The following is a 112,321-nucleotide window of genomic DNA, read 5'->3' as shown; positions in this document are numbered from 1 at the left end:
CGACGCCGTGCGTGCGCGAACCTGGTACGGCGAATTTCGAGAACTCGTCTTGATGTGTGCAGTTTACAACATCACGCAGGCCGTGAACCAGTGAAATCAAGCACCGTCTGGCGATTCACCACGGCCGAAGAAACTAGTTTTACGATGGAGAAGAATACTAGGTACGAAAATCACGCCCCTATCGCAGAGAAGACAGGAGAGTATATAGCCGAAGTTACGATTGAGGACCGAGGAACTGTGACGGAAGAGTTTGACTATGGGGGGCCAGTTACTTCTCCTGTCCTAAATATTAGTGAGGAGATGCCATACGATGACTCGTTTTCCATATCTATAGATATGGCCCCAGATGCCTGATTCCTCACTGAAATAATAGTAGGTACTTTACCTGCACTAAGCGATATGTGATTGCCCTATACTTACCGCAAATATTGTGTCTGGGAACTCACCAGAGACGAATAAGTGATCGCAGGCAGCAGTAAGTACAGGGACTCATTGTGTAAAAGCCAATCTGGCTTGAAAACCCTAAGAGGGACTATTCCATCCGTATCCCGTCACTATCCGAAAACTCGAATCGAGCACCGCCTTCAGGACTTTCAGAAATTGAAACTTCGAGATCGTGGTCAGTCGCGATTCGTTTCACGATCGTCAGTCCAACACCGCTCCCACCGTACCCCGTTGTATACCCGTGTTCAAATACTTGGTCGCGTTCTTGGGATGGGATTCCGACACCTGTGTCTTCAACGTAGAAGCCGTGGTCTACCGAACCGACGCGAACAGTCACGTCCCTTCCACCATGACCAATTGCGTTCCGAAACAGGTTCTCGAAGAGCGCCTGCAATTGACTTCGATCAGCGACAATCGTACAGTCCTCTGTCTCAAGCGACGCTGACTGGGAATCGATCAACTTCCATGCGTCTTGGGCAACTGTCGCCAGCGAGACCGGTTCGCGTTCGTCAGACGGTATACTGGATTGGGCGAGCGTCGTGAGATCGACAATAAGGTCCTCGATACGGTTGAGCGCGTTCTCAACCTCATCTAAGCTGGCATCGTCGCCACTCTCTTGATATCGTTCGAGTTCCCCGAGAGCGATCGAGAGCGGGTTCCGAAGATCATGAGACACCATACTTGCGAACTGGTCTAGACGCTCGTTCTGAACTTCGAGTTCGTGAGACGTTTGGCGTACATCAGTAACATCCTGTGTAACCAACACGCCATGTGGATCGTCCTCGATACGGACAGGCTTCGTTTCGACATGGTGAATTCGTTCCTCATATCTAGTATCAAATGAACAAGAGTTACCCTCAATTGTTGCCGTAAGCTTCGGCTCGAGCTCGACCGCTGTCTCTTCAGGGAAGAGTTCGAACAAGTGATGGTCAGTCATATCTGCCGCTTTCCGTCCTGAGAATGGGAGCGTCTCAGGACCAACGATCTGATAATAGAGGTCTGCATCGAATAGCACTAACACTCCGTTCGGAAAATTGTCGACGAGGGCTTGATATCCTGATGTAGTGGGATGGCAAGTCACGAGTAAGTATTCTCTTTTAGTTTGTTCTACTCTTAAATACGTTGGCTGGAACGCCTGTCTGAGTCACCAATAGCACTGTATAGAATACCACTCGATATAGCAACTACAAATAATTTTATACATTTTTAGACATATAATGGTATAGTAAACAATATACTGTAAGGCAGGTGTCTATATGCTGGTTCGCTGTTTCGCCTGTATTCCTACTACTCTACCATCGTTAACAGTCGATCGGAATATATATACAGACGATAACTAAATGTGAATATCATATGGGGGACAAATCCTCGGACAAGAAAATTCTTCATCCGCAGAAACCATATCTCCAGACTATTTTTGATGATCCCCATGTTCAAATGGCGCTCCTTGCGCCAGACGGGACGATACAACGCGTAAATCGGACTGCCGTTGATCTTGTAAGCCCGACTGAAACCGATCTTATTGGGACACCATGGTGGGAGGGACCATGGTGGAAACATTCACAGATCGTACAAGACGATATCCGACGACGGGTTGAAGAGGCGGCGACTGGCAAATATGTTGAATTCAGAAGCAAGTACTATACAAAGGACGATCAACAGCGACTGACAAGAGGAATACTCCGTCCCGTAATGAACGATGGTCAGATTGTTTCAATTATTGCTTCTGGACGTGATATCACTGATTACGTTCACCAACAACAGCGCTTAGACGTTCTTCAGCGAATACTCCGTCACAACTTTCGAAATAGTCTTAATATCATTCATGGGTATTCAGAAGAGATACTCGATACCCTCTCTCAGTCAGACGGTATTCAGAAGCAAGAGGAGGTGAAGAGAATGGCAGAACTGATTACTGACCAAACGATGTCTCTCACTAAATCCGCAAAGAAAATTCAGCGACTCGAGCAACATACGACGAAAGGATTAGAGCAGATTCCTATTGAGACTCTATTCACACAGGTGACAGAGGATTTTCAGGAAGAGTATCCCAACTGTAGCATCAATAGTACAATCCACCAAACTGGTATTGAGGTTCCAACCGAGTTTACAACGGCAGTCGTTGAAGCCATCACTAACGCCATTCAGTACCATCCAGAGTCAGCCCCGACGATCGAATTAACAGCAGATGTCGTTACGAAAACACAACTCCAATACGTCAAACTATGTATCGCTGATGATGGACACGGCATCCCGATATCAGAGGTTGAACCTGTCCTCAGCGGTAAGGAGACTCCGCTCTCTCATACAAGTGGGATCGGCTTATGGTTGATCAAATGGATTACCGAACAACACGGGGGTGATTTGGAAATCACATCGAATGAACCACAGGGAAGTCAAATTACAATTATGTACCCGGTCCCATCTCTATCTCAGTAGAACCTTATTCACGAGTCTCGTGTGCAAAAATTCGAAAACGGCTTCGAATGGAAAGTGGTGGGTGGGTCAGCAGGACTTTGAATTGGGAGTGGGGAGTGCCGATCTGAGGTGGGGAACAGATCGGCGTGTTCGAAGTGAGTCTGGTGGATTCGGTAGGTTGCCCCTGACGGGGTGTTGTGCCGAGGGCCGATGCCCTCGTGGCCCGTATCGAGCGACGCGGGCCATCTCATACATGCAACCGACTAGTAAAATATCTATCGCCGGCCAAGTTCTCTTAGTAGGAGTGTGTGAACTGACCACTGAGATCCTACCAACTTCAAGAGATGTCGGCGATTCGTGTTAATACACAGCGCATGCCAGCCAGCCGTTTTCGCGAGATTGGTAAGTTCGAACGCTATCCAGCCACCGCGAAAGGCGAAGCGCTATTCGATATCTACAGGAGATTCTGGAGGAATATCGAAGCCTGTCAATTCGAACCGTGCGCCGCCGTTCTCGGCATCTATAATAAGTAGATCCGCTCCGTGGGCATGCGCAATTGCTTGGACAATCGGCAATCCCAGGCCACCAGTTCCTTGGGTCGAATAATCGGCTTGTATTACTTTCTCTCGTACAGATTCAGAGATACCGGCTCCATCATCCTCGACATAGAACCCATCTCTACAGACACCGACTTCGACTGTGCATTCGGGTCCTGCATGTTCGATGGCGTTCCGAAACAGGTTCTCGAACAGTTGTAATAGTAATCTCTGGTCGCCGATTAGCGACTGTGAGGACTCGATGATCAATTTCGCATCTGTCGTTGAGACTCCCATCCATGCCGTCTGCGCGAGGTCTTCGACGGAAACCGGTTCGATATCCGAAAGAGCCCCGGCCTGCGAGAATTCAAGCGTGGCCTCTGTGATTTCACTGATGCGGGTGATCGCCTGTTGGAGCGTATCAATCGTCTCTGAATCATCAATATCGACGGCCAACATCTCCACGTATCCCTCGAGAACGTTCAGTGGATTCCGGAGGTCATGCGTCAAGACATTTATAATAGTTTCAAGCTGCTGGGTGCGAGCGTTGGCTTGTAGTTCTGCGATCTTTTGGCTAGTAATATTGGCATGAGCAACGAGGAGATAGGGGTTGCCTTCGTGGTGAAAGCGATGAGCATCTAATCGGAACCAACGTTGGTCGGTAGGGGAGTGACAGGGATATTCGTGGCAATATTCGCCGATCTCGCCGGCTATGACCGCCTTCAACTTCTCAACGATATTCACGTCATTAAGATCTTCATCAGCCTCTTCTGTAATCGTGAAGTAATTTTGACCTACCCAATAATCCGGATGATTGCCGTGGTTGGTGTCAGCGAATTCACGCCAAGCCTGATTAACAGCGACAATAGTACCATCAGCATCGACGATTGCCACCTCATGAGGGACTTTATCGATGCCAGCTTGAAATATATCCATAGCCCCTGCTCGCTCCATCTATGATGGTATAGAGAATCAAGTCAGATACATTTGTTGTGGCCACTGTCGCAGCGCATCGTTCGCCTGTATTTAGTACAGTCGTCTTGCAGGTTTCAGCGAAATCGGCTGCTGTACTGCTTCCGACGTGGCCTGTCTCTCAATCACCAGAGTCTCGCAGTCAGTACACGCCGTGCTCGCCGTGACACACACCGTTGCATTTGTGCCCGCCACAGTCGCCGGTCCCGAACATCGAGTGCTGTCCTGTCGTTCCAGTAATGTCGTCGAATGTCCACTGCTTGCGCTCTGGAATCGGGATATCGATCGCTGGACAGTGGCCGAGTACCCACCAGACGTACTCGAGCGGAATCGCACTTCGAACGCCCTGCTTGCCCCACGCTGTGGGGACGCCTTTTGCCTCGGCGAGCTCGGCGATCGACTGGTCATCACGCGTGTCGACCGTGATCCCAGCCTCACCGGGCAGGTAGGCGTCAGGAACATCGAAGGTCGTCTCGAAGTGGCGCTCGAGGTCGTAGCGCTCCCCGAACGCGAGCCCGTTCACGCGGCAGTTCGCGTCCAGATCACCGACTCGAGTTGCACCCGGCACGTTTTCGATCACATAGTGTGGCGCGATCTCGAGTAAGAACTCTCGGAACTCGTCGGTGATCCGCGGATTCGCCTCGAGTGCGGCCTCTTTCGAGCCGTAGTGGGTCGCGCTCAACGACGAATAGGCCGTACAGGGGAAGGATACCCAGACCACGTCGGCTGTCAACCCTCGGAGCACGGGGAGACTATCGGGCCGATCGACGCGGCCGCGATCGACCAGCATGGAGTCGTACGCTGGTCCGGTCGACATGCCGATCGACTCGGCGAGATCGTCCAGAGATGGCCGATCACCGAGGAGGTCCTGTTGGGCGAACCGTCCGGGATAGGTCTCGCTGTAGTCTTCGATATCGAAGCCGGCGAACATCCAGGGCTCGAGCCACTCGGCGAGCCCGACCCCACCGCGTCCCGAAAAGAGATCGACGACCTGCAGTCGCTGTTTAGACGTCCATTCTTGGGGCACCGCATTCCGATCGATACGCGGTGTCTCGCGGAGGTAGTCGGGTCGCCGAACGGCGCTCATGCGATCACCTCGGATTCGACAGCCGCTTCGGACTCACTCTCGAGGACCTGGTCACGCAGGTGCGTCGCGATGGTCGCGGCGAGCATCGGAGGAACCGCGTTTCCGACCTGCCGGTACTGCTCGTCTTTGTTCCCGGCGAAGGTGTAGAAGTCCGGAAACGTCTGTAGGCGGGCGACCTCGCGCACTGTGAGCCGACGTACGTCCTCGAGCGCGGCATCCGGGTTTGCGGGTGAGCGACCGGCGTAGTGAGCCGGAGGCGTCGACTGTGAGACGGTTATTGTCGGCGCGGGGTCATCCGGAGCTAGCCGGCGGTCAGTCGTCGACCGCCCGCTGTAGCCGTGGGGCCACTCTGCGAGGGACTCACGGACGCTATCGTCGTGATCGATCGCGACGTGGTTCGGCGGCATCCAGACCTTCTCGCCATCGCGTTCAATGATCTCGCTCAACGAGTGCGGATCGACGCGGTAGCGGTCGGAAGCATCGTCGCGATAGGCTACCATCTCGTCGATCGTAACGTGGACGGGATCGTCAGCCGGGGATTGGGACTCGAGCGGCCGTGGCAGCGGTCCGTCCCCGCCGTTTTCGAAGGCTTCGCGGGCGGTCGCGTACCCCTCGAGCGAGTTCCCGCATCCAAACTCGACAAGTCGGCGCTGTCCGTCCCGGTGGGTCGCCGGCGGCATCCACGGATCGGGCGTCGGGAGTCCATCGCGAACGCCGACGATAAAGACGCGCTTGCGTCGCTGGGGGACGCCGTAGTCGGCAGCGTTCAACTCGAGGGTCCGAACCTCGTATCCCGGGCCGGCGTCCTCGAGCGCGTCGACGAGCGCCGAATGGAGAGGGCCGTGCAACTCAGTCATCCCGACGACGTTTTCGATGAGTACGAGCTCGGGTTCGCAAGCGTCGGCCCACTCGATCATCGAAAACGCGTGCTCATTCCGCGGGTCCTCGGGGTCGACTTCGCCGCCGGCCGCGCTCCATCCTTGGCAGGAAGGGCCGCCAGCGAGGAGGGTTAGGTCGTCGGGCACCTTCGCGGGGTCGATGTCGGTCGCATCGCCGTACTGGATGAGACCGTTCCCTTGGCAGTGCTGGGTGTGATACGTGTACCGCTCGGGGGCGCGGATCTCCCAGGATGCGCGGACGTGAAAGCCCGCGAGGAAAAGGCCGAAGGTCATGCCACCACAGCCAGCGTACAGATCGATAGCGGTGGGTGCGTCGTCTGGACCCTCCCAGTGGGGACTCATGCACTCTCACCGCCATGGAACTGATCGAGACCAGATTGGCGGCCGCCATCTTGGTCGCGACGGTCGCGTCCCTCTTCCCACTCGAGCATTCGTTCTGTGAACGCGTGTTCGTCGTAGTAGTGATCCATCGCGGCGTCGATGTCGTCGACATCAAGTCCGGTCAGAATCTCTCGGGTCTCCCACCCACGCAATTCCTCGAGCCATAGGGGATGGCTCGGCGACGACCGGCGCTTCTCAACGCCGACCATCACGGTCTCGACCTTCTCGTCGAACGTCTGCGGCGGGAGATAGAAGATCGGCTCGGTGAAATGGCCGCGAATCTCTTTCCGAAGCGGTTCGAACGCGGGCACGAGCAACGCTTGGATCGGGAGGATGAACAGCAGAGACCCACCCGGCTTCAACAGCCGCATCGACTGTTCGAAAAACGGGACGAACAGGTCGAATCGTCCCTGTGCGATCCGGAACTGCTCGCGATACTGGTCGCGTTTGGCCGCGTCGATATCGTTGTAGCAGACAAACGGCGGGTTCGCGAGTACCCAGTCGAATGTCTCTTCCGGTGGCTCGAGGAGGAAATCCCTCTCACGGATGTCGATCTCCGCATCCGGGTGGGTGGCCTCGAACTCGTCGATCCGGTCGGGATCGGTTTCGACGCCGATGCATTCCGGAAGCGGGTAGTCAAACTTCCGAGCCGTCGACCAGCCGTCTCTTTTCGTGCAGTACCGACGAACGCCGTCGTAGAGATTCCCCGTCCCAAGGCCCGGCAGTAGGAGGCGGCCGCGGCGATCGTCGTCGCCGACATGACCGGGGCGCTCGGCTCCGAAGGCCGTCGACGCTGCGAGATCGGCGACCGGGTCCGGCGTCGGGACGAAGCCGTTCTCGGTCATGCTTCCACCCACCTCGAGAGCGATCCTTGCCAATCCAATTCGTCTGCCCGGCGGCGCTCGTACGCCGACTTCGCATCTGATTCTACGTCGATCGCGAGCACGTCGGCGTCCGATCCGTACTCGCGTTCGGCGGCGATCGCAACCGGCGCGGTGCCGGCACACGGGACGATCACGCGGTCACCGGCGTCGGTATAGGTCCGGATCCAACCGAGTGCCGGACCGAGTGGTTTCACCGTCCCCCAACACCAGTCTTCTCGCTGGCGTTCGCACGCACAGCGAAGTTCGTGGAACTCCCGGCCGCCGTAGCCTTGCGGGACTGGCGCGGCGTCTTTCCAGACGAGAACGGTCGAATAGCCGCCACTCGAGCCGTACATGCCGGGCGTCGATCGGTCGGGCTCGCCGGCCTTGGTGAGTAGCGTCGTCTCGTGAACGGTATAGCAGTCCCGGCCCCACGTCTCGCTCGCGTAGGTGAGCACGCGCGGGCAGAGATAGCTATCCACGTCGACGGCGAGTACGCCGCCGGGCTCGAGGACTCGATAGCACGCCTCAAGCATGTCCACGACGGTCAGTCCCGTCTCGACGCCGGGTTCGCCTTCGACCGCGTCGGCCGCATCAGCATCGAAGGGATGCGTCGGGTACTCGACACCGAATGCGCCGTTGCGGCTCGGTCGCGCCCACGCGTCGTCAAGATGGATGAACGCAGCGCTGCGGGCGGGCTCGTCGCGGAGAATCTCGAGGGCATCCCCGATTCGGTAGTTGACGCTCATGTCTGACCACCTACGATAAATTCGCGGAGTTCTGCTTGCCCTGGTTCGTCCGATCCGGCAGTTTCGACTACTACCTCGTCGGCAGACGGTTCGTCGTCGCTGTCCGGAACACACGAGGTAGGGACCGGGACCGATTCAGGATCCTCAAGTTCTGTGATCTCCCCACCGACGACCGTGTTTCGTGTTCGCCACGCACGTCGCCGCTCCATCGTGAGCGAGTCGCCGTACACGACGACGCCGTCGATGTTGAAAAAGCAGAAATTGAGTGCGGCCATCTGAGCGCACACCAGATCCTTGTCTTGGCCGAAGCAGAACGTCTCTACGTCGAACCGACGCGCTGCGAGCACCAGCAGCCTCGCGGATCCGCATGCGGGATCGGCGATCGTCACCGGCGGCTCGTGCTCGCCGTCACCGGCTGTTTCCATTTCAGCCATCATTACGGCGATATTGTGGGGCGTGAAGTGCTGCCCGAACTCGTCGGATTGCATCCCCCACGCCTCGTAGACTTCGCCGAGGATGTCCCGGTTCGTCTCTTCCATCGCCTGCATAAGCTCGCCGAATGCAGCAGCGAACAGGTCTGCGTTTCGAGATCCGCGGTCGCGATCACGCCCTCGGTCGTACGTCTCGAGGATCTCGAGGTAGCAGTCGTCGTCTTCCTGCAGCGCGGCGAGCATGAGCCGACTCCAGTCCCGAAACACGTCGTAGCGGCTGACACCTCGAGATTCGATTGTCTCCAGCGGATCCAAGACCGAGTCGACGGCGCTCACGCAGACCACCCCGTGATCGGGGCCTGTTCGGTCTGATCGGTCGGCTTCTCCTCTCTGTCGCTCTCGAGAATACCGGCCTCTTTCGCGGCGTCGACGCGAGCGCTGTGACACTTCCGGACACGGTGCCCGGACGGGCGCTGGCACTTCGAGCCGGTCCCGGCGTCACACTCCGGGCAGACAACTTCGCGAGCCGCCTGGTCGGCCGCGTCTTCCCCGCCATCGATTGCACCCGGAGCGTCGTCGGCGAGTCGTTTCGCTCGCTTCCGAGTCCGAGTCCGCCGCTGTGCGCGGGTGCCGGTGTATCCCTCCGGTGGCCTCCATGGATCAGCGTTGTACCATCCATCGGCGATCTTCTCGAGCCGAAGCCACTCTGACGGCGACGGCGCGTTTGCACCGATATTGACGAACTGATCGGGCGTCAGGTGCGGTTTCTCGTCAGCGTCCTCGAGATCGTCGTCGCCGCAGGTACAGGCCACGACGAAATCCCCGTCACCGTCTTTCAGCACTCGGACCTCGTCGCTCGGGATGCGGTGGTTCGTCTCGGAGAGTCGGCAGTCGTAGGTGACGATCGTCCCTTCGATCACGCCGACCACCCCTCGGTGATCGTTGCCTGATCACTCCTCTCTTCGAGGGCGGCCTCATCGCCAAGGGTGCCGTACTCGTACTCGTCGTACTTTCCGGGCGTCAACTGCCGGGCGAGTTCGACGGCGATCCGCCCGGACTCGAGCGCCCGCGTCGTGGTCGAATCCGTCCCGCCGGTGACGTTGACCGTGTGCTGGTGCCAGCCGCGATCGGGGACCTTCCCTTTCGAGGGTGCGTTTTCGGGCGTCGACACGTCCAGCGAATCGACGAGGTCGGCGTTCTCTCGCAGCGTCCGGATCATTTCGGGTTCCGTTCCGGGAGCGAGCGCGTGGAGTTGAACGTCGGAGCCGAGCTCGTCGCGGACGAACTGAATCGCCTCGATGCGCTCGTGCACGTCGTCGATCGAGAGCATCCCGCCGATCGCGTAGTAGTCGATATCGTCGTCAGCGAGCAGATTCACCGTCACACACTCGCCGTCTTCCTTCCGGTAGGGCGTCCCGTCGACGGTCACCGTCTGATCGTATTCGACGGGTTCGCTCATCGCAGCCAGTGAGTCCTCGTAAGGCGGCTGAATCGGGACGATCACGCTAGCGTCGTGAGCGCATTCCCACTGCCCGACCGTGTAGGAGTCTGCCCGCCGCATAACCCGATTCTGGGCGACGTAGTTCTGCGAGACGCGGATACTCGAGAGATGCCGGTCGGCATCGTCACCGTGGGTCGGGTGGGCCGGCGGCAGATCCTTCGCGAGGACGTAGTCGGCGTTGGTCTTGGACGCCGCGTGGCCGATCTCGAGCGTACACGCAGGATTGTACGCGCCGGGATCGATCATGAACGTATCCGACGAGTTGCGGGCACTCAGACGCCGTTCTCGCGAGGAATTGAGTTTGAACGGCCAACTCCATCTCGGGTTGATCGACGAACAATAGACATCGATCGGGCACTCTCGAGCGATCTGTTCGCGTTCCTCGATTTCTCGAGCGTAGTATGCTGGTACTTCGACTGTCTCTGTATCTGCTGTTTGCGCCATCGTGGTCACCTGAAAACCGGATTTCCCGGTCGTTACACCACTATAGAAACTCTAGACCGATATATGTTACTATTGAAATAGCATTTAAAAGTAAAACAGATGCATCAGTGATGGCAGTTACTAGTCAATAGAATCATCATTCTTTTTCTTTTTGTTGCCACCGATCAAAGGCGTCCATACAGGACCTGAACTCTCATTGGAGAGTTGTTTGGTTCAGTGTGGGCCGCAGATCCATTTGTAGAGACACTGTTCGACTGGGTGCCATTAACTGACATAGATGAAAATCACAGTTCTTCATGCCATTCCATTTCCACATGGTTCGGACGAACACAATACAAACAATTTTCTTAGATACCCAAGTCTATCTTGTTGTATAATAGTGGTATATTCGCCAAAACCTCATAGAAAATCTCATAATTTGACCTGATAGTATCTTCTTTGTAAGTAATGGCTATACGCGGGGACATAGCTGTAACCAATACAACTAATGGCCACCCAAAGTGATTCATCTTTAAGTCGAATCCCTGCCGAAAAAGAATCAGTTGTTGTCCCTGCTGCTGCCGTTCCGAGTACTGGTATCTGTCTTCGTTCGCTGTCCCCACTCGGAGTTCACACAATCGTTGTTTCTGAAGATCCATATGCGATTTCTTTCGCATCGAAATACTGTGATGAAGCTATCCTTGTTCCTGATCCAACGACAGATCTTGAAGAGTATTCAAAAGCATTACTTGCACTTGCTCGCCGTGAAGATGTTCGAACAATCGTTCCAGTTCGGGAAGAAGACGCATTCGTCCTTTCGAAGCATCGAGAGGCTTTCGCCGAATATATCTCAACCCCTTGGCCGAATATGGAGACGCTCCAACGCGTTCATGATCGAGTACGTTTGGCAGCAGCTGCAGAAGCTGCTGACGTTCCAGTGCCGAAAACAACCCCGCTCAGAGCAGTTGAAGCATGGGATCCACCATCGATCATTAAATCTCGATACAATCTTCTCGTCAACGAGTACGTCGACACCGTTCCTCAGGGCGAGACAAGCCAGAATAAAACAGTTGAACACGTACAGTCCGGAGAGGGGGTGAATGCGACTGAACTTCGTGCTACGTTCGGCCATGATCCTATCGTTCAGGAATTCATCTCGACTGATGAGGAGTATATGGTCGCTGCGCTCTGTGATCACGGTGATCCACTTTCGATATTCCATCACGAACAGATACGAGCCCCATCCTACACCGGCGGAGGTGGCGTCTATCGCGAGTCTACCCATCTACCTAAACTGGAGGACACTGCAGTGGCGCTACTGGAGGAACTGGAATGGCACGGCCTCGCTTGTATCGAGTACATGCGCCACCCGGAAACGGGCGACTTCTACCTTACTGAAGTCAACCCACGAATGTGGACCTCTCTCTCGGCAAACGTCCAGATGGGGGCAAACTTTCCAAAATATTATTGGCAAATGGCGACGAACCACACCGACAAGATTAACTCTAACTATGAATGTGGGGTTGGATGTCATTATCTTAAAGGAGAATTAATGCACGTTCTGAGTCTTTTAGGCGAAGACTCCGAACTTGTTGAACGTCCATCGCTTATGGGATCGCTCTATAAAATACTGCTATCTAGTCATAGACAACCAAATTTTGATATATTTAGCCATGACGATCCTTGGCCATTTATTCAGGATTTCCTAACCGAGATTGACGGTGCTACTCCCACCTCGTTTGAACTGGCCGAGTTCGGCAGGCGTGCCAGCCGATCCGATCGCCCTACACACTGGCGTAACGCAGTAGAGACGACCAAGACACAAGATGATCGACGCCAATTGGAACTTCCTTCTGGCTCGCCCTCTCAGCACTAACCTACATGTTCATCACCGAGTATTTGTTACCGTCAATCTGTTCAAGTCATGTCATAGGGTATTTATCTGCCATTTAGCGATGGATCGATTTCATTTGTGAAGCCTGTTCCCCGTCGAGACAAATCTCATGATGATTTTCTCCTTACTGAAGCATCGAAATCCCCGAGCGAGCGCTGTCCGGTCGCAATCGCGTCGGACTCGTGGCGCTCGACAGTCGACCAGAACACAGACCACCAGTCCAAGTCGCCACTGTCGCCGTAGGAGAGTTCCGCCGGCGCGTAGTACTCAAATCCACACGCGTCAGCGAGGGACATCTCGATGATCTCGCGCTCCTGATCGGCGTCGCGAAGCCGGCCGGCCGGATCGCGGTAGACGCTCATTCTCGCTCACCCCTGTTGGCCACCGCCTCGGGAGCACGATCGTCGACCATCTCCCGGTGATTGTCGTAACCGAGTCGGTCGGCCACATCATCCAGTGCCTCGTACCCGCGCCGGAGGACATCGAGCGGGTGTTCTCCGCTGTCGTCGGGAATCGCTTGGGTCACGTCGAATGCATCTCGGAACGCCGTCTCGCTGTCGGGGATCTTGGAGTCCTCGAGTCCTAACGCGGCTTCGGTGAGCGTCTGATACGTATCACCGGGCGAGAGACCGGGAACGGCGGGTTCACAGGACTGACAGAGCGTCATCTCTCGGTTCCCGAGTCGCTGGTCTAACTCGCGTTTGGTGGTCGATCCGTGCCCCCAGAGGACATAGTCCTCGTAGCTTTCCTTCTTCATGTTCCCGTTGCGGGCCGAATCGATCACGCGAGCCTCGAGCGACTGGATATAGGCCCACATGTACGGCCAGTTTTCGTGAATCGTATCCAGTTCCAACCAGCGGTCAGCGTACGCACCACACTGGCAGTCGCCGCTATGAGAGAGTTCGTCGACGACCTCCGAGCGCGGGATGCCTTGGTCGTCGATATACGCTTTCACGTCTGACGGCGTCCACTGGGCCAGCGGAGAGGCATACAGATGGCCGTCTTTGAGCTCGATCCCGCTGGCGTCAACCTTCTCATACCGGGCGTCGCTTTCTTCGCGTGTCGCACCGGAGATCAACAGGACAGTGCCGTCGAACTGCTGTAGGAGCGTCTGCAGCGGCTTGTCCTTGTTGTTGATCCATTCCCACTTGTGCGCGGTTTTGTTGGATCCCGGGAAGCCGTAGGTCTCGATTCGAGTCGCGTACTCGTCGGCGTCGCGACGGACGTCTGCGATGTACAACTCGAGTCCGAGATCGGTCGCGAAGTCGGCAACATAGTCAGTCGTCTCCCGCAGTCCGATCGACGTATCGATGTGGATGATCCCATCGAGTACGAACGGCGCGTTGTGGTAGGTGTAGTGGGCCGCGGCGACTGAGTCATAGCCCCCGCTGACAAGGGCAAAGGCGTGCTCGAAATCGCGAGACTTCGCGTCATGGAGGATCTCGTCTGGGTCGGCCGTCTCCGGCGTCTGGCCTTCGAGGGATCCCCACGACTCCGCGTCGTCGTCTGCGTGATCGGTGAGTCCCGGTTCGGACGGCCCCGATCCGGGCGTCGGATTCGACGTAGCCGGGCCGCTGCCGCCGGCGGTTGAACACGGTGCTTCGCGACCGCATGGACACGTGAGACAATCCAGTGGATCACAACTCATGGTTTCTCACCTCCGTCAGTCCGTGCCGTCTGTTGGAACTGGTTCAGATCGGACTGCCCGGATGCCGAGGCGTCGCTTTCCCCATCGAAGTGATCACGAGTGAACTGCCGAGCCATCGTCACGGCGACCTCAAGACCGCATTCCTCGGGCGTTTCGACGATCTCCTGAATTTCTGGGTGCTTCGAGGACGGTCCGTGAGCGTGCAACCAGGGCGCGAGCGCAACGGTCGCGTTCCCGCTGCCGTTCCAGACGTGCAGATAGAGGTACGGGCAGGTCTCGACGGTGTACTCGTCGGGTTTGCCGATCCCGGCCAGTCGGGTCACATCTTCCGTGTCCACGCGTTGATAGTAGATGATCGACTCGCGGTTGCCGTGGAAGTACCGCGCCAACTCGTAGCCCGCGGGCGTATCGAATACGGCTTCGCAGACCTCCGGATGGGACCATTCCTCGGGTGCAGTGGACTCCATCCATGCGACAGCGCGCTCGATGCCATCACGGACGTGCTCGCGCTTGGCGTCGGTGTAGGCAACGCCTGTCGCGTCGATCTCGTACTCGGTTCGGAACAGTTCCTCGCCAGCCCCGGCTCGAGTGTCGATCACCTTCGCGTACACGTCGTCGAACTCGAAGACCGCGACACACGTCGTGCCGTCGCCGTCGGTCCACACGTGAGCGTTCTTGCTCGAGTCAGGGGTGTGGTGCCAGCCGTTGATTTCGCTGGTGAGCTCGTAGCCGTCGGGCAGTGGGGGGTTTGCAGCCATCGATCACACCCCCGCGTGAACCCGCTGTCGCGCTCGAACACGCGTACTCCCGTCAGCGGGAATGACGGCATCGGTCGCCCCACTCCCGGTCTCGAGCGCGCCGGCGTGCAACGCTTCGCGATAGGTCGTCCCGGTCCAGCGCTCGACCCGGAGGCCGTCGACGCCGTCCTCATCACGTTCGGCGATCAGATAGCGCTGGTCCTGGTTGCTCGAGTCGATCCCGACGAGCCCCGGCCGACCGAAATAGTCGCCGAGGATGTCGACGATCGTCAACTCGAGATCGAGCGCCGGCACGTCGACGCGGTCGTAGCGGTCGACAGTCTCGAGGGCGATTTCTCCTGTGGCGTCGGCCGCGGGTGCGCTCGAGCGAGCGTTCATGCACTCTCACCCAGTTCGATTTTGGTCCACCCGCAGGACGTACAGAGAAACAGCATTCCCTCGATGGACACTACGTCTCCCATCTCGAGACTCCGTGTTTTGGCCTCTCGAAACGCCCGGCTCTCTGAGTCACTGCCGACATTCCAGCGCGCCCAGACCGCCTCTGCGACCGTCTGACCGTCGTCGCTCGGCTCACATGGGACTGGGTCGGTTCCGACGTGATCGTACAGCCGGCAGAACTCGGCATGGGTCAGCGTGCTCTTCTCACCCCGGCGGGTCTGGTGTCGAAGATCGTTCGCGTCAGCCGCGCGGTCGTCCGTCGACCTGTCGCCTCGGAAGGTCTGGAAGACATCGACCGTCACGGTTTCGCTGTGCTGTTCGTCATCCGCACCGTCGTGGTCACCTTCGCGACCGGTTTCCCGGATCATACAACACCATTCGTCTGGGAGAACTTAGTAGTTACTATTGCATGGGCATATTAGAACATGGCTGATTTCACTGGACACATAGTGTATGATATCTAATCACTTAGAACACTCAAACTTGCGACAGAATTGGCCACAAGGCACTGTCTAGTTTAGCACCCTCGCTACCTATCCGTTGAGTGACTTATCTGATCGATGCGTGTTATTGTAGTGTACGAACTGTTCAAGATATTCTCTGACGCTCGCCCGACTGCCCACCCATGAGCTATGGAAGCGATCGATCAGCATTTTGAGCGTGTGAAACCACTTTTCGAGGTGGTTTCGATCGACATAGTCAAGGTTATCGCTCAACCTTAATCGGGAAAGGGGTAGTCAGATAGCTAGCACCATCGACGAGAAACTCAGCCTCGGAGAGATCGCGTTTCTCGGCGATTCTATGCAGAAACGCAGCAGTTGGATCGGTGCCTTGGCGTCCGAGCACTGCGACATCAAGAAGTAATCGTGAGTCTATTTCTATTGTAGTGTACGCCCAAGACCAGTTTCCGTTGATATTATCAGTAAATCACAAATAGCGATCCGAGACCGCATCGCTATCGGCGGGTTTGGTCTGCTATCAGCCAGTCGATGTACCCAATTCCAGATTGTTTGGTGAGACCGTTCAACACCGAGTGAGCGAAGAATTGCTTGTATCTCTCGAAGCGAACAACCGGTCGCGTGGAGCCGGACGGCGAACGCCCTGATGGCGTTGCGTCCGCTCACGCTCCCACGATCCCTCAAATCCGCCGCATAGCTCTCGTTGAGCAGGTCTGCGAGCATGATCCAAACTAACTCTACGACCAGATCATTCCTCAAGCTGCGCTAACTAGACGGTTCCCACACCCGCATGGAATCAGCTGATCTGAACACGACTACGTCACGCTACATAGGCATTGTCGATTCGTACGTGACAGCTGCTTCTAAAACACTTACATTATGCAGCGTCGATCTTCATCTGGTTTCGTTATCCTGACATTCACAAGACCTCTTCTCAGTAAGTTCTTGAATAGTGTATTCACTGAAACAATCTTCACAGATCACTGTGGCGGAGACGACCACATTAAACTCACCGATATTGATGATATTGCTGCGGTTGAGGCGCTGGATTGTGTCTGTCATAACAGTTGTCATCCGGTTCTGAAGTGCACCAATTTTGTCTGCACTCTGTTCAAGTCGTTCCTTGTCACTCGGTGAGTCAAGCGACGTATCGAGGCAGTCAGTCAAATGAGTATAGACGGTCTGGTGTGAGACGAAGTCTGATTCGACTTGTTCGACGCCGACACCATCACGTTGGAGGCTGTTTCGTGTCTCTACTCGCGTTCCGCTGCTAACGTCTTCGTCTGTGAGCAGTCGGTATGTGTTCTCGACCTCTCCGTCTTTGAATGAAATGTCCGCTGTCTCAAGTGCTGCCTTGAGTATGCGCTGGTTAACGATGGCTGCGAGGGCGCGTGTGCTGTATTGTTCATCCGCATCACCAGTCCAGTAGGCAATAAGATCTTCATGAAGACGCGAAAGCTCGTACCGGTCCGCCACTCGCCCGAGTTTACAGTCACATGACGTAGTTTTTGATGATGCACTGTTTTTATCGACCATAGACACTATTGGATCTTCAGGGCAAAAAGTATTTTGTCTTCTAACCCCCTTTACAAGGGTACCACTGTAATCACGAGGTAGCGCTATCTTCTCATCTCCAGTTACTCTCTTTACAAAGGTACCACTGTAATTGCGAGGTAGTGCTATCTTCCCATCTCCAGCCACTCTCTTTACAAAGGTACCACTGTAACCAACAACATTTGATCCACCAATCACTCGGTGATTTTAGCCAAATCAGTCGGAACGCAGCCCGACAGTGAACAGAATTTCGCCTACTTCTCTTCTTATCTTACGAATATGCGATATTGAGTTCAAGTTCGTTGGCAGTACCGAGCAGGAGATCGGGGATCTCCTTTTTGAAAAAGTCGCCTTTCATTCGATGTGAGGGTCCAGAGACGCTGAGACCCCCTATTGGATACCCCTCGGGTGATGTGATCGCAACGCCGACAGCACAAATCTTCTCTGTACTTTCTTCGGAATTCACAGCATAGCCACGTTCCCGGATGAGCTCAAGTTCATTGAGGAGTTCTTTCTCATCCGTAATTGTTTGGTCCGTAGATGCTGCCAATTCCTGTTGTTGAAGGATGTCGTGGATCTTTTCTTCGGGGAGTTCTGCTAGTATTGCTTTTCCCGCTGAGGTAACATGAATGGGGATCCGCTGGCCTACTTCTGAGTTCGGTGATTGAATACCTTTTCTTCCCGCCTCACGATAGATATATACTGCTTTGCCATGCTCCTCGACCATGAATTGTGCTCGTTCGTCTGTCTCCTCTGCGAGTTCTGCAACTTTGGGTTGGATCATTTCATGAACTTTTTTCCGATTTCGAGCATACTCGCCGACTGAGAAAAATTTGAGACCGACGTGATATTCGTCTCCTTCTTTTACTACATACTCAAGGGATTCTAGCGTCGAAAGGTGTCGATGAATTGTACTTTTTGCCCTACCCATGTTGTCCGCTATTTCAGTCACTCTTGCTCCATCCATTGATTGGAGCGTTTCGATGATACTGAAGGCTATCTCAGTCGTCTTCACCCTTTCTCCTTTCTTGTCTTTTGTTCCCATACATCGGAAGATGGCCTCCGCACTTATAAAGTTCCGGTTAGTCGAATTCTGGAGCCATAATTTTTCATCTCTCACCATCTTGTCGTTGTCAGGCGAATCCTGCTCCAGAAACTGGAACAACTGGAAAGAGATAGCTGAAAATCGATGCGATCCAGAGTAACGGCGATAGAAACTTTGATCGTTCCCTCGCGATTCCTATGGAGGGCATTACTCGTCCTATTTTTGACCGAGGATCCATCGACCTATGACCATCTGTCACAAATTCATTTCACTGTTATAAATCTGAATATACCGCCGATTGGTTGATTTGCGGTCTCAAGAGCGGTAATATAGTTTCTTGATCCTCTGCTCTGACTGTTCTACATAGCGGAACGAGATGATTATATCTCCGGTGGGCTAGTACCCCGTAATAAGTTGGTCCTCAACCCCTTTCTTCATATATTACAGTAGAGAACCAATATGAGTTCCACATGAAAGACCATTATGGGTCCCGAGTTGGTCAATGGAATGTATTCGACTATCCGGAACAGGAGTACTGCTGGTCGCAGTCTCCTTGGTTACTGATTGGAACTAATGCATCATCCATTGCAAAACTTTTATATATGGAGTATTCGACTTCTACTCATGGCCTCGTACGAGTATGGCCAATATCGGGTGATCGATGGAAATGCTGAGATTGCCCTTAAACGGCTAGACTTGGTGAACGCCTTCCGTGACGAGATGAAACCCGACCTCACAGAGGCTCGATGCCCATAGCGGCTCGAGAACTCGAATTCAATCGTGAGAATTGAAAATACCAAACGATACATAACCAATAATAACCAGACTAATCAAATACAATGTCATTCAAGATAGTATATACGGACAACGTTCCGGACGAGTTCGACATCGAACAAGAGGTACTAGCGACTGAGGATGTTGAGATCATCAATGCTGAAGCCGCTGAAGAACCGATTAAAACTCTTCTTGAGAGCGCCGACGGTGTCATTTCCAGCCACCAGACGTTCGACCGTGATCTTATTGCCCGAATGTCGGAGTGTCAGGTAATTTCTCGACGCGGTATCGGTGTTGACTACATCGACCTGGATGCAGCGACTGAGCATGGAATTCTCGTCGCTAATGCTCCCGACTACTGTATCACAGAGGTCTCAAACCATGCACTCGCGCTGCTCTTGGCTCTTCATCGGCGAGTCATGAGTCAAAACGAGGCTGTCAAAAATGGGGTGTGGTGTCCGGATGCTCAACCGATTCAACGACTCGACGGCCAAACTCTCGGACTGGTTGCCTTCGGTGATATCGCGCAGAATCTCGCTAAGAAGGCTCAATCTCTGGAAATGGATGTCATTGTCTTTGATCCATATGTTGACGATGAAGTACTTCGTGAACACGACGTTACACCAGCAGAGTTCGAGGAGTTACTCAACCGTTCAGATATCATTTCGCTACACGCACCGCTGACAGATGAAACTCGAAGGATGATCGGTAGGGATGAATTGGAGATGATGAAGGACACTGCATACATAATCAACACTGCTCGCGGCGGTCTGATTGACCAAGCTGCTGCAGCCGATGCATTGGATTCAGGTGATATTGCGGGTGCAGGATTAGATGTCCTCGAAGAGGAACCACCTGCATCGTCCGAGCCGCTTCTTGAGCAGGATCGAGCCATACTAACACCCCATATGGGACACTACTCCATTGATAGCCGGAAAGAGCTTCGACGAAAAGTAGCCGAAAATGTCTTATCGGTTATCAGGGGCGAAGTTCCGAACAACACAGTAAACAAAGCGGTAAACAATCCTGTCCAGAGTGACTGAATTCAACGCAGTGATTGATCGTCGCTAAATATCTGATACGAGGGAGATTCTCTTCTAATTCTTTTTGAGAGTAATGTGACGGCGTTAGCGCAGACTGTCGACTATCGATGACTTTGCATCAGAATCGCGCCTATAACTTCGATACGGGGATGAGCGAGGTGTCGAATCCATTGTCCTTATCCTCACCACGCTTTCTGAAGGGCTGTCTTGATATCACTAACAGTCTGTTTCGAGCAATCGGCATGTATTCCATTGATCCATCATTGAGAATGAATCTCTAAGTACCGTCTTGGATGATTTGCTCACCGGAACGCAGAATAGAAGGGATGATGCTGGTTTCAAGAATATCGTATGTATCAATCTTTATGCCTGCTCTCATGGTAGAGGATGATATGGAGCATCACAATCAGTTTCGAGAAGCAATAGAGAATGATGAGAGAGTGTTTGGAGCACGTGCTGCGACGTTCTCAGAGAACCTAATTGAGATATACGGTGATTTAGGTCTCGACTTTGTCTGGCTTGATTTCGAACACGCTGGACCGACTCCCTGGAATAGTGGAACCTTTGAGCGTCTTACGAGAGCGGCAGAGTTGGCGAATATTGAACTCCTCGTTCGGATCCCATACATCAACCAGAGTCTCATCCGCAAAACACTGGACGCAGGCGTACGGAATCTGTTGATCCCAAGATTGAACACTCCAGATGAAGTCCGAGACGCTATCGAAGCCACCAGGTACGTTTACGATGGAGCGCCTGGTCAACGTGGCACAAATGCTTCAAGAGCAACCAACTTCGGCAGTGACGATGACTATATTACGGCGGAGGATGAGAATGTCTGCATTGGAACGATGATAGAAAAGAAGGAGGCAGTAGAGAACCTTGAAGAGATACTCTCGGTTCCAGAACTGGGTTTCGTATTCATCGGACCTGGTGATCTTTCTGTCCAGTTAGGCCATCCGAACGACCGATCTCACGAGGAGGTTCAGGAGACGATTAAGTACGTTGTGAACACAGCGACGAGCGCTGGTATCCCAGTCGGCCGTATCTTCAGCGATGCAGAGTCTATCAATACGGCGATGAAAGACGGATACCAGATCTTACGTATTGCTGATGAGTTTAGTGCCGTTCGTAAAAGCATCACAAAGAGAATGGAGAGAATAGAGGAGCCTCATCGACGATGAGGATGATTCAGATAATGTAGGCGAGGTCCGATCTATTATCGCTAGGTGGAACTGGCCTGCTGATAGTGGTCTCTTGGTCATCTCTATCAAAAGATACTGGCTGCTGATCTAGTAATGATCAGCGACCTATCCGTAGCAATAGTGGGAAACAGACCCATCATCGGGAAACCTGTGACTGAAAAACAGAGGCATGCAGCGCTGTTTTTCGATTGAGCCACTCAATTCACCACACGAACGACATCGAAGTCATGGTCACCGCGATCGAAATTGAGATAATTACAACACTTGCGCCTGACGATCGTGATTCAACTACTCCACGTTCCCATCTCAATTCGCCGTCGTAGTGATGACCGGTATATCTGAAGAGAGGAGTACAGATTGAGTTACGCTTCCGAAGATAGCCTTTCCAGCGGGGCTTCGCTTTTGACTGCTGAGCGCGATGGAATTCGCGTTTATTTCTTCGGCAACCGCAAGAATTTCTTCCGAAGGAGTTCCATGTTCTCGTCTCTTCGTGACGGTAATACCTGCTGATTCAAGCGTCTCGGCAGCTGTATTCACACTTTCAAGCATGCTGTCATCATTATAATAATCGCCAGAGCTGACGCGTCCCTCTTCGCTAACTGCTTCCATCTCTTCGTGTACATTCAGGACGATCGCTTCCACGTCACTGGTCTCGAGTGGGAGTTCTATGATCGCTTCAGCAATTTGTTTCGCACGCTGTTCATCATCGTCAACTGCCACCAGGATACGGTACATACAGATCTGTCTGTCGTGGGGCCACTTAGTGATTCACCTAATGAGAACATTTACCAGAACACCATAGTAGCTATCTATCGAGTGGTCCTCCTATCACCAAGAAAATACCCACTCTGGCGGGAGCGTACTCTCATTCTGGATGATGCCATTCGTTGAAGGAGATATTCCGATTGTCGCTGTCACAGTGCTGGTCAGCAGTTTCAATGGATCTATGGTTGTCACACAAACATAGATCGCTGATTCACTTCTTGATGTTATTCAAGGAATAGGATTAGGAACCCTAAAGGCAAGTTGGATACTGATCGGTGCTACTTCCTCGTTACTCGTTGGTCTGCTCGCAGACTACGGTTATTTCGACGAAGCTTTTCTGCTGTTTGCCGTAATCGGGAGTGTTGGCCTTTTTCTCACCATTACAAAGGTCCGATAGGGATCAATATATATTGGTAGAGTCCCATATTACATTCCAAAACATTTATTATACACCCTCGGCTTGTATGAGTTGGACACTCATGGATAGAGTTGACCATATTGGACGGCGGAAAGTACTTACTGGATTGGCAGGAACTGGTATCGGTGGACTAGCAGGTTGCTTAGGTGGAAGTGGTGGCGGCAACAGTGACTATCCACAAGCCGACCTAACGGCTGCTGCTGGTCCTGATGGTGGAACATCCTTCCCAATGATCACCGTGATGGGACAGATGATTCGAAACGAAACCGGTAACCAAATAATTATTAATTCCCAAACAACAGGAGGATCTGCTGCAAATATCGAACTGATCGGAAACGAACATGACATCGGATATACGACTAGCCCGACGATTCTACGAGAGAGTGGCTACGAAGGACGGTTGCTTCCGATGTTCGGCTCCTACGTATACCGTCATCCCTTAGCGATAACCACACTTGAGGCGGAGGAAAAACGCGGGCAGTCCATGGATACACTGGAGGATCTGGAGGGAGCAAACCTCGTAATTGGTGCTCCTGGTAATGGGGCTTGGCCATATATGGAGGCCTATTTCGAGGCTAGTGATATCGATATAGACTCCATAGATCTTAACCGAGTGTCCGAGGAGGAAGGAGGACGACTCCTCGATGAAGGCCGAGTAGATGCTACCATCTGGCCAGGAGCAATAAGTTCCTGGTTAAGTGAGTTGATGCAGCGAAGAGATGATCTCAAACTGGTTCTCCCAAAACCCGAGAGTCTACCTGCAGCACGAGAAGCAGCTAATACTGTCGAATGGACTCTGAAATCAGACGGGAAAGGGCAGCTGTGGGAAAATTCAATTGCTGGCGAACAAGGAGAAGATACATGGCCTGGTGCTGGATCTGCCCAGATTCAATGTGCAAATCCCGATGTAGACGACGAGGTCGCGTATGCGATTACAAAACTCACGTACGAGAATGCTGACCAATTGCAGGAAGAAAACGATGATTGGAGCCTCTTTGCTAACAGCCCCGAAGAGACTGCTACACTCTTTCAGGATGAGACTGCACCTTACCATCCTGGGGCAGCGGAGGCAATGCAGGACCTAGGTATCTGGCCAGAGGATTACCCCGTCTATGAACGGGAATAAATCATCGTCAGGTCGTAATTAATAGCGCCCACAAGCCTCGCCGGATTACAACTAATAGCACTCCAAACATCATTATTATGATCAACAAAGATACTATAATTAAATACACCGACAAGTACATATACGATATAGAATCGCATTATACTATCGATGACGATAGTGAAAGAGAACAGGAATTAGACCCAGATTACAGAAAAAATAACCTAACTCGTATTCTGTACATCGGTACATCGCTTTTAGCTATAGCGACTACACTATGGCACCTCCTATTTGTTATCAATCCGACAATGTTTGGGCCGCCCTATAGGGCGTCTCACTTGGTGCTAATGGGCTCTCTTGTCTACGTCATGTCCCTGTCAATCGGTTCGGAGAGTAAATGGAAGCGGCGGTTATATAACCTCTTTACGATAGCTATCTTAGTTGGGTTCGTAGCCTCAAATATCTGGGTGATCCTCGACTACGAGACGATGTATCAGCGAGCAGGATCCGGCACACAATTTGACATGATTGTGTCGATTATCCTGATATTCGGCATCTTAGAGGGCGCTCGAAGAGCATATGGTTGGTTGTTCTTTGTCTTAGGTGCTGGATCTCTTGCATACGGTATGTTTGGTCAATATATCCCTATTCGTGCTTTGTCTCATGGTGGTATGTCAAATAGAAGATTATTCACTGCTCTTGGGGTTCCAGAACTCTCAGGTGTGTACGGGCAACTAGTTGATCTCTCTGCCACACTAATTGTGATATTCGTCTACTTCGGAATATTCCTACAGTACCTTGGCGGATCGGAGTATTTCGGAGACTTCGCGAAGAAAGTAGCGGGGAGAATGCGCTCAGGCCCTGCCCAGGTCGCTATCGTTTCAAGTGGCTTCATGGGTATGTTGAGTGGATCCTCAGTCGCTAATGCTGCCTCGACTGGATCGTTCACCATTCCGTTGATGAAAAAAATCGGTTACGAAAAGAACTTCTCCGCTTCAGTCGAAAGTGTTGCATCCATTGGAGGACAGATTACCCCACCGATAATGGGCTCCGCAGCCTTTGTCATGGCTTCAATCACAGGTAATGCATATTTTGCAATTGTCGCTGCTGCGACCATACCCGCATTCATGCACTTCTATACTATCTCTCTGACTGCCCATATTAGAGCAGTGAAGGAAGGCATGAACCCGATTCCTGATGCCGAACAGGTATCTCTTAAATCGTTGGCAGCCCGGATGTATTATTTTGTTCCAATTGGGGTAATAGTTGGATCCCTCTATATCGGGAATAGCGCTCTACAAGCAGCTTGGGATGGACTTCAATCCCTTATAGCGTTCTATGCACTCTATATGATAATCAATAATCGAACGGAAGTATCTAAAGCTCTGAAAGAGATCGGGTATAGTCTCCTGAAAGCTGCAGATGATGCAAGCCGATTGATGGCACCTATTGCAATTCTTCTAGCTCTAATTTCAATTATAATTGAGATATTTACGATGACTGGCCTACTTGGGAGAATCTCCTCTGACCTCGTCTACTATGCTGGTGGCAATCAATTGGTTTTGTTAGTATTTGCAGCGATACTGGCTATCGTCTTTGGACTTGGCCTCCCTACCACACCGGCGTATCTCCTTGTTGCACTGGTTGCCGCCCCAGCGCTTAACCAGACTGGTGTCAATTTACTTGCTGCTCATCTATTTGTGCTTTATTTTGCAGTGCTCTCTGCTGTTACGCCTCCTGGAGCAGCAACGTGTCTCGTAACGTCGGGTATTGCAGACGGAAAATTCATACCCACTTGTCTAAATTCGATGAGAATCTCGCTTCCAAGCTATCTGCTTCCATTTATGTGGATCTATTATCCTGCTATCATAGGGCAAGGTAGTTCATTTGAGATTGCAATTGCTATCGCGTCTGTCGCAATAATGGTCATGATGATCGTAGTATTCTTCGAGAACTATCTCTTATGCAGACTTAGCATCTTTGAACGTGTCGCTTCCTTTGCTGCAGCGGTTGGTATTATGGTTCCAATTCCAGAGATCCGTATATTGGGTTTCGTTCTATTCATTTCGCTAATCGTCTCACAGGTGATCAAAACAGATACATTCGACACAAATTTTATAGGTGATATATCTAGTAGAGAGTAATTTTCTGATAGCTTTCCATATTGCTGTCTGTTTTCTTGAATTATTAGTCTCACTCATTCGAATTCTAACTTAACGGCGACTGGTCTTGAGTATGTACTACAATAGACGTGGACTCACGATTACTTCTTGATGTCGCAGTGTTCGGACGATGAGGTACCAATTCTGCCGCTGTATTTCACCATCAATTGACGAAAAACACGATCTCGCGATATAGTGTTTTTCGTCGATGTCTACGGCTATCTGGCTGCTTTCTTTCGATTAGGATTAGACAGCCCGTTGGAATATATTGAGAAAACCTGATCGAAAAGTGGTTTTACACCTTCAAAATTGGAGTTGACTGCTTCCATAACCCGTGGGTGGGTAGTCGGGCAAGCGCCAATGTCTATCTTGAATGATTTCCACACTACTACAACACACAACGACCACACCAATCACTTAACGGACAGACGCCATCGGAGGTGCTTAACTGGACAGTGTCGACCACAACCGCTTTTCGTCTTGTATGCAAAACCCCAACTGCCGGGGTTATTCACCCGGTGTACCAGCACCGGGGACTCGGCGCACCTCCCGTGGGATGGAGGCCTCCTAACCTTTCAAATCCCACGGGACTGCTTCATCGCCTGCGTGCTGGCGAATCTTCGCTGCTACCCACGAAGCGGATTCCTGCTCGAGATACACGCTCTGCTTGAACGTGTGATACACGAGCGGGTATTGGTCCGACTCCGCCATCGCTTGGATCAACTCCTTGGCCCGGCCACGGTCGTGGCTGGCGATACCGAACGACGCTGCAGCGTCGATCGAAACCGCTCGGGGGTCGTAGAACCCTTCGCGGTGGAGTTTCGCAAGGACGGTAGCGCGAATTGTGTCGTCCCGGTCATTTTCAGACATCGTGATTTTCACCTCCATAGGAAACTATTGAGATCGCATATACTTATGCCTGTTGGACTGAAAGTACAGTAACAACCTATTCAACCAACAGTATTTTATGCAACCTGTCCGTATAGAAGAACGTAATGCCGAAGCAAGAGCCCGACTCCGAACAGGCAGACGTACAGACAGTCGCCGAACGGCGGGAACAGCATCCGTTCGTTGATCTGCTGGCGAATCCGTCTCGAGTAGCGATTTTCGCTGCATTGCACGATGCAGCGAGTCCGATGAACCCGCAGGATATCGTCGACAGTGTCGGACTCAGCCGGAACGCGTGGTACGATAACTACAAAGTGCTTGAGGAGTACGGCGTGATCGAACAGAACGGGAGCCACGGCAATTCGCCGCTGTATGAGCTCGTCGATGACGACGACCTCGTAGACACACTTCAGAAGGCATCGGATATCGCAGGTGCGCGCCGGCGCGAGAAGCGAGAATCGGATGCACAGACCGATGGGTGACGATCCCGACCGCTCTATTGAGCCGGATCCCGACGCCGAACGCCGAGACAGAGAGCTCGATCGCGAGATCGTCGCCGAATCAGTAGACGACATTATCGCTGCAAACGCGTTCGTCGAACTCGTCGGGAACTCGTCGCGAGCGCGGATCCTCGCAGTGCTCGCCGGCACACAGACAGGACTCAATCCGAAATCGATCGCCGAGGCTGCGAATATCTCTCGAGATACGTTCTACCGGCAGTTCGACACCCTCGAGAAATACGGCGTCGTCGAGAAGGTCGGCGAATCAGGCAGTGCGCCGCTGTACATGATGACCGACACGGATCTCGCACAAGCGCTCGAGATGGTCGCCGATCACGCTGGCGAGCACAAGCGGATTCGTGAGAGCGTTCGCGATGGGATCAACCGCGATGACGATAAGTGACGAGACGACGCAGATCCGACTTGATGACACTGTTGAATCTTATCAATTCGATATCTGGTATTGATCACCAATTGGATAGTGTGAATTCGTAACAACGATTCCGTCACCTATTCTGGACATCATCTGGTTCTTTACTACAGAATAACAAGATAGTACGCTAACCCAGCAGCCATCGCGGCTGCTAACGTTCGCATCATGCCCTGTCTGAAGACGAAAATCAAGACGAACGAGCCAAGTGCGATTACTAGCGCTGCAGGGTCAAGCGTTTCCACGACCGGGATCAGGACCGACGTTCCGAACTTCTCAAACCGAATGTGGTCTGCAAAGAGTACGTGTAGCGCGAACCAGATAGCGAGGTTCAAGATGACGCCGACCACGGCTGCGGTGACCGCGGAGAGGGCAGCCGTCAGCGACTCTTGGCCCCGTAGATACTCGATGTAGGGCGCGCCGAGGAAGATGAATAGGAAACACGGGATGAACGTCACCCACGTGACGACGACGGAGCCAAGAACGCCCGCGACAAGGGGATCAAGGGTGCCGGGATTTCGGTACGCGCCTATGAAGCCGACGAACTGGACGACCTGAATAAGCGGTCCTGGCGTGGTTTCGGCCATGCCCAACCCGTCGATCATCTCGCCGGGCTCGAGCCAACCGTAGGTCAGGACGGCTTCTTGAGCGATATACGCCAATACTGCGTATGCACCACCGAAGACGACGACCGCGACCGTACTGAAGAAGGTTGCCTGCTGAACGAAGACGTTTCTCCTCCCGAGTAGCAACAGCATGGCCAGTAAGGGCATGAACCAAAGTCCAAGCCAGAGTGCAGCCACCTTGAGTGAATGTGTCGCTGATGGCTGCGTGTGTGGCGTGAAATCGCTCGAAATGATCGCTTCAGTGTCACTGTTACTGACCTCGTCACTGATCACGGTGAGCGACTCAGGGAAGAGACGGTAACCGAGAACACCCACCAGCGCCGCCCCGAAGATGATGAACGGAAAGAGGATGTCGAACACGAAGATACCGATGAAGGCACCCGCGGCGATACCGACCATGAGGGAATTTTGTAGGACGCGTTTTCCGATGCGGAAGACTGCCTCAACGACAATCGCCAAGACCGCGGCTTGCAACCCGAAGAAGAGTGCTTCCACGACGGTTACTTGCCTGAACTCGACATAGAGGATGCTCAGGATGAGGATCGATACGAAGCCGGGTAGAACGAACAACGTCCCCGCCACAACACCGCCTTTCGTTTTGTGTAATAACCACCCGATATACGTGGCGAGTTGCTGAGCTTCGGGTCCCGGAAGGAGCATCGTGTAGTTCATCGCATGGAGAAACCGTTCCTCGTCAATCCAGCGTTTTTTCTCGACGAGGAGTTTGTGCATCACGCCGATCTGCCCAGCAGGGCCACCGAAACTGTATACGGCAACTTGTATCCAAACCCAAACCGCTTCGCTGAAGGAGACAGTCGCCGAAGAACGGTCGAACAGTGCTTCTACGTCCGGTTCGGCGTGGCGGTTTTCATCAGAGACATCATCGGGCACTATCGAAGGATAACCCGGCACCGACGTATAATGATTTCACCGATATCATTTGACAGTTTCCCACTTGTCCATTACTCCGCCGAGCATTCGTGCCTTGTGTTCAACACGCCATTCTAAACACCCTCAACTCTGACAGACTGTCCAGTGTTCAATAAGCATATGTAGTTGCCGTTCAGTACAGGCCAACCATATACCGTTCAACAGAGACAGCAAGATATTGTTTCGATATATTGAAAATATAGAAATACCTCTTACTAGTTATTGACTTGCCAAGGGCAAGGGGCAGGGTCACCACCTACTCGTCGTGTTACAGTCGCTGAGATGTTTGAGTTCTCTTCTTCTATAAAAAGGATAGTCGGTGTGAGAGTACGATGACCACTACCGATTTCAAAACTCTCCGTAATATTCTCCCTTCCTTCAATAGCAATATGGAACGTATATTTCCCATATTTACGACCAATTAGAATTTCTGGACGAGCATTCTTATCTTCGTACGTTTCACCGTACGGGTTCACTTTCTCCTGAATTCTAATGTCCTGTTCTTCATTTACTACCTCACCTCCATATTCGACTGCAATAGAAATATTCAGTACGTCAGCCACAGACTGGTATATCAAAAAACCCACTGGCTCATCATACTTCGGGATTGTTTCCTCGAATTGGAGGGTCGTCTCCTTGAGTGGGAAAAACCCTTTTGTGTCTACTATAGGCGCATAATAGTCCTCTTCTTTTTCAATCGCTTGTAGGTCTGGACCGTCAATGCTTTTCCACAGCAATTCTCCTCTTGTCGCGTATTGCCCTTCCTCAAATGCTATATCGACTTCATCTCTGATGCCTTCTGGAAGTCGTGAATAGGATAAGACTGGCGTGTTACATGGCTCGTAGTTTTCGTCACTACCATTATTTCGTCCACCTATACATCCTGAGGTAGTAACTATACCCGTAGTAGCTGCAGTAAGAAGTGTCCGCCTATTCATGAATATGAATTGTAATACACTCGGTAAATGCTTTCGGGGATATAGCCGCTCAGTTCGCACCTGTATTTACCGCTCGGCACGGGCCAGTAACTTACCGATCAGTACGGACGATAGACAGTTTGAAGCCGTCGAACTCCCGTATCACGGTGAGAAATTCGTCGGGGTCAACTGGTTTTTCGATGACTGCATCCTCGTCTGCATCGTGGTCGAGATCGCGTGATTCGATGAGGTTCTCATCCATTCCAGATAGATTGACATCCTCCTCCGCCTGAAGGCGGAGGAATCCCAAGCGTTGGGATATTAGGGTTTGCAGTCTCCCTGTTCTCTCGTTTTGAACGACCCGCTCTCGCGGTCGAACAGGAAGACTCCGGGCTGTGCCAACCAGCCGTTACTCATATCCCCTGTCGGGGGACTCTGAGTTATCTTTCGCCGGATGTTCACTGCACCGTTCACGTCCGCGTTCATCGTCGTTTCACAGGACTTGCAGACGTACAGCCCACGCTCCACGCGGTTCGCATCTCGAATCTGTCCGCAGCACGAACACGTCTTGCTGGTGTTTTCCTCGTCTACGCGGTCAACGAGAATACCGTATTCCTCCGCCTTGTACTCGAGCAGACGGGCAAATCTGTCGAATTCCCATCCGTGCAACTTCTTGTTCCCCGACTCACCCCAATTCCGCGAGTCTCCGTTCTCGTCTTCGCGGATGTCGCTGAGGTCTCCAACTGCTATCTCCGCCACGCTCTCTTCGACACAGCGTTGAACAATGTGTTTTGAGAGGGTGTGGAGGAAGTGGTCTTTGCGTCGGGAAAGTTTCCGGCGAGCCTTCAGCGCTCGCTTCGACGGTCCGTTCTCGCCTTCGGTCTGGTACTCCTCGCGGGTGAAGTAGTGCTTGTCCTCTTTCAACACGTTCCCCGGATACAACTCCGAGGGGCCGTCCTCGTAGTCGATGGCGAGGTAGTTGCTGATACCGAGGTCGATGCCCGCCGTGTTGTCACCCGGTGCGTCTTCGACTGGAATCTCTTTCTTGCAGATGATGTGTAGTTCCCACTCGTCGCCGTTCCAGACGCCACGCACCTGTTGGATGTTCTCGATTTCTACGTCGGGGCGGGTTTCATACTCTGCGAGGATGAAGTCAGACCGCGACTCTTTCAGGTTGAATCCTTTCGAGAGACGGAGTTGACCGTGTTTGTCGTCGTGCTTGATGGCCCGTTTCTTCCACGTGACGGTGGAGCGGGGGTGGTCGTCGCCACGTTTCCTGTAGCCGGGTGGGTTGTTGCCGTCGTCGGAGTTGTACCAGCCGGTGAATGCTTCAGCAAGTTCTTCGAGAACTCGCTGACTTGACTGAGAATGCAGGTCACTGTAGCGTTCGTGGTCTTTCAACTCCGATTTCAGTTCGGCTTCGTCAGGTATCTCACCGTCCTCATCCCATCGGCCTTGGATATAGTAGCGTCCGACGTTCCACAGTTTTGATGCTGCGAATCCGCACTGGTCGAGGTCGTCACGAACCTGCGTGTGGTTCGTGATGCGTGCGACGTAGGTGCGGGTTGTCTCCAGCATCGTACTGTTTCCATAACTAGTTATGGATCAGAGTATATTAAAAGCTGTGTTCGGCGTGGAATATCCGGTATTGTTGGTGTCTGTAGAATGTGTCACTGAGTGACGGCACGTATCCACGGCCTGAAGGCCGTGGTGTTGCGCCTGTTCCGCGTATAACCACCCCATATTTGTTGAAAATCGGCTCTAAGTCAGTACGCATACGCACTTACCGAGCTAGAAGATCCCATTCTGGTCGTCGATCTGGAACGCCCTCAATTCGGATGGTAGCCTTCCTTCGGCAACGTAAATGTGAATGTGGTTCCTTCGCCAGGAGTAGAGTTAACCCGGATCTCGCCGCCGTGACGCTCAACGATGCGCTCGCATAACGCAAGCCCAATCCCTGTCCCTGAATACCCATCTGTGGAGTGAAAGCTCTGGAACACATCGAATACGCGATCGACGTCGGTTGGGTCAATCCCAATACCCTCATCTCTGACTGAGATTACCCACCAGTTGCCATTCTGCTCTGCATCAATATGGACCCGCGGCGATTCGTCACCGCTGTACTCAATAGCATTATCCAATAAGTTCTGGAAGACCTGCCGTAACTGCCCGTGATCACCTTCTACCGTGGGTAGCGACTCAGCGGTGATTTCGGCATCATGCTCTGCGATCTGCAATTGCAGATCCTTGCGAACCTCGGCGAGGACCCCCTCTAGATCTACAGATTCAAATGGATCTCCTCGCGTCTCCACCCGCGAATACTCTAACAGGCCATCGATCATGCCTCGCATGCGTTCAGATCCATCTACTGCGAATTCGATGAACTCCTGTCCGTCCTCGTCCAGTTCTTCAGCGTATCGTCGTTCGATCAACTGGAGATAACTTGAAATCATCCGAAGTGGTTCTTGGAGATCGTGGGAAGCAGCGTAGGCAAATTGCTCCAACCGTTCGTTAGACTCTTCAAGCTCCTGCTCCCGTTCGACTCTTTCTGTGACATCTCGTCCAATGCCGGCCAGAATGGTATTCCCTGACGGTCCTTCAAGTATAGAAGCAGCAAATTCGAAGGGTATTGTGTTTCCATTCTTAGTGCATAGATCTAGTTCTATGTTTATCGATCCTGTTTCGAAGCCATTCTCGACCGCAGCTATAGCTGTATCACGATCATCGCCTGTGAAAAAGTCTGCTACGGTCATTGAGGCAATTTCCTGATCCGAATAGCCCGTGACATCGGAAAGGCTCTCGTTCCACCGCATAACCGAGCCATCTTCGTCTATGACGTAGAAGACGTCGTCAATTGCGTCAAGGATATCGTCAGTGTATCGCTGGTATCGTTCAAGTCGGTCGTTAGAGGCTTCCAGTTGTTCGACCGTTTCTTTTAGTTCGTACTCTCGAGTTTTGGATTGTGCATTATGGGTGCCGGCAGCGAGGCCAGCGACGCAAGCAAGTGCCGTCAAGATAAGGATTGTTGACGGGTCATCAACAGTCTCCCCCGGCTGAAGACTATAGAATCCGAGGATCGCAACCATTAGCGTTAGTCCACCAAGGCACCAACCCGCCACAATCGAATAAAATTCCGGCCGGATATCAAACTGTGTCAACCGATATCCAGCATAGAGAATGATGATCCCAGGACCGGCAATCAGTACAGAAATGATTAGCTCACTTATTCCAAGGGCGTCGCCTGTTTCTGTGAGTACCCATCCAAGAGCGAGCGTTATGTAAAGAGCTCCAAGGAGTAGGATACTTCGCCGAGCCCTACGCGGGGATAGAAATCGAGACCAGCTAGTCATCAGGCCGATTTAAGCGGACGATCCGTATTAACATACTGGTAGAAAACCCGGTATACCTGACCGTATGCCACCGATTGGGATAGAAACATGAAGTATGCCCTACTAGAGGGTGTCATAGAACTATTCTCCTGGAGTTGTTTTCATCTCTATTTTGGGAACCAGCCGCTATGCAGATGTGCGTAGTGAGCAGTTGTTTTAGTAAATCGGTGTGGGAACAAGAGTATCTCAACAGAGTCGAAACAGCATAGTCTCTCTACCGGATTTTGGGTAGCGAGTGTTCAACCATTCTAGGAATTGAAATAGTGGCTTCTCTTCATCGGTGAGAATGTCGAACCCCATTCTCACCTCTTCGGGGGTGAAAAACTATGATTCTTATTTAAGCGCGAGCAGGGGCATGCTCGGGGGTATCAGCCTTGTTGTTAGCGTAGGCGTTGTATGCTGAGAGGGCAGCTGCGATCAGTCCACCGGCGGCGGTGGCTGTCGCGAGTTCACTGCTTCCCATTTCGATGACCGCTGGCGAGACGAGTGCCCAGAGTCCGAGTAGTGTGGCCAGCGAGGCGACGCCGACGCTCGCTAGCCGGTTCCGTGACAGACGGACGAAGTTATAGCCGGAGAGCAGGAAGATCGCCGTCCCTGTGAGGGTGTCATTCCAGATTGCCGCCTCCGTGGATTCAAACATGAACGGATAGGCGACAAGTCCCAGTCCGGCCAAGGCGACGATTGCGCTTACCCACTGCATCGTGTCCGTGTTGAGGGTATCTCTGTTCCGAGTTGACTCATCATCGCGGCCCGTTTCAGTGTTCGTGTTGCTCATGATCGACACTGGCTGTACTGATTCACGGGATAAAACGGCAGAGCCTACACACACTGGTCATTCTCACCTTACAAATCAGCTATTATGAGTACCATCCCTAAACGGAAACTACGTGTGCGAATGGAACGCTGATTCTTTTGAGAAATATCTGATGTTCTTACAGAGCGGTGCTAAACATACAACGCAGATCTTACCCTACACTTACAATAGTCATCTTCCAACAGGAAACTATGGTGAAGAGACGGACACTCCTCAAAGCCGGCGGCGTTGTATGTGGTTCTGCTACTATCGGCGTGGGATTGCAGGTTTTTCCGATCCGTTCTCATTTATACGATGTACGGCTTGACAACCGCCAAGAAAAAACAGTAAGTGTCGATGTGCGACTGAATGCTGACGGCGAAACCGTCCTTCAATCGACCCACGATGTACCACCGGATAAATTGCTGCATCTGTCCTGTGAGTGGCCTCGTACAGCGTGGAGTTACGAGATGGCTGTCCGACCAACTGACCAAGACGAATGGCAGACGATCACGTGGAGTGACGCAGGGAAGCTATGCAAAAAAATCGTGATTAATGAGGTAGACACGTCCCTCAGACCTGTCTCGTTCTACGAAGCGAGTTCATGCCCGACGACTCTTGATGAACACTCGTGTGGGTGAGCCAAAAGAATCAATGGAATGCATCCCTGTAGTCAGTAGATCAATTCGGTCAACATCCGGTGTGAGTGGATCTCTCCCCGATAGCTATGCCGCCTGTACTGACCAACAACAGGAAGCGATAGTCGATGGTGAAGGCCTGGGATTCTGTCTATTAGCCATCTCACCGAATCTCTTATATCGAGTTACCCAATTCATCACACCATGGGAAGCGGGTCATCAGAAGCAGTGATACTCCTGGTAGAAGATAATCCTGGGGATGTTCGTCTCATTGAAGAAGCTTTCTCGGACGGCAACATCGAAAACACGCTCAACGCCGTCACTGATGGCCAGTCAGCCCTCGACTTCATCTATCAACGTGGAGAGTACGAGGACGCTCCCCGACCAGACATCGTATTACTCGATCTGAATCTACCGAAAGTGGACGGTGAAGACGTTCTACACGAAATCAAACACCACCCCGAGTTAGATCATGTCCCGGTGGTCGTCCTGACTGGGATGAAAGAAGACCTGATCGAGTCTCGTGACCTCGATCACGATGCAGACGAAGATGCAGTCCTCAAAAAGCCAGTTGATCCCGGCGAGTTCGTTGAGGTAATTCGGTCGTTCGAGAAGTTCCGATTAGCAGTCATGCGAGAAGAGTGATCGAGGAACTTCTCCGATAGCTCCTTCCCTGTACTTATCGTTCATCAAGGAATCGTGGACAAGGTATACGAATTGTTCTATGTATCTTCCACACCTACTCTTCGCCGATCACCTCGAGACGCCCCTTCGGGAAGCGATAGCGCGTCATGTTCTCCTCGAGCGTTCCCTCATCGTAGGCCATGAGCACGTCGCCAGTAAACCACGTCTCGCCGAAGACACGCCGCACGTCACTTTCATAGACCGCTTCGACGACCGGATCGTCGGCCCACTCACGCCGATTCTGACGGCACTGTGCGACAGTCCGTTGCGTTGTGATCAGGAAATAGTCACTCGCCGGCACCGCAGTGCGCTCGAGGACGATGACGCGTTCGTCTTCGACGGTGTCGCGAGCGATCGTCCCGGCATCGAACACCACGTCGTCCGCCGTTGTATCGCCCGTGACGTTTGTCTCGGGCATTAGACCACTGCCTCCGTGAGTGTCTCTGTACCGTAGTCAGTGGCCCAGACGACGCGGACAGTCGCGGTCTCGCCCTCGAGTGTCGTCATTACTGAGTCGTCTTCGGTCACTCGAGTCCCGCTGAACCCGGCCGGCGCTGGATCGATATCGCCACGGATCTCAACCTCGTTTGCAGGGATCGACTCGCTGCCGTTGTGCGTGATCAGCGCTTCGCCGCCGATGCGCTGGATATCGAAGGTCACGGACGGCGCGTCTTTGTCCCACGGCTGGGGGTCATCCGGCTGCTGGTCTTGGACCATCTTGATTGCTTGGGCAGCAACGACTGTGCTGAGAATAACCGTCAAACCGACGAGCAATACGACTCCGATTACGGGCGATGTAGCCCGACTACTGGTCTTTGAACCGCTATTTGAATCCGTCATGGTCACCTTGCGGCCGGGTTTCCCCGGCCACATGCACACTCTCTCGAGGGAGCCACTTAGTAGTTACTATTAGGAAAGCATTTTCAAAAATGGTCGGAGAGTTAGGTCTGGATATCGGAGATCAAGATCGAGAATCCAGATACTGTTGCTGAATACTTTTTCTGGATAAGATATATGTATCTGGTATCTGTATCCAGTATCTGTATATGAGATGCGTATCAAAACAGGTGGTCGGCGATGAGTGATGAAATCATGCGTGGGGCCTTCTATACGCCGAAAGGAGGCATTGGGAAGACGACAAGTGCAGGCCACGTCGCAGTCGACGCCACTATCGATCACGACTTGGATGTCGTCTGTTTCGATCTAGCTGGCACGCAAAACGATCTTGCAACTCAATTTGGTGTGGATCTGCCAACCGATGAAGAGGGTCACGTTGATCCCGACGCACCGATTTCGGCGGTCTTCGGCGAGGATTGGGACTTCATCCGGTCGAACATCGATGATATCGTTGACCGGATGATTTTCGAGACCGACGAGGGACCAGATTTAATCCCTGCTGACCCCGGACTCAGTGGTGCGGATAACAATCTTGCGAACGTTCCAACAGAGGACCGATACGATCGACTCGAGTCTTTTATCTCGACCGAAATCGCACCGCGCTATGATCTCGTGTTATTCGACTTGCCGGGCAAAGATGATAACATCACGATCAACGGGCTGTTCGCTGCCGATAACGTTATCGCACCGCTTAGACCCGGTGAATTCGAGCGCAACCAACTGAAGAACTTAGAGGACGAACTCGAGGAAATCCGCGACGACGATGATCACTATGCGGAACCACACCTGCAACTCGTGTTCGCGACGATGATCGACGGGACGACGAACCTCTCGAGTAACTTCGTTGCGGATATCGAATCGAGCTATCCTGAAATCTCCGGCCCAGCAGTCGCGAGCACAGCGAATATTGGGCAGGCCCAAGAGGACGGCAAAACGTTGTTTTCCTATGAGGACGACGAGTTGTACAAGACTGGTATCCGAGCTCGCGATGCATACCGAGAACTAACTGCTGATTTCCTTGGCCGTATTGAGGCCCGCTAACAATGACTGACGATTCTGACGAAGACCGGCAACGAGCAGAGGAACTCCTTCAACAGTCAAAGGAACAGTCTCGCAAAGATACTGAGCCGTCGACGCCGGCGGATGAGAATGAAGGTGATGCACCGCTACCACTCGAGGATGCTGTCGCTGATGCATATCAGGCGATCGACGATGGCGACCTTTCCTCGAATCTCACGCTTCGCGATGAGAATCTCTCGGCACTGTTCCACGGTCTTGAAAATGCAGATCAACTTGCGGACGTTGGTGACGCAGCAGCGGCAGAACTCAATCGAGACCCCGACGATACTGATACGCGAGCGGCTGTTCTCCGACTACTAGTTCGGATTGCACTGCAAGATGTCGATGAGTCGTTACTCAAATCGGGAAAGGAGGGACGTCGACAGTTCCTCGAGACCGACGATTTCTAATCTGGATCCTAAATCTGTACTACGAATCTGTATGCTGGATACAGATACTGGATACGGATCTTGGATACAGATATTGTGTGTACATTAGGGCTTTTCCTCGAGAGTGAATTGATGGGGTTACGGATTCGCCGATCTAATTTCCAATTCCGTATTCTGAATCTGAATACTGGATACGGATACTGGATACGGATACTGGATACAGATGCCGGATATAGATATCATAGTGAGGGGCGTCATAGAACACTTCTCACAGGATCGCTTTGGTTCCTATTGAATACGCTGCTACATAGTGTACGAACTTACTATCCTACACGTGTTTGCATTCAGAAAATATTTACACTGATACTCTAGTTACCTTTCATAGTATGTTCCGGTGGCTACAGTCGAAACCGTTCCAGCAACAGATTGTGATACTCGCTCTTATTTTTGACCCGCTTGGGTTTATCACAGGATACCTTCTGGCCCCTATGCTCAATGTCGAGCCCCTCATGGGTGGAGTGTATGGGTTGGTCGTAGCGAGCTTACCCGTCTCGATGTGGGTAATGCGCTACGCTAGTCAGCAAGGGTAACACACTGTCGTATTCGATGGTATTTAAGCCGAGTAAGTCCTTTTCCTATATCGATCGGCAGGTAGCTTTTGCCCTTAATCGGATGTGGAATTACTGTGAATCTATACTCCGTTCGAGAATTTTGAGACCAATATAGACGGTTCCTCCCACGAAAAGACCGTTTAGAACTGCGCGTACTACATTAGATTCCACAAATGGAAGGTGTATTAACAATGTAACTGCTGCTCCAAGGGCTGCAAGAATTCCTGCAGCAACCGCGAGTCTGAGCTTGGTCATATTGATCTTCTAATAATTGACTGCATATAATTCCGAGTGATCGATAGGCTTCATTGATAGTGACGATCTATTCTTCGTCTGCACTTAACGAATCTATTGATAACTAACAAGGATATGGCAGCCGTTCCATGGAACCTCCACCGTACTCCCAGATTCTTTAACTATATCCGTGACTCCAACTCGAGTTCGTAACGATCGCCCGTAGAAGTTTGAAACGCCGCCGTGACGGTTGGAACCGTCATCGTGTATCGCGTTGCGCGATGGTGACCACGACGGTGGAAAACCTTTAATCGACGGCCAACCGGCAGACGCGGCACTCGTTGTTTGACGACGGTGTGTAAAATATCTAGCGGTGTCCAACATGCTCGGCCCTATCACGTGCCGTGCTAGCACAACTTCAGTCGAAAAGCAGGGAGTTTAGTCCCTAATTCTATTCGTCGTTGAAGACCGCTTCGTGGTCGTTAGCCGCTTTCTCAGCGCCGTCGCGAACCTCGTCAAGGAACTCCTCTTTCTCGCCGCTGAAGTCCTCGAGCGTTTCGGACTTGAGTTTTGCTTTGACCTTCGTTCGGTCGCTCGCGGAGCCGTGCTGCATCGTCACCTCGAACGAAACGCCTTCGTCGTGGTACGTAACGTGTTCGTCGACTTCGATACTGTCGTTCGGGTTGGTTTCGTCTGTCATAGTCGTGGTCACCGTTGCGCTGGTTTCCCAGCGCGTACTACACCCATTCGGCGGACGGTACTTAGTGTTTACTATTGAATATGCATTTTATAAATAGCGAGAAATAAATCTCAGTCGACGAAACCAGAATAGAGACTCTGTTGAGCCTTAGTAAGCGATGAATTTCAACAAGTTATTGAATAGCGTAAATAGATGCGGTTCCTCCGAAAGCCGATTAGTGAGAAGCGGATGTCTTATTTCAGATCTTCCGGAAGATCATCTACACCAGACACCTGTAGTACTTGTCGAACGTGGAAATCCTTCTCTGATGGATCCTCGTTCTGTAACGCTTCCTTTAAGTGTTGTCTGCATTCAGCACTTAACTCCCCCATTTCGTTCTACAATACCCACACCAAGAGATTTAAAACATTTGATATCCTTGGAATATAGCCTATAGGGATTACTGGTAAAAATATGAGAGCGATCTACTACAGTCCGTCTTATTCGCAGGGATAATGAGCAGCAGTTTCACGAGAGCAAGAATCTACCGAATAAAATCACAACTGAGTCAAAATAACGTGTCGCCAATTAGAACGCGCCAACCTGCTGCCAACGCTTTGCCGCTTCGCCGGTTCGCTCACCGAGATCGACGAGCAGCGCGTCGACGAACACCTCGAGCGCAGATGTGATCTGTTTGCCGGCGTCGTCGATAACCCCGCTTACGCTTGCGTCGATATCGTGTTCATCGAGGTAGTCTTGAAGCCACCACGCCGCTGTGACCGGCATCGAGTTATCGTAGCCCGAATGAAAGCGGGCCATTCGCCACAGATACTGCGTGAGCCCGTCAGCAGAGGGCTTCGAGGGGCGAAGTCCACCGCCACGGCCCGTCAGTTCGTCGACGAGGTCTTCCCGATCGAGGTCTCCGATGACCTCGGCAACGATGGCCTCCATTAGAGGTCCCCCACAGCCGGGTGTCCGATCGACTCGAGGGCTTGAAACCAGTTATTTTCGAGTTCGCTGCAGGCGACATCGATACAGTCGGCCACGAACTGTTCGGCGACGGTGGCGTTCCACTGCTGCCAGCCGTGGATCGCAGCCTTGAGCCGGTACTCGGGCGCGTTCCCGCGGTACGTGTCGGCTTCGATCTGTGCGGGTCCGGACGTTTTCCGGAGTAATTCGCATTTCAGTGCAACAGCGGTCTCGACGATCGTCGCGTCGTCGGTGTGCGTCAGCGTGATAGAGTCGTTCATAGTCGTGGTCACCATCGCGCCGGTTTCCCAGCGCGTATTACATCCATTCGGCGGACGGTACTTAGTAGTTACTATTGAAGAAGCATTTCAAGCGTGGCAAGGAAATCACGACCGGCGGCCGACGTTGCCACTCGCGAAAAAATTAGATCGGTGTTCTACTGTCGTTGCGCTAGTCGTGCCAGCACCGAATGAGAGTGGGTTCTTCGTGGTCTTCGAGTTCGTGAATTCGCTTGCCGATCGTCAGAACCGGGTAGCTCTCGGCGTCGGGATATGCGTCGAGTTCGTCCGGCAGTGCAAGCGTCAGCACGTTCATCACGTCGGCGGGCTTGTCCGTCCACAGATACATCGCCGGCGAACTCTCGCGGCCAACGACGAACTGCGTATTGTCTGGACACGCCTCGAGCACAGCGACGACACGCTCGGCGCTGAATCGGTTGTAGCTGCCGATTTCGCGAACGCAGTCTATCGCCTCGTCAATGTCCATCCACGTCGTGTGGAAATTGAGCGATCGGCGGGGCTTGCCGTTGACCGTCTTTGCCCAGCCACCCTTGTGGCCGTCGTAGCCGCTCTCACCGTAGGCTTCGGCCGTACAACGCACATTGTCCCATGCGTACTCTGCAGTATGCATGATCCCGTAGTGGCCGGATTTCTGTGCCGAGTCATAACCGGCGTCTCCCGGTTCGTACGGACGGTTGTAGGCTGGCGGTTCGGGCAACTCACGCCCGGTCGATTCGATCGCAGTCGGGTCGTCCAAATCTGGTTTGAAGTCCATCGTCGTGGTCACCGTGCGGACTCTCGCTTTCGCGCGCCCGCATGTGTGCGAACAAACGCCACCGACTTAATACTTACTATTGGGAACGCATTTTAAAAACGGACAGAGAGTGGTGAAGTAGCTAGATAGTCGCAGCTTGAAAATGCGCATACAATAGTAACTACTAAGTGGCTACCTCGTGATAGTGTGAACGTGGCCGGGGAAACCGGGCCACAAGGTGACCGCGACAAATGGACTCCATTCCAATCGACGGCGAACCGATCGCGAAAACAACCGGCACGGTGGCTCATCCACCATATTACCAGGAACAGACTGTCGAAGTTCGTTCCTATCGCAACCACGAACGCGACGTGTTGTTGCTCGAGCGCCGGTATCCGAACTGCACGCTCGTTTCAGGGTTCGATATCCTGAGCGAGTCGACGGTTCGGGCGCGAAAATCGCCGAAACAGCATCCCGAATATGTGCTCAAGGCGGTCGTTGCGCTGGGTTTCGAGACGATCAAAAAACCCGAATCGTAGCTAACCGACCGGCCGAGCGACGGCCGGAATTCATCCTCTCTTTATTGTATATGCGAATACAATAGTAAAATCTAAGTACCGTCCGCCGAATGGATGTCGTAGACGCCGGGAAACCGGCGCGACGGTGACCACGACTATGACGAACGACACAACGACGTCCGACGAATCGGTGGCAGAGATTCTGACCGGAAAGACCCACCTTGAGCCTGCATACCGGCCGATGTGGGAAAACAGCAATCCGAAGTGGGATGATGGACAGATTTTGCTCGAGGGCGAGCTCGACTTTCCGGCCGACCAGCCGGCTCGCGAGGCCGCCGACAGCCTCCGGGATCGGGCGGAGGTGGTCGGTGCGATTGTCAGTCACGATACAGAGGCCGGCGAAATTCGCGCGTACCCGTGGAACGGGCCGGGCTACTTCCGCTTGAACTACGATCCCGACGACCCAGAGGCGCGGGTTGGTTCGGTCACTGTCTTCGACGGCCAAGACCGCCCGGCGAGCCATGAGACCATAGAAGAACTGAAAGCGAAAGGCGAGCCCATGGCGAGAGTCATGGAGGCGATCACGCCCGACAACGATCCAGACGCTGATCGGAACTAACGCCGAATACGTGGTTTTGGACCGTTCTGGAGGGTGTCATAGAATTCTTTCCAAGAGATTCATTTCAATAGTTGTGTGGTCGAACCAGCCGTTAGATGGGTCTGCGTATCTTGCGGAGGAATTCCGTCAGTCCAACTCTTTCACGACTGTAGCAGGATTCCCCTGAACAACAACGTTCTCTGGAACATCCTCGGTGACGACGGCTCCTGATGCGATGACGGAATTGTCGCCGACCGATACGCCGGGATTGATCACCGCTTGCCCACCGATCCAGACGTTATCACCGATTGTCACTGGTTTGCCGTACTCTGGCCCTTTGATCCGCTCGCTCGCATCGAGTGGATGGGTTGCCGTATAAATATGAACGCCCGGTGCAATCTGGCAGTTCTGGCCAATGTCCACTCGGCGCACGTCTAAGATGACACAATCGAAGTTCGCGAAGAAGTTCTCGCCAACGTGGATGTTGTATCCGTAATCACACCGAAACGGGGGCTCGACGACGCACCCATCGCCGAGTGACCCGAAGAGTTCCTCTAACAACTCCCTCCGTTCGGCCTCGTTGTGTACCGTCGTGCGATTGTAGCGCCTCGTGAGTTCTCGTGCATGTTCGCGTTCGGCAACGAGTTCAGGGTCGTCGGGGTCGTATAACTCTCCATTCAACATCTTCTCCTTTTCAGTGCCCATGGATGGCACTGATCGGTCCTCTGAGTTATAGTCTGGCACATACTATGATGATCAGTCCATCAACTGTACTAATCGTCGTGTTCATAACCAACGTGGCAATCTTCTTACTAAACCGGTGTATCACCCATTGGAAGGGTAAATGAGAACGTCGTTCCTTCACCCGGTTCAGACTCGACCTGGATGTTACCCCCGTGACGTTCGACGATTCGCTGGCACAGTGCTAGACCAATGCCCGAGCCTTGGTGGTTATCGTGGGAATGTAGCCGCTGGAACACCTCGAAGATACGGTCTTGCTCATCTGGGTCGATGCCAATCCCCTCGTCCTGGACTGCCACCTCCCACATCGAATTATTTGGTTCGACAGAAATCTGTATCTGTGGTGGCTCGTCACCACTATACTCGATAGCGTTATCCAGCAGATTCTGAAATAGTTGACGCAACTGACGCTTATCTCCCATCACACGAGGCAACTCCTCGATCTCTACGTCGGCATCGCTTTCGGTGATGCGTACATCGAGATCGTCGCGTACGTCTTGGACCACTTCGTTGAGGTTGACCAGTTCGAGCGGCTCGCCCTGCGTCTCAACTCGGGAGTACTCAAGGAGACTGTCGATCATGTCACGCATGCGGTCGGCCCCGTCTACGGCGAACTCGATGAACTCCTCTGCATCCTCATCGAGGTCGTCCGCGTACCGGTTCTCCAGCAGTTGGAGATAGCTCGTGACCATCCGCAGCGGTTCTTGGAGGTCATGAGAGGCGGCGTAGGCGAACTGTTCGAGGCGTTCGTTCGATTCCTCGAGTTTGTACTCGTATTCTTTTCGCTCGGTGATGTCCCTGGCCACACCGACCATCCGTGTCGGACCGTCATCTTCCTGGACCGGGTGTCCAGGGGCCTCGATCCACCGCACGTCTCCGTCTTGGACGATACGGATCTCTTCGTGCTTCATCTCGCCCGTTTCGAGAGCGGTCTCGATACCCTCTTGTGTCTTCTCCCGGTCTTCCGGATGGATCACGTCGATGAAATCCTGCCAGGTTTCAACTGTGGTCCCATACAGCGACTCGGCCGAGGGATAGAACGTGGCCTGATCGTCATCGACGTTCCAGTCCCAGACGACTGCATCTGTCGCATTGAGAGCGAACTCCATCCGCTCGCGGACGCGCTGGAGTTCCTGTTCACGTTCGACCCGGTTCGTCACATCGCGCCCGATACCGGCCAGAACGAGGTCTCCAGACGTATCCTCAAGCGTGGACCCGACGAACTCGAAGGGGATGGTCTCGCCATCCTTGGTACGTAAATCGAGTTCTACATTCACCGAGCCACTCTCGAAGCTGTTGCGGACCGCAGCTACGGCTGCATCACGATTATCGCCGTCGAAGAAGTCAACCATAGTCATTGATGCAATTTCCTCGTCGGTGTAGCCAGACACCTTCGAGAGGCTTTGGTTCCACCGTTTGAGAGTTCCATTTTCGTCTACCACATAGAACACGTCATCGATTGCATCGAGAATATCGTCGGTGAACTGCTGGTGGCGTTCGAGGCGCTTGTTCGAACTCTCAAGTTGCTCAACCGTTTCTTTAAGTTCGAGCTGCCGTGTTTTGGCCTGTGCGTCGTATCTTCCCGCGCCGAATCCTGCAAAACTTCCCAGTGCCGTAAGCAAGAGGGTATTTCCGACGATATTCGGGTCGTCACTCGCAAGAATAAGAGGGAGCATGATGACGAGGCCGGTCCCGATGCCACGAAGACACCACGTGCTGATAGTCGGATAGAGTTCGGGACGGATGTCTGTTTGTGACAACTGATAGCCACCGTATATCAGGAGGAGACCGGGAATACCGACTAGAATGCCGAGCACAGCCCAAGTTTTGACCGCCGACTCGTCGACGGTGGGGAGAGCAGGATAGCTGACTGCGAGTACGACGAAGAGTCCACCGAGGGCCACAACGAAGTTCCGTCCGAACGAGGAGGAACCCGACCATTTCCCGAGGCTCATTACCCGTACTCTATAGAGCGAATTCTATAGTGTTGCGATGCCCCCATCATCACTATGTGTGTAATATCATGCGAATCTATGTTTGGAAAATGCTGGCGAGTCCAACTTCAGTATAATCACATCGTTCCTGACCGGACATGAGAGATCGGTATCAATGTGGTACAGCGTTCCCCTGTATCTAACGATAGGTGAGATCAACACCGTTGGTGTAAATTGTTCTATAATACTCTCGATCGTTCCGAGAAAGATCCTCTCTTTCTCGAGTGTGTTTTAGAAATGCGTATACAATAGTAATAGTTAAGTACCTCCCTGAGAGAGTATAGAGTACGCGCTGGGAAACCGGCGCGATGGTGACCATGAAGATGAACGAACCACACACGAGTTCGAACGGCAACCCGAAGCCAACTGTTGAATCGGTCGAATCGAATCCGCGAAGCGACGCGTCGGCGATCGTCAGCGATCCCGACTGGGAAGACGTCGGTTCGCGCGTGCTGTCCGAGTTCGTCGACGCCGTCGAGATCATCCAGACCGCCGGCGAGACTGACCCAATCCACGATTGGGACGGCGCTGCCGACGCATGGACCGCCACTGCCGGCGACGAACCGACCTCAGTCTGTTTCCAGCATGATAGTGGCGCGTGGGTCCGAATCGAAGACTCGAGCGTCTCGAAGGGCTTCAACGTCCTCGTCTGCGAGGGGCCAGAGTCAGTGCCCCAGCGGAGTCTCTGGTCCACACGAGGTCACGGCTACCTGCTGCAGAAGTGCGAGAGCCACGCTGTCGCGAAAATGCTGCACTTCACTCGAGGCGGCCAGTTCTAACCGACGGTCGACCCGAGTACTTGAGTTACGTTCTCTAAATCTTGACCCTCTATTTTCTTAACGCAGAAATGGTAATCTATCTACTATGTTTACGATAGTATATTGAAAGTGAGGACGGTGAAACCGTCCCCTGCCGCTCCGGTCTCCCGAGCGACGTGAGGGGTGTGTGCAGATTGAAATGCGGCACCGCTTTCTCTATTCCCGAATGTAATAATCCTTGCGACTTCACCACTATTCACTCCAGATATAGATGGTAATTTAGGGTAAAATTGGCCGTATGACAATGGGTGTACGACTCAGTAGACACTCAGTTTATTATATCGGACGCACATTACCAATTTGATGGGGATAACAGACAACGCGATTGAACCGGAGGTTGCACTGGTGTTCGAGACGGGTGCTGCAGCGAGTATCGTGTCAGTCCTACTGGATATACGTTCAGAACCACATAGTGTCTGCGATATTTGCAATCATGCCGATATTTCGAGAGGGACGTTTTACCAACACGCCGACCGACTCGAGGAATACGGTATCCTCGAGAAATTTGAACACGGAAATGCGTCGGGCTACCGGCTTGCAGAGACGCCCGTCACGAAAAAACTGATCGAACTGGAGGACAAACTCGAGCAACACCAGCAGTCCGGCCGTGAGAACAGCGCTCACTCCGATTAGTGGTCGCGGAGAGCTTCTTTTGCTCTCGTACCGTAATCGCATTGGTGTTCTACAAACTCGAGCGTGAATGCCGGACTGACAACCGTTGGTCGGCTATTTTCGATAACAGTAGATAGTAGTCTAAACCTCCAATTATCCCATCGACATGTCTGTAGAATGGGTAACCCCATCGATGAGAATTTGACTTTCAGAAGTAACTGTGATTTGATGATCCATGTATTGAAAGGTGAAACTCCATGTCCCTTGGTTAGCGTCATCAAGTTTAGCTAGTACTTCTGGATCGATGTATTCGTACAGCGGATCAAGTTCTGTTGAATCAACCCCATCAGTAGCGGCCACAGTATCAATGACGGCGGTGATAAGATCAGTCTGATTCATTCTCATCCATCTTTGAGATAATCTTACAGTTCCTGACCAAACTTTCTGGAATTTCATCAACTGAGTTGAGTATTTTATTTGTAATGAATGCCGCCTCGGCAAAGTTGGGTCCACGCTGGACGCAGAACGGGTCGGATGTCCACCGAATGTAGCCTGCATTGGCGAGTAACGGAAGGTGACGATGGCGTAATTGGGTGGACAACGTCTCGGAATCTACCGATTGGTTGGGCGACTCCGCGGCTTCGGGCAACAGGAGTCGTCGTTCGGTCGGCTTTTCTGACAATGATATTATGATGGTACGTCGTGGTTCAGCCGATAGTGACTCAAACATTTGATCCCAGCGGTCAGCCCACTTTCTCTCTCCTGATGGATCGATAGACATACTGATACTATAGTGTGCAGAACCAAAAGTCCCCGAGAAATAAAATAATATATCTTGTTTACCAATGAACATATTATAATAAACTCGAATTTCACGGAAGATTTGAATAAAGAAACTGTACACTAACTACTGTTAGGGCACTTGCGTCACGTCTCGTCGATCCGCGCGGCGAGCTCATCACTGTCTGGATCGATCGTCACGGGGTCGATCATCCGATCACCCCGGTAATCTGCAGTGCGTTCCACGCGGCAGCGCCCATCCAGATCGGTGCGGCCAGCACTGGATAGTACAGCCACCACACGGGTTGCCCGTCTCGAAAGCGCCGTTCGACCGCGTAGGTCGCGACCGAGCCCGCGATAACGATCCCGATCACGACGAGTTTGGAGAGTGCAATCCCTGCGAGCCCGTGACTCGTGAGGAGGCCTTGACCGATAGGGTTCATCTCTCGAGCACCAATCCCGAGGCCGTAGGCGGTCGTGAACAGGTCTGCAAACGCCGCGAGAAATAGCATGGTCCACGCAAGCGTTCCAAGCGCGGACTTGGCTGTAGGCGTCTCGAGGATTGCTATGGTGCGCTCGAGTCGGCTAGTCGCGCCGGCTGTCGGTCGGGGAAGGCGATCGGACACGCTCATCGAAATCCATCCTCCGGATCGCAGTCGATGATATCGGCGGCCGTCGTATCCGAGACAAGTTCCGGGCCGGCGGTCCCGATCGGTTCCGCAGTCGCTGGGTCCCTGCTGTTCCGTTGTGTTCGCTCGAGACCGTACACACGCTCGCCAAGGCCCGGACTCTGTGGGTATCGCAACCGGACGTGCTCGGTCGCTGCATCGGGAACACACAGCGTATAGTGGGTGCCGTAGCCGGCAAGTCCGACGTAGTGGCCCGTCGTTTGGTACGCATCCCGGACGTGACGTGCCGGTTCGGTCACCTCGAGCGTTCGGGTCTTATCACGGGCTTCGACCGATATCTTTTCGCCGGCCTCGAGTAACTGTACGAAGGCTCTCATGACGCCGCGGTCCATCCGCTCAGTCATGGCGATCACCAGTTGTCTCGCTGTCCGGTGCTCGCCCCTCCGAGCAAAGGCCGTATACCTTCTCGTTAGGGTTTCGGAGATTCTGCCGACTTTCGACGTACCCCGCTGCTTTCAGATATGCCGCCCGACGCCGGGCGGTTCTGAGACTGAGCCATGTCTGTTTGGCTAGTTCACTTGTAGATAGTTCTCCCTCCCGTTTGAGGACGATATAGACGAGTTTCGCCGCTGGATTCATCCCCTCGATTGGTGGCCGGTCGGCTTTGTCTGGACCGACAGTCGCGTCCTCATCGTCCTGCACGTGTCGTTGAGTACCGACGGGATGTGACGTATTAGTCACTGCGACCACCCGAATTCGGACCGAGTCGTTCGTCGAGATCGACGCGATCACAGCGCTCGAGGAGGACCACGGCGTCGTCGAGTCGCTGCTCTTCGCGGAGTCGTGCCGTCGTCCCCGCGAATGCGTGCGTGAGCCGGATCCGCTTTGTCGTCTCGTCGTAGGCGGGTTCGACGATGGAACCATCGTAGAGGACGGCATCGGCGAAGGCCAACACCCACGCCTCGAGTGTCCGGCCGGCGATCCGGTAGCACTCAGGTAATCCCTCGGGTACGTCGCGGATGACCAGTGTCTCCCCGCCGTGATCGACCGCCCGCCATTCGTAGGGGAGCGACTGGTCCGTGTGTCTCGTCGTTTTTGTCGCCGGCGCTGTCGATGTCGTCGTCTGCATGAGCGGTTGGTCAGTCGTCATCGGTATCGTAGGCCCTCCATGCCTCTTGCAGTTCGTTCAACCACGTTCGCTGGTTCTCGGTGAGTCCGTGCCGGCGGACCTGCTCAGCGCCGTTCAAATCGGCTTTCTCGTGGAGCCACTCCCGGCGGTTCCGCGAGAGCAACATGAGCGCGAGATTGCGGACCGGCCCGTCGTAGGTCTCTGTGATCCGATCGGCGTGCTCGGAGGTGATCTGACTCGGCGTCGGACTCGCATACTCCGACTCGAGGGTCCCGATCTCGGTCTCGACACGATCTAGAATCTGGCTAGTGTTCTGGAGCGATTCGAGCAGCGCTGAATGGACGGCCTCGAGATCCGACGCTGGGTTGATCGAGTTCGACAGTGCAACAGACCGCGTGACGGCACGGGACGATGACGTATTCACCTTCGCGATCTGCCGTTGGATGCTCTCGAACGTCTGCTGGCGCTCTTCCTGGTCGTCTGTGTGTTCGCTCGAGTTACGCATCGAAATCTGCCTCCTGGTGATCGGTGGCCGTGCGAAGGGAACGGTGATCTCTGACAGGATCAACTTGAATTAGACTAATACGCGAGTGTTGTCTTCGCGCTGCCACAGTTCGGACATCGTTGAAATTCGTAAGTACCGTACTCGTTCTCGACTTCGACGAAGAATTCCTGCATACACGAGTGACAATAATAGTCGGGCATGATCCTTCGTAGACAGTAGAGCGCGACCCCACTTGTCGTTCACTACTGCTCGAGGAGTTGCCGGACTCACTCACCCTGATCACCCCCCCCCTCGACCGTGCCGACAGTCTCGAGAAGCCGTGCTTTGAGATCCTCGGACAGTTCCTCGTTGTCCGTTTCCGAGACGTACGTCCACAACGCTTCGCGTGCCGCCTCGTCTGATTCTGGCTCGAGGACGAAGACGAAGCCATCGACGGGCTCGCCGTCTTCCCGGACCTCGTATTTCGTATGCAGGCCGCGATCGTGACCGTCACTCGGCATCGGCGTCACCTCCGAAAACCGTGTCGACGCTCAGGTGTCGGTCTTCGCACGACCGTGTTAAGCATCGGCCGCCGATTTTCTCAATTCCGCAGGTATCGCACGCCTCGGAATCTGCTGTAGTGCTATATGTATCGGCATCACCGTCTATATCCGCACACTCAGTCTGTTCGTCGGGATACGGTTCGAAGAATCGTCCCTCATGACTGAGGACCTCGTTCAAGACCCACGAGGACACTTCCGCTGAGAGCGCCGAGAACAGCCGATCGATCCGATCTCGATAGTGATGAACGCCTTCGTTGTAGGCGTCCCACTCGTCAGTCCCGTACTCGTACGCTTCGCGCTCTTGAATGAGTCGGTCGCGATTTCGGTCCGCTCGCCAGAACTCGAGGATCGTCGGACTCGTCTCACCGCAGTTGGAACATTTCCATGCTGGGAGATGGGTATCCGGCGGGTGACCGTCGTAGATCGGGACCTGCCCGTTGACCGGATGGGGAATCAGATCGGTCCCGTCGACGAACGCCTCGGCGATCTTGTGATCGGACTTGGACTCGGACTCGGTCACGATCGCATTCCCGCCGTCCGTGAGTGTCTGCTGTTCTTCGTCAGTCGTGGACTCGTCACCGCCTGTGTCGGACGCGAGCGTGTACGGATTCCGAACCTCATGGACGGGGCCGTATTCGCCCTCGTACTCGAGTAACGCTTTGGCGACGTGACCCGGGATTGCCTCGTCTTTGCCCCATTCTTCACCACGCTTTTCGATCTCAGTGTCCGTTTTGACGCTGCCGTCGTCGGTTTCGATCTCGACTTCCGTCTCGTAGAGCCACTCGTGGCAGACGACCGTCGCAACGCCGTTCTCGACGACCGCTGCCCACTCGTTGATCGACGGACTCGGCCACACGAGGAGCAACGGCAACTCGAGCTCGGTGCGTGGATGCTGCCAGTGGACCTCGATCTGATCGACCGGTACAGGATCGAAATCGAACCATCCATCGTCGTTTTCACTCTGCATCGACGGTCACCTCCGTGGTTTGGTAGATCGATTGCCGTGCATCCCGCATGTTCGTCCGCGAGTCGACGGCGTCGATCGCCTCGAGTCGCCGGAGTCCCTCTCTGACTGTCCGAACCGGAAGCCGACTCTCTTCGGCGAGTTGTGTTTGTGTCAGTTCGTCCTCGTACTCGAGGATCTTGTAGACGAGTTTCGCACTCGGCGGGAGTTCGTGGAGATCATCTTCGGGCTTGTCCGGCTGTTCGTCATAGGCCGTCTGATTGCATTCGCGGCTCTCAGACATCGGAACCCACCTTTTGCCGATCAGTAGCCGTGTGTAGTGAGCAATCATGGGCCGTTCCTAACCAAGTAGGGGGTGTGCGGAAGCCAATAGTCGGTTGTGGATCCAGTATGAACGGTGCACAGAAAGCAAACCGAATAGTAGCTGTCTGTACCGACTGTAATTCACCATACGCTGCTCGCCGCTGGCCAGACGGGGAAATTAGATTGATTGGAACAGGCGCGGTTTGTCCCTGTGGAGGGGCCGAGTTTCGACCGATCAAGTGATCAGTTCTGTCCGTAGACTGAGCGCTGTTACTCATGGGTTTCACCTGGGGTTTCGGTTTTAGAGGAGAGTGATCTAACCTCAACATCGGCATCTTGTAGCCGATCCGAGAGAGGCGGTTTGTCCTGATGGATCCGAACCGCACTACGCTCGATCTCACTCCATGACATCTCGGTTTTCGCCCACTTGGCGAGAAGGTCCGTGTTCTCGAGCGTTCTCTGCCGCTCTTTTTGGTAAAAGTCAAGACGTGCTTTCCGGTCACTTTCGTCGATCTGCTCCGGAACGTCGATCTCGCTTGCCCAAGCCTGTGCGACTCTGTCAGCGACGAGGGCGTAGGTCTCCCCGTTGTCAAACTTGATAATCACATACTCGCCGTCGACATCGAACACGGTATCTTCGGATTCCTTGAGACGGTCCTCGTGGAACTCTTTGAGAGACGTGGCCTCACGCATCGGGATCCGCCTCTTGTTGATCAATAACCGTGTGTAGTGATTGGCATCGGTGAACAGGGTTAGCCTTGCGTAAACAGAAATCGATAACAATATAGTCGTTAATCGAGATAATATTGACGAACCGGGGGAACAGTATGACACAGCACAAGCGCGTCGTCGGCGTCTGTGAGTGCTGCGGATCAGTGTATGCTGCAAAAGTGCTCTCGTCGGGACGAGTTCGTCCGATTGGACGGGACCAGTGCTCCTGTGGAAGCAAGAGGTTCCGACCACTCGAGTGATCGGTACCGTTCACAGATTGGACACTGTCATTCATTGCGACCACCCGTTTCACCGTCACCGGTGGGATACACCGGTTCGTCACGATCCGAGACCAGGTTCGTCTCGAGATCGTCGCCGTCATCGACATTCGAGAGATCGAAGTTCACGTACGCATCCTCGTTCGGCCGCATGTGTCCGTCCATTTCGTCGGCGTGAACGACTGCATAGCACGTAAGTGCGTCCTCAAGCGTGTCCGGGAAATGCGCCGGCACGCCCGTTTTCACGAAGAGATCGCGAACTGTATCCTCGGGTTCGAGCGCTGCATAGACGTTCCCGAGTCGAACGACGCGGACGGCTTCGGGATCCGTCTTACTGTCCCCAAAGACGCCGAGGCGGCCGTCGACGTGATAGGTAAGTTCGACCGTGACCGTCTCCCGTCCCCCGTTCGCTGACACAACCCGCCCGCCGTCAGCGTTCGAATGGGCGAGAACCATCGGGATCTCCGCCTCGAGTTCGCTGCTGATCAGTAGTTCTAACGTGGGATTGAGCGTGCCGTAGTCGTCGCGTCGGTTCTTTCGGTGCTGGCGTTCCGCCTTGGAATCGATATCGATCTCACTCTCGCGCCCTTCCCCGTCGGCGCGGACGGTCTGCCCGATCTCGTCGTGGGTGTTGATCAGTGTGCGGGCGGCATCTCGAAGCGCCTCACTTCGATTCGGATAGTGCCCAGCATCGGCGAGTGACTCGAGAGCGTTGACGAGCCGTGTCGGCATTCGGTGGGTGACACGCTCCATTAGTCGTCACCTCGAGCCATCTGCTGGCGTTTCTCGAGCACGTCCCGCTCGACGACCGTCGTGGTTACTCCGTCGGCGGCGATCGAGCGATCGGCATCAATTCGATTCGTCCCCGTGGTACCCTCGAAGTCCTCGAGTTGGTGGTACGTGAGCACGTTGCCGTCGTCGTCGTCGAGCTCGTAGAACCACGTCAGAAATTCGTAGTTCGGGTTCTGACAGCAGATCAATTCGTCATCTGCAAGGTCATCAAGCGAGGGCGGCTGTTCTGCGTCAGCACTGCCGTCGTGATCGTCGGACTCTGAGTCCGTATCGGGAGGCGATGCTACTGGCTGCTCGTTTGAAGGGGTGTGTGCAGTCATTTGCGGTCGGATTCCGGGCGTCTACTGTGCCGGAATCGTATCTAAAGAGATGAACGTTCGATACTTAATACCTCGGACAGCCAAGGTATGTGTTGCGCTTGTATGACGCCGGATGATTTTCGACTACCTATGATGAGAAATTCATTCTATTGGTGTGAACAGAATCCCCACTTTGATCCTGATTTCGACTCTTGAGACACCGTTAAAACCTATTCTTCAAATGTTCTGTGTGAACTACACGTTCACTACACTCGCTTATTGACCGCTGAAAAAGATACGACCGTCAATGAACATTGACAGATTATAATTCAGGTATCGTGTAGGTGAGTAGAGCCATTTATCTTATAACTCTCACACGAATATCTCAGTGTAATGGATCCGCAGGACAAAGAAATCATTCGGTTACTTACTGACGATACTAACCGTGAAATATTAACCATAATCAATGATGCTTCTCACAAACTTTCAGTGACCGAAATCGCTGAACGACTTAGTTCAACAGACAAAGCTGAACTCAATCAACCCGTTCTCTCGCTCCATCATCAGTATCTGCCGCAACTTGATGAAGCAGGACTGATCGAGTACGACTGTGACGAAAACGTTGTCACTGAGGGCAACTCCTCAGCAGGTGATGCCGAATGGATGGGGAGAGATGTGCTCAACGAACTGCTTTCAGGGACAACGATAGGACGGAAAGCAGGCGAATACACTGTTGGACGGCTCGAAGGTCAGGAAGATGTATACGATTACAGTCGAAAATTAGCTGATCAAGCAGAAGATGAACTGTTTCTAATTTATGCCACCGACGACTTGCTTGATGAGGCCTGTCTTCCGCATGCGGAGAATGCGATCGAACGCGGCGTCGAATTTCATGCCGGAGCGAAAAGCCAAGAGGCTCGGAAGTTCTTTCGAGAGCAACTTCCAGAAGCGACTGTATGGGACCCACAGATGGATTGGATGTATGAACAGGCGAGCTATCCCAAGGTGAGTCGACTTGTGTTCGCTGATCGGGAGACCGTTGTCGTCGGACTCTGGAACGAGGGTACTAATGGAACGAAAACGGAGGTCGCGATGATCGGTGACGGAACTACTAATCCCTTAGTGGTCCTTACCCGGGAACTGCTTGGTTCTCGGTTGGATCATCTTGACTATCAGAGTGATGATTTTCTTGGAAATCTTCCATTTGACACGTGACTACTGCTCTGTGGTGCATGAGACAAATATAATGACTATACCATTTTATTAAATATGTTATATTTTTAAATAAATTCTAAATCCTCTGGAAGAGGGTCAGAATCTTGTACGATCATAAAATGAAACCCATATGATTAGCATCCAACGGACTCTTCAGTCATTTTAATTCTCTGCTTCCTGCTCGCAGTTGCGAGCGACTATTTCAGAGCTATCAACAGTTATCTCGAGGCCCGCGTACTCAAAACGTATGCGACAGTCCTGTTGAGTGGTCGATATAAGACGATCCAGTGCGCTGGAATCAATAGCAGAATGCAATGTATCGAGTTCCGTAGGATCAGTTTCAGTGATGGCCGCCGCCAAGACGATGACAGCAATACTCGGGTCATCAGTACCCGAATCATACGTAAGACAATATGCGGAGCCACCATCACGAGGTATAATTCCCTCACCTGATTGGATTAGTGACCAGTCGCTCGTCGGGTGTTTATCATCCATAAGTCATTACTGGAGTCTGTTTGAATCTTCTCTCTTGTCGCTGGCGTCCCTGGAATATACACTACAAGCGGGTTTCCGTATTCTGCATGGTGAACAAGGGAACTATCAATTACTGTGATGGTATCTACACCTGATAACGATAACTGATGGAGCTGAGTCCATAGCAGGATTGTGCTTGGTCACTCTACGGGTTCAAATGTCTCCGCTTCTTCCTCGGCGAGGGTGATGAGGGTGTTCTCGACCAGCGTCATGATAGCGCGACGTAATCGCTCAGTGACGGCCTGATCGGAGATGTCCAGTGTGTCTGCGAGATCCTGAGTTGACATCTGCCGTGGAATCGAGTAATACCCGCCTTGAACTGCCCGTACAAGCGTCTCCTGCTGTGCATCGGTCAGCCCATACCACAAGGAATCCCCCGGTTTCACGGGGTTATAGATCCGCCCAACTTCGAGTTGGATGTGAGCGCTCTCACAGTATTCCTTGAATTCACCGAGCGCATCGTGGGTGGGGAAACGAAGTTCGAACTCCCAGGTATTCTTCTTCCCTGTTGCGCCTAATAAGTGGCCCCCGTTCTCAAGGATGCCTTGGAAAAAGATATCACGGCCGACATTCCAGTCTATGGAATAGAGTCGCTCGTTGTTGTGGCGACTCACTTCGGTGATATTCTTGACCGAGGGATGGTTACTAACGTTCCTCTCGAAGGAATCTCGTACCTCTTCACTCACCGAGAAGAATGGGACGGCTTTCTCACCGAGGGGGACCATGTTTTCTAGTTTGATTGTGGTCTCTGATCCCAGTTTGAGAATCCGCCCCAACTCGAAAGAATCGGAAGGAATTCGGAGATGGGCGATGACGGTCATTGCCGGGATTTGAATGTGGGGCCGACGCAGGTAAAAAGAGGTGGCATGGTGTGCCATCCCCATCAGAAAGGCATGGTGTGCCATGCACAACAGTAGGTCTTTATGAGTGGCGGGATTAGATGACAGTGAACCGAAACCCTTCGCAAAGTTGGACCTTGCGGGAGACGAAGAGCGCAGGTTACACCACATCTTCGGGTCGCGGTTCGATGGCCAGACCACCCATGACACGAGATCAACTTGCAGATATCCCGATTAGTAACCCCGACGAGTTCGAAGCCGTCTTGGCGGAGGCGATTGAACGAGCAACCGACGCTGAAGTCGATGTCCGTGGTGCATGGGAGTTTCAAACACGTGGCTCGACCCACGATTGGGAAGTAGAAGTCATCGAATTAGCGAAGAGTTCCGACAACTCGCACGATTAACGTCCCCATCCACAATAGTGATGTGCGGGTTCGGCGGGATCTGATCACGAACCAGTACCGAGCATGGTACTCACTAAGGGGTGTGCAATCTGTTATTCTAAATAAACTCAAATAAACCTGTTCAAGATGAACTGTTCGCCAGACACTATTATATGCTTAATCAATAGTAAACACTAAGGCCCTCCACGACAATACTAGCGTATGGCACGGGAAACCGACGCCGATGTGACCACGACGGAGCGCAGAGCGAAAATTGCCGATCCGGAGGCCGGCGAGGGCGAAATCGCGCTCGAACTCTCAGGGTCGTGGTATGGCTACATCGGGAAAGATGCCGAAGGGGCGTACCATCACATGGACAAGCGGACGATGACGGTGTTCGTGACTGTCTGTGACCGTAAGCGATTCCTTCCCGACAACGCTGGGATGTACTGGTTCCGCGTTCGTGGGCCGGTTGTCCAAGCGGTGTGTCTCGAGGACTACGAGGACAAGGATCTGCAAGATTGGAAAGCGTTCGTCGACGACGACAGAGGCTGGGACGAACTGCCCGTGAGTATCGTCTATAAACTGAACGCGGCGATCAGAAACGACCGTTCGGCACAGCGCGCCCTCGAGTCGCGCTGAATCAGGCGATTCGTGGTGGAATAGACTCTCGAGTCTGGTCAATCCTTCTTCCAATATGCCACTTCAATAGTAAAATATAAGTCACTGGCAACGAATGTCTGTCATAGACGCTGGGAAACCAGCGGGTGACCACTGTAGATGAACTGCACACACCCCACCGCAGATGACGAACAGAATCGTGAGTACGTGCCGATCCCGCGTCTGCTCGAGTACGGCGACGAGCTCGTCGTCTCCTACGACAAGACGCACTCGCGGGGATCGTGGACGCTCGAGGTTGAAGTGACCGACGTAGACGAGTACGACAGCCACGTCGGGTATGATATCGACGTGTGCGATCGCGACAATCTCTCGCGCTACACGCTGTCGATATCCGAATACGGAATCAGCGTGTCGACGAATCTCCCGAACCCCGATGACGAACAGTGTACCGGGACAAACGCGACCATCGAATTCGCGGCTGCTCCTGTCAGCCATGACGATCGGCAGCGTCAGCACACGAGTCCCGTGCGGGCCGATGGCGGCACGGTAGTCGATCACTCGAGTCCAGATGACGCAGTCGAGACGGCCAGCGAGGGACTCACCGGAGCCGACACGCCGGAGATCGGCGGCGACCTCGAGACCCGAACCCACTACGGGCACGTCCGCTATGCGGCCGGCGACGAAGACGGCGTGATCTTCCACGACCCACGCGACGGTCGCGAGAGTTTCGGGCTCGAGCAGTCGGCTGGTAATCTCGAAAATGTCGGCGACGAGGTGCTGACGGCCGTCGAGATCCGACCGCATCGCCCAGCCGAGTTTGGGACGCCGGCGGACCGGTACATGGTGCTCTACCACTACGCCCGTCGCGAACTCCGTGGCGAGGACAGCGAATTCATGGAGCCGTTCGAGGCGATCGGCCACCACAAGAAATCGGAGGTCTTCGAGTCGCTCGAGGACGCCCGTGACGAGCTTCGAGCGTCGGTCGATGGATACAGTAGCGCACCGCGGACGGACGCTGTTCGCGACCGACTGGAGGACGGCCAATGATCGCCCGCAAGATTCTCGCGACCGGCGTCCTATCGCTCTCTGGACTTACCCATCCCGAGGTTGTCGGAGCCGTGCTTGGGGCCTTCGCCGTGGTGATCGTCTACAAGTACACGCGATCGCAGTCCGACGAGACTCGGTTGATGACCGATGGAGGTGGCAAAGGGTCTGACGACGATGCTGAGGAATGGGACTACGACCACGAGGTGGTCGTGGACTCCGTTGACGAAATTACCTCAGTCCCCATCGAATGCCCGGGTTGTGGAGGGCGTTTTAGGGAAAAGCTGAGCGACAACCTTGGGGGAACAACCTGCCACGAGTGCAACGACTGGATTCGGTACGTCCGCCGGCACGAGGTCCGCGATCACGGCCGGGATAGCGAAGATACGACGGAGCAGTCTCAGTTGATCCCCGATGGCGGGACTTCCGAGGGCGGTACTGAACGCCGCTGGTGCGACGACTGCGAGCAACAGACGCTTCATCGGTACGTCGGTGAGCATCACGATGGGTCGCACATCTGGCGGTGCCAGCCCTGCCGTGCGGAGTACGAGGCCGACGCCCTAAACCAGGATCTCCCGACCTCGGAGGATGTGCTATTCGAGGAGAAACTGCGATCAGTAGACACGGGACCTGAACACGAGGTTGAAACGCTCACGATAGAGTTCGACGGGTCTGCTATTGAGGTGGACGTGCCGTCTCCGCAGGGATGGACGGCCGAGAGTGTCGACCCCACAGGATGCCTTTGGGTGTCTGAGGACGGCGAACACGTCGCGTCCCACTACTCTGACGAGGTGAAGGGGGGAACGACCCTCAAGATAGATGGAGAGGTTATCGAGCGCGGAGTGTCGAAGCAGGAGGCCGCCACGCGGCTGGCCGAGTTCGACGAAGCCGGTCCATCCAGTACTGAGGCTGATCGAGATGAGTAGTGACGGTGCTGGCGGTTCGCCTCTGCTTCGAGACAACCGGAGTGACGCTGTCCTCAGCGACTGCGGCGAGTATCGATACCGACTCTCGAGAACGTGGGATGTCGAGAAGCCGACCGTAGCATTCCTCATGCTCAATCCGAGCACGGCCGACGCGTCGGCGGACGATCCGACGATCCGGCGCTGTCTCGGCTTCGCAAGAGACTGGGGGTACGGCTCGCTGGTCGTCGCGAATCTGTTCGCACTCCGTACGCCTGATCCGTCGAATCTTCGTGATCACTCCGATCCGGTCGGCCCGGAGAACGACGACTACCTCGGTGATGTTTGCGACAAGGCCGATCGAGTCGTCGTTGCGTGGGGCGCAAACGGATCACTCCACGATCGCGCTTCCGAGGTTGCACGGACTCTCGAGGCGGATCTCTACGCCCTCGAGACCACGAAGGACGGCCACCCGGTGCACCCGTTGTACCAGCCGGCCGACGCCGAACTGGAGCAGTGGACCGTCCGGCAACTACAGTCGGAGGCTGATCGATAAATGGGCGGTACTGAACAGCCGACCTGCGAACATCGTGACCACATCGGCGAAGATGTGCCAGCGGTGGCTCAGTACGAAGGAATGCGCCCGCCAGCAGGTCCAACGTTCCTCTATTGGACTTGCCCGGAACACGAACCAGAGGGCGTTCCGGCGCTGAAGCGTATCGATCCGGGGCCGGAAAACCGTACACAGAACGCGGAGGCTGATCGTGATGGGTAGCAACGATATCGAATCGGAGGATCTCCGCCCCGGCGATGTGGTCAGACTCGAGGACAGCGACTCCGAGTGGCGTGTCGTCGAGCCGGTCGAAGAGCGGGAGACGGCGATACACTCCGGCAAACTCGTCGGGGTGTCCATCAAAGGATCACCGGCCCTCGGCGGCTGGAAGCCGTTTCGACGAGTCGTCGATCACACGCCGCGGGGTGCAGAGTTCCAGACGCCGGATTCCGACGAACAGATAACACTCGGCGCTGTCGCAGGCGACAGTTCGCCCTCGAGAGGTGACCGATAGATGCACGTCACCGATCGCGAGGACATCCAGGTCGGAACGCCGCTCCCTCGAGAAACGGTCCGAACGGCCGAGACGGGCTATCTCGCGAGTTGCTCCGACTGTCAATGGCAGGGGCTTTTCCCGGACGGCACGCTCGCCGACGACGCGGTCGGGACCCACTACGACCGCTGTCACTACGGGCCGTCGTCGTACGCGATCATCTTCCTCGCCGACGACACTCGAGCACAGTGTCTCGAGTCCAATCGGGGCCGACTGACGCCGATCCAGTCCGAGCGACCGACGTTCCCGCGGACGACTGGCGACGTTTCCGAGCTCGTCGCCCGCGGTGATCTGATCCGACTGCCGGGCGATCGGGAACAGATGGTCGTTACCGTGACCGAACAGCGTGCGCTCGGTCTGCTGACGTGGTCTGTCAGAATCTGTGATCCAGACGTCGACCTCGTCGACGACGATCCCGATTGGCGCGGGAAGAACGAGTTGATCGCTCGCGACGACGACGCCTACTGTCGCTACAGCGAGTGCTATCTCGGCGCGCTGGCGTTCGAGATCGCTGGCCGTGTAGAGCACCAGTCCGACCTCTCGAGTTACAGCAGCGAACGGCTCGTCACCGACGGTGGAACGGATTCGAGCGGTACTGATCAGCCAGACCAGACCATTCTCGCGTTCACCCCTTCCGATGCCGATCACGCGACGGATAGCCATCTCTGGTCGCTCTACAACCCTTCACTCGAGAATCCGTACACCGTCCCCCAGAGTGACGAGAAACTCACGAAGGCGATGGAGCAGATCGACCCTAACGAGTACACGCCCACAGAAGATGAGTACTGGATCCGGCTAGATTGGAAATCGGTCATGGACGGCAGCCCCAGACGGCTCGAGGTTGAAAATAGAGATAGTGATCCGGTCGTAGACGGGTCCTATCCAGGTACAACTCAGAACATGATCAAGGTCGGCACTCGCAATGGCGTTGCAATCCTCAAGTGCCAGCACTGCGGTGATCGTATCCCGAAAAACTGGGGGAATGCGAAAGCGCACACCTGCGGTCGTGGGGCGGAGGTCGACGGCGTCGGCTGCTGTGCTGATCCGCTACTCGTCGATCACTGGGTGACGCTCGAGGAGGAGGAAAGCCGGACTACCCGAGAGCGAAAGAAACGGTGCAAGACGTGCGGACAAGTCCATCCACTCGAGGTAACGAACCGAGCGAAACCCTCAGAATTAGTCAGAAAGGGTGAAAGCGACTGATGATCTCACCACGAACAGCAGACGAGGCGACACGGCTGCACTCGAGGGAATGGAACGTTCGAAAGGCCAACGGCAGAGCGGACGCGTTCTACCTCGCTCGTCTGTGGCACCACTACTTCGGCGTCGAATACGAATCAAACTGGCTTCCCTACGGTCCCTATCAAATCGCCGGCTGGGACGATGAAGACGAGGTTCTTCGAGCAGTTTGTGGCGTGATCGCGACCCACGATATTGACGATCACTCGGTCCGCATCGGCGGTGGGTTCGTCGAACTCCTCGAGCACGATTCGATGGTTGAGCAACTCCCCGACGGGCGGTTCGATCGCGACGCACTCGCCGGGCATCGGAACGCGGTCTTGCGTCTCGGCGTCGTCGATCCAGCGTGGCGAGGCTACGGGATCGGGCATCGACTCTTCCGAGTTCGTCTCGAGTGGGCGATTGCCTACGGCGCAGATATGATCTTTGCGTGGGGCTGGGAGCGACCCGACGGTCGGACGAGTCGCCCGCTGTTCGAGCGCTACGATTTCGTTCCGGTCCAGCGCTTTGAAGACTACTACGCCGAATCTCGAGACGCGTGTCCGGACTGTGGCGTGTGGCCCAGCGACGACGCCTCGTGTACGTGTGCGGCGACGTTGTGGGCTCGAGAGCTACCGATCGATGGCGTCGGGACGGTCAACCCGGTGATCGAATGACGGCTGCAATACGGCGAGTTGGATTCGATCGGTAGAAAGACCTTAGCACCGCCGGCCGCGACACTCTTCTATGAGCGATTCACGGACACTTCGGTTCAAGGGTCACTCCCCGCCGTGGCTGGACAACGAGAGTACGGACAGCGAGGGCGATGAGACGTTCGAATGGGAAATCAGTACTGTGGCCCGTCGAACAACGAACGCCGATGAGACAGCGCCGTGTGCGGTTACAGATCAGACTGTCCAACTGAACGAGCCCCACTACTTCGTGACCTCGACTCGAGAGACAGTCGGACGGTTCACCCCGTCGGACTACGACCGGGCGATCGTCGCATTCGAGGGTGGACTCGAGGAACTGGCACGGCAACTCGATCTCGAAGACGACGAGTAGCTACGTCCACTTTCTTGGGGGATCGAAGACCCATGTAGGCGGCTACTCATCATCCATTCATGTCTGGAATAGACCCCGAAACACCGTAATTCCTGGTGATGCTGGTCAAAACGGAGTATAGAAATTCCCGATTTGAGTGCGACGGCAGACATTGGATTTGGAGCATCCGTCTGTTCTGTATGGCCGCCTGAGCCTTTCGTGACCTGAACCGGAAATTGCAGACTCTAACTGCGATTTTTCATTTGTGTTCCGTTACAGTCCCCGAATAAGAAAGATGCCGAGAAGAATCACAATCACATTAAATATGATTATCGCTCCGACATATGTTTGGGCCATGATATCCGTTCCATCGGTTAAGGAAAGAAAATGTCCACCAGTAAAAACGAATGCCATGAATAGGAGATAGAGAGCCGACTTGTGAGCAACCTCCTTCCGAATAGTCTTATTCGTAAGTGGGATTCGGTATTCGGCCCGTTGGACTGTCTGCAACGTATAGACACTACTTCCTCGTATCGATCGCCGGTTGAGAGACCGTTTGATCTGATACCAGATATCGAGGTGCTCCGCTGGTATCTGATGTGCGTATATGATTAGATGATCGTACTTTTTGAATATCAGTCGAAGTTGTCTATGCAACCATTCCTTCGAACTAATATTGAGGTTATAGATGATTTTGATCCCGATACGATCGTTAATCACCAGATCGCAATTTGAGGTACGCTTCGGAACCGAAATCGTTTCTGCGAACTGTCGGTAGCGAGTTGTCCGAAGATGCCGGCGAATGTACCGCCGTAAATCGTATCGAATGTACCCCTGCGACCCTGTACTGTACTCCTTGATCCACGACTGAAACCCGTGCAGAATCTCATCACAAAGATCCTCATTAGAGACCGGAGTAGACGGATATCTCAGAGAACGTTTCATTATTGGAACTTATTTTATACACAACTCTCTCCAGAGAAGTCAGCAGTCAACCTCTCTGTCGATGACTAACACTTTTTTCTCCTAAATCAACTTGGTAATACAACCTATTCAATATATCGGCCATCTGATAGTGGTAATTGCCAGTACATCTTGTTATGAGATTCTTAGAACACATTTTTGGTTGATCTAAGCACAATTCCATGGCCTAAATTACCCTAGGCGCTGAAACCCGCGGCACATAGCTCACTGCCGGAGAGATCGTCAATGGGCGTAGCTCGAAACGACGAGTAGGTTAGCCCACGGTATCATTTTAGTTGGTGACTGTGATTTCCAGATATGTCGACCTACACCGGCCTCTTCGGCCGAGTTTGTGAGCACATCCCCCTATTCGATGTGAGCGCTCCGGACGGATGGACTATCGACCACCGGTCCTACGGCCGAACATCCTGGTCTCACCCAGAGGCCGACATCGAGGTTGTCTGCGAGAGAACAGTCGGTGGGTGGAATGTCCAGATCAAAGACTGTGCGACTGCCGATCGCTATCAGGTTCTTCCGGTCGAGGCACGCCGCTGGAACGCGTTTGGCGCGGCACGGGACTTTCTCGAGGGCGAGACGTTACTGCTGGCTGATCGGAACTCAGATTGGGACGGCCCGATATCGATCGATCTGATTGCAGATTCGAGATAGCGGTTTCGGGACGTAGATGGCTCTGATCGTATAGGCTTCAGTGAGAATTTGGAGTGCGGCCCGTTCTATCCGCTAAGGACCGCCCCAACGATTGCGAGGCCGGCTGCCGTGTATTTTGGTGCATCGAACACAGCATGGGCCACCGCCTTCCCCTCTTCGGGGTTGTACTGATCCATCTCGATCGTGTAGTGATCGTCGTGTTCACGGATCTGGTAGCTGTCTGTCTCTCGCTGGTCGCGATAGACTGCAGTTGCGCCTTTGTGGATCGACAGCGCTGACTGTTCGAAATTGCGTGGAACGCCAGCGACAGCAGTCATCAGGACCTCGATCTTCGTATTGTACCGCTGTTTCTCGGCACGACGCATCGCTTCGGACCACGAGTACGCCGATGTCCTAGTGGTTTCTTGGGACATAGTCCTCTGTAGTGACTGTATTCACTTAATGATTTACCGGAGTCTATGAATAGAACGTCAGACAATCCTTCTCGAGTAGATACTTTTTATGCGAAGCCGCGGCCAACCGCGGTGATGTCTGATCGAACAACGCAGGAGGATTTCCTTGTGATCGAGGCACTCGTCGAGTACCACGCTGATCGAAAAGAGATCCAGCCCAAACGGGCATGGAGAGCGTGGGTACTCGCGAAAGAAGAGGCCGCAAAGCACGACCTCGAGATCGAGGAGACGCTCAGGCAGCGGAGCGAACTCGAACCTTTCGAAGGGACTGTTCTGTAGTTGGTAGAGTTTGGATACAATCCTCCTTTAGAAATGCTTAAACAATAGTAACAGTTATCAACGGTGCGCCTAATTGTAGATGTGTGTCCGGGAAACCGGGCGCAATGGTGACCACGATGACAGCGAACTACGCAGACCAAGTCGCGGAGCTGACCGACACAGAACTCGAGGCCGAACTTGAGGCTGCAATCAAAATCAAAGACGAAGCGGAAGAACAGGGCGATCTGATTCGGTATGTCAACCAGAACCAGTACGTGAAGGCTCTGAAACGCGAGCAAGAGGCTCGAGACATCCTCACGGACTACCTCTGCGAAGCCGAGTCGTAAGCCGCCCAATCCGATATCACATACATGTTTTTTCAATAGTAACACTTATTAGAGTTCGTGACAATGTGTAGGTGTGCTCGGGAAACCGAGCGTGACGGTGACTACGACAATGCACGAGTCAGCTACGATCTAGATGATCCGCGAGAAGCGCAGCCAGCAAGAAGAGGAAAGTGCGATGGACGGCAAAGGGCCTCGAGCGTGGTAACGATGGATCCTCAATTCCACTGTAACACCTGTGACGAGGTTGTGTACAGCCATTCCGATATCACGATTCACAAGGCCCGGAACGCCGGCAACCACGAGATTGTGAGGGCATAGATGCCGGTTTCCTACTGCCCCGTTTGTGACGAACGAACCGTCCACAATTGCGTCCGACGCGCTAGCTGTGTCGGCGTCCGCGAGCGCTGCCGGAAGCACACGAGTGTTGCAGCGCAGATCGACGCCGGCGAGTACGAGCTCGCATACTAACGATGTCCCACTACGTACTGAATTCGGCGGACTACCTTTCATCAACTGCAACTATCCCGAAGTCCTATCTTTCCAGCCGGTGAGCAACTGCATGGCCGGCAGGGCGGCCGGTCGGAAGACAGGACAGGGACAGCGAGTCCCTACGTCTCGCGTACCACCTCCTTTCACTCGATGGGCACATCCCTCTCGAGTTCCGGCTGTTGTGTATGACAACCACCAGAACCACTCGTTTTCGCGGCCGATCGCCGCCCGACCGCGACGCCGAGTGGGTCGTCTCGACTGTTAATCGTCAGATGAACTCGGATGGTGGCGTGGGCGTCTGTGCTGTGACCGACGAGACTGTCTCGCTTTCACAACCGCATTTTCACGTGACGTTGCGCCGTGAGAGTGAGCATCGGTTTCGGTCTGACGAGCACGATCAGTTAGTCGTCTCCGAGGCTGCACTCGAGGACTTAGATGACTGGCTCGAATCGAAGAACTAGTGATCAGCCAAAATGTTATCTCATTAGCCGTTGGCTCGGACTGTAATGTGTGAGTGCCGACCTAAGGACGATACTCTCCTTATTACTGCGCTTGTCGAGTATCATGAGGACCTTCGCGAGCGTGACCCTGAACGGTCTCGCCGGGCGTGGATACGGGCACGAGATCTGGCTGCCGAGCGTGGGGAGACAATCGACGACGTGGTGGGATTCCGATTCTGAGAACCACGGTAGTCTGTGGAGAGTTAAAAAACTATACCATCGAATGCGCTAACATTCGCTGAAGATTGGCAAATTCGAGAGGCAGCGTCCAACCGATTCACTTCTGTTTTAGTGGCAGTATTTCAAATACTAATCATCAAATCGCATGGGTCTGATGCAGAAGCATATCTCCAAAAGCCGGTCGAAGTAGACGAATTGGTTAATCCAGGCAATATGTTTAGGATTTTGACTCGCAATTATGGGTACTGATGGTGAGTGAACGTTACAATACTGTTTTTCTCAGCACTAGTCGCCAGTTCAATTATTCGCCGCTGGATAATTCTGGCAGTTGAACCATGGATAGCCAAAATTCTTCAATCAAGTTAATCATGCGTGTGAATTCTCCCGGATCTGTTGGCTTTGATATATGAGCATTCCCTCCATTTTCATAGGTAAGTTGAACGTCAGTTGACGACTCTGAACCAGTCAGAGTGATTATCGGAATAACCTTGAGAGTAATGTCTTCGTTCATCGCTGTAAGAACTTCACTGCCGTTACCACCGGGAAGATTGAGATCAAGGAGAACGAGAGCGGGTATAGGCGCGTCAACAAACTCGCCACGCTGGTTAAGGAAGTCCAGTGCTTCAGTACTGGTCGTAACCACATGGACTGTCGGATCATGATCTCCACCTGCAAAGCCCTCCTTTATTAGCCGCACATCCCCTGGAGTATCCTCAACGAGTAACACGTGCATAGGGTCAGAGGATTGACCGTCATTCATTTGGTTTCACCTACGGTAGGCAGCGTGAACGAGAATGTGGAGCCTTCACCCAGTTCAGACTCTGCCCAGATCTCACCGCCGTGTCGCTCAATGATCCGCTGACAAACCGCAAGTCCGATTCCGCTCCCATCATACTCTTCTGGGCTATGCAATCGGTCAAATACATCGAAGATTCGATCTGTATCTTCCGGGTTAATCCCAATCCCTTCATCTTGGACCGAGACGATCCACTCGGTCCCGTTCCGTTCAGTTGAGACGTGGATCGACGGTGATTCTTCCCCGCTGTATTGGATTGCATTAGTGAGTAAGTTCTGGAAGACTTGACGCAACTGATCATCATCGCCGTGAACACGAGGCAAAGGATCGGTAGTGATTTCTGCTTGACTCGCTGAAATCTGCATCTGGAGATCTTCTCGAACATTTTCAAGAATGGTTTCCAAATCTACTGGCTCAAACGGATCTCCGTGCATTTCAACCCGCGAGTACTGGAGCAGCCCGTTGATCATGCCCCGCATCCGCTCTGCTCCATCAACCGCGAACTCAAGAAATTCTTTGCCGTCTTCGTCAAGTTCGTCTCCGTAGCGGCTTTCGATGAGTTGCAGGTAACTCGACACCATTCGAAGTGGTTCTTGCAGGTCGTGTGAGGCAGCGTATGCGAATTGCTCTAACCGCTCGTTCGATGTTTCCAAATCGGCAATTGTCTGTTCAAGATCCGCCTGGTATTGGTGGCGCTCAATTGCGTCTGCGAGGATGGTAGCGATGCTTTTGACGAACGTGACATCTTCCTCGGAGTACTCTCGCTGGTCCGTATCGTGTACGCCTAAAATCCCCCAAGGATCATCGACCGGTCCGATGATAGTGCTGATACCGCTACACACACCGTGTTCTCTCAGCAAACCAGGCCCACTAAACCGCGTTTCCGTCTCAAGATCCTCCACGACGACCGGGTGTTCACTCGCTAGCGTGTATGCAGCCTGCGAGTCTGATTCGACAGCCGACACGGTTGCTTCCCCCACGAGCCCGTCCGTCCATCCGACACCTTGGCGGAGAACAAGCTCATCCGTGTTTTTGTATAGGTCAAGGACTTTGCAGTACTCGGCATCTAAGACATCAGCTACCTGGTCGATGGCCTCGTCTATGAGATCATCCAGATCAGTGGTTTCGAGTGCGGATTGACTCAGATCAGCGACGACTTGTTGCTGGCGGGCGCGCTTCGTGAGTTCCTGTTCGCGGTCCTTGCGTTCGGTGATATCCTGAGACATCGCCAAAACTGCATACACATTACCGTTTTCGGTGGTCAATGGATGGGTTCGAAACTCGAATATCCGTCCCTGCATCTCCACTTCGAACAACGTCGATTCACCATCGAGTGTCGTCCGATACTGTCGCTCGATAATTTTCAAATCTTCTGGATAGACGTCTTCGACTTTCTCTCCTCGAAGATCACTGGCACTGAAATCGACTTTTTCAAAGCCCTGACCGGCGATGAGTGTATGTCGGAGTTCCGTGTCTAGGAGTGCTACAGCTCCGTTTGGGAAGTTCTCTGTGAGGGTGCGGTATCGCTGCTCGGATTCCTTGAGACGGTCTACTGTCTCTTCGAGCTCGGTCTGTGTTTCTTGAAGTTCCTGGTTACGCTGTTCAAGATCGTGAGTCCGCGTTTTGGCTCGCGCATCGTGCTGGCCTGCACCGAATCCTGCAACAGCGGCAAGTGCTGGAAGGATGAGGAAGTTTGCCGCAGGATCATTTAACTCAGCGACGACACCAATGAATACGAGGATACCAACCATCACTGCAATGCCGCGGAAGCACCAGGTAGCGATCGTCGGATAGAACTTCGGGTTGATATCGGTCTGTGGCAGTCGGTAGCTTCCGTAGAAGAGGGCAAGACCAGCAGTGCCAACCAAGGTAGAAATAATGAGCGTTGCCTGGATTGACGTGTCTCTCCTAGCCCCGATGAATAGCCATGTAACAGCGATTACCATGTATACACCTCCTAGTGCAAGCGTCGCACGTCGTCCCCCGGAAGCGGAGAGAAGCCGAGTCATCATCTACTGGCAGGAGCGCCAGTCAATTAGCCGTTCGGAATCCCATCTCTAGAACGCACCACTCTCTCAAGTTGCGGCGAATGATACAGCGGGCTTTCCACAGATTTATACGATTTGTGACGTACTTTGATCTATCTCACCAGGAATGACTACTCCCCCACGTGACGGTCACCGGACGCTGGTCGATAACTTCCCAAACGGCGTCATCGTTCTGTTCGATAGCCAGTTCTGTTATCGGATTGTTGGGCCAGAGACGCTTCCGTTCTCAAAGCGGAAAGCAACTGAGATGGTCGGGAAAACAGTCTACGAACTGTTCCCCGAAGAAACCGCGACGGAGCTAGAACCGGTACTACAAGCCACTATAGACGGAGAGAACGGTTCACTCGATGTCGGATATGACGGACGTATCCATCATCTCGAAACGAAGCCGGTTCGAATCGACGATGACCCGTATGGGGTTCTCGTCACGCAAGCAGTGACCGAGGAACGCCAGATAGCTCGTGACCTTCAACGGCAGAACGAGCGACTTGATCAGTTCGCCAGCATGGTTTCCCACGACCTTCGAAACCCTCTTTCAGTCGCCTTCGGCGAACTATCGATGTATCGAGAAACTGGTGAGGAGGCTACCCTCGATGAAGTCGAACGAGCTCTGGATCGGATCGACGAACTCACTACTGACTTACTGACGCTTGTACAAGCAGATTCACCGGGTGATGAGCACGCACCTGTGTCACTCACTCAAATCGCGCAAGACGCGTGGTCGGTGATTGACACACGGTCAGCAACGCTTGAGATACAAGACTTCACTGTCGCCGGTGACGCGAGTCAGCTACAAGCCGTATTCGAGAATCTGTTCCGGAATGCTATCGGCCATGGTGGAGAAAATGTGACTATACGTGTTGGCCCCCTGGAAACGGGATTCTACGTGGAAGACACTGGTGACGGAATACCACCAGAGCTTCAAGAGAAAGTGTTCGAACACGGATTTTCCACAGGATACAGCGGGACTGGGGTTGGTCTTACAATCATTCAACGGATCGCTCAGGCCCACGGGTGGGACGTCGCACTCGAAGAAAGCGCCGAAGGTGGTGCACGATTCGAATTCCGCAAAACAGAAAATCGAGATAACTCTATTACCACCTGCCACAATCCTGTAGAACAGATACCGAATTCGTAGGGTGGTCACTATGCATTATACGAGTCCAGACCACCAACTCACCCACGCATTCGATTGTTGAAGTCGGCCCGACGGGGGAGTTGTTACGAGTCCGTCCGCACAATCAACAACTGAAATCCGTCGAATGACCGAATTACCTCGACAAATTCGTCAGGATCAATCGGCTTTTCGAGAACTGCATCTTCGTCCGTATCGTGATCGAGATCACGGGATTCAATCCACTCCCGATCCATTCCGGTTAGGATGATCACCGGCACGTCCTCCAATTCGGGATGGTGTTTGATTTCGTGCAGAACGTCTTCGCCATCTATCTTCGGCAGGTCCAGGTCAAGCAGTACGACATCTGGTAGAGGGACATCCTCATGTTCTCCATCCTGATTGATGAAGTTGAGCGCCGCTTCACCACTAGTGACGGGGTGGAGTGTGTTTGCTATTTCGCTATCCGAGAAAATCTCCTCAATGAGACGAATATCGCCGGGGTTGTCCTCTACTAATAGGATCTCTGCCTCAAATGACTCGCTACTCATAGCTACGCCCACCCCTTCAGCAAATATCCGCGATTCTCGTTGATGACTTCAAGGAATGGACTGATCTCATCGAATGCCGGTCCTTCCACAACTTCCTGCCCGTCCCCATCCACCCTCACGAATCCCTCCTTTTCGAGTTTCGGAAGATGGGTGTGGACCAGTTGCATTCGGAGAACGCGCTCATCTACATCTCCGAAATGGATGTCATCTGGCACAGTCACCGCCTCGTACGACGAGCAGTCAAGTAAATTAATCAATACCCGACGAGGGTGCACGTTGTTCACCGCGCCGAGTATCGAACGCCAGATATTCTCAGTCATACGTTCACTTGGTACTCCACACAGATACCCATTTCCACAAGGGTGAAAGAAAAACATCGCTTAGCTACCTATAACGGATTTCGGGAACAGTCCTATGCTCCTCAATTCCGTTTACAAGACATGGTCTCAGTCGCAGAATACACCATCAACGGCAACGGCTTCTCCTCCGATCAATCTTCGAGTGGCTACCGGACATCTCCGTTGAGCTTGACCGCTTCGTTCCGATAAATAAGTGAGATACCGAAATCACCATGGAGTCACTTATAATCGGCAGTCTTCTAAGGCTGATGTGACCCCCTCCACTGGTTCACCGTCCTCGCCAGAAGACTCGGCCATCGCCGACGATCTCCTCCCTCTAATGACGGAAGCGGACATCGGCCTTGTTCGTCTTACTCCAACTGGCGAAGTTGTTACGGTCAACGACGCATTCGTAAATCTCACCGGTTACGACAGGGAAACGCTCTCACAGAATACATTCACTTCGTTCCTGACTGCGGTCCCTCCTTCTTTAGATTCCCTCTTGACCACTGAACCGTCGAATCACCAAGCGGTAACAGTCACTCTATCCGTAGAGACTGCAACTACCGATACGGTCAGTTGTGAGGCGCATTTCAAGTCGGTTCCCACTGAAAGCGGTGATCAAGCTATTGTCGGGACGCTCTATGCACGGCCAGATTCAGCGACACAAAGCGAGCAGTCCCAGGATCTTGAGTCAATACAGGACGAGAAATCAATCTCTGCGAAAGCGTTCGTTTCACTGGCAGACTCGCTCTCTGACGGGATCATCGTACTCGATAAAGCGAGTCAAATCCAGTACGCGAATCCTGCTGTCGAACGGATCCTGGGATATTCCCCGGACGAACTTGTCGGCGGGAGCAAACTCAGTATCATCCCCGAACGACTTCGAGACGTTCACTTGAACGCGCTGAACCGCTATCTGGAGACTGGGGAGAAAAACATCGACTGGGAATACGTCGAACTACCCGGGAAGCACAAAGATGGTCACGAAATTCCGCTCGGGATCTCATTGAATGATTTCTTCTTCGACGGAGACCGGTACTTTGTCGGGTTATTCCGGGATATTTCCAAGCGGAAAGAGGCCGAGCAAGCTCTTCAAGACCGCGAAGAGCGACTCAATCAATACAAAGAATACACGGACGATATTCTCAATGCCATTGATGACATGTTCTACGTGCTCGATACGGACGGGAATTTACACCGATGGAACCAGTCCCTCCGTGAGGTGACTGGCTACACTGATTCGGAAATCGAATCAATGCATGCCTTAAAACTCTTAGATGAAGACGAACAAGGAATAATCGAAACGGCGATTACGGAGGGGTTTGAGGCGGGGAGCGTACGAGTAGAGGCAGACCTCTTGACGAAAACCGGTGAGACGATCCCGTATGAGTTCGTCGCCGCGACACTCAACACTCCTGACGGAGACCCGGTGTTAGCCGGGATCGGGCGAGACATTACTGAGCGACAGAAGCAACGGCGCAAAATCGAGGAAAGTGAACGGCGATATCGAACGCTCGCTGAGCATTTCCCGAATGGTGTTGTCGCATTATTCAATACCGATTTCCAGTATACAGCTGCTGGCGGTGAACTCCTTGAAGAACTCGGCGTAAGCGCAGAGGATGCGATTGGAGATACAATCTATGACCGGTATCCTGATGAAGTCCTCGCAGACATCGAACCGCATTTCCATGCAGCACTCGCCGGTGAATCCCGTTCGTTCGAAGTAGAATACTATAATCGCCACCTGTCCGCGTATACACTCCCAATCAAGGATGCTTCAGGGGAGATCATTGGGGGGATGCTGATGGTGCAGGATATCACCGAGCAGAAAGAGATCCAGCAACAATTAGAGGAGTCGAACGAGCGTCTTGAACAGTTCGCGTACGCCGCTTCACACGACTTGCAGGAGCCACTTCGCATGATAACGAGCTACCTGCAACTTCTCGACCGGCGGTACAGCGAGCGGCTCGACGAGGACGGCGAGGAGTTTCTTGAATTTGCAGTTGATGGCGCTGAACGGATGCGGGACATGATCGATGGGCTGCTCAAGTACTCCCGTGTCGATACGCAGGGTGATCCGTTCGAACCGGTCGATTTGAACGCAGTTCTTGATGACGTCCAGGAAGACCTTCAGTTGCAAATCGAAGAGGAACAGGCAGAGATTCTCACAGAGGATCTCCCGTGCGTTTCAGGTGATGCTGATCAGTTACGACAGGTTTTCCAAAATCTGGTCAGCAACGCAATCGAGTATAGCGGTGACGAGCCACCACGGATACGCATCACTGCCGAGGAAGCTGGGCGCAAGTGGCGTGTTGCCATCGAAGACAACGGGATCGGTATTGATCCGGGTGAGACCGATCGTGTGTTCGAAGTATTTCAGCGACTCCATGCTCAGGATGAACAGGAAGGAACAGGGATTGGTCTTGCGCTGTGCCGACGAATCGTTGAGCGGCATGGCGGCGAGATATGGGTTGAGTCGGAACCTGGTGAAGGATCGACATTCCTCTTCACGCTCCCTCGCACGGCGCGTTGTTGAAAAGTACACTTTTCAGGGAACGTGCATCAAGCAGGCGTCGGTGGAAGGCGTGCTTTGTCGAACCAGAAGTCTTCAACTGAGCGTATGAGCGAATCGAATTCACCTGGCCCAGTTGGCTTCGTCAGGTACGCGTTAGCGGCCAGTTTGTAGCTCTTGACGATATCCTCTTCAGCTTCTGAACTCGTGAGCACGAGAACCGGGAGAGCGGAGAGGTCTGACTGGTCTTTCAGTTCTGCGAGCACGTCAAACCCGCTTACTCGGGGTAAATTCAGATCCAAAAGCACAATGTCTGGATATTCCTTGGGTGAGGATTGATCTCTCAGCACGGTTAACGCCTCATCACCGTCGCTGACAGTACGAATCGTTGTTTCGATGTCCGCTTCTTTGAATGCCTCTTCGATAAGACGAGCATCGCCAGGATTGTCTTCAACGAGAAGTAAATCCAAGCGCTTTGGGAGAGACTGATTTCTCACGACTCGTATAGACGTGATTGGTACTTAACGTCTTCTCCGAAACGTGATGGGAACGGTTTCGAAAGGAATCGTGTCTCCATCAAAAGTCAATCATCCATACATAGTTGTATTCAAGTAATATACAAATGATATCTCACTTGCCGTGCGATGGAGATCAAGCGATCTAGTCACGGGGAGTACGGATGATACGTTCGCCCTTTTGTACTTCCTTTTGAGATGATCAGGTTGTAATGATCTAGCTTTGCGAAGTAGTTCCGCATCATACGTTGCGTTTTCGAGTTCTCGACCGTCTCATGGTATATTTCGAATAGCGTACTAGGAGTGATCTCACCGTAGTCCAGGATCGTATCGTACAGCACGCGCTGGTGTTTGGTAAGCTTGTCGAGCGACTGTTGTTCGATTTCTGCTTTCGCTTCTGGGACTCCATCCTGAATTATCTCCGACGAAACCTCATTCTGCTCGGCTTGATCGGCAGTCTGCACAGCTTTTCGAAGAATCCCGATTGCTGCACGAGCATCACCTGCTGCCTTATCAGCGATGAGCCGCTTTAGATAGATTTTCCAAATATCGCACCAAGAGCAGCCGAAACACCCGTTCTTATATTTCGTCCAAGTGTGTTATGAGTTCATTTGTAGGTTCTAAATGCCGAATCTCTGACTCTCCCCGCCCCGAAGTTGCTATAGCATTATACAGTTTATGGAGCTTTAGCCCACTATCGGCCATATACCGCTTAACCTGTTTGTCTGCACGTGACAACTTGGTAAGCAGTAGTATTATGTGACTGTCAATTCTACCGAGACGTACGAAAATGAGGGTCTTAGAATTCACCCAAACCGGAGGAAACGGGGTTCTCGAGCGGGTGAGTCGATGACCAGTGCACAGATAGAGCGGTCTGCCAATGAGATCGAAACGCGACTCGAGATGCTACGAAAGGAACGTGATACACTTCGAAAGCAGGGGAAGGATGGAGCGGCAGACCTCCGTGAGGCAAGCATAGTCGCTCTAAAGTGGGTTCTGGGCGATGAGATACAACTTAAGGAGCAAAGTCAATGAGCGAGACTGAACGAATCCGCTGGTCGCACAAATCGCTCGAGGACCTCCAGTCGTTTTGGAACGCTCATATCGAACCGGACCTCGCTCGTGAGGGCCTTGATCTCGAGACGCGACCGACCTACGAGGAGATCACTGAGGCGGGGTATTCGGGAATCGCACGTGCGCTGCGCGAACACCACGACCTCACGCTCTCGCAGTTCCTTGCGACGGTTGGCTATCCGGCCCCCGACGCCGGCGAAAAGCAAAGTTACGAGTGGGGGATCGACGCCGAGACGACGATCCGTGAGCTCGAGTTGTATCTGCACACCTACCTCGAGCGGTCGGGCCACTCCGAGACGACGATCACGTCGAAACGGTCCCGGCTCGCGCGGTACGTCCGGACCTATGCTGACCTCTACGACGCCGCAAACATCGTCGAGCGGGTTCGAACGGACGATATCCCCCGACGCGACGAGAAACAGCGCGTTCGGGCAGTTTACGATACCTTCGACACCGAACTTTCGAGCCCCGAATCGAAGTTCAAGCACGCGACTGACATCCGAGTCTTCTATGACTGGCTCGAGACTGACCGTGACGCGGCGTACAATCCGGCGCTCGGCGCGCCCCATGAGAACCGCTGGAAGGGGGAGACACCGGATGACGATGATCGTGACCCGCCTGCACTCGAGCCAACAGACGTCCGGGCGATGACCGAGGCCTGCGAGTCAGTCGAAGATCGCCTACTCGTTGTCGCGACGTGTGCATGGGGCCTTCGACGCGGGGAGGTCGCCGCGCTCTCCGCTGATCAGTTCGCACCGGTCGACGAGGACGGAAGCTTCGATTTCGACGCCGAGGACCCGCGGATCGTCTTCGGCGACGAACGGAAGAACGGTCCCGGGCGTGTCTCGGTCCAGTATGGTCTCGAGACGCTCGCCGATCGCTGGGAACAGCTTGCCGATCGCGACCAGTGGAACGGCTATCTCTTTCCAAGTACGGCCGCCGAGAGTGGACACCTCGTTCCGAATACGATCACGGCACGGTTCAAAACACTTGCAAAGCGGGCTGGCGTGGATGAAACGGCGACACCACAGTACGGGCGGCGGTTCTGGTACCGAACGTACGACGATGCTGTGAAACGGCTCGCCGACCGGATCGAAGTGATCGCCGAAGAACAAGGCAGCGACGACGCCCATGTCGTCGTCACGAACTATCTCGGCGAGGAGGAAGCCCGGAAACGGCGGCGAGAGTTCATGCACGAACAGTTAGCAGAGGCGTTCGAAGGGTGAGGAGTGAACCTCGGACCTGTTGAGACACCATGAAAGATTGAAAGATGTCAGTGCTCTCGGCATCAACTGTCCAACTCCGGAGAGAGTGGGCTTTCTCGAGCAGAACGATTCTGGTATTAATTGATACCTCATGAATCGTGATGTTTTATATTGGTTGTATTGTACTGGGCTTGCTGAGGATCTCATACATATTCCTGAAAGAGCGATATTCGCTCGAAATCACATCACGGATCTGGAGAAAAGATGTGGCCTACATGTTTTCAATCGACACATTCATCAGTAGGATGACGGAATTCTAAGATGTGGCGGACCTCCAACTCGACTTCGACGACGACCTGATCGCCGTCGACGACCACGACGATCAACAGCGACTCATAGCCGCCCACAACGGCGACGAGTGGACTGTCTTTGAGGGGCCGATCAACGACTCACAATCACTCTCGAAACGGTCCACAGTCGCGACAGCAAACGAGGTTCTCGTCGACGCGTTGCAGTGGCTCGCTGAGGCTGACGACTAGCTACTGTCCCGAACCCGCTCGAGTACTGCCGTCGCGGTCTCTACCTCTTCTCCATAGACACCTACCAACCGGTCGCAATTTGACCTTCACAACTCCTCAAGCAAGTCGAACTCCCGGACGATCCTCTTCGAGGTTGCCAGTCCGACGGCAATCGATCAAAGTAGATTCCTTTCACCGTTCTCACCACCCGCCGGGAAGGGAGAGCACAAGCCCGATAATCGCCAGCGGGATAGCAAACACGAGCACGTACCAAAACGCACTGACCGTCAGCAATGCCCAAGTTGAGGGGCCGTATCCGGTTGGATCCCAGTCGATACCCACTCGTGGCAGGCCAACCGTGCCGACAATCGGGACGGCGACAATGTAGCACATAGAAACGACTGTGGTGGCACTAAGAATCGGTGGCCCCCAGATCCCGTCCTCGCCAGCTAGGCCGATTGCCACGCTGACACTGATGATATAGGGTAGCGACCCGGCCAGTCCGACGAGGGTGTACGACAGCCCTACCGAATCGGTCGGCGGGAGCGCACGGAAGAGTGTTCGAATCCGACTCGAGGCAAGAATGGGGGCGGTCATGACAGTCGCGACAATTCCAGGGGCGAGGAGGAACGCCAGCAAAAATAGGAGATTCAAAAGGGACTCGAGGAGGGCCATGCAGGAAAACGAGTAAGCCAGTGGTAACTATTTTCTGGACTAGGTGATTTCGAACGGATCCTTGATCTGGTGTGTCACTGGAGTTTCGTCACTTGCACTGGTGGTGTCTGTGTCGGTGGCACAACCGTTCGTTGTCAATCTCCCTGAAGAGTTGCTACTTCTTGGCTACATAGTATGGCTGATATGAGAAAAACCGGAGTATGTTCTCGTGATTTCCGATAACGTCGAGGAAGCTGAATCCGCATTTCCGGAGTTGAGCCCTTTGATGAAGGGGACTCGATACGTAGATTTCTATCTCTCCTTCATCGATACTTTCGATCTTCCTGCGTGTGAACAGCCGATCAATGTTTTTCCGAGTGAAATAGAGGTCCTTCAAAGGCATCCAGTGACCCAGCAACGCAGCAGGGACTGTACTCCAGCTATTATGCGACGAGAACGTGAGGATGCCACCTGGTTTTAGCAGACGATACATCTCTCTGAAAGCTGTAATCCGTCGCTCTTTGGGTAGAACGTAATCAATACCAAAATAAGAAAATATAATATAGTCGAAATTATTTGTCGGTAAATCGGAATTGACAATATCTCCAACTCGAAAATCAATCTCCGGAAATTGACTTCGTGCTTCCTCTATCATTGGTTCGCTGATATCGATACCTGTGACATCAAACCCGAGCTCGTGGAGTAAGTTAGAGACCCTACCGACACCACAGCCAACGTCCAGAATTGAAGCATTCGATTTTGAAAAATACCGATCTATTACTTTTCGTTCCTGTGGAAAGAATTTACCAGCCCTTGTCCGCTCGGCATAGAGGTCTACGTTATCTTCATCCGTGTATATTTCATGTGCATTACCATTTCTTCGCTCTCCCCAATTGTTGTTGCCCCAATCTTCCATTCTGTACCAAGATAGTCTAATTATAAGCCATCACTTAGCGCTTGGTACAGAAGATTGTCTAAATGTTGTGATCCGAATGTTTTGACAAGAATTAAAGAAACTTACTACCCTTTCTGAAACCTCGATAGTTTCGGACGGTGTCAGTAGCGACGGCCGCGAGGATATCAAGGCCGAAGAGAGCCTCGAGCAGGGCTACACATCTGTTCGCTCGAGTGCCACGACGTAGCGATGGATCTCGCCCTCGTCGGTCACGATATCGGCGTAGACGTGCGTCGATTCAGTACGCTCCATTTCGACAAGGAATCCGCTATCGGTGTCGAGAGTACTGCCAGCCCAGATATTAGGCTGGATCGTATCGTTGTTGTGACTCTCGGCGTTGACCTCGCCGTAGGTATCGAGCCCAGTCATGTGCGCTGTCGACATATTCACGCCCTCGAAATCGAGGTGGTAGCGTGCCTTCGGAACGACCGTGCCATCGAATACCTCGGCCTCAACGTTCGAGATCGATACTGTCGTGTTGGTGTGCGTTTCGGCGACCGCGTAGTCGCGGAACGTCTCATTTTCTCTCGGTGGTTGCGGATCATCGACGGCAGTCACGGCGTCGGTCTCGTTTTCAAGTGCCGTCACGCTGAAAATAGCCGGTGAGAGATTGCCGTTATCGTAGGTCTCTGGATCCAGCGGATCATCGCGATCAATCGAGATATCGCTCTCGTCGTCGCGCTCGTCGATGGGATCCTCGCCAGCATCGGTCTCGAGGCCGCTACGATCGCCGTCGACGTGGCGATCCTGGTCATACCAGTCATCGGTCGTGGGTTCGTCGCTGATCACACCAACGCCGAGCGCCGCTGCGGGGACGAGGACGACGAACACAAGTGCGAACATGCCCGCACCCGTTGCGAACTGCCGTGGTTCGATGTTGGCTCTGGACGCAAAGAGCGTTTCAGAGACAGCAATAGCCGCAAGCATAGCTCCGCCGTAGGCGACCATTGTGACGATCTCGAGCGGGTTCGCAAGTAGACGTGGATCGATTCCCCCAATTGCGATTGCCGTACAGACAAGAGTGGTGACAGCGCCGAGAACCAGCCACGTGTGCGTCCATCGAAGCCACTTCCACTTCGAGAGGCCCCAGTAGACACACATCACAACCGGGACGATGAAGCCGAAGATAACAGCGAGGACAGCAATATCGATTCCCGCTCCAAAGTACATCTCGATCGGCGCTGTCGGAGACACTGTGTCGGTAAAGAGGCCACCGGAAAACAGCGCGACGATACCGGCGAAGACGCCTGCAAGGATGGTTGCGAAGACAATTCGACCGAGACGGTTCGCTATCTGCTGTGGGTTAAATCGTGACATTGGAATCTGAGTTGAAGGTGATCAGTCGTCCCGTTCGGGAGTCTCGAGACGACCGCTCATGCCCGCGCTGTCTCCGGCGTTCGCTGGTCGGTCTCGATCGATTCGATGTACTTGAAGCCCTGATTCGGGACTTCTGTGGGACACTCGAGGTCGACTTCCCAGAGCGGTGTGAACCAGAGCTTGCCCGTCTCGGTCCTTTGGACCTGCCCGCAAGCAACGAGACGACCGTCTTGTTCGAACCAGATTCGCTGGCCGAACTGCGTCTGTCTCGGTGTTCCATTGACCGTCCAGTAACAGAGGTGGTCGTCGGGGACGTTTTCCGCGAGCTTGTGATCGATCTGGTCGTCGGTCGCGTGGACGAGTACGTCTTTGTGGGTCATATCGGGATCGGGGAGTTTGTCCATCGTCGCGGAACCGTGGTCGCGTTGGTCCTCGTAGTCGTCGCCGTTGCGGGTGCCAAGTTTTACGACCGCGTAGCCGTCGTGGCGTTCGACCAGCGGGAGTTCCATCACTCGGACTGTCGTCGGGGCTGCCCCCGGTCGGGTGAGAACCTGGTCTTCGCCGTCGAAGGCGAGACCCGCAAGCTTCGGGTCGTTGACCGTATCCTCGAGTCGCTGGTAGGCACGCGCGAAAAAGCGGGCGTCAGCTTTCGATTGTGCGGCCACGCGGAAGTACGCCGCGTGGAAGGCACCATGCATTCCAGCCGAGATCGAGGCCACGAGGTAGACGCTGTAATCCTCTGCCGGCGTCTCATCGTAATGTACGTCGGGAAAGTCGAAGCAGTCCGGGCAGACGTCGTTCCGGGCGAGGTAGTTCTCTCGAGTCTCGAACGTCTCGTTGCAGTCGGTACAGGTACGCGCTGTTGTGATTGACATTGGTGGGGTGTGTGCAGTGGTTTTCTGTCGGTTCGTCACAGCAGTTCGACATCGCCGGCGTGGATGAACACGTTCTCGAGGTGGGTTTCCTCGACAGGAACGCGGATGTCATCGTCGACGCCGAACGGTGGATCGGAGATGATCACTGTTGGGGGCGGACGCGTTCGACCGAGTCCAGCAAGCGCCAGAAAGGATCGAAACACCGAGACCAGTCCCTCGGGACCGTGGTCATCATCGGCGACGATCGCGACGTGCTTCCCGTCGGCCATGGCCAGAATCGGCTTCCGGAGCCGGCTCTTGGGGTGTCGATTCAGTGGGAAGAGGTCTACAACGCTGCCCTCGAGTACGATACCGGCAGTCATTGATCTCCGAACCCCTCGAGTGTCATGTCATCAGGGTGCTCGCCGCGTTCGTGATCGCGGGTACTCGGGTCGCAGGCTTTGAACGCTCGCGAGTCGGGCAGTGAGAAGTGCGACCGACCAGCCGAAACGAGATCCCATACCTCGCTCGGCATCGAACGGCCGTCGGAGTCGGGCTTGCGGTTCATCATCGCCTCGTTTCGAAGTTCTCGAAGGTCATCGATACACTCCGACTCGTACCACGTCAGCGCGTCAAAGATCGGATCCAGCGTCCAGTCTCGGCCTGCTGGTCCGCGAAGAAACAGCGTCCCGACAGCGTCGAGAAAGTTCTCACTGACCGATTCTCGATCGCCATTGCCGTCCTCCCGATCGAGGCCGAACCAGAACGTCCGCTCGCGTGTGCGGATGGCCACGGGTCGTTCTTGGGTCTCAGTCTGTCGGTACAGCGCCCACGCACGGGCGTCCTCGTCGATTCGGAAAGCGAAATCTGGGTTTGCCATGTGAGTTCCTCTCAGTTGTCCTCCCACTCGCGGACATCCGCGAGTGCTCGCTGTAATCGTCGTGTGAGAAACGGATCCGTCTCGTCGTTGATCGCCGCCTCGAGAGCGCTGCTGTCCATCAACCGCGCACGTCTATCGAAGTGTTTCGCGCACACCCGCCGTCCCTCGAGCGTTCCGATCGGATTCCTCAGACACGGAGAGGTGCTGCAGTTCTGATCGCGAACAGTCCCAGCGAACGTCTCGAGGAACGCATCAGCCACGGCAGACCACCCCGAAGGAGGCCTGTTCGATCATGTGATTGGTGTATGTTAGCTGTCGCATAGGCATACGTGTCGCTGGTATATACTAGTTATTTGGACTGCCAACCGATTCGCGTGTCTCGAATTCGTAATTTGGTTGGCCTGCGGGTCCTTTTTGAGAGTTTCAGCCCTTGACTCGGGTATGGAAGAGGACAGTGGACAGTCGGACACCGAGCCGTCCGAGCCACCTCGGTCGTCGTTACGCGAACGGATCAAACAGCAGGCGAAGGAGTACGGCGTCGACGTCGACGACCTCCTCATTCAGAGCCGGCGTCGCGATCCGATGTTCAAGGGAACTGACGCTGATCATGCGAAAGCGGAGTGGTTCGCCAATCTCTGGGAACAGGCCGTTGCTGGTCGGGACGAACAGAGCATCCACGTCCGCGGTGTCCACTACTTCATCGTGATGTCGACCGACGAGGGGACGACGCTGAACGTCGATCAACTCCCGATCGACTACGATCCGGACGAACTCGAGGGCCTCCAAGGGCCGGTACGACCACCGACGAACTGTTCGTGGGACGAGTACGCGAACACCGACAAGTGCTATGACTATCTCGAGGGCGCAGCCGCGCTCGCACGTATCCTCGGCTACATTCCCCTCGATGGGATTCACGACAACAAGCACAGTCAGATGGTCGTCACGAATTACGGCGAGCACCGACAGCAGGCCGATGTGTCGGCAGTATCGACGCCCAGTGGTGTTTCCCTTCCCTCGCTGCCACGCGAGGGCGCACGTGCTGAACTCGAGTTCGACGAGCCCGAGGATTTTGCGGACTACCTCGCTGATCAACTCATCGACGAGCTCATCGAGCAGATCGAATTCGACACGACCTCGCAATCGCCGTTCCACCTCGAGATCTGGTGCGAGAAAGGGCTTCCCGACTACATACACGCGCTCGCACGCGATCTGGGTGTGAACGTGATCGTCGAGGGCGAGGGCGATCTCTCACTGACGATCGCGAGTGAGTTCGTCCAGCGCGTCGAAACGGTCGGCAAGCCCGCGGTGATTCTCTATCTTTCCGACTTTGATGTGATTGGTGACGGAATGGCGAGTGCCATGGCAGGCAAGATAGCATGGCTGGACGAACGCGGGGACCTCACCCAGCGTGTCTGTATTGAGCAGGTTGCGGTCACGAAAGAGCAAGTGGATACGTACGGTCTCCCGCGAAAGCCGATCAGCGAGAGCGAGTACACTGGAACGGGCGGGAAGGCCTACGATACGCTCGTCAGTGAGTGGGAACAGCGGAAGGGAGCCGGTGCGTGCGAACTCAATACGCTCGAGCAGATCCCGACACTGTACAAGCAGGTCGTTCGCGATGCCGTCACACCGTATCGTGACAATCGTCTCGAGGAAAAGAACGAGCACGCCCTGAACGAGTGGCGCGAAGAGTTACGGGCCGTGATCCGCGAGCACGTCGAAGAGGCTGGCTTTCCCGAGCATGTTGAGGACCTCGAAGCGTGGCTCGAGGACTGGAACAATCAACTCGCAGAGATCGAACCCGTGGTGTCAGACCTGAGAGAGCGGACAGAAGAGGGCTTCTACGACGAATGGGTCTCTGCAGTCGAGACGATGCTTGATCAGACCGAGTGGCCTGTCGTCACCATCCCCGAAGGTGAAGGGCTGTTCCCCGAGGATCCGCTCTTCGACAGCGACCGCTCGTATCCAGAGCACGTTGCCCGCGTTCAACAACACAAGGACGGAGAGTAGTTGGGCAGTCGCGGTCTCGAGTCCGCGTTCGGCCAGCGCCCAACGCGATATCATACATTCGTATCTGTATCTGTATTCGGGATCCGTATCTCCGTTCCTTGCTCTACCCTCTTCCCCAGTGGACACGTCCAGGGGGACCCACCGGACACCACGGCGTCGGTCTGGTTGATCGGATATCTTACTAGCCGCGGGGACATTACGTTGTACCCGCGTACATGGCGGGCAGGTGTGGACAAGTGGACAGCAGCTTTCTGAATGCATTCGAAACGGATCCAGAACGGTCCTCACGCCGATTTTGGTCTGTCTTCGACCTTTGGACAAGTGGACACGGGCGGGGACCCATTGCAGGACGCTGTCCAACTACCGGTGGACAACTCTGTTAGCTCACCTATGACTCCCTAGGGTTGCACGCAGACAAAGGTCGATTCCTGCGCACTCGGAATCGGAGCGGCGTTGATATAGGTCGGTCCGAACATATTCACTGTCGCGTTCCCCAACGCGCGACACGATCCAATCAGCACCTAACTCGACTTAGCCATGTCCCGTATCCGCCCGGCGGCCATCCCCTTGGCCCATCCGGGCGGCTTTGAGGTCTTCTCGAGGCCAATTCGATCAGACGCCAAGCGATAGCTATCCGATCTCGAGTGCCGTCGACGGGTTTCAGACGAACCCTCGTGGGGTTGAAGCTGGTCGAAAGAACAGGGACATCTGAGGCACCATTTAGTTTGTGAGGAGATAGACATTAACCATTAGTACAATTAGAACGTGTATTCTCGTATGGGATTGATATTCAACCGAAAGAAGCGAGAGTTCAAGTGTCTGAGCCCGAGTGACCCAGTTTCACGCACACCACACCACTGCGGAAAGCGATTCGGTGAGAAAGTTCCTGTCAGCGAACTTCCTGATAGAGGATACAAATACGGACGATGTGACGAATGTAGTGCAAGGAAACCCGATTCAAGTGGGTATAGTTTCAGCGGAACCGGTGTCTCTCCCAGCGGGAATTCGTGGTAACCGGATCCTTTCAGAGAACGCTTGTGGGAGTGAATGATGTCCGTCAAAGAATGTTATCCGATCTCGAGCGCGTCGACGGTCTCGTGTGGCTCGAGGTCGTGACCGACGAGGCGATCGGCGGCCAGCTGCCATGCCTGTTCAGCGAGCTCGGGATCGGCTTGTTCATAGTGGACTGAGAACTCGGTCAGTGCGACGGCGATCAGGAGATCTTCGCGACGATCGGTGAGCATTGCCGGCGTTGGCTGCGGCTTCGTATATAAATTAGAGCTTCGCGAGTAGAAACGGGAGGGCGAGGGTGATGTCAGACGGGTGTTTGGCAACAACCGACTTCCTCGCCAGATCAACGCAGCTACTACTTCTTTATCAATCTCGTGGTTACTGGTCCTTATCCAATTTGCACTTCAAGAAACGCCGGCCAGAGGCCAGCGTCAAGGCCCTTTCCCCTGGACGATGTATCGGTCTATGGATGGTGCTGAGGCCGAGTTCCGTTGTGGATAGACGACGGTGGAACGACCTCAGTGGCGAGGATCCGGATGTCTCGGGTCGGATGGATTCTGTCGGGGCCACGACCGAATCCTCTCCCTCGCCGTGAAACCCTCGAGTGTATTACGGGATAGTTCTATCGGCCGGGGATGGCGTCTAACAGGCTTGGAAACAGCGATTGGTTCTTTTATCCTGAACGGTGCCGTGGGGACTCAGCAACTGAAATAAGGCGAAACTTGAAATGGAGCCTACCCCAAGTGGTAGATGTCCGGGACGGTAGCTCATAACCATTTGAGGAAATCCCCCTTTCCCCATCCACCCGGACCACTTCTGCTTAGCCAGTTTCAAACTACAGCGACGGCCTCGAGCGGTTCGACATCATACCGATCAGAGTATCGTCAATCACGAAAACGGCCTGTCGGTCGACGAGTTCCTCAAGGAGGTCGACAGCTAGATGAAGCGCGACAGTAAACGGGTCAGACTATTCTGGCTGCCGAACCATCCGATACGACAGCGTGGCTCTGTTGAAATCCTCTTCTATAGAGAATTGTTCACATGAATCTACTGTACACTACACGTACGAATCTAACGCTGGTTCCTCTGTCAGCTATCGGTGACGTTGGCGGAGCCGTGCTGAATATAGAGCGTGTATCTTGCACAGAGGTGGCTCTGCTCAACGGTACCGGGTGGTACGGGTATATGTTGACACTCTGTGTGAGTATTCATATGGACGAGATCGTGACAGAAGTCGAAATCGACGCTTCACCAGAAGCTGTGTGGTCCGTCTTGACCGACTTCAAAGCGTATTCTGAATGGAACCCAGCACTAGACATCGATGGAAAAGCGGTAGAGGGCGAGCGTCTGGAGGTGACAATGGATTACGAAAATACGAGACCGATGACGTTCCGCCCGAAAGTTCTCGTCGCAGATAAGCCGACCGAATTTCGGTGGCAAGGTCGTCTGTTTGTCCCTGGGCTCTACGACGGCGAGCATCGGTTCATACTCACTGCGCTTGACGATGGTAAGCGGACACGACTGACACAGGCCGAAACCTTCCGTGGAGTATTAGTGGGATTTGTCAACCGCCGAATCGGCGACGATGTGGAGGCGGGCTTCCATCAGGTGAACGAGACGATGAAGCGACGAGTAGAGAACAGCTAGTTGGGTTCCTCAACAATGTGTATAACCTCTGTACTTACTGAATATGAGATTCTGATTCAGTTTTCCAACGACGATCATGTGACCATGAGTTTACCGCCGCTGACTTCGCTGATCTCTTTGTCCTCGAGTAGGTCCTCGAGTTGTGACTCTGCCTCTTGTCGACGCACGCCTTCGTCGACGAGTTTATCGAGGATCTCGTCTCGATCCGCACCGAATGACGATGGGTCCTTGTCTTGGAGGGCTTCGACTTCATCGAGAAGCATCTCCGCGAGTTCGTCCGGCGAGACTTGATCAGCAAGGATACCTTCTTGGTGCGATTCGATATCCCACGTCTCGAGGTAGGTCTGCACGACGGATTTTTTCTGAATCTGGCCGGTATCGTAGTAGCCGACAAGTGAGACGTAGTCGCCGGGACCGACGCGGTCGACGAGATCCTGCGTGAGATAGACGACAAGTGTCGGTGGGTCATCATCGAGGTTCGTATCTGCCCGCTGGAGAATGATCTTCCGTGAATCGATGAGATCGGAGTGCTCACGTTTGAACAGGAACGGCCCAGACGCTTTCTCACAGCCCATGCATTCCGCTGGCTCGATCATCTTCCCGTAGGACGATTGCGGGACGTAGTTGAGCGTTCCACACTTGTGACAGGCAAGTGCGGCCTCTCGAGCGAACGGTTTGACCCCTTCCATCTCGACGATTCGACCTTCGATCGTGAGTAGTCGACCGAGATGCGTCGTTCGCTGCTTCCCGACGCGGAAATGGTGTTCGTGCGGGATGTTATTCACTCGGACGATCGATTTTGGGATATCGACGGCCTCGAATCCCGAGATTGCGGCCTCGAGTTTTCCACGGACCGTCTTCGGGTTTCGGAGGAACTGCCGGCCGATCTGTTCATCGAAGTCGTTGACGCGCTCCCAGTCGAATCGGACGGAGAGGTCGGACGGATAGTGGCTGGCAGTCCCCCGGACGGTGCCCTCGAAAACGTCTCGAACGAGTGTGTGATACTCCTCTTCGATGTTCTCCTCGTCGAAAGTCACAGACATTCTATTTTACCTCTTCAAGTTGCTCGTTGATCTCTTCCCAATCGAGGGACGCTGCCTGCTTCCCGATCGGCGTCGTCGTGTACTCCTTGCCCTTCTGGGACCAACACTCGCCGAGGCCGTCGTCGGCCGACCAGTAGTTTCGAAGTGTCGAGGCACTGTAGGACAGTTTCTCGCCGACATCGCCGGTCGTGGTCATATTGTCGTACTCGTCGATCGCTTCGACAGCTTCGATCAATTTCTCGCGCTTGCCGGCGTCGGCCTCGAGCCACGAGTGGATCGGCTCAGGGACACCAAAGTCTTCGGCGATATCGGAGATTCCCGACTGGACATCGTCGACGGACAGCGAGACGCTCCGCTGTTTGTTCTCGTGGCCGCTGGGCCGGAGCAAGAGATCGTTCGGAATCTCGTACTCCCGGCGGGCCTCGAGCGCTGCATCGACCCACTTACGGCGCTCATCGGCCGGCGTCTCGGTGAACCGACCAGGAACAGGCGCACCCTCGGCAAGCGACACGTCGACATCCTCGAGATCCTCGGGGAGGAGGAACCACTGCCCGATATCGGGTGTCCCGTGGTCATCGAAGTCGTGAACCCGGCAGTCGACGACATTGACCCACCACTCGGGATCGTCCCCGTCGCCGCGCCACGCATCCGTTTCGTGTTCGCGAACGCGTGCGCCCCATGCAACTCCGTAGCGGTCGCGCCAATGCCGATCGCCGAGTCCGAGCCCACATGGAGCGCCCCGAAGTTCGATCGGCCAGTGGGCGCTGCCCTCTGTGATCGCCATCCCCTGCCCGATATTGAACTCGGAGAGTTGCTGCTGTTGCTCCCACGAGAAGTGGTGCGTTTTGTCCAGCGTATCGATTTCGTCCTCTCCGAGTTGGAGCAGGAACTTGATGGCGATATTCGATCTGACCGGCTTGTAGACGTCGTTCCATTTCTGGGTACTGCCAAGGAGGAGGATTCGCCTCGAGCCACCCTGCGTGGTGAGGAAGAAGATCGTCTGCCGTAGCGTCTTGATATCGGACTTGTACCGAACATCGGCCATTTTCGACGGCGCGATGTTCTTGAGCTCACGGATTTCGATACAAACGCGAGGCAACCGTGGGTTTTCGTCGCGGGCCTTGTAGATCAGCCGCAACCAGAGATCCATGATGACGTACTTGAGCGGCTCGAGCCCGCTGCCGAGGAAGTTACAGCAGAGAACGGCCGCCCGGTCCTGATCGGCAATGATCTCCTTGATATCGAGGTTCGTCGCCGCCGACGGAGACGTGATCAATCCCTCCGCTGCGAGTTGGGCAACCCGTTGGGCTGCCTTCTCGAGCGCGCTTTCGGCGTCCATCTGATAGGTGGCCTCATACGTCTGTGTCGAGGTTGAATCCGGGCTCTTCTCCTCGATTTCGGTCCACTCGATGGTCGCTTCCATTTCGCGGGCATAAACCTGTAGCCGCGATACTAACTCGGAGACTGACCCACTATTCGTGAGCGTCTCATCGAGTGCTTTCTTGATCCGGGCTTCGACGGTCTCGTCGGATTTGGTGACGCCGGCGAGCCGAAGGATCAGGTGGGGAGAGAGGGTATCAATTCCGATCGTAAAGAGGGTGAAGTTCGACGGCAACAGGTCTGGAACCTCACCCATCGACGGAACGAACACGTCGGCCGCCATCGGGTCTGGATCTTGCCCGAACCGCTCGAGGTTGTCGCGGATCACCTTCTCGTCGTTCGGAATCCCAATCATCGGCGTCTCCATCCGTCCGTCGTCCATGATCGAGATATAGGAGTAGCCGTGCTCACTCTGGAGGTTCTTGCCGAGCGAGACAAGCGTTGAGTCTTTCCCACGACGGGGGAGAGCAATTGCCCCGATATGGTCACACGATTGGTGGGGGATTTCGACGACGCGGTCCTCGAGATCGACCGCTGAGTCTTTCGCGATCCGAAGCCGGCCGACCGGCGTCGGCTCGTCGACGGTCGTCCGCGCTCCCGGTTCGTCGATCGACGCGAAGCGGACTGGGGCATACCTCGAGGTATCGACGATCGAATTGAGATAGCCGAGTTGCTTCGCGATCTTCGTCAGCGTCTGGAGTTCCTTTTCCGCGCTCGGTGGCGAGCGGCCGTTCGACCGTGCGCGGTCGTGACTGTGGAACCTCGATTTGGCCTGGTCCTCGAGATCCTCGTAGCCCGGACTGAGGACCTCCGAGAGATTGGGGTCCCGTTTGATAAGCCAATGGAGCGAGAGCAGGAGATCATCCGTGTGGTAGGCGCTCTCGCCAGCAAGGGACTGGCGAGCCTCTGTGAGGAGTTTGCGGATCAGCGCCTCGTGTTCGGCCTGCGATTTGCGCTTGCTCTTCTCGAGGCTCTTCTTCTGCAGGTTTCCGAGTGCTGTCTCGGTGTCTGTCGTATCGCGCGCCTGAATCGTGTCGTATCGGGTGAGTTCGGTTTGTGCGTCCTCGTCGTCGGAACTCGAATTGTGATCTGTAGACATCGATTAGCTACCTCCAGTGACAGCGCCGGGCGTTTCGCCATCGAAGAGTGCTGCAGCCTTCGGCGTCGGAACGAACCCAGACAGATCGTCTCGAGGGTCCACATCGGGGAGTTCATACACCGGGTCGCCCTTGCGGTCGGAAAATCGATCCGAGAACTGGGAGTGCCGTTCCGACATATCCGGGAGTCGGTCCTTGTCAGCCGGGAAAACGATCGTGATCGACTGGTCCTCGCCGGAGGCGTCCGTGAATCGGACTTCGCGCTCGTCGAGGACATGAGCGTCTTCGACCAAGAACCGATACTCTGCAGCGACGAGGTCGGGATCGTGACCGAGTCGTTTCTCGATTCTCGAGGTTGACGGCTGCTCGATCACCGACCACGCGAGCTCGGCTTTCGCGATGATATCGTCTTCGGACCCTTCGACGGTCTGTTTGAGCTCGCGCATGATCTCGACCTCGGTGATGTTCTCCTGGTAGCCCTGCAGATTCGGCTTCATCTGTTCGAGACAGCGTGCATTGTGCTCGAGATCCGACGGGGAGACACACTCATCGGAGACGTGCTCGTACATCGTCCGACTCGTCTTCTTGACGAATTCGGCGCGATTGTAGGAGGCGTAACGACGGCCAGCGATGAAGGCCATGTAGGCAGTCACGTCCGCCGTTTCGACCGTCTTGAACTGCCCAGCGCAATCGAGCCAGTAGTCGGAACTCGAGTCAGTACGGTAGCGTTTGAGACGACGCTGTCGGCGTCGTTTGATGGCCCAGAACGAGGCTAATCCGACTAGCGTACTCGTCGCGACGAACACTAGGTAGAGAACTGGATGGGTCCAGAGGCCGACCACGAACAACTGCAGGACGAAAGCGACGCCGGCCGGAATGCCGAATTTGACGATCGCGTCGCCGGTTCGAAAGCCACTCTGGAGGTCAAGCCAGAGGTGCTTCATCTCCTCGAAGAAGCGGACCCGCCACGGAATCTCTCGTTCGTCCGGTTCCGATGTGTCGGAATCGGCTGTGTCATCGTCCGCCTCGCCTCGAGAAACGCGTTGGCCGACAGCACGGACGGGACGACCCAAGGCAGAAAGGAGCCGACGAGGAACCGATTTGAGTCGGGTCCAACGCGACCGGTCATCCGTGTCCTCATCGCTCGAGTGCCATTCAGCGCGGTTATATCCCTGTTCGAAAAGAGCGTCATCGAGTGCATAGCCGTCCGCGATGCCGCCGACAACATCCTCAAAGGCTTCGTCAATGGTAGCCTCGAGTTCATCGAGTTCGTCTTGGACTGCATCGAGATCCTGTTGGATCTGTTCGCACTCCTCGATCAGTTGCTTGGCCTCGTCGACGGCCGCTTGGGATCCCTCGCCCATGAGGTCGTACGGCGATGCTCGAGCGTCGTCTCCAAACAGGACCTCCGGCGAAGGATCGATATCGGCCTCGATCGCCTCGTTCAGCAGTTCCTCGATGCGGTCTGTTTTCCGATTGTACTCGGTGACCAGGTCATGCTCGCGATCGATCAGTTGCTCTCGCCGAGACCGGTCGTCGGCCTCGCCATCGTCATCAGCATCAGCATCGGCGTCGGCGTTGGAGGCTGCCGAGTCGATGATCTCCTCGGGATCGGACAGCGAATCCGAACTCGAGGCAGCGTGCCAGAAGTCAACGGTATCATCGTCATACTCGTCGTCCAACGAGGCGTCGATTCGGGTGGCGATATCTGCTTGGGAGTCATCCGTCGACGCAATCACTCGCGTACAGCCGTCGGTCGTTCTGATTTCGTCGCGGAGGTGTTTGATCGTCTTCGTGGTCCAGCCCGTGATATCTGCGGCCGTATTCGCATATCGACCGCGCTTGAAGAACACCCAGCGGCGGGTGAGCCAGAGCGCAAGCACAGGGACTGTCCAGACGCTCGTGAGAACGGTCATTAGCGGCCCCATGATCGGGGCCGACGATCCGGACGTATCCATCTCCGCGTTTATAACGAGCCACACGCCGAGGCTGATCACGCCGAAGAGCGCGAAGACGAACAGTGTTGCAAGCCGGCGTGGTGCCTTTCGTGGGTCACCGAAGAGCCTGTTCGACCAGCGAGTCAGTCGCGACGTGTTGTCCGTCTCCGGATCTGCACTGTCGATAAGCGATAGTGATGGCACGATTAGTCACCTCCAGTCCCAGCGGCGTGGCCGGTACCGGCACCGCTCGGACGGTGATTCGGTCGGGCAGCGTTCGACGACGTTTCGGCGCGCTCGTGGTCGCGCTTGCCCGACAGTCTCGCGTTGAGTTCTTCGACTGTGCGGCGCGTTTCCCGTACCTCGTTCCCGCGGTTGTACTTCTTCTCAGCGATGCGAAGCGCACTCTCGATGTTCGAGAGTGCCGTCGTCGGCGCTAGCCGGCCTTCGAGGATCACCGGAGCCAGCCACGTGTCACTCCGGAGTTTCTCAACAGTGAGCGGGTCGATGTCTGTCAGATCGTCAATCCCGTGATGGGCGAAGACCTGATTTCCGTCCTCGTCGTAGACGATCTCTCCCTTTCGATTGACTTTGACGATGCCTTTGCAGGTGGCCTCGATCATGTCGTCGACAGTCTCGATATCCGATGATCGCCAGTAGCGTGCAGCGTTCGGCCCGATTTCGTCAACATCCTGTAGTGAGTGCTTTGCAGCAGCGTTGCGTCGGTCCTCGTACTCCTGTCGGATCGTCTCGCGGATGATCACCGCACGTGGCTCGACGCGTTGCATCAAGCGGAGGATCCAGCCGTGCTTGCGCTCGAAGTAGATCGCGAGACCGGCGATGATCGTAATGCCCAGAACCCATGTGATGAAGTTCTGTGCGGCGGCGAAGGCAATCGAGAGGAACATCATCACCTGTTCGGTGAACAGACTATCGAAGAAATCTGCTCTGTCCTCCGTGTTTTGGATGTAGTCCATCGCCCCGCCCGGCGTTGCCTCGTAGCCGGCGCTGTCGGCCTGGTCCGTGACGTAGTCGATCACGTCACCATATGCCTCGTACTCAGCCGCCTCAACAGAGACGTCTGTTTGGGTCGCATAGAGATCGATCGAGTGCGAGGACCCATCAGCGAAGAACAGCTCCGTCGTGTAGAGCGACGCGTTCTGGCCTGCTGCGTCGCTGCTATACTCGACTCGGACCACAGTACCGTCGCCCATCACTCGAGCGTCGGCATTGGACTGTTCGACTCGAACAGAATCGACCGGCTCGGAAACGGTAAACGTCGCGAAGGGGCCGCTGGTATTGTAGGCCTCGTCCGACGTTCGGGTCTCTGTGTTGAGATAGTCCTCGTCGTAGTTCTCCGGCGTGATCCGGACGCTCTCGGCTTGGGTCGGATCGTCTGTTTGCGTCGTCGTGTTCGTGTCGGCCGTGTTCGTATCAGTCGTGTTGTCGGCGTTGGATTGAATCGACGGTGCGATGTCGGCACTCGTCGACGGACCGTCCATCGAGACCGCGGCTGCCGTGGGTGCCGCTGCGCCGAGGATGGTCCCGACGAGTAGTAGGGCGATACATACTGTTGCCAGCCGGGTGGCTACCCGGTGTGAATGCTTAGTCATGGGTGAGAAGTGGGTTAGTCGCTCGAGGCAGGGTTTGGACGCCCGTTCTCGGACTCACGTTCGTCGTAGTGGTGATGATGCGCTGGATCGTCGTCTTTGAGTGATTCGCGCGATTCCTTGATCCGTTGTAGAGCCTCGTACTCCTCGTTCGTGAGGATCTCCTCTATCTTGGAGAGGTTCTCCGAGAGGATCGCATTCGTAATTCGCTCGCCGCGGAGTTCCTCCTCGAGCTCGGAGATATCGTCTTTGAGCTGTTGGATCTCGGATTGGGACTTCCGCTCGGAGGGGACGATTTCGTAATCGGCCGGCCGGGTCGCGCTATCGACTTCGGCGATCCGCTTTGCCCGAACTGTGACCTCTCCCGTTCGTTCGTCCCAGACGGCAGACTCGTCGTTTGGAACCTCGTACAGGACCGGATCGTCGGGGAGTCGGTGGTCGGCGTCGCGACGGTTTGGATCGTCAGCAACCAACCGTGGCCGCCAAAACAAGAAGAGGAACTGTGACTCCTTGAGTTCGGGAACGAGTGTCGTCCCATCGTCCGTTTCTCGAGTCTTCCGACGGTCGAATGTGATCGTTCGACGGGCGTTCCCCTCGTCTTGCTCTTTCATCACCTGCAGTTCGCCGGCTTTCGCGTCCTGCTTGGCTTTGAACCAGATCCCGCCTGAAACGCAGATGGTCCCGAACACGCCCTGTTCGATGTAGTTTGCGTAGGCAACCTCGCTCGGGGTGCCGGTTGCGGCGACCTGGTACAAGACAATTGCCAAGTAGATCACGAGGACGACGATTGCGCCGAAAAAGGCCTTGGTCATCGGCGTTTGTCGCGATACCCGATGGCGGAACCCAACGCGTCGATGGCGGTCTTTCTCGCCCATCGAGAGGCGTTCTTCGGTGGCGTCGGTATCGTTTTCGTCGTCGCCAAGCGAGGTCGTTTTCAGGATGAACCAGTAGCCGACCGCAAGCAAGACCAGGAAGGCCACACCGCCGATCGCTGCTGATTGGATGTCTACCACGCTCGGTCACCTCCACTAGGGGTTGCTCTCGTCTCTGTGTCTCTCATTCGTCTTCATCCTCCTCGTCGGTCATGAGCCCATCAATAGTCGCTTCCATCCGGGCCTCGTCTTCTGCGGTCGGGATATCGGATTCGGTGAATTCGGCCGTCATTTCGTCGTGATCGGTCTCGAGGGCGTCAGTATCGGCGAGGACGGCTGTGGCCCGCGCATCGAGTTCATAGCCCTTTTGCAGGAATTTGGCGTGTGAGCCCTGATAGTCCTCGAGTTCATCGAGCACGACGTGGCAGTTGTTTTCGATCGCGAGATCGGAGAGTGCCTTGATCACTGCTTCGTCGCTTTCGGCCGTCTCGAGGACGCGTTTGATCGTCTTCTTAGCCCGGTAGCCCTTGACCATCGGGCAGGCCACACCGTAGTGCTCGCAGCCCTCACAATCGTCTGGAAATGCGTCTGTTGGGTCGTCAACGCCATGATGATCGCGCATCTTATTCCCGCGTTTCAGTTCGCGGAGACGGGATTGAACAGCCTCGCCGACGCTCCCATCCGGGAGTGAAACCGACGCTCGAAGCCACCGGTTGATCTCCTGGTAGAGTTCGGGATCGTCATCGCGAACGTACTCGTAAATATCGAAGAGTCGCTGCCGAACCTTCGAGAGTTCCGTCCGTTGTTGCTCTTCGATCGCACTCTTTGCATCCGTACGATCGGCTGATCGGTCGCTCGGTTTTGTGTACATGCTCATGGGTCTGGTTTGATTTCGTCGAACTGGTGATCATCCGGTGGCGAGACCTCGAGTGGGAACTCAGGTAGCTCACCAGCCGGGAAGATCACAATCACGTCTCTGTCGCAGAATGCACCGTACTTGCCAGCGCCTCGAAGCGGATTCTTCGGTGAGCGACTGAACAGAACGTCGAAGTACAGTTGCAGCGACTCTTTGTTCGTCGTGACGGTGCCTGTTGTGCAGTGTCGTGGGCTCATATCACTGTATCGAGGGAAGTTATAACGGCTGAGGAAAGCGCAATGGTCAGCGAGAGCGATCGAAGGGTTGCCAATTGGCAGCTTTTCGACGCCACCCACCCGGACTCTTCGACACGTCGCTGTTCCGAACGCGGCGTGTGTTCGAGAACAGAAAGTAGAGGCCGGCAATGAAGACGACCACACCGGCCTTGTAGTAGCCGCCGAGGATCGTGAACAGGCCGATCAACACCCACGAGAGGTTGAATGGGATTCTGACTGCGCTCTCGAGTGTTCGAGACTCGCTATGGAAGCGAATGCTGAGGATCCATGCGAGAATCAGCCCGCCGATGACGACGATACCGACAGTTGCCATTTCACTCATGTTGATCACCGTCTGAGGACGACTTCGACTGCCGTCCGCTTCGATTCTCTCGCTTCGAGGTTCGGCGAAACGGGATCAGTCCGCTTGCTCGTCGGTCGCGTCGTTTGTCCTTTCGAGCGTTCTTCCCCTGATTCGTCGCGAGCATGTATTCGGGGAAGAACTGGATGAACCCGTAGGCGATGACGATAACAATAGCGAGAAACAGTGCAATCGCTCGTCCCCCCGGATTCATCAAGCTCACACCCAGAACGAGGAGGATTAGCGTTGCCGTGATTCCCTGTCCAAGATTCATCGTGCTACCTCCGCGATCGGGAGTGTCAGTGCCGGACTCGAGATGGAGATAATATCGAAATTGAAGTTGAACAGATCCGACCAACTCGCAGTGTAGGATCGGTAGCCGTGCTTTCGCTTATCCCACTGGTTCGGATTCGCTGTGAACTCAACCTCGATCTCACCGCTCTCGTAATCGTCGGTGTCGAAATGGAACTGCAGCGACTCGCCGTTGTCGGTCTCCTTGTAGAACGCTGGGTCGTCACTGTCGGTCGTGATCGGTCGCCAGCGGCCGTCTCCAACGCGGTAGACCGCTTGCCACTCGTCGATTGACTGTCCGTTGTTGTGCTCGAGCGGGACCGTGACGATCGACCCTTCGCTCGAGTTGAGCTCGTACGTGCGCTTGTCCAGATCGTCGTCCTCGAGTGGAGCTGTGAGACGATCGACGATGCCGCTCGGATCGGTCTGCTGGTCTTTCCACGCGATTCCGAGCACTCGGTATCGATTCGGTGCGAAGGTGACCTCTGAATCGGCGTCCATCGTGAACGTGATCTCCGTGTAGCTCTGGTCAGACTCGAAATCGTGGGTGTTACGCCACGTCGAGTCGACCTCGCCGTCGGTATCCGTGATCTCACCGACCTCTGCTGGCGGGATGATATCCGGATGGAACTTGACAACCATATCGACGCAATACGAGTTTGGGTTCTCGGCTTGCAGACGAACGAACGCATCCGTCTCCTCGAGCGATGTCCGGACGTTCCGGTCGGTCGATTCGATGGTCGACGTGTCGTTGAACTCGGTTACATAGGACTCGTCGGTCAGGTAGCCGTCATGGACAACCTCGGTGCATTGCCGTTCTTCGTCGGAGTCCTGTGTCGCGGCCGCCCCGATGCCCGTCGCGAACAGACTCGAGACGAGCAGGACGGTCACGCCGAGTACCAGCAATCGGGAGAGGTCGATCTGGCCGCGTCCACGTTTGTCATCCGGCGATCGACCGGGCATGATTCCCAGATAGCGGTTGTGCAGCCATTTGCCGGCCTTGCCGCTCGAGAACCACTTGAGATCAGAACGGATCTCGTCAAGTGGCAACAGGACCGCAGCGGTGACGAAGACGCCGACACCGGCCAGCGCAGCGATGAGATACGAGTCGCCAGCAACTGAGATGACGGCAAAAAGGAAGAAGAGGAATACAACGAATACCTTCGAAATCGTCACGAACAGTGTTCGCTCGCCGCTCCGGATCGCGTTCATCAAATCGATTCTGCTACCACGCCCTCTCGGGCCGTCGTTGCCGCGTTTGCGTGACATCTGGTACTCACCTCATTGTCTGGGACCCGAGGAGTCGCCCCCGGTGGGGTTGATACCCAGCAGGTACATGGCACCGATAACAAGAGCGAAGAGTACAATCGCATACGACGGCTTCACCGCGAAGACGATCAGGAACGCGATGACCGCCACGAGAACGATTGCAATCGTCGTGATCGCCTGGAACTTCGAATCGGCTGCCTCAGCAGTCGTATCTGCCAGCGCCTCGATCGAATCGAGGATGCTGTTGATGATCCCTGCGAGTCCCATTAGGCACGCACCTCGGGCGTTGTCGGTAGTCGATTGGTCGATACGGCCGTCTTGACGTGTGTAAGTTGCATCTCTGTTACCTCTACTTTTTTCGCGGCCCCGATTTCGTTCGACCGCGGCTGGGTATCAGCCGGCCGCAGTAGCTCCGAATTCGCCGGAGTTTCGTCTGAAGCCAGTTCTCGTGGGCCTGCTTGCCGCGATCGGCCTGCTTGGTACTATCGTACTTCGAGAATCGGCCGTTCTGGTCCCGCTTTTTGTCGTCGTCTCCTCGAATCATAGTGTCGTTGTGAGTGGGTCCGGAGTGGTTCAGATACCCTCCTCGTTGCCGACCAGTAGCTGGAGGATGTGTTTGGACTCCTCACCCCACAGCATCGACGGCGCGTAGAAGCCAGCAAGTTCGCTGACGTACGACTCGTCTGGGATCTGGTGATCGTTTCCCGTCTCGTCGATGAACTTCCGGCGGAACGACTGTAGGTCATCCGCGCCGTGTTTGGCAGCGGAATTCTTGAGTCCGACTTGATAATCCGGATTCTCGGGCTCTTCGACCCGCCACTCGAGGGTGACGTACTCACCGGCTTCATCGTCGTATTCGGCCACGAGCACGGTCGGGACTTTGTCGTCGTCCTCGAGTCGGTGGGTGACGATCACGTCGAGCCCGAGTGTGACCGTCCCCATCGGTTCGACACTGTCGTGCTCGGCGATCGCCCAGTTGCCATAGGACAGCCACGCGTCGGAATTCGCATTGAACTCGTTGGCGAGTCGATCGGCTAACGTCGCTGCAGACGGCGGCGAACTGAAATCGGTAAGATTCGCGAAGAGGCCGTCGAAATAGGCCCCATTGTCGCCACCTTCAACGCCAAGGCCGTTCGCAAGGATTCCCTGTGTCGGTTCGTTCTCGGCGTCTTCGCCGTCGCTCTCGTTTTGGGCGCTGGCCGTCGTCGCGAAGCCAGTCCCGGCTGTCGCGAGCGTCGTTCCCGACAGTGCGAGAACGCGGCGTCTCGAGACCGGAGTGGTGCTATCGCTGGTCTGGGCTGGGTCTTGTCCGTAGGTCATGGGTATCGAAAATCAATCGCTCGTCTACTGTGCTGCACGTCCGGTCCGGTGCTCCGGTCGAACGCCATCGAAGGTCGCGATCATCGATTCGACGATCTCGTAGGCGCGCTCGCGAGACACGCCTGCGGCCTTGGTAACCGCCGTGCCGTCTGGTCGCTGGTGAACCACCGTCCAGAGGCTCGTTGGGTACCTCGACTGCAGTTGGACCTGCTCCTCGATCGCGTCATCTCCCTCGCCGTGGACTCGAGTCCATGTCTTCCGGTCCGGACGGTTTTCGGTTCGGGGCCAGTTGCTGCCGTCGGGCTGACACTGACGGATCGGGTGGTCAGAGACGACGTCGATCAGCGTCTCTCCAGCATCGAGCAGTCGCGCTCGAAGCGCAAGCCCATGCTGATCAGTCTCGTCGTCAGTCTCGTAGTCGGCGTCGGTCGGCTCTGGGAAGCCGCTTCTATCATGGGTTGCCATGAAGCCCGCTCGAGGATTCGAACGCTCGGAGTGGCCGCCCAGTGGGGCGGCTGTCATAGCCATCGGAACTCGCGGGCACGTCGCGCTGGGTCGCTATCGCTAAAGAAATCGAAATCGGGGTCGGGTCGAAGGGGGGGAGGTGCCGCTCTATGCGCCGATCTTCGGTCGGCCGAAGAGAACCAGTGAACCGGCAAGTGCGCCGCTACCAGCGGTCAGCGGGATCAGGTCCGTCCACGTGTCGAGGCTGAACACGTTGCCGAACGTCAGGCCGTTCGCCTGCAGCCTCGAGTAGTCCAGATCGCTGGTCAGCGCATCCGAGCCGACATCTTCGCCGCTCGTGATGTCCATGGAGACCTCGCTCGTCGACGAATCGTAGCGATCTTCGCCGAGGTTGATCGTCATGTGGCCGTTGCCATGGTAGACAGCGTAGGTGTCCTCAGTCTCGGAGACGTTCTCGTCGCCGCCGGGGAACTTCGCTCCGGGTTCCTCGTTGTAGACACGGATGATCTGGTCGTCCAGCGTCGAGGTCATGAGCATTCCGACGCGGTCGCCTGCGTCAGCGTCTTCGACGGAATCGTCGATGTTACTCGTCAGATCAGCGTCCTCGGAGTAGACCTGAATATCAGTCTGGGTGCCGTTGACCCCGACCGTGTCCTCGACAGACCCGGTCGTACTGAGCGACGAGGACATGAAGTCGAAGCTGAACAGTCCGCCGTCATCCGAACTGGACATCGACGCGATTGAATCCGACGAGTTGCTGTCGTGAACGGTCCGAACAGCGTGAGTCTCGTCAAATTCGTAGTCAACCGCGAACTCAGTGGTCTCTTCGGTCGTAGTGCCAGCCTCGAGCTCGGTGATCGTCACGTCAGCAGTGGTCGCCGAGCCCGCGTCGCCGGGAAGCTGGTCGAGATCCGAGTCCTCGATTGTGAATTCGACTTCGAGGACGGTCGTGTCGTCACTACCTCCGGAGACGACCGTCGCATCGGCGATGCTGTAGGTCGTGTACGTCGTATTGTCGTGACTGACCTCCAGCGACAGTTCGTCGAAATCATCGAGTGTGTCGGTCGTCAGCGTCGTTTCGTAGGTGACAGTTCTGTTCTCGCCGTCAGCGGCCGCAAAGCCAGAGACGGTGTCAGAACCGTCGCCAGCCAGATCGCCGGTCGTTGTCACGGTGCCCGCCATCGCGCTGCCGGCGAACATGGAGCCGGTAGCGACGAAGGCGATGAGCAGCAGCGTTGCGAGTCGGGTGATGTATCTCATTGGAAGTGTCTCGTGTGGTATCGTGTACAGTTAGCGAATGGTGCTCGAGTCCCGGTCAAGGGGCAGAAAAGGCCGGAGGTGGGACTGTCGGCGGCGGGGGAACCCCTCCGGTCGTGTAACGTGTATGTGTTCGAGTCATGGTCTCAGATCAGTCCTCCTCGTACCGGAGCGTGTCTCGCGACGAGAGCGAGCGGAGTTTGATGTGCTTTGCAACCCACGCGTCTGTCGTCCCCTTGCGCCACCAGTGTGTGCGGCCGTCTGTCGACGAATAAAACGAAAACGGATCCATGACTGCCACGTCTGCTGTACTGCTGTAGCGGCCGTTTCGGAACCATGTCCGATATCGGTCGAGCCACGAGCCGAAATCGGAGTAGCCCTGTACGTAGCCGCCGTCCTCGAGCGACGAGGCCTCCATGAAGTGGTTGTGCGGCCGCATCTGTCTGAGGACGACGTGTGTCCGCCGATCGGCAACACGATCCTCGATAAGCCGACCCCACTCGCCGTCGATCTCGAGGGCGATGTGGTGCCCGCCCGAACAGACAATCTTATTTATAGTATTATCAGGATTGGAAAAGACTATGATCGGCTCGTGGTCGAGATGGTGTTTGTCAGGACCCCAATCAACACCAAGATATGAGAAGAGGGGTCGCTGGGTGTTCGATCGGACCCAGAAATAGTGGGCGGTGACATCGTGGTCCTCGCTTTCGGCCGTCCAGCCGTACATTCCCTGCATGTCTGTCCGCGCTTCCTGGTTTTGTGTGACAAGCCGTGGTTGGTAGTTCTCGAGTTCCTCGATATCGTCTCGTGTCTCGGTAATGTGATCGGGGAACTTCGGGATCCCTTCCTCGTCGTACTCGAGATCAGTGGTGTCGTCCTCGTTCGATCCGAACGGTCCCCAGCCGAAGCCGAGTAGGGCGGGGCTGGTGGCCGCGGCCGTCAAGAACTCTCGTCGGTGCATGGACATGCTCACCCACCTACAGGACCCTCGAGAGGGCGATGTTGAAATCGTCGCGCGATTCGGCTTCTGCGGTTCGAACGTCGTCCGGGTCGTTATCGGGGTCGGTCGCGTGGAGTGACGCCTCCACGTCGAGGAGGCCGTGTTTGGCCTCAGTCGCGCCTGCGTTCGGGAGTGGGTACGCGTACTCGAGGAGACGATCCCACGTCTCGTCGACGCTGTAGCCCGCAGCACGGAGTAGCGCTGCACCGCCGGTAACGTGGGGGGCAGCCATTGAAGTCCCTGAGAGGTTCTGTGGTCCGTCTGGAACCTCGATCGTGATGTTCATCCCCGGCGCAGCCAGCAGCGGAACCGCGCCCTCAGATTTTCCGCCGGAAAAATCGGTTGACCCGGGATCCTCGCCGGTATTACCGAAGTACGCGAGTTTCGTGTCACCTCGCTCGCCGCTCTCAGGGACATTACACGCCTGTACGCCGAAGGCGGCGTCAGCATCGGCTGGACTATTCACAAATATAGTCCCATATCTGTCATTTCCCACTGCTAGCGCGCAGAACACGCCTTCCTCACGTGCCTTCTCGAGTGCAGAGGCCATTGCTTCGGACCACTGCGGAGAACCAAGCGAGAGACAGGCGACATCCGCACCAACATCGATCGCTTTTTCGATTCCAGCAACGATATCGGCAGTCTGTCCGCTGCCGTCATCTCCTAAGACCTTGAGGCCCAGCACCGTCGCCGACGGCGCGAAGCCGTTTGCACCGGCGATACAGTGGGCGACCCATGTCCCGTGTCTCGAGTCCGCGCCGTCCGCGACCGCCGACGTGCCCTCGGACGCGACCGTCGGATCGCCGTCGTTCGCGAAGCCTGTCGACTCGCCGTGAAGTCGGCTCTCGGGAAGGTTCGCTCCAGTGTTGACGCCGGTATCGATCACCGCAACGGTGAGACCGGATGTGTTGACGCTATCGCGAACGGAGTTTGTCGCGCGGACGTGCTTGCGCGATTCGATCAGTTGAGCCTCCGGCGCGTCACCGTCGAATGCGAGCCCTGTTGGCTCTGGAACCGGATTTCGAGAGAGGGATGCCGCTTTGAGCGACTGTTTCTCCCAAAAGCCGAGATCGAACGACCACGCTGCCGTACTCGCGAATTCCTCGATCGGGCTCGGAATCGAGTGCGTTTGATTCGCATCGATGAACTCGAGATAGTTCAGCGACTGTGCGCCGCCATCGATCCGCTCGAATCCGATCTCGAACTGGTCGATGCTCAGGTTGTACTGTTTCTTCCCGATCTCTTCCCACGGCGCTGCGATCGCCATCATCCCCAGCGTCGGGTTGTCTCGTTTGATGTCAGCGCCGTCAGTCGTGTCGACCCACGACTGCAGCGTTTCTCGATCATCCGAGTCCGCATACGAGAACACGAACGAGGGGACTGCATCGCCACCGAACGTCTTGGGGTTGATATCCGAGCTCAGCGCCGCCGATGTGAGCGTGTCACTCGAGCCGATTTGATCAAACGGCCCGATGAAACCGGGTGTTGCGATTGCGCCTGCCGTTGCTCCTGTCTGTCCGAGGAAGTCTCGTCTGTGCATACTAGGTCACCTCAGCTTGCTCCGCGACGCCGGCGTGCAACCAGTCCGACCCCAAGCACGCCGGCCACTGCCGATCCGCCAGCGGCCGTTCCTGAGAGCCAGCCGACAAAGGGGATCGACGGCATTGTGAACCGAGGCAACGTCGACGCGAGCGAGTGTTGCTGGCTCGCCCACCAGCCGGGTTCTTCGTCGATCGTCAGTGAAACGGAGCCATCATCCTCAGTGAACGTTCTGATGATGTACTTCTCGGAGTCCTCCGTGCTCCGGTCGGTGATCGAGCCATAGCGAGACCCGCCGCCCCACTGGAGGGGCTGTCCGGTCCAGGTACTCGGTTCGCCACGCCACGCGATCGATTCATTCGGCAGCGAGTCGAGGTGGATCACCGTCTCGATGTTGCTCGAGAGTGTCGCCTCGTCGCTGCCCTCAAGAACCTGTACGTCGATATCGGTCGCCGACTGCTCCATCGCGGCCTGTGGCTTGATGTGAACCGAGCCCGGAATCTCACCGCCCGGAACGGTTGCGCTCACTTGGAGATCGCCGTTTTCGGAGGTGATCGCCGCGTTCTCGAGTCCGTCACCCGCGAGGGCGAATACGCGGTCGCCTGTTCCGGTTTCGGCTCGGACTGTCGGTGGGTCCGATCGGCCCTGCTCGAGTGCTCGAAGCGAAAAGGAGTGGACGAACGGCTCGCCGCTGGTCGTCGCGATCGTCATCCGAACGAAGTGTTTGCCTTCGCCGTTCGTGGTGAACGCGACTTCGTCGGTGCCCGTCATCGATGTGTTGAGTTTTGTTCCATCGGGGCCGAACACTTCGGCCGACTCGAGGCTCTCGAACCCAGTATCCGCTGCCGGTCGAACCGTCGCCGTGATCCGTTCGTTCGGACCGGGTGAGAGGGTTTTCACGTCAACGGCATTGATATCGGGGATCGTGCCCTCGAAGGCGGGGTTGAGCCCCGAAATGCGATCGTCGAGGAGTCCGCCATCGTCGCTGCCAAGAAGGCCGTCACCATTGCCGCTGTTGGCCGCGCGGACGCGAATGTCGAATGCCGCTGGATCGGATTCGTCGATCGGAAGCTCCTCGATGACTAAGACGTCGTTCTGATTTGCGACGCCACGTGATTCGACTGACCAGTATTCCTCGTCGATCGGTTCTGGGTCGCTATTGTCCGACCAGATCCGCTCCGGTGTGATCGTCTCCGGATCTACTGAATCAGGAAGCGGGTACTCGAGGTCGATTGTGCCGTTGGAAACATCGAGGTTCTCGTCATCGAAGTCGGGTGGTTCGACCTCGCCGATGCCGGCGAGCGCGGTCTGCATGTGCTGGGTCTCTCTGGGCAGTTCCTCGCTCGAGAGATCGCTTGCGTTCTGGATCTCCTCGAAACTGGACCGCTCGAGGTATCGGTCCTTGGCTCCGGGGACCGTTTCGGTGAGCGTGCGGTGATCGGAATAGACCCGCTCGAGTGACGATCGCTCCATCTCCTCGAAGCGCTTATCGTACTCACTCTGGAGGTCCTCAATTGTCTCGTTGAGCCGCTGCTCATCGAGGTACGACATGAGGTCCGCGAAACTCTCCATGTTGGAAAGTGGAACCTCCGGGCTTCGGTAGGTCGTTACCGTGATGTTTTCTGCGGGTGGTTCGACGGTGTTGGGTTCCGGGCTGGGAAGATAGAATGTGCCATTGTAGTCCTTCGACTGCAACTCTCGAAGGTCCTCCATCGACGGATTCTGGATGTCCTGTAACAGTTCTCCGTCGGCTTTCAGCGCCTTGATATCCGATTTGACCGCGTTCGACGGTACTTCGGCGGTGAAATGCCCGGTTTCGTTCGTCCGAACCGTGGTCTGCGTGATATGCTCTTGTGAGAGGAGATCACGGATTCGGTTGGCACGATCAGTGTATCGATTGGCTTCGTCCCGAAGGTCAGATTCCCACGAGCTCGCGATATCGCTCGGTTCGCCGGCCGTAATCGGGTAGCCCGCAGCCGGATTGCCCTCGGGGTAGACGCGATAGACGCCGGTCGGAAGCGACGTTCGGACAGCGTGGTATTCATCGCCGCCACGGCCGGCAACGACGTTCGTCTCGAACTCTACCTGTGTGTCGATCGTTCGTTTGTCGGTTACTTCGCTGGTCGGGGAGAGTTGCTCGATGACGACGGTCCCCGAGACGACCTCGCCGGTATGCGAGCCATCGACCGGGTCCTGTGTTCGTGACGAAATCGGGCCTGTCGGCTCTTCGGCGGCGTCCCACAGTGAGATGACGACAGTCTCACCAGAGTCAACCGTGACTCGCGGGTCGTCGACCTCTTCTTTGATATAGCCCGTGCGGCCGCTGCCCCAGTCATCCTCTTTATGGACTAACGGGTACGTGCCGTCGACGCCGTCAGTGTACTCACCGTCATCAAGCAATCCGTTTCCAGTCTCGAAATCGCTCGAGAAGTCGTCCCACTCGCTTGGAAGCGGATCAGTGAGTTCTTCGCGGAGGTCTTCTGCTTGGCGCTCGAGCGAGCGGGCATCGCTCTCGTCGAGTGCTGGCTCGGTAATCGAATGGATGGGGACCGTTGCGTTTGAGACTGGGTCGCCGTGTTGATCGGTTACTTGGCCGGTGATTGGGTCGGTTGGTGGTTCGAACGTCGGCACGTCACCGTACGTGCCAGCCCTAATACCATCATACCAGCTCTCACTATTAGTGATCCCAACGTAGAGTGATCCCTCGAACGTGGAAGACTGCGTGATGCTTGCCGTCGCAGAATTAGACGGATTATCGACCTCAGTTACAGTCGCTTCAATTGAGTTCCCATCCGACGATAGGTTGTATTGATACCATGTTCCAGCCTTATGTTCAATGCTCTTCTGTGCCGCCTCTAACGTCGTCGAACCGTCATGGGATCTGAGTATGAAATCGCCCTGTTCTTGCAGTCGAACGCTGTGGGATGGGCCACCACTACCATCCCTTATTTCGATTCTTGCGTCTGATGTTGATTCAGGTTTGAAATATCCCATAGTTTCGTAATCGTCATGGCTGAATTGGGATGCAGTATACTCGGCTGTAGCATCGTTGACGCGGAGAGAGTTATTGTTCCTATATGCATCTGTAGAGATTGTTCCACCACTCCAGTTTCCCGGTGCAGTCGTATCAAGAGCGAATTCTTCGAAGTCTTCAGTGAACTCAGTTGAGTTGCCAGTCGCTGCCGCCGTCGTCCCCCCATTGGTAGTGAGTCCGGTATATAACAGCGGCATCGAAACGGCACTCACGATAAGCAGAACCGACAGAGTGAGCGCACGCCATGCTTTGATCGATGGCATGGATGTGTTGATCAGTCCGCGTAGTCGTCTGCCGATACCTGTCGCTCTCGAGTCGTCGGGGTTGCTGTCGTGCATGAGTAGTGCTCCAGTTCGTCTTTGGGTCAGTCCTCGAGCTCGTTCGGATTGAACGTCCACCGGGCGACTTGTCGCATGATTTCGGTGTCGTGGTGGTCCCCTTCCGATTTCATCTCGAGAGCTTCCGATCGAATCGCATCTCTCGTCGACGGCGGAAGACGCGTTTCGACGAGCGCGAAAAAGAGGTTGATCGTCTGCCGTAACTGCGGTTTTGGTCGGTCGGGGATGATCCCGCCGAACGTGAGATGCCCGATCTCGGAGAACCGCCACGGTTCCGTCGACGGGGCCTTCTTTTGCATATTGGTCTGCTCGGTGTAGATGCTTCGCCGCGTCGGGGGAAAGACCTCGTCGTCAGTGAGCTCAATTCGCTGGCCCTCATGCTCGTGCATCCCCTCCTCTGGCGGTGCGTTCAGCGCGATCGGGTCGAGAATACTATCTGCGGTCTGTTTCAAAACAAGTCGGGACAGCGAGCCTTCCTTCGTCGTGCCACTTGTCTCGCTGTGGCCCGACTGCGTTTCGACCTCGGATTCGTTTTCGTCTTCCTCGAGCCAATTGTATGGACTGTACCGCGGTTCATCGTTCGACCGACGGTCTGTCGACTCGTCGGTCTGGCGAACGGGGGCTGACATGATAGGGGTGTTGTGCTTAGCGACGCCGGCATTGCTGCCGTTATTCTGCTGTAATCGTAGCTACTCCCGTTATAGTGCGAACGCGAGAAGCAACGCTATCGAATTAGCTCCACGGTCTGGTCACCTGAAACGAGGTGTAATCCCCAACGCACTCGACTGGGTCTTAGCCAGCGTCACGAAGGGGTCCCGTGCTTCCGTGGAACCTGATATACGCACATACACGGCCATGTGTTATGAAAGTAATGGATGCCAACCTATCTCTGGTGGATTATTCGAGTGGATTGCGACAGAGGACCGGTGGCCGAACAGGCGACGGTCCAGTTTGATACATAGTGCGAGCGCATACCCGCGTCTTCAGGCGCGGGTCAAGCGGACAATAGCGTACATTTCCACCGACGATGGCACGGCTGGATTCCCCACCGTGTACGATAGTTTTAAAACACCACAGAGACATAGTGTGTGGTACGGATGAAGACCACACGGCACGCAACGTACACCCTCAACTACCACATAGTGTGGATACCGAAGTGCCGCCAATCGGTACTCGTCGGTGACGTTGCAACCCGTGTACGAGACATCCTCCACGAAATAGCCGACGAGAAAGGGTTGGAGATTATGGACCTCACCGTCCAACCCGACCACATCCACCTGTTCGTCAGTAGCCCGCCGAAACACGCCCCGTCACTTCTCGCCAACTGGTTCAAAGGCATCAGTTCGCGGAAATACAACCACCGCTACGCCGATCACGACGGCGAGAAAATAAAATGGGCGCGCGGCTACTACGCAGGAACCGCAGGGCGCGTTTCGAGTAAGACTGTCGAGAAGTACATCCAGCGTCATGAGGAGGACGAACAGTGACCGAACTCACCGAGACGCTGGAACTGAAACTCGTGGAACCGAACGCCCACAAGCATCGGAAACTCTGTGAGACGAAACGGGCGTACCAAGACGCGCTCGAAGCCGCGTTCAACGCCAACTGTACTTCACAATCGGCGGCCAACGACGTGGTGGTCAACTACGACCTGAGCGGCTACGCGAAGAACGCTCTCAAGAAGTACGTCCCACAACTCTGTGGCGGAAGCTACGACGCGAAAGAGCTTCACGACGCCCACCCTATCCGATTCACGAACGAAGGCCCGAAGCTCGACCACAAGCCACAGAACGCCATCGAGTGGTACGTCAAAATCCCGCACCACGACGACTACAACCTCTGGTTGCCCGCGCAACCGAACCCCGAACAGCGGGAATGGTTGGAAGCGTTGCACGCGGGCGACGCGAAGATGGGTGAGTGTCGGCTGTTCGACCGTGACGGCGAGTGGTACTTCCACATCGTCGCTACGCGAGACGTGGAGGAACGAGAAACCAGTTCGGCGGAAACGCCGATTGGGGTAGACATCGGGGAAGCCTCTTTGTTAACGGTGTGTCACCGTGACGAGCGCGGCTCCCCGACTGCACCCAACCTCTGGAACGACGAAGGCAAGACAGTCCGCCAACTCCGTGAGACGTCCTTCACGGCGACCCGACGCCTTCAGAACCGTGGTAGTGAACGTATCGCTGCGTCCTACGGTGACGAGTTGTGGCGACACATCGACCACATTCTTCACACGGTCACGTCGGAGGTCGTCGCCTACGCCGAGCAATTCGAGAACCCCGTACTGGTTCTGGAAGACTTGACGCACATCCGTGAGAACATGGACTACGGTGCGTTCATGAACCGCCGTCTTCACGGATGGGGCTTTGCGAAGATGCACGCTCAGATTCGCTACAAGGCGGCTGAGAAAGGGATTCGTGTGGAGACAGTGAATCCCGCGTACACCTCGAAGACGTGCCACTGTTGCGGAGAACAGGGCTACCGTCCGAAGCAGGCGACGTTCAAGTGTTCCAACTCGGAGTGTTGGGTTTCGGAGTACCAAGCAGATGTTAACGCCGCGCTCAATATTGCAGACCGCTACCTCAGCGGAGAGAGCCATTCAAGAGAACACACGAGTGGCGATGACTCGGCTGAGGAAGGGGGACGTTTGACCGTCCCACAAGACAGCCAAGCCGATGCTGACACCCAGCAAGAGACGCTTGGAACGTATGCGTCTTGAAACCTTAGGGCCACGCTCGGCCTGAAATCCCATGGTGGGATTCCCGCGACTTTAGGCGCGGGAGGAGGTCAAACTGTGTGTAATGCTGGTGTCGGGCATGAGTTAAAACGGAAAGGGGGGAGTGGGAAGCCTCCGGGAGTGGGGATACGGAGGCGAATAGTTGTTTTCGGATATTGTTATTAACTGTTTGGGATGGTATCAATTGGCCAACAATCTTATTCCATTACAATCCTGAGTCGTAAGTGGCGAGGGACGGATACGGTTGTCTATCCAGAACCGATCCGCTCCGAGACATCCCCTCGCTACCTGAGATCGTCCCGACGTGATGTCAATAGCCAAATTGTCAAACCCGATCTCAGACCCACCCCGATTGACACACCACTTGGGGATGGGGGCTCTAACGCCGGTTTCCGACCGGCGTTTCTCGAGAAGATCGAATTATCTAGCAGGATGCTTACTCACACCAGCAGCCAGATTCAGTAGACACTCCACTCAGCCTCGGTGAAAATTTCAGTACTAACTTTTCACGTATGGACTAGACGTGGAAGGCAAAGTTCCACAACGCTCCCTTCTTCAGCAGTTGTTTCGATGGCTATTTTTCCGCCAAGAGATCTGGTACACCATTGAATGAGTGAGAGCCCCAGCCCTTGCCCATGTGATATGGGTTTCGCCGCATCTTCGAGAGCATCAATTTCCATCTTTGGTATCCCTGGACCGTCGTCAGCGATCTTGATCACTACCTCCTCATCAGTTGCATCAACCTGTATCATCACAGATGGGTAGTCTGAATCGTTATGCTTAATTGCATTTCCAATCGCATGTTTCAATACTAGTTCGAACCCTTCGTCGGCACTTACTGTGACTGAAGAATCACAGAGGATTTCGACATCGATCTCTGTATATGAATACTTGTTTTGTAATTCATTAACTACCTTTGTGAGTACATCCGCAACTACCGTAATTTCTCGTTCAGTTGCATCCTTCTCAACGAGACGCTCTAAGTCAGCTACAGACTCACTCAATTCACCAACAGCTTGGGCTGTTTCTTTAATTGTTTTGACTTGTGTCTTGAGATCATCTTGTTCAATAGCTTGCTCTAAATTCGATGCAAATCCCTGAATGACAGTCATATCGTTCCGGAGATTATGCCGGAGAACCCGATAGAGTAACTGGAGTCGGCGACCGCGAGCCTTGTATTCGGTCAGGTCCTGAAATTCGGCTAATACGTAGACTTCACCAGCAATTATAGTACTACTTACTGTTGCTTCGATCCATCGCGCTTCGCCATTTGCCCGTTTGATTTGCCACTCGAACGACTTCGGATCCTCCAATCCAGCTAGGAGTTGTTGTTTTACGTCTGTGTAAGAGCGATCATCGCGTTCAAGCACTAATTCTTGAAGCGATGTAGCGGTAAGCTCTTGGTCGTCGTACCCAAGTAAGTCCTCGGCTGCACCATTACAATCGAGTGGGGTTCCGTTTCGTGAGAACAGAACAATACTGTGCTCAAGTGTTTCAAATCTAGATGGTAATTTAGCATTCATATATAATAAATCATATTAATTTGATTTTCTCTGGGTTCAACTTGTACTCTAATATCTCACCATCGATCTGATTTGCTAATGGGATTCGCTTATATACGTCTCGTATGTCTTGGTGCAAGACAATTGAGACGGGTTTATGAATTGTCTCTATTATCTTCATTTCTGATTTCCACGTCAGTTATATTGAACCGAGCGCCGCCGTCAGTGCCTGAGGATACCGTAATCGTCCAGTCATGCATATCAACAATACCTTTTACGATGGACAACCCGTATCCAGGGCTCCCCTCAACCGTCGAAAATCCGGATTCGAACACGTCATCTCTGTGCGCAGACGGAATGCCACTCCCGTTATCCCCAACGTAGAAGCCCTCCTCTAGAGTACCAACCCGAATCGTTGAGGCGTCGCCATGATCAAGTGCGTTCCAGAACAAATTCTCGAATAACCGCCGTAACTGGCTCTCATACGCTTCAAATGTTGTGTTGTCCGCTACGACGAAGTCTGCGTTGTCTGAACTGACTGTTCCCCATGCTTTTCCAGCGATTCCGTCCAACGAAATCTCTGCAAGATCCAACTCATCGCCACGAGCGACGTGAAGCAGTTCATCAATGAGATTTCGCATCCGATTGTGCGCCTGAGCGACTTCTTCAAGATGTTCAAAATCGCCTGTTTCTTGTGCTAATTGGAGATTCCCCTCCGCGACATTGAGTGGGTTCCGGAGATCATGAGAGACAGTACTTGCAAAGGATTCCAAGATTTCGTTCCGATATTGAACCTCTTGTTCACGTTCCTTTTCTTCAGTAATGACACGAGAGTGGACAAAAAGCCCTGAATCAACAGGATACACTCGGAGTTCTGCCCAGTAACTATGTGGTTCATAGTTGACTTCGAACTCAACTTGGTCTCCCGTCTCCATCGCTTTCTGAAAGTAGTCAGAGAGACACGTCTCACCAGCCTCTGGGAAAACCTTCCAAAATTCTCGTCCAATAACCTCATTCGGAGAATGTCCAGTTCGGTCTGCAATCTGCTGATTCCAATACGTAATAGTCCAGTCTTCGTTGAGAATATAGAATCCGTCAGTTTGTTCGTATAACTCGATAAGGCGGTTTTGAGCGACTTTCGCTCGGCGTTCCGATCTCTGTTGGCTAACGATATTCTGAATCCGGTTCGCAAGGATTTCATACACTTCAGTGCCGTCTTTCTGCAGATAATCAGTAACTCCAGCATCGATAGCTTCAGAGGCCACTTTTTCGCTACCTTTTCCAGTAAACAGAATGAATGGAAGATTAGGATACTTCTCTCGGACGGCTTGAAGAAAATCAAGCCCATCCATTTGTGACATTTGATAATCACTGACAATACAGTCTATCGGTTCAGTGTCAATTATTCGTAACCCTTCTTGAGGGTCGGTTGTGGCGATTACTTCGAACCGGTCATCAATTTTCTCCAAGTACGCCTCAACGAGATCGCCAAATTGAGAATCATCATCGACATGAAGGACGTAAAT

General features: G+C 54.6%; 117 protein-coding genes and 3 pseudogenes (1 of these 120 running past the window's edge). 40 read left to right on the top strand and 80 right to left on the bottom strand.

Annotated elements, in window-relative coordinates; all coding sequences use genetic code 11:
* Positions 1-94: pseudogene (locus ACJYUO_RS19125) on the top strand (IS5/IS1182 family transposase); the annotation flags it as partial.
* A 50-nt stretch (positions 95-144) separates the two neighbouring features.
* Complete coding sequence (locus tag ACJYUO_RS19120) at positions 145-354, top strand: hypothetical protein (protein ID WP_494346930.1); 210 nt, start codon at positions 145-147, stop codon at positions 352-354.
* Positions 355-532: 178 nt separating this feature from the next.
* On the opposite strand, the gene ACJYUO_RS19115 is transcribed toward ACJYUO_RS19120, so the two are convergent.
* Positions 533-1,525 carry a sensor histidine kinase gene (locus tag ACJYUO_RS19115; RefSeq protein ID WP_494346929.1) on the bottom strand — a complete coding sequence of 331 codons (993 nt, stop codon included), beginning with the start codon at positions 1,523-1,525 and terminating at the stop codon, positions 533-535.
* 272 nt (positions 1,526-1,797) lie between these two features.
* On the opposite strand from ACJYUO_RS19115, the gene ACJYUO_RS19110 reads away from it, so the two are divergent.
* Positions 1,798-2,883 (top strand): ATP-binding protein, encoded by a 1,086-nt coding sequence (locus ACJYUO_RS19110; protein WP_494346928.1) that lies wholly within the window; start codon positions 1,798-1,800, stop codon positions 2,881-2,883.
* 422 nt (positions 2,884-3,305) lie between these two features.
* Here ACJYUO_RS19110 and ACJYUO_RS19105 read toward each other — a convergent pair whose 3' ends face one another.
* From ACJYUO_RS19105 to ACJYUO_RS19070, 8 genes are all read right to left on the bottom strand, one after another.
* Positions 3,306-4,352, bottom strand: coding sequence for a PAS domain-containing sensor histidine kinase (locus ACJYUO_RS19105; RefSeq protein ID WP_494346927.1), 1,047 nt, complete (start codon positions 4,350-4,352; stop codon positions 3,306-3,308).
* Positions 4,353-4,512: 160 nt separating this feature from the next.
* Complete coding sequence (locus ACJYUO_RS19100; protein WP_494346926.1) at positions 4,513-5,457, bottom strand: hypothetical protein; 945 nt, start codon at positions 5,455-5,457, stop codon at positions 4,513-4,515.
* Positions 5,454-6,698 (bottom strand): DNA cytosine methyltransferase, encoded by a 1,245-nt coding sequence (locus ACJYUO_RS19095; RefSeq protein ID WP_494346925.1) that lies wholly within the window; start codon positions 6,696-6,698, stop codon positions 5,454-5,456. The genes ACJYUO_RS19100 and ACJYUO_RS19095 overlap by 4 nt, the downstream gene beginning before the upstream one ends.
* A complete protein-coding gene (locus tag ACJYUO_RS19090; protein WP_494346924.1) occupies positions 6,695-7,582 on the bottom strand; it encodes an Eco57I restriction-modification methylase domain-containing protein in 888 nt (295 codons plus the stop codon). Before ACJYUO_RS19090 ends, ACJYUO_RS19095 begins: the two co-directional genes overlap by 4 nt.
* Entirely contained in the window at positions 7,579-8,349 is a 771-nt protein-coding gene (locus tag ACJYUO_RS19085) for a hypothetical protein (RefSeq protein ID WP_494346923.1), read from the bottom strand. Before ACJYUO_RS19085 ends, ACJYUO_RS19090 begins: the two co-directional genes overlap by 4 nt.
* Positions 8,346-9,116 (bottom strand): N-6 DNA methylase, encoded by a 771-nt coding sequence (locus tag ACJYUO_RS19080; protein ID WP_494346922.1) that lies wholly within the window; start codon positions 9,114-9,116, stop codon positions 8,346-8,348. The genes ACJYUO_RS19085 and ACJYUO_RS19080 overlap by 4 nt, the downstream gene beginning before the upstream one ends.
* Entirely contained in the window at positions 9,113-9,700 is a 588-nt protein-coding gene (locus tag ACJYUO_RS19075) for a zinc finger domain-containing protein (protein WP_494346921.1), read from the bottom strand. Before ACJYUO_RS19075 ends, ACJYUO_RS19080 begins: the two co-directional genes overlap by 4 nt.
* Positions 9,697-10,725 (bottom strand): hypothetical protein, encoded by a 1,029-nt coding sequence (locus ACJYUO_RS19070; RefSeq protein WP_494346920.1) that lies wholly within the window; start codon positions 10,723-10,725, stop codon positions 9,697-9,699. Before ACJYUO_RS19070 ends, ACJYUO_RS19075 begins: the two co-directional genes overlap by 4 nt.
* A 487-nt stretch (positions 10,726-11,212) precedes the next feature.
* Here ACJYUO_RS19070 and ACJYUO_RS19065 point away from each other — a divergent pair, with 487 nt between their 5' ends.
* Positions 11,213-12,580 carry a carboxylate--amine ligase gene (locus tag ACJYUO_RS19065; protein WP_494346919.1) on the top strand — a complete coding sequence of 456 codons (1,368 nt, stop codon included), beginning with the start codon at positions 11,213-11,215 and terminating at the stop codon, positions 12,578-12,580.
* A 125-nt stretch (positions 12,581-12,705) separates the two neighbouring features.
* On the opposite strand, the gene ACJYUO_RS19060 is transcribed toward ACJYUO_RS19065, so the two are convergent.
* The 8 genes and pseudogenes from ACJYUO_RS19060 to ACJYUO_RS19025 form a co-directional block, all read right to left on the bottom strand.
* Positions 12,706-12,960: a hypothetical protein gene (locus tag ACJYUO_RS19060; protein ID WP_494346918.1), complete on the bottom strand. Its 255-nt coding sequence runs from the start codon at positions 12,958-12,960 to the stop codon at positions 12,706-12,708.
* Entirely contained in the window at positions 12,957-14,246 is a 1,290-nt protein-coding gene (locus tag ACJYUO_RS19055) for a phosphoadenosine phosphosulfate reductase domain-containing protein (protein WP_494346917.1), read from the bottom strand. Before ACJYUO_RS19055 ends, ACJYUO_RS19060 begins: the two co-directional genes overlap by 4 nt.
* The gene (locus ACJYUO_RS19050; protein ID WP_494346916.1) at positions 14,243-15,004 is read right to left on the bottom strand and encodes a hypothetical protein; all 762 of its coding nucleotides are present in this window, start codon (positions 15,002-15,004) and stop codon (positions 14,243-14,245) included. Before ACJYUO_RS19050 ends, ACJYUO_RS19055 begins: the two co-directional genes overlap by 4 nt.
* A gap of 3 nt (positions 15,005-15,007) precedes the next feature.
* Positions 15,008-15,382 (bottom strand): hypothetical protein, encoded by a 375-nt coding sequence (locus ACJYUO_RS19045; protein WP_494346915.1) that lies wholly within the window; start codon positions 15,380-15,382, stop codon positions 15,008-15,010.
* The gene (locus ACJYUO_RS19040; protein WP_494346914.1) at positions 15,379-15,810 is read right to left on the bottom strand and encodes a hypothetical protein; all 432 of its coding nucleotides are present in this window, start codon (positions 15,808-15,810) and stop codon (positions 15,379-15,381) included. The genes ACJYUO_RS19045 and ACJYUO_RS19040 overlap by 4 nt, the downstream gene beginning before the upstream one ends.
* A gap of 165 nt (positions 15,811-15,975) precedes the next feature.
* Positions 15,976-16,623: pseudogene (locus ACJYUO_RS19035) on the bottom strand (IS6 family transposase).
* A 171-nt stretch (positions 16,624-16,794) separates the two neighbouring features.
* On the bottom strand, positions 16,795-17,436 hold the full coding sequence (rdfA, locus tag ACJYUO_RS19030; RefSeq protein ID WP_494346937.1) for a rod-determining factor RdfA: 642 nt from the start codon (positions 17,434-17,436) through the stop codon (positions 16,795-16,797).
* 289 nt (positions 17,437-17,725) lie between these two features.
* Positions 17,726-18,499, bottom strand: coding sequence for an IclR family transcriptional regulator (locus tag ACJYUO_RS19025; RefSeq protein WP_494346913.1), 774 nt, complete (start codon positions 18,497-18,499; stop codon positions 17,726-17,728).
* 839 nt (positions 18,500-19,338) lie between these two features.
* On the opposite strand from ACJYUO_RS19025, the gene ACJYUO_RS19020 reads away from it, so the two are divergent.
* Positions 19,339-20,316 (top strand): C-terminal binding protein, encoded by a 978-nt coding sequence (locus ACJYUO_RS19020; RefSeq protein WP_494346912.1) that lies wholly within the window; start codon positions 19,339-19,341, stop codon positions 20,314-20,316.
* A gap of 392 nt (positions 20,317-20,708) precedes the next feature.
* Complete coding sequence (locus tag ACJYUO_RS19015) at positions 20,709-21,497, top strand: HpcH/HpaI aldolase family protein (protein ID WP_494346911.1); 789 nt, start codon at positions 20,709-20,711, stop codon at positions 21,495-21,497.
* A 327-nt stretch (positions 21,498-21,824) separates the two neighbouring features.
* Here the strand turns inward: ACJYUO_RS19015 and ACJYUO_RS19010 are convergent, their stop codons facing one another.
* Positions 21,825-22,253 (bottom strand): universal stress protein, encoded by a 429-nt coding sequence (locus ACJYUO_RS19010; RefSeq protein ID WP_494346910.1) that lies wholly within the window; start codon positions 22,251-22,253, stop codon positions 21,825-21,827.
* A 494-nt stretch (positions 22,254-22,747) separates the two neighbouring features.
* Between ACJYUO_RS19010 and ACJYUO_RS19005 the strand changes: the two genes are divergently transcribed.
* From ACJYUO_RS19005 to ACJYUO_RS18995, 3 genes and pseudogenes are all read left to right on the top strand, one after another.
* The gene (locus tag ACJYUO_RS19005) at positions 22,748-23,827 is read left to right on the top strand and encodes a TAXI family TRAP transporter solute-binding subunit (RefSeq protein WP_494346909.1); all 1,080 of its coding nucleotides are present in this window, start codon (positions 22,748-22,750) and stop codon (positions 23,825-23,827) included.
* A gap of 77 nt (positions 23,828-23,904) precedes the next feature.
* Complete coding sequence (locus ACJYUO_RS19000) at positions 23,905-25,950, top strand: TRAP transporter permease (RefSeq protein WP_494346908.1); 2,046 nt, start codon at positions 23,905-23,907, stop codon at positions 25,948-25,950.
* 68 nt (positions 25,951-26,018) lie between these two features.
* Positions 26,019-26,417: pseudogene (locus tag ACJYUO_RS18995) on the top strand (integrase core domain-containing protein); the annotation flags it as partial.
* 118 nt (positions 26,418-26,535) lie between these two features.
* On the opposite strand, the gene ACJYUO_RS18990 reads toward ACJYUO_RS18995, so the two are convergent.
* Positions 26,536-26,838, bottom strand: coding sequence for a hypothetical protein (locus ACJYUO_RS18990; protein WP_494346907.1), 303 nt, complete (start codon positions 26,836-26,838; stop codon positions 26,536-26,538).
* Between the two features lie 125 nt (positions 26,839-26,963).
* On the opposite strand from ACJYUO_RS18990, the gene ACJYUO_RS18985 reads away from it, so the two are divergent.
* Entirely contained in the window at positions 26,964-27,338 is a 375-nt protein-coding gene (locus ACJYUO_RS18985) for a winged helix-turn-helix domain-containing protein (RefSeq protein WP_494346906.1), read from the top strand.
* On the top strand, positions 27,331-27,759 hold the full coding sequence (locus ACJYUO_RS18980) for a winged helix-turn-helix domain-containing protein (protein ID WP_494346905.1): 429 nt from the start codon (positions 27,331-27,333) through the stop codon (positions 27,757-27,759). The genes ACJYUO_RS18985 and ACJYUO_RS18980 overlap by 8 nt, the downstream gene beginning before the upstream one ends.
* Before the next feature lie 134 nt (positions 27,760-27,893).
* Here ACJYUO_RS18980 and chrA read toward each other — a convergent pair whose 3' ends face one another.
* The 6 genes from chrA to ACJYUO_RS18950 form a co-directional block, all read right to left on the bottom strand.
* Positions 27,894-29,303: a chromate efflux transporter gene (chrA, locus tag ACJYUO_RS18975; RefSeq protein WP_494346904.1), complete on the bottom strand. Its 1,410-nt coding sequence runs from the start codon at positions 29,301-29,303 to the stop codon at positions 27,894-27,896.
* Between the two features lie 254 nt (positions 29,304-29,557).
* Positions 29,558-30,280, bottom strand: a complete 723-nt coding sequence (locus ACJYUO_RS18970; protein WP_494346903.1) for a hypothetical protein — start codon at positions 30,278-30,280, stop codon at positions 29,558-29,560.
* A gap of 91 nt (positions 30,281-30,371) precedes the next feature.
* Positions 30,372-30,569, bottom strand: coding sequence for a hypothetical protein (locus tag ACJYUO_RS18965; RefSeq protein WP_494346902.1), 198 nt, complete (start codon positions 30,567-30,569; stop codon positions 30,372-30,374).
* Between the two features lie 11 nt (positions 30,570-30,580).
* On the bottom strand, positions 30,581-31,837 hold the full coding sequence (locus ACJYUO_RS18960; protein WP_494346901.1) for an RNA-guided endonuclease InsQ/TnpB family protein: 1,257 nt from the start codon (positions 31,835-31,837) through the stop codon (positions 30,581-30,583).
* Positions 31,838-32,088: 251 nt separating this feature from the next.
* Positions 32,089-33,609: a sensor histidine kinase gene (locus ACJYUO_RS18955; protein ID WP_494346900.1), complete on the bottom strand. Its 1,521-nt coding sequence runs from the start codon at positions 33,607-33,609 to the stop codon at positions 32,089-32,091.
* A gap of 376 nt (positions 33,610-33,985) precedes the next feature.
* Positions 33,986-34,423 carry an SPW repeat domain-containing protein gene (locus ACJYUO_RS18950; RefSeq protein WP_494346899.1) on the bottom strand — a complete coding sequence of 146 codons (438 nt, stop codon included), beginning with the start codon at positions 34,421-34,423 and terminating at the stop codon, positions 33,986-33,988.
* A gap of 860 nt (positions 34,424-35,283) precedes the next feature.
* Here ACJYUO_RS18950 and ACJYUO_RS18945 point away from each other — a divergent pair.
* Positions 35,284-35,724, top strand: coding sequence for a response regulator (locus ACJYUO_RS18945; protein WP_494346898.1), 441 nt, complete (start codon positions 35,284-35,286; stop codon positions 35,722-35,724).
* A gap of 94 nt (positions 35,725-35,818) precedes the next feature.
* Here ACJYUO_RS18945 and ACJYUO_RS18940 read toward each other — a convergent pair whose 3' ends face one another.
* Together ACJYUO_RS18940 and ACJYUO_RS18935 are read right to left on the bottom strand one after the other, a co-directional pair.
* The gene (locus ACJYUO_RS18940) at positions 35,819-36,181 is read right to left on the bottom strand and encodes a hypothetical protein (RefSeq protein WP_494346897.1); all 363 of its coding nucleotides are present in this window, start codon (positions 36,179-36,181) and stop codon (positions 35,819-35,821) included.
* The gene (locus tag ACJYUO_RS18935) at positions 36,181-36,603 is read right to left on the bottom strand and encodes a type IV pilin N-terminal domain-containing protein (RefSeq protein ID WP_494346896.1); all 423 of its coding nucleotides are present in this window, start codon (positions 36,601-36,603) and stop codon (positions 36,181-36,183) included. The genes ACJYUO_RS18940 and ACJYUO_RS18935 overlap by 1 nt, the downstream gene beginning before the upstream one ends.
* A 237-nt stretch (positions 36,604-36,840) precedes the next feature.
* Here ACJYUO_RS18935 and ACJYUO_RS18930 point away from each other — a divergent pair, with 237 nt between their 5' ends.
* From ACJYUO_RS18930 to ACJYUO_RS18920, 3 genes are all read left to right on the top strand, one after another.
* A complete protein-coding gene (locus ACJYUO_RS18930) occupies positions 36,841-37,701 on the top strand; it encodes a ParA family protein (protein WP_494346895.1) in 861 nt (286 codons plus the stop codon).
* 2 nt (positions 37,702-37,703) lie between these two features.
* Positions 37,704-38,129 (top strand): DUF8115 family protein, encoded by a 426-nt coding sequence (locus tag ACJYUO_RS18925; RefSeq protein WP_494346894.1) that lies wholly within the window; start codon positions 37,704-37,706, stop codon positions 38,127-38,129.
* A 365-nt stretch (positions 38,130-38,494) separates the two neighbouring features.
* Positions 38,495-38,698 carry a DUF8141 family membrane protein gene (locus tag ACJYUO_RS18920; RefSeq protein WP_494346893.1) on the top strand — a complete coding sequence of 68 codons (204 nt, stop codon included), beginning with the start codon at positions 38,495-38,497 and terminating at the stop codon, positions 38,696-38,698.
* Between the two features lie 90 nt (positions 38,699-38,788).
* Here ACJYUO_RS18920 and ACJYUO_RS18915 read toward each other — a convergent pair whose 3' ends face one another.
* The 5 genes from ACJYUO_RS18915 to ACJYUO_RS18895 form a co-directional block, all read right to left on the bottom strand.
* Complete coding sequence (locus ACJYUO_RS18915; protein WP_494346892.1) at positions 38,789-38,974, bottom strand: hypothetical protein; 186 nt, start codon at positions 38,972-38,974, stop codon at positions 38,789-38,791.
* A 430-nt stretch (positions 38,975-39,404) separates the two neighbouring features.
* Positions 39,405-39,653: a hypothetical protein gene (locus ACJYUO_RS18910; RefSeq protein ID WP_494346891.1), complete on the bottom strand. Its 249-nt coding sequence runs from the start codon at positions 39,651-39,653 to the stop codon at positions 39,405-39,407.
* A 567-nt stretch (positions 39,654-40,220) separates the two neighbouring features.
* Positions 40,221-40,583: a hypothetical protein gene (locus tag ACJYUO_RS18905; protein WP_494346890.1), complete on the bottom strand. Its 363-nt coding sequence runs from the start codon at positions 40,581-40,583 to the stop codon at positions 40,221-40,223.
* Positions 40,583-40,882 (bottom strand): hypothetical protein, encoded by a 300-nt coding sequence (locus ACJYUO_RS18900; protein WP_494346889.1) that lies wholly within the window; start codon positions 40,880-40,882, stop codon positions 40,583-40,585. The genes ACJYUO_RS18905 and ACJYUO_RS18900 overlap by 1 nt, the downstream gene beginning before the upstream one ends.
* Positions 40,883-41,051: 169 nt before the next feature.
* Complete coding sequence (locus ACJYUO_RS18895) at positions 41,052-41,654, bottom strand: hypothetical protein (protein ID WP_494346888.1); 603 nt, start codon at positions 41,652-41,654, stop codon at positions 41,052-41,054.
* 230 nt (positions 41,655-41,884) lie between these two features.
* Between ACJYUO_RS18895 and ACJYUO_RS18890 the strand changes: the two genes are divergently transcribed.
* Together ACJYUO_RS18890 and ACJYUO_RS18885 are read left to right on the top strand one after the other, a co-directional pair.
* The gene (locus ACJYUO_RS18890; protein ID WP_494346887.1) at positions 41,885-42,172 is read left to right on the top strand and encodes a hypothetical protein; all 288 of its coding nucleotides are present in this window, start codon (positions 41,885-41,887) and stop codon (positions 42,170-42,172) included.
* 136 nt (positions 42,173-42,308) lie between these two features.
* Complete coding sequence (locus ACJYUO_RS18885; RefSeq protein WP_494346886.1) at positions 42,309-42,770, top strand: hypothetical protein; 462 nt, start codon at positions 42,309-42,311, stop codon at positions 42,768-42,770.
* A gap of 126 nt (positions 42,771-42,896) precedes the next feature.
* Here ACJYUO_RS18885 and ACJYUO_RS18880 read toward each other — a convergent pair whose 3' ends face one another.
* Complete coding sequence (locus tag ACJYUO_RS18880) at positions 42,897-43,454, bottom strand: sugar O-acetyltransferase (RefSeq protein ID WP_494346885.1); 558 nt, start codon at positions 43,452-43,454, stop codon at positions 42,897-42,899.
* A 107-nt stretch (positions 43,455-43,561) separates the two neighbouring features.
* Complete coding sequence (locus ACJYUO_RS18875; RefSeq protein WP_494346884.1) at positions 43,562-45,445, bottom strand: ATP-binding protein; 1,884 nt, start codon at positions 45,443-45,445, stop codon at positions 43,562-43,564.
* Positions 45,446-45,792: 347 nt separating this feature from the next.
* On the opposite strand from ACJYUO_RS18875, the gene ACJYUO_RS18870 reads away from it, so the two are divergent.
* Together ACJYUO_RS18870 and ACJYUO_RS18865 are read left to right on the top strand one after the other, a co-directional pair.
* Positions 45,793-46,263, top strand: a complete 471-nt coding sequence (locus ACJYUO_RS18870) for a hypothetical protein (protein ID WP_494346883.1) — start codon at positions 45,793-45,795, stop codon at positions 46,261-46,263.
* 342 nt (positions 46,264-46,605) lie between these two features.
* The gene (locus tag ACJYUO_RS18865; protein ID WP_494346882.1) at positions 46,606-46,935 is read left to right on the top strand and encodes a winged helix-turn-helix domain-containing protein; all 330 of its coding nucleotides are present in this window, start codon (positions 46,606-46,608) and stop codon (positions 46,933-46,935) included.
* Positions 46,936-47,067: 132 nt separating this feature from the next.
* Here the strand turns inward: ACJYUO_RS18865 and ACJYUO_RS18860 are convergent, their stop codons facing one another.
* The 11 genes from ACJYUO_RS18860 to ACJYUO_RS18810 form a co-directional block, all read right to left on the bottom strand.
* Positions 47,068-47,370: a HalOD1 output domain-containing protein gene (locus ACJYUO_RS18860; RefSeq protein ID WP_494346881.1), complete on the bottom strand. Its 303-nt coding sequence runs from the start codon at positions 47,368-47,370 to the stop codon at positions 47,068-47,070.
* A gap of 533 nt (positions 47,371-47,903) precedes the next feature.
* Entirely contained in the window at positions 47,904-48,326 is a 423-nt protein-coding gene (locus ACJYUO_RS18855) for a DUF5658 family protein (RefSeq protein ID WP_494346880.1), read from the bottom strand.
* Positions 48,323-48,727, bottom strand: coding sequence for a hypothetical protein (locus tag ACJYUO_RS18850; protein ID WP_494346879.1), 405 nt, complete (start codon positions 48,725-48,727; stop codon positions 48,323-48,325). The genes ACJYUO_RS18855 and ACJYUO_RS18850 overlap by 4 nt, the downstream gene beginning before the upstream one ends.
* A 329-nt stretch (positions 48,728-49,056) precedes the next feature.
* Complete coding sequence (locus tag ACJYUO_RS18845) at positions 49,057-49,473, bottom strand: hypothetical protein (RefSeq protein ID WP_494346878.1); 417 nt, start codon at positions 49,471-49,473, stop codon at positions 49,057-49,059.
* The gene (locus ACJYUO_RS18840) at positions 49,463-49,957 is read right to left on the bottom strand and encodes a hypothetical protein (protein WP_494346877.1); all 495 of its coding nucleotides are present in this window, start codon (positions 49,955-49,957) and stop codon (positions 49,463-49,465) included. The genes ACJYUO_RS18845 and ACJYUO_RS18840 overlap by 11 nt, the downstream gene beginning before the upstream one ends.
* 266 nt (positions 49,958-50,223) lie before the next feature.
* Positions 50,224-50,457, bottom strand: coding sequence for a hypothetical protein (locus ACJYUO_RS18835; RefSeq protein ID WP_494346876.1), 234 nt, complete (start codon positions 50,455-50,457; stop codon positions 50,224-50,226).
* The gene (locus ACJYUO_RS18830) at positions 50,447-51,466 is read right to left on the bottom strand and encodes a hypothetical protein (protein WP_494346875.1); all 1,020 of its coding nucleotides are present in this window, start codon (positions 51,464-51,466) and stop codon (positions 50,447-50,449) included. The genes ACJYUO_RS18835 and ACJYUO_RS18830 overlap by 11 nt, the downstream gene beginning before the upstream one ends.
* Entirely contained in the window at positions 51,456-51,746 is a 291-nt protein-coding gene (locus tag ACJYUO_RS18825; protein ID WP_494346874.1) for an ArsR family transcriptional regulator, read from the bottom strand. Before ACJYUO_RS18825 ends, ACJYUO_RS18830 begins: the two co-directional genes overlap by 11 nt.
* A gap of 290 nt (positions 51,747-52,036) precedes the next feature.
* On the bottom strand, positions 52,037-52,459 hold the full coding sequence (locus tag ACJYUO_RS18820; RefSeq protein WP_494346873.1) for a hypothetical protein: 423 nt from the start codon (positions 52,457-52,459) through the stop codon (positions 52,037-52,039).
* A 305-nt stretch (positions 52,460-52,764) separates the two neighbouring features.
* Positions 52,765-53,508: a ribbon-helix-helix domain-containing protein gene (locus ACJYUO_RS18815; protein WP_494346872.1), complete on the bottom strand. Its 744-nt coding sequence runs from the start codon at positions 53,506-53,508 to the stop codon at positions 52,765-52,767.
* The gene (locus tag ACJYUO_RS18810) at positions 53,508-53,867 is read right to left on the bottom strand and encodes a hypothetical protein (RefSeq protein WP_494346871.1); all 360 of its coding nucleotides are present in this window, start codon (positions 53,865-53,867) and stop codon (positions 53,508-53,510) included. Before ACJYUO_RS18810 ends, ACJYUO_RS18815 begins: the two co-directional genes overlap by 1 nt.
* A 372-nt stretch (positions 53,868-54,239) precedes the next feature.
* Between ACJYUO_RS18810 and ACJYUO_RS18805 the strand changes: the two genes are divergently transcribed.
* Positions 54,240-55,061 carry a DUF7344 domain-containing protein gene (locus ACJYUO_RS18805; protein ID WP_494346870.1) on the top strand — a complete coding sequence of 274 codons (822 nt, stop codon included), beginning with the start codon at positions 54,240-54,242 and terminating at the stop codon, positions 55,059-55,061.
* A gap of 162 nt (positions 55,062-55,223) precedes the next feature.
* On the opposite strand, the gene ACJYUO_RS18800 is transcribed toward ACJYUO_RS18805, so the two are convergent.
* Both ACJYUO_RS18800 and ACJYUO_RS18795 read right to left on the bottom strand, forming a co-directional pair.
* The gene (locus ACJYUO_RS18800; RefSeq protein ID WP_494346869.1) at positions 55,224-55,556 is read right to left on the bottom strand and encodes a HalOD1 output domain-containing protein; all 333 of its coding nucleotides are present in this window, start codon (positions 55,554-55,556) and stop codon (positions 55,224-55,226) included.
* A gap of 179 nt (positions 55,557-55,735) precedes the next feature.
* Complete coding sequence (locus tag ACJYUO_RS18795) at positions 55,736-56,416, bottom strand: helix-turn-helix domain-containing protein (protein WP_494346868.1); 681 nt, start codon at positions 56,414-56,416, stop codon at positions 55,736-55,738.
* Between the two features lie 221 nt (positions 56,417-56,637).
* Between ACJYUO_RS18795 and ACJYUO_RS18790 the strand changes: the two genes are divergently transcribed.
* The 10 genes from ACJYUO_RS18790 (at position 56,638) to ACJYUO_RS18745 (ending at position 64,384) form a co-directional block, all read left to right on the top strand.
* The gene (locus ACJYUO_RS18790; RefSeq protein WP_494346867.1) at positions 56,638-56,838 is read left to right on the top strand and encodes a hypothetical protein; all 201 of its coding nucleotides are present in this window, start codon (positions 56,638-56,640) and stop codon (positions 56,836-56,838) included.
* A gap of 201 nt (positions 56,839-57,039) precedes the next feature.
* Positions 57,040-57,459: a hypothetical protein gene (locus ACJYUO_RS18785; RefSeq protein ID WP_494346866.1), complete on the top strand. Its 420-nt coding sequence runs from the start codon at positions 57,040-57,042 to the stop codon at positions 57,457-57,459.
* Between the two features lie 138 nt (positions 57,460-57,597).
* Positions 57,598-58,485: a hypothetical protein gene (locus ACJYUO_RS18780; RefSeq protein WP_494346865.1), complete on the top strand. Its 888-nt coding sequence runs from the start codon at positions 57,598-57,600 to the stop codon at positions 58,483-58,485.
* Complete coding sequence (locus tag ACJYUO_RS18775) at positions 58,482-59,408, top strand: hypothetical protein (RefSeq protein WP_494346864.1); 927 nt, start codon at positions 58,482-58,484, stop codon at positions 59,406-59,408. Before ACJYUO_RS18780 ends, ACJYUO_RS18775 begins: the two co-directional genes overlap by 4 nt.
* Complete coding sequence (locus ACJYUO_RS18770; RefSeq protein ID WP_494346863.1) at positions 59,401-59,940, top strand: DUF1643 domain-containing protein; 540 nt, start codon at positions 59,401-59,403, stop codon at positions 59,938-59,940. The genes ACJYUO_RS18775 and ACJYUO_RS18770 overlap by 8 nt, the downstream gene beginning before the upstream one ends.
* Positions 59,941-60,151: 211 nt before the next feature.
* Positions 60,152-60,451 (top strand): hypothetical protein, encoded by a 300-nt coding sequence (locus ACJYUO_RS18765; RefSeq protein ID WP_494346862.1) that lies wholly within the window; start codon positions 60,152-60,154, stop codon positions 60,449-60,451.
* Entirely contained in the window at positions 60,452-61,693 is a 1,242-nt protein-coding gene (locus ACJYUO_RS18760) for a hypothetical protein (RefSeq protein ID WP_494346861.1), read from the top strand.
* A complete protein-coding gene (locus ACJYUO_RS18755) occupies positions 61,693-62,385 on the top strand; it encodes a GNAT family N-acetyltransferase (protein ID WP_494346860.1) in 693 nt (230 codons plus the stop codon). The genes ACJYUO_RS18760 and ACJYUO_RS18755 overlap by 1 nt, the downstream gene beginning before the upstream one ends.
* Positions 62,386-62,455: 70 nt before the next feature.
* Positions 62,456-62,773: a hypothetical protein gene (locus ACJYUO_RS18750; protein WP_494346859.1), complete on the top strand. Its 318-nt coding sequence runs from the start codon at positions 62,456-62,458 to the stop codon at positions 62,771-62,773.
* Positions 62,774-64,033: 1,260 nt separating this feature from the next.
* On the top strand, positions 64,034-64,384 hold the full coding sequence (locus tag ACJYUO_RS18745; protein WP_494346858.1) for a hypothetical protein: 351 nt from the start codon (positions 64,034-64,036) through the stop codon (positions 64,382-64,384).
* Between the two features lie 65 nt (positions 64,385-64,449).
* Here the strand turns inward: ACJYUO_RS18745 and ACJYUO_RS18740 are convergent, their stop codons facing one another.
* Positions 64,450-64,797: a hypothetical protein gene (locus tag ACJYUO_RS18740; protein WP_494346857.1), complete on the bottom strand. Its 348-nt coding sequence runs from the start codon at positions 64,795-64,797 to the stop codon at positions 64,450-64,452.
* A gap of 114 nt (positions 64,798-64,911) precedes the next feature.
* On the opposite strand from ACJYUO_RS18740, the gene ACJYUO_RS18735 reads away from it, so the two are divergent.
* Together ACJYUO_RS18735 and ACJYUO_RS18730 are read left to right on the top strand one after the other, a co-directional pair.
* On the top strand, positions 64,912-65,115 hold the full coding sequence (locus tag ACJYUO_RS18735) for a hypothetical protein (RefSeq protein WP_494346856.1): 204 nt from the start codon (positions 64,912-64,914) through the stop codon (positions 65,113-65,115).
* An 83-nt stretch (positions 65,116-65,198) separates the two neighbouring features.
* Positions 65,199-65,441, top strand: a complete 243-nt coding sequence (locus tag ACJYUO_RS18730; protein WP_494346855.1) for a hypothetical protein — start codon at positions 65,199-65,201, stop codon at positions 65,439-65,441.
* Between the two features lie 1,470 nt (positions 65,442-66,911).
* Here the strand turns inward: ACJYUO_RS18730 and ACJYUO_RS18725 are convergent.
* Together ACJYUO_RS18725 and ACJYUO_RS18720 are read right to left on the bottom strand one after the other, a co-directional pair.
* Entirely contained in the window at positions 66,912-67,343 is a 432-nt protein-coding gene (locus ACJYUO_RS18725) for a response regulator (RefSeq protein WP_494346854.1), read from the bottom strand.
* 23 nt (positions 67,344-67,366) lie between these two features.
* Entirely contained in the window at positions 67,367-69,352 is a 1,986-nt protein-coding gene (locus ACJYUO_RS18720; protein ID WP_494346853.1) for an ATP-binding protein, read from the bottom strand.
* A gap of 208 nt (positions 69,353-69,560) precedes the next feature.
* Between ACJYUO_RS18720 and ACJYUO_RS18715 the strand changes: the two genes are divergently transcribed.
* The gene (locus tag ACJYUO_RS18715) at positions 69,561-70,592 is read left to right on the top strand and encodes a sensor histidine kinase (RefSeq protein ID WP_494346852.1); all 1,032 of its coding nucleotides are present in this window, start codon (positions 69,561-69,563) and stop codon (positions 70,590-70,592) included.
* An 83-nt stretch (positions 70,593-70,675) separates the two neighbouring features.
* Here ACJYUO_RS18715 and ACJYUO_RS18710 read toward each other — a convergent pair whose 3' ends face one another.
* A complete protein-coding gene (locus tag ACJYUO_RS18710) occupies positions 70,676-71,119 on the bottom strand; it encodes a response regulator (protein ID WP_494346851.1) in 444 nt (147 codons plus the stop codon).
* Positions 71,120-71,121: 2 nt separating this feature from the next.
* On the bottom strand, positions 71,122-71,439 hold the full coding sequence (locus ACJYUO_RS18705; protein ID WP_494346850.1) for a hypothetical protein: 318 nt from the start codon (positions 71,437-71,439) through the stop codon (positions 71,122-71,124).
* Between the two features lie 358 nt (positions 71,440-71,797).
* Here ACJYUO_RS18705 and ACJYUO_RS18700 point away from each other — a divergent pair, with 358 nt between their 5' ends.
* Complete coding sequence (locus ACJYUO_RS18700) at positions 71,798-73,996, top strand: PAS domain S-box protein (RefSeq protein WP_494346849.1); 2,199 nt, start codon at positions 71,798-71,800, stop codon at positions 73,994-73,996.
* A gap of 26 nt (positions 73,997-74,022) precedes the next feature.
* Here the strand turns inward: ACJYUO_RS18700 and ACJYUO_RS18695 are convergent, their stop codons facing one another.
* Both ACJYUO_RS18695 and ACJYUO_RS18690 read right to left on the bottom strand, forming a co-directional pair.
* Complete coding sequence (locus ACJYUO_RS18695) at positions 74,023-74,442, bottom strand: response regulator (protein ID WP_494346848.1); 420 nt, start codon at positions 74,440-74,442, stop codon at positions 74,023-74,025.
* Between the two features lie 194 nt (positions 74,443-74,636).
* Positions 74,637-75,008 carry a hypothetical protein gene (locus tag ACJYUO_RS18690; protein WP_494346936.1) on the bottom strand — a complete coding sequence of 124 codons (372 nt, stop codon included), beginning with the start codon at positions 75,006-75,008 and terminating at the stop codon, positions 74,637-74,639.
* A 510-nt stretch (positions 75,009-75,518) separates the two neighbouring features.
* On the opposite strand from ACJYUO_RS18690, the gene ACJYUO_RS18685 reads away from it, so the two are divergent.
* Together ACJYUO_RS18685 and ACJYUO_RS18680 are read left to right on the top strand one after the other, a co-directional pair.
* Positions 75,519-76,787 (top strand): tyrosine-type recombinase/integrase, encoded by a 1,269-nt coding sequence (locus ACJYUO_RS18685; RefSeq protein ID WP_494346847.1) that lies wholly within the window; start codon positions 75,519-75,521, stop codon positions 76,785-76,787.
* Between the two features lie 302 nt (positions 76,788-77,089).
* Entirely contained in the window at positions 77,090-77,305 is a 216-nt protein-coding gene (locus ACJYUO_RS18680) for a hypothetical protein (protein ID WP_494346846.1), read from the top strand.
* A 180-nt stretch (positions 77,306-77,485) separates the two neighbouring features.
* Here the strand turns inward: ACJYUO_RS18680 and ACJYUO_RS18675 are convergent, their stop codons facing one another.
* The 6 genes from ACJYUO_RS18675 to ACJYUO_RS18650 all read right to left on the bottom strand — a co-directional run bounded on the left by ACJYUO_RS18675 (position 77,486) and on the right by ACJYUO_RS18650 (position 81,944).
* A complete protein-coding gene (locus ACJYUO_RS18675) occupies positions 77,486-77,959 on the bottom strand; it encodes a DUF8162 family protein (RefSeq protein WP_494346845.1) in 474 nt (157 codons plus the stop codon).
* 154 nt (positions 77,960-78,113) lie between these two features.
* Complete coding sequence (locus ACJYUO_RS18670; RefSeq protein WP_494346844.1) at positions 78,114-78,854, bottom strand: class I SAM-dependent methyltransferase; 741 nt, start codon at positions 78,852-78,854, stop codon at positions 78,114-78,116.
* A gap of 192 nt (positions 78,855-79,046) precedes the next feature.
* A complete protein-coding gene (locus tag ACJYUO_RS18665; RefSeq protein ID WP_494346843.1) occupies positions 79,047-80,210 on the bottom strand; it encodes a hypothetical protein in 1,164 nt (387 codons plus the stop codon).
* Between the two features lie 56 nt (positions 80,211-80,266).
* Entirely contained in the window at positions 80,267-81,085 is an 819-nt protein-coding gene (locus ACJYUO_RS18660; RefSeq protein WP_494346842.1) for a hypothetical protein, read from the bottom strand.
* Between the two features lie 35 nt (positions 81,086-81,120).
* Positions 81,121-81,447 (bottom strand): hypothetical protein, encoded by a 327-nt coding sequence (locus tag ACJYUO_RS18655; RefSeq protein WP_494346841.1) that lies wholly within the window; start codon positions 81,445-81,447, stop codon positions 81,121-81,123.
* Entirely contained in the window at positions 81,444-81,944 is a 501-nt protein-coding gene (locus tag ACJYUO_RS18650) for a hypothetical protein (RefSeq protein ID WP_494346840.1), read from the bottom strand. Before ACJYUO_RS18650 ends, ACJYUO_RS18655 begins: the two co-directional genes overlap by 4 nt.
* A gap of 441 nt (positions 81,945-82,385) precedes the next feature.
* On the opposite strand from ACJYUO_RS18650, the gene ACJYUO_RS18645 reads away from it, so the two are divergent.
* Positions 82,386-83,954, top strand: coding sequence for a hypothetical protein (locus tag ACJYUO_RS18645; RefSeq protein WP_494346839.1), 1,569 nt, complete (start codon positions 82,386-82,388; stop codon positions 83,952-83,954).
* Positions 83,955-85,021: 1,067 nt separating this feature from the next.
* On the opposite strand, the gene ACJYUO_RS18640 is transcribed toward ACJYUO_RS18645, so the two are convergent.
* Positions 85,022-85,198, bottom strand: coding sequence for a hypothetical protein (locus tag ACJYUO_RS18640; protein ID WP_494346838.1), 177 nt, complete (start codon positions 85,196-85,198; stop codon positions 85,022-85,024).
* Between the two features lie 979 nt (positions 85,199-86,177).
* Between ACJYUO_RS18640 and ACJYUO_RS18635 the strand changes: the two genes are divergently transcribed.
* Positions 86,178-86,612 carry an SRPBCC family protein gene (locus tag ACJYUO_RS18635; RefSeq protein WP_494346837.1) on the top strand — a complete coding sequence of 145 codons (435 nt, stop codon included), beginning with the start codon at positions 86,178-86,180 and terminating at the stop codon, positions 86,610-86,612.
* A 74-nt stretch (positions 86,613-86,686) separates the two neighbouring features.
* On the opposite strand, the gene ACJYUO_RS18630 is transcribed toward ACJYUO_RS18635, so the two are convergent.
* From ACJYUO_RS18630 to ACJYUO_RS18550, 17 genes are all read right to left on the bottom strand, one after another.
* Positions 86,687-87,655, bottom strand: coding sequence for a minichromosome maintenance protein MCM (locus ACJYUO_RS18630; RefSeq protein WP_494346836.1), 969 nt, complete (start codon positions 87,653-87,655; stop codon positions 86,687-86,689).
* A 1-nt stretch (position 87,656) separates the two neighbouring features.
* Positions 87,657-90,134 carry a hypothetical protein gene (locus tag ACJYUO_RS18625; protein ID WP_494346835.1) on the bottom strand — a complete coding sequence of 826 codons (2,478 nt, stop codon included), beginning with the start codon at positions 90,132-90,134 and terminating at the stop codon, positions 87,657-87,659.
* Positions 90,135-90,137: 3 nt separating this feature from the next.
* A complete protein-coding gene (locus tag ACJYUO_RS18620) occupies positions 90,138-92,273 on the bottom strand; it encodes a hypothetical protein (RefSeq protein ID WP_494346834.1) in 2,136 nt (711 codons plus the stop codon).
* 2 nt (positions 92,274-92,275) lie between these two features.
* Positions 92,276-93,682, bottom strand: a complete 1,407-nt coding sequence (locus ACJYUO_RS18615) for a hypothetical protein (protein ID WP_494346833.1) — start codon at positions 93,680-93,682, stop codon at positions 92,276-92,278.
* Positions 93,683-93,696: 14 nt separating this feature from the next.
* Positions 93,697-94,692 (bottom strand): hypothetical protein, encoded by a 996-nt coding sequence (locus tag ACJYUO_RS18610; RefSeq protein WP_494346832.1) that lies wholly within the window; start codon positions 94,690-94,692, stop codon positions 93,697-93,699.
* A gap of 43 nt (positions 94,693-94,735) precedes the next feature.
* A complete protein-coding gene (locus ACJYUO_RS18605; RefSeq protein WP_494346831.1) occupies positions 94,736-95,428 on the bottom strand; it encodes a hypothetical protein in 693 nt (230 codons plus the stop codon).
* 282 nt (positions 95,429-95,710) lie between these two features.
* Positions 95,711-96,025, bottom strand: a complete 315-nt coding sequence (locus tag ACJYUO_RS18600; RefSeq protein ID WP_494346830.1) for a hypothetical protein — start codon at positions 96,023-96,025, stop codon at positions 95,711-95,713.
* The gene (locus ACJYUO_RS18595; protein WP_494346829.1) at positions 96,018-96,317 is read right to left on the bottom strand and encodes a hypothetical protein; all 300 of its coding nucleotides are present in this window, start codon (positions 96,315-96,317) and stop codon (positions 96,018-96,020) included. The genes ACJYUO_RS18600 and ACJYUO_RS18595 overlap by 8 nt, the downstream gene beginning before the upstream one ends.
* Positions 96,314-97,603: a hypothetical protein gene (locus tag ACJYUO_RS18590; protein WP_494346828.1), complete on the bottom strand. Its 1,290-nt coding sequence runs from the start codon at positions 97,601-97,603 to the stop codon at positions 96,314-96,316. The genes ACJYUO_RS18595 and ACJYUO_RS18590 overlap by 4 nt, the downstream gene beginning before the upstream one ends.
* 12 nt (positions 97,604-97,615) lie before the next feature.
* Positions 97,616-97,870 (bottom strand): hypothetical protein, encoded by a 255-nt coding sequence (locus tag ACJYUO_RS18585; RefSeq protein ID WP_494346827.1) that lies wholly within the window; start codon positions 97,868-97,870, stop codon positions 97,616-97,618.
* A gap of 306 nt (positions 97,871-98,176) precedes the next feature.
* A complete protein-coding gene (locus ACJYUO_RS18580) occupies positions 98,177-98,923 on the bottom strand; it encodes a hypothetical protein (RefSeq protein ID WP_494346826.1) in 747 nt (248 codons plus the stop codon).
* Positions 98,924-98,947: 24 nt separating this feature from the next.
* On the bottom strand, positions 98,948-99,445 hold the full coding sequence (locus ACJYUO_RS18575) for a hypothetical protein (protein WP_494346825.1): 498 nt from the start codon (positions 99,443-99,445) through the stop codon (positions 98,948-98,950).
* Between the two features lie 90 nt (positions 99,446-99,535).
* The gene (locus ACJYUO_RS18570; protein ID WP_494346824.1) at positions 99,536-100,648 is read right to left on the bottom strand and encodes a hypothetical protein; all 1,113 of its coding nucleotides are present in this window, start codon (positions 100,646-100,648) and stop codon (positions 99,536-99,538) included.
* 148 nt (positions 100,649-100,796) lie between these two features.
* The gene (locus ACJYUO_RS18565; protein WP_494346823.1) at positions 100,797-101,606 is read right to left on the bottom strand and encodes a hypothetical protein; all 810 of its coding nucleotides are present in this window, start codon (positions 101,604-101,606) and stop codon (positions 100,797-100,799) included.
* A 16-nt stretch (positions 101,607-101,622) separates the two neighbouring features.
* Positions 101,623-103,185, bottom strand: a complete 1,563-nt coding sequence (locus tag ACJYUO_RS18560) for a S8 family peptidase (RefSeq protein WP_494346822.1) — start codon at positions 103,183-103,185, stop codon at positions 101,623-101,625.
* 11 nt (positions 103,186-103,196) lie between these two features.
* Positions 103,197-105,815, bottom strand: a complete 2,619-nt coding sequence (locus tag ACJYUO_RS18555; RefSeq protein ID WP_494346821.1) for a hypothetical protein — start codon at positions 105,813-105,815, stop codon at positions 103,197-103,199.
* Between the two features lie 767 nt (positions 105,816-106,582).
* Positions 106,583-107,185 (bottom strand): hypothetical protein, encoded by a 603-nt coding sequence (locus tag ACJYUO_RS18550; protein WP_494346820.1) that lies wholly within the window; start codon positions 107,183-107,185, stop codon positions 106,583-106,585.
* Between the two features lie 468 nt (positions 107,186-107,653).
* On the opposite strand from ACJYUO_RS18550, the gene tnpA reads away from it, so the two are divergent.
* The gene (tnpA, locus tag ACJYUO_RS18545) at positions 107,654-108,043 is read left to right on the top strand and encodes an IS200/IS605 family transposase (RefSeq protein ID WP_494346819.1); all 390 of its coding nucleotides are present in this window, start codon (positions 107,654-107,656) and stop codon (positions 108,041-108,043) included.
* Positions 108,040-109,275, top strand: coding sequence for an RNA-guided endonuclease InsQ/TnpB family protein (locus ACJYUO_RS18540; protein ID WP_494346818.1), 1,236 nt, complete (start codon positions 108,040-108,042; stop codon positions 109,273-109,275). Before tnpA ends, ACJYUO_RS18540 begins: the two co-directional genes overlap by 4 nt.
* Before the next feature lie 524 nt (positions 109,276-109,799).
* On the opposite strand, the gene ACJYUO_RS18535 is transcribed toward ACJYUO_RS18540, so the two are convergent.
* Both ACJYUO_RS18535 and ACJYUO_RS18530 read right to left on the bottom strand, forming a co-directional pair.
* Positions 109,800-110,816 carry a PAS domain-containing sensor histidine kinase gene (locus tag ACJYUO_RS18535; RefSeq protein WP_494346817.1) on the bottom strand — a complete coding sequence of 339 codons (1,017 nt, stop codon included), beginning with the start codon at positions 110,814-110,816 and terminating at the stop codon, positions 109,800-109,802.
* Between the two features lie 134 nt (positions 110,817-110,950).
* Positions 110,951-112,321: the 3' portion of a response regulator gene (locus ACJYUO_RS18530; protein WP_494346816.1), read on the bottom strand. The gene runs 27 nt beyond the window's last position; only the last 1,371 of its 1,398 coding nucleotides appear in the window; the start codon falls outside the window, past its right edge; its stop codon occupies positions 110,951-110,953.

This window comes from Natrinema sp. CRL1, assembly GCF_059162405.1.
The sequence above is the reverse complement of the archived record's forward strand: the minus strand, read 5'-3'. Positions and strand labels throughout refer to the sequence as shown.

Coding starts and splice junctions, on each gene's coding strand:
- ACJYUO_RS18820 (WP_494346873.1), bottom strand. CDS start 52,459: ATGCGTGAGGCCACGTCTCTCAAAGAGTTCCACGAGGACCGTCTCAAG.
- ACJYUO_RS18735 (WP_494346856.1), top strand. CDS start 64,912: ATGTCTGATCGAACAACGCAGGAGGATTTCCTTGTGATCGAGGCACTC.
- ACJYUO_RS19095 (WP_494346925.1), bottom strand. CDS start 6,698: ATGAGTCCCCACTGGGAGGGTCCAGACGACGCACCCACCGCTATCGAT.
- ACJYUO_RS18845 (WP_494346878.1), bottom strand. CDS start 49,473: ATGACGACTGACCAACCGCTCATGCAGACGACGACATCGACAGCGCCG.
- ACJYUO_RS18745 (WP_494346858.1), top strand. CDS start 64,034: ATGTCGACCTACACCGGCCTCTTCGGCCGAGTTTGTGAGCACATCCCC.
- ACJYUO_RS19025 (WP_494346913.1), bottom strand. CDS start 18,499: ATGGGAACAAAAGACAAGAAAGGAGAAAGGGTGAAGACGACTGAGATA.
- ACJYUO_RS18890 (WP_494346887.1), top strand. CDS start 41,885: ATGGACTCCATTCCAATCGACGGCGAACCGATCGCGAAAACAACCGGC.
- ACJYUO_RS18600 (WP_494346830.1), bottom strand. CDS start 96,025: ATGAGTGAAATGGCAACTGTCGGTATCGTCGTCATCGGCGGGCTGATT.
- ACJYUO_RS18855 (WP_494346880.1), bottom strand. CDS start 48,326: ATGAGCGTGTCCGATCGCCTTCCCCGACCGACAGCCGGCGCGACTAGC.
- ACJYUO_RS18875 (WP_494346884.1), bottom strand. CDS start 45,445: ATGAGCCTCGGGAAATGGTCGGGTTCCTCCTCGTTCGGACGGAACTTC.
- ACJYUO_RS18645 (WP_494346839.1), top strand. CDS start 82,386: ATGGAAGAGGACAGTGGACAGTCGGACACCGAGCCGTCCGAGCCACCT.
- ACJYUO_RS19015 (WP_494346911.1), top strand. CDS start 20,709: ATGGAGCATCACAATCAGTTTCGAGAAGCAATAGAGAATGATGAGAGA.
- ACJYUO_RS18830 (WP_494346875.1), bottom strand. CDS start 51,466: ATGCAGAGTGAAAACGACGATGGATGGTTCGATTTCGATCCTGTACCG.
- ACJYUO_RS18840 (WP_494346877.1), bottom strand. CDS start 49,957: ATGCGTAACTCGAGCGAACACACAGACGACCAGGAAGAGCGCCAGCAG.
- ACJYUO_RS18560 (WP_494346822.1), bottom strand. CDS start 103,185: ATGCACAGACGAGACTTCCTCGGACAGACAGGAGCAACGGCAGGCGCA.
- ACJYUO_RS18715 (WP_494346852.1), top strand. CDS start 69,561: ATGACTACTCCCCCACGTGACGGTCACCGGACGCTGGTCGATAACTTC.
- ACJYUO_RS18580 (WP_494346826.1), bottom strand. CDS start 98,923: ATGACCTACGGACAAGACCCAGCCCAGACCAGCGATAGCACCACTCCG.
- ACJYUO_RS18885 (WP_494346886.1), top strand. CDS start 42,309: ATGACGAACGACACAACGACGTCCGACGAATCGGTGGCAGAGATTCTG.
- ACJYUO_RS18700 (WP_494346849.1), top strand. CDS start 71,798: ATGACGGAAGCGGACATCGGCCTTGTTCGTCTTACTCCAACTGGCGAA.
- ACJYUO_RS18925 (WP_494346894.1), top strand. CDS start 37,704: ATGACTGACGATTCTGACGAAGACCGGCAACGAGCAGAGGAACTCCTT.
- ACJYUO_RS18795 (WP_494346868.1), bottom strand. CDS start 56,416: ATGACCGTCATCGCCCATCTCCGAATTCCTTCCGATTCTTTCGAGTTG.
- ACJYUO_RS18670 (WP_494346844.1), bottom strand. CDS start 78,854: ATGGAAGATTGGGGCAACAACAATTGGGGAGAGCGAAGAAATGGTAAT.
- ACJYUO_RS18810 (WP_494346871.1), bottom strand. CDS start 53,867: ATGACTGCACACACCCCTTCAAACGAGCAGCCAGTAGCATCGCCTCCC.
- ACJYUO_RS18880 (WP_494346885.1), bottom strand. CDS start 43,454: ATGGGCACTGAAAAGGAGAAGATGTTGAATGGAGAGTTATACGACCCC.
- ACJYUO_RS18835 (WP_494346876.1), bottom strand. CDS start 50,457: ATGCCGAGTGACGGTCACGATCGCGGCCTGCATACGAAATACGAGGTC.
- ACJYUO_RS18930 (WP_494346895.1), top strand. CDS start 36,841: ATGAGTGATGAAATCATGCGTGGGGCCTTCTATACGCCGAAAGGAGGC.
- ACJYUO_RS18775 (WP_494346864.1), top strand. CDS start 58,482: ATGATCGCCCGCAAGATTCTCGCGACCGGCGTCCTATCGCTCTCTGGA.
- ACJYUO_RS18590 (WP_494346828.1), bottom strand. CDS start 97,603: ATGTCACGCAAACGCGGCAACGACGGCCCGAGAGGGCGTGGTAGCAGA.
- ACJYUO_RS18970 (WP_494346903.1), bottom strand. CDS start 30,280: ATGAATAGGCGGACACTTCTTACTGCAGCTACTACGGGTATAGTTACT.
- ACJYUO_RS18655 (WP_494346841.1), bottom strand. CDS start 81,447: ATGACTGCCGGTATCGTACTCGAGGGCAGCGTTGTAGACCTCTTCCCA.
- ACJYUO_RS18705 (WP_494346850.1), bottom strand. CDS start 71,439: ATGACTGAGAATATCTGGCGTTCGATACTCGGCGCGGTGAACAACGTG.
- ACJYUO_RS18815 (WP_494346872.1), bottom strand. CDS start 53,508: ATGGAGCGTGTCACCCACCGAATGCCGACACGGCTCGTCAACGCTCTC.
- ACJYUO_RS18915 (WP_494346892.1), bottom strand. CDS start 38,974: ATGACCAAGCTCAGACTCGCGGTTGCTGCAGGAATTCTTGCAGCCCTT.
- ACJYUO_RS19050 (WP_494346916.1), bottom strand. CDS start 15,004: ATGGCTGCAAACCCCCCACTGCCCGACGGCTACGAGCTCACCAGCGAA.
- ACJYUO_RS18790 (WP_494346867.1), top strand. CDS start 56,638: ATGACACGAGATCAACTTGCAGATATCCCGATTAGTAACCCCGACGAG.
- ACJYUO_RS18990 (WP_494346907.1), bottom strand. CDS start 26,838: ATGTCTGAAAATGACCGGGACGACACAATTCGCGCTACCGTCCTTGCG.
- ACJYUO_RS18740 (WP_494346857.1), bottom strand. CDS start 64,797: ATGTCCCAAGAAACCACTAGGACATCGGCGTACTCGTGGTCCGAAGCG.
- ACJYUO_RS18905 (WP_494346890.1), bottom strand. CDS start 40,583: ATGGAGGCCATCGTTGCCGAGGTCATCGGAGACCTCGATCGGGAAGAC.
- ACJYUO_RS18755 (WP_494346860.1), top strand. CDS start 61,693: ATGATCTCACCACGAACAGCAGACGAGGCGACACGGCTGCACTCGAGG.
- ACJYUO_RS18825 (WP_494346874.1), bottom strand. CDS start 51,746: ATGTCTGAGAGCCGCGAATGCAATCAGACGGCCTATGACGAACAGCCG.
- ACJYUO_RS18635 (WP_494346837.1), top strand. CDS start 86,178: ATGGACGAGATCGTGACAGAAGTCGAAATCGACGCTTCACCAGAAGCT.
- ACJYUO_RS19110 (WP_494346928.1), top strand. CDS start 1,798: ATGGGGGACAAATCCTCGGACAAGAAAATTCTTCATCCGCAGAAACCA.
- ACJYUO_RS18805 (WP_494346870.1), top strand. CDS start 54,240: ATGGATCCGCAGGACAAAGAAATCATTCGGTTACTTACTGACGATACT.
- ACJYUO_RS18615 (WP_494346833.1), bottom strand. CDS start 93,682: ATGACTAAGCATTCACACCGGGTAGCCACCCGGCTGGCAACAGTATGT.
- ACJYUO_RS18630 (WP_494346836.1), bottom strand. CDS start 87,655: ATGTCTGTGACTTTCGACGAGGAGAACATCGAAGAGGAGTATCACACA.
- ACJYUO_RS18720 (WP_494346853.1), bottom strand. CDS start 69,352: ATGGTAATCGCTGTTACATGGCTATTCATCGGGGCTAGGAGAGACACG.
- ACJYUO_RS18910 (WP_494346891.1), bottom strand. CDS start 39,653: ATGACAGACGAAACCAACCCGAACGACAGTATCGAAGTCGACGAACAC.
- ACJYUO_RS18935 (WP_494346896.1), bottom strand. CDS start 36,603: ATGACGGATTCAAATAGCGGTTCAAAGACCAGTAGTCGGGCTACATCG.
- ACJYUO_RS18550 (WP_494346820.1), bottom strand. CDS start 107,185: ATGTCAGCCCCCGTTCGCCAGACCGACGAGTCGACAGACCGTCGGTCG.
- ACJYUO_RS19085 (WP_494346923.1), bottom strand. CDS start 8,349: ATGAGCGTCAACTACCGAATCGGGGATGCCCTCGAGATTCTCCGCGAC.
- ACJYUO_RS18785 (WP_494346866.1), top strand. CDS start 57,040: ATGGCACGGGAAACCGACGCCGATGTGACCACGACGGAGCGCAGAGCG.
- ACJYUO_RS18945 (WP_494346898.1), top strand. CDS start 35,284: ATGGGAAGCGGGTCATCAGAAGCAGTGATACTCCTGGTAGAAGATAAT.
- ACJYUO_RS18570 (WP_494346824.1), bottom strand. CDS start 100,648: ATGAGATACATCACCCGACTCGCAACGCTGCTGCTCATCGCCTTCGTC.
- ACJYUO_RS19090 (WP_494346924.1), bottom strand. CDS start 7,582: ATGACCGAGAACGGCTTCGTCCCGACGCCGGACCCGGTCGCCGATCTC.
- ACJYUO_RS18625 (WP_494346835.1), bottom strand. CDS start 90,134: ATGTCTACAGATCACAATTCGAGTTCCGACGACGAGGACGCACAAACC.
- ACJYUO_RS18660 (WP_494346842.1), bottom strand. CDS start 81,085: ATGTCAATCACAACAGCGCGTACCTGTACCGACTGCAACGAGACGTTC.
- ACJYUO_RS18780 (WP_494346865.1), top strand. CDS start 57,598: ATGAACTGCACACACCCCACCGCAGATGACGAACAGAATCGTGAGTAC.
- ACJYUO_RS18665 (WP_494346843.1), bottom strand. CDS start 80,210: ATGTCACGATTTAACCCACAGCAGATAGCGAACCGTCTCGGTCGAATT.
- ACJYUO_RS19010 (WP_494346910.1), bottom strand. CDS start 22,253: ATGTACCGTATCCTGGTGGCAGTTGACGATGATGAACAGCGTGCGAAA.
- ACJYUO_RS19005 (WP_494346909.1), top strand. CDS start 22,748: ATGAGTTGGACACTCATGGATAGAGTTGACCATATTGGACGGCGGAAA.
- ACJYUO_RS18595 (WP_494346829.1), bottom strand. CDS start 96,317: ATGAATCTTGGACAGGGAATCACGGCAACGCTAATCCTCCTCGTTCTG.
- ACJYUO_RS18710 (WP_494346851.1), bottom strand. CDS start 71,119: ATGAGTAGCGAGTCATTTGAGGCAGAGATCCTATTAGTAGAGGACAAC.
- ACJYUO_RS19040 (WP_494346914.1), bottom strand. CDS start 15,810: ATGATCCGGGAAACCGGTCGCGAAGGTGACCACGACGGTGCGGATGAC.
- ACJYUO_RS18950 (WP_494346899.1), bottom strand. CDS start 34,423: ATGAGCAACACGAACACTGAAACGGGCCGCGATGATGAGTCAACTCGG.
- ACJYUO_RS18860 (WP_494346881.1), bottom strand. CDS start 47,370: ATGAAATTCCAGAAAGTTTGGTCAGGAACTGTAAGATTATCTCAAAGA.
- ACJYUO_RS19120 (WP_494346930.1), top strand. CDS start 145: ATGGAGAAGAATACTAGGTACGAAAATCACGCCCCTATCGCAGAGAAG.
- ACJYUO_RS19070 (WP_494346920.1), bottom strand. CDS start 10,725: ATGGCGCAAACAGCAGATACAGAGACAGTCGAAGTACCAGCATACTAC.
- ACJYUO_RS18770 (WP_494346863.1), top strand. CDS start 59,401: ATGAGTAGTGACGGTGCTGGCGGTTCGCCTCTGCTTCGAGACAACCGG.
- ACJYUO_RS19045 (WP_494346915.1), bottom strand. CDS start 15,382: ATGAACGCTCGCTCGAGCGCACCCGCGGCCGACGCCACAGGAGAAATC.
- ACJYUO_RS19060 (WP_494346918.1), bottom strand. CDS start 12,960: ATGAGCGTCTACCGCGATCCGGCCGGCCGGCTTCGCGACGCCGATCAG.
- ACJYUO_RS18900 (WP_494346889.1), bottom strand. CDS start 40,882: ATGAACGACTCTATCACGCTGACGCACACCGACGACGCGACGATCGTC.
- ACJYUO_RS18605 (WP_494346831.1), bottom strand. CDS start 95,428: ATGAGCATGTACACAAAACCGAGCGACCGATCAGCCGATCGTACGGAT.
- ACJYUO_RS19065 (WP_494346919.1), top strand. CDS start 11,213: ATGGCCACCCAAAGTGATTCATCTTTAAGTCGAATCCCTGCCGAAAAA.
- ACJYUO_RS18685 (WP_494346847.1), top strand. CDS start 75,519: ATGAGCGAGACTGAACGAATCCGCTGGTCGCACAAATCGCTCGAGGAC.
- ACJYUO_RS18895 (WP_494346888.1), bottom strand. CDS start 41,654: ATGGACTTCAAACCAGATTTGGACGACCCGACTGCGATCGAATCGACC.
- ACJYUO_RS19100 (WP_494346926.1), bottom strand. CDS start 5,457: ATGAGCGCCGTTCGGCGACCCGACTACCTCCGCGAGACACCGCGTATC.
- ACJYUO_RS18985 (WP_494346906.1), top strand. CDS start 26,964: ATGCCGAAGCAAGAGCCCGACTCCGAACAGGCAGACGTACAGACAGTC.
- ACJYUO_RS18750 (WP_494346859.1), top strand. CDS start 62,456: ATGAGCGATTCACGGACACTTCGGTTCAAGGGTCACTCCCCGCCGTGG.
- ACJYUO_RS18955 (WP_494346900.1), bottom strand. CDS start 33,609: ATGACTAGCTGGTCTCGATTTCTATCCCCGCGTAGGGCTCGGCGAAGT.
- ACJYUO_RS18850 (WP_494346879.1), bottom strand. CDS start 48,727: ATGACTGAGCGGATGGACCGCGGCGTCATGAGAGCCTTCGTACAGTTA.
- ACJYUO_RS18640 (WP_494346838.1), bottom strand. CDS start 85,198: ATGCTCACCGATCGTCGCGAAGATCTCCTGATCGCCGTCGCACTGACC.
- tnpA (WP_494346819.1), top strand. CDS start 107,654: ATGAAGACCACACGGCACGCAACGTACACCCTCAACTACCACATAGTG.
- ACJYUO_RS18765 (WP_494346862.1), top strand. CDS start 60,152: ATGGGTAGCAACGATATCGAATCGGAGGATCTCCGCCCCGGCGATGTG.
- ACJYUO_RS19055 (WP_494346917.1), bottom strand. CDS start 14,246: ATGAGTTGTGATCCACTGGATTGTCTCACGTGTCCATGCGGTCGCGAA.
- ACJYUO_RS18960 (WP_494346901.1), bottom strand. CDS start 31,837: ATGCTGGAGACAACCCGCACCTACGTCGCACGCATCACGAACCACACG.
- ACJYUO_RS18585 (WP_494346827.1), bottom strand. CDS start 97,870: ATGGGACTCGCAGGGATCATCAACAGCATCCTCGATTCGATCGAGGCG.
- ACJYUO_RS18865 (WP_494346882.1), top strand. CDS start 46,606: ATGGGGATAACAGACAACGCGATTGAACCGGAGGTTGCACTGGTGTTC.
- ACJYUO_RS19105 (WP_494346927.1), bottom strand. CDS start 4,352: ATGGAGCGAGCAGGGGCTATGGATATATTTCAAGCTGGCATCGATAAA.
- ACJYUO_RS18675 (WP_494346845.1), bottom strand. CDS start 77,959: ATGGCCCTCCTCGAGTCCCTTTTGAATCTCCTATTTTTGCTGGCGTTC.
- rdfA (WP_494346937.1), bottom strand. CDS start 17,436: ATGGTCGATAAAAACAGTGCATCATCAAAAACTACGTCATGTGACTGT.
- ACJYUO_RS18535 (WP_494346817.1), bottom strand. CDS start 110,816: ATGAATGCTAAATTACCATCTAGATTTGAAACACTTGAGCACAGTATT.
- ACJYUO_RS18940 (WP_494346897.1), bottom strand. CDS start 36,181: ATGCCCGAGACAAACGTCACGGGCGATACAACGGCGGACGACGTGGTG.
- ACJYUO_RS18725 (WP_494346854.1), bottom strand. CDS start 67,343: ATGCACGTGTTACTCGTTGAGGATACTCCAGGGGATGTGCGGCTAATA.
- ACJYUO_RS19000 (WP_494346908.1), top strand. CDS start 23,905: ATGATCAACAAAGATACTATAATTAAATACACCGACAAGTACATATAC.
- ACJYUO_RS18650 (WP_494346840.1), bottom strand. CDS start 81,944: ATGGCAAACCCAGATTTCGCTTTCCGAATCGACGAGGACGCCCGTGCG.
- ACJYUO_RS19020 (WP_494346912.1), top strand. CDS start 19,339: ATGTCATTCAAGATAGTATATACGGACAACGTTCCGGACGAGTTCGAC.
- ACJYUO_RS18800 (WP_494346869.1), bottom strand. CDS start 55,556: ATGGATGATAAACACCCGACGAGCGACTGGTCACTAATCCAATCAGGT.
- ACJYUO_RS18565 (WP_494346823.1), bottom strand. CDS start 101,606: ATGCACCGACGAGAGTTCTTGACGGCCGCGGCCACCAGCCCCGCCCTA.
- ACJYUO_RS18760 (WP_494346861.1), top strand. CDS start 60,452: ATGCACGTCACCGATCGCGAGGACATCCAGGTCGGAACGCCGCTCCCT.
- ACJYUO_RS18870 (WP_494346883.1), top strand. CDS start 45,793: ATGGTGACCATGAAGATGAACGAACCACACACGAGTTCGAACGGCAAC.
- ACJYUO_RS18920 (WP_494346893.1), top strand. CDS start 38,495: ATGTTCCGGTGGCTACAGTCGAAACCGTTCCAGCAACAGATTGTGATA.
- ACJYUO_RS18980 (WP_494346905.1), top strand. CDS start 27,331: ATGGGTGACGATCCCGACCGCTCTATTGAGCCGGATCCCGACGCCGAA.
- ACJYUO_RS18575 (WP_494346825.1), bottom strand. CDS start 99,445: ATGACAGCCGCCCCACTGGGCGGCCACTCCGAGCGTTCGAATCCTCGA.